This window comes from Pseudomonas sp. DE0157 (assembly GCF_007678615.1).
GTDB lineage: Bacteria > Pseudomonadota > Gammaproteobacteria > Pseudomonadales > Pseudomonadaceae > Aquipseudomonas > Aquipseudomonas parafulva_B.
This window is the reverse complement of record NZ_VEJN01000011.1, coordinates 1-112,035: the sequence shown is the minus strand read 5'-3', so window position 1 is coordinate 112,035 and position 112,035 is coordinate 1. Positions and strand designations below refer to the sequence as shown.

The 112,035-nt window shown below is 62.9% G+C and carries 108 protein-coding genes and 1 riboswitch (1 of these 109 only partly in view); of the genes, 73 read left to right on the top strand and 35 right to left on the bottom strand.

The genetic code is table 11. From position 1 onward, the window contains the following. Both FS777_RS15085 and FS777_RS15080 read left to right on the top strand, forming a co-directional pair. Positions 1-174 carry the 3' portion of an oxaloacetate decarboxylase gene (locus FS777_RS15085; protein WP_145256223.1) on the top strand. The gene continues 660 nt to the left of window position 1, outside the view, so only the last 174 of its 834 coding nucleotides appear in the window; the start codon falls outside the window, past its left edge; its stop codon occupies positions 172-174. Next, positions 171-860, top strand: coding sequence for an extensin family protein (locus FS777_RS15080; protein ID WP_145256220.1), 690 nt, complete (start codon positions 171-173; stop codon positions 858-860). The genes FS777_RS15085 and FS777_RS15080 overlap by 4 nt, the downstream gene beginning before the upstream one ends. A 2-nt stretch (positions 861-862) precedes the next feature. On the opposite strand, the gene FS777_RS15075 is transcribed toward FS777_RS15080, so the two are convergent. After that, complete coding sequence (locus FS777_RS15075) at positions 863-1,483, bottom strand: hypothetical protein (protein WP_058603739.1); 621 nt, start codon at positions 1,481-1,483, stop codon at positions 863-865. A gap of 102 nt (positions 1,484-1,585) precedes the next feature. On the opposite strand from FS777_RS15075, the gene FS777_RS15070 reads away from it, so the two are divergent. Next, entirely contained in the window at positions 1,586-2,362 is a 777-nt protein-coding gene (locus FS777_RS15070; RefSeq protein WP_058639538.1) for a class I SAM-dependent methyltransferase, read from the top strand. 24 nt (positions 2,363-2,386) lie between these two features. On the opposite strand, the gene FS777_RS15065 is transcribed toward FS777_RS15070, so the two are convergent. Beyond that, positions 2,387-3,313: an RHS repeat-associated core domain-containing protein gene (locus FS777_RS15065; protein ID WP_145256217.1), complete on the bottom strand. Its 927-nt coding sequence runs from the start codon at positions 3,311-3,313 to the stop codon at positions 2,387-2,389. Between the two features lie 256 nt (positions 3,314-3,569). Continuing rightward, on the bottom strand, positions 3,570-4,211 hold the full coding sequence (locus tag FS777_RS15060; protein WP_145256214.1) for a TetR/AcrR family transcriptional regulator C-terminal domain-containing protein: 642 nt from the start codon (positions 4,209-4,211) through the stop codon (positions 3,570-3,572). 172 nt (positions 4,212-4,383) lie between these two features. Here FS777_RS15060 and FS777_RS15055 point away from each other — a divergent pair, with 172 nt between their 5' ends. Then, positions 4,384-5,481 (top strand): efflux RND transporter periplasmic adaptor subunit, encoded by a 1,098-nt coding sequence (locus tag FS777_RS15055; protein ID WP_145256211.1) that lies wholly within the window; start codon positions 4,384-4,386, stop codon positions 5,479-5,481. Between the two features lie 6 nt (positions 5,482-5,487). Further along, on the top strand, positions 5,488-8,556 hold the full coding sequence (locus FS777_RS15050; RefSeq protein ID WP_145256208.1) for an efflux RND transporter permease subunit: 3,069 nt from the start codon (positions 5,488-5,490) through the stop codon (positions 8,554-8,556). A 62-nt stretch (positions 8,557-8,618) separates the two neighbouring features. Here the strand turns inward: FS777_RS15050 and FS777_RS15045 are convergent, their stop codons facing one another. After that, on the bottom strand, positions 8,619-9,305 hold the full coding sequence (locus FS777_RS15045) for a DUF4197 domain-containing protein (RefSeq protein WP_058639534.1): 687 nt from the start codon (positions 9,303-9,305) through the stop codon (positions 8,619-8,621). Positions 9,306-9,333: 28 nt separating this feature from the next. Continuing rightward, positions 9,334-11,820: a glycerol-3-phosphate 1-O-acyltransferase PlsB gene (gene plsB, locus FS777_RS15040; protein WP_058639533.1), complete on the bottom strand. Its 2,487-nt coding sequence runs from the start codon at positions 11,818-11,820 to the stop codon at positions 9,334-9,336. 244 nt (positions 11,821-12,064) lie between these two features. On the opposite strand from plsB, the gene FS777_RS15035 reads away from it, so the two are divergent. After that, entirely contained in the window at positions 12,065-12,274 is a 210-nt protein-coding gene (locus FS777_RS15035; protein ID WP_023534051.1) for a cold-shock protein, read from the top strand. A 60-nt stretch (positions 12,275-12,334) separates the two neighbouring features. On the opposite strand, the gene FS777_RS15030 is transcribed toward FS777_RS15035, so the two are convergent. The 4 genes from FS777_RS15030 to FS777_RS15015 all read right to left on the bottom strand — a co-directional run bounded on the left by FS777_RS15030 (position 12,335) and on the right by FS777_RS15015 (position 17,483). After that, positions 12,335-12,715, bottom strand: coding sequence for a hypothetical protein (locus tag FS777_RS15030; protein ID WP_023534045.1), 381 nt, complete (start codon positions 12,713-12,715; stop codon positions 12,335-12,337). Between the two features lie 17 nt (positions 12,716-12,732). Further along, complete coding sequence (locus FS777_RS15025; RefSeq protein ID WP_145256205.1) at positions 12,733-13,545, bottom strand: putative RNA methyltransferase; 813 nt, start codon at positions 13,543-13,545, stop codon at positions 12,733-12,735. Then, complete coding sequence (gene dapE, locus FS777_RS15020; protein ID WP_058603731.1) at positions 13,545-14,696, bottom strand: succinyl-diaminopimelate desuccinylase; 1,152 nt, start codon at positions 14,694-14,696, stop codon at positions 13,545-13,547. The genes FS777_RS15025 and dapE overlap by 1 nt, the downstream gene beginning before the upstream one ends. A 189-nt stretch (positions 14,697-14,885) precedes the next feature. Further along, positions 14,886-17,483, bottom strand: coding sequence for a glycosyltransferase (locus tag FS777_RS15015; protein ID WP_058639530.1), 2,598 nt, complete (start codon positions 17,481-17,483; stop codon positions 14,886-14,888). 118 nt (positions 17,484-17,601) lie between these two features. Between FS777_RS15015 and tcdA the strand changes: the two genes are divergently transcribed. Then, the gene (tcdA, locus tag FS777_RS15010; protein ID WP_145256202.1) at positions 17,602-18,411 is read left to right on the top strand and encodes a tRNA cyclic N6-threonylcarbamoyladenosine(37) synthase TcdA; all 810 of its coding nucleotides are present in this window, start codon (positions 17,602-17,604) and stop codon (positions 18,409-18,411) included. Between the two features lie 13 nt (positions 18,412-18,424). Here the strand turns inward: tcdA and FS777_RS15005 are convergent, their stop codons facing one another. The 4 genes from FS777_RS15005 to FS777_RS14990 form a co-directional block, all read right to left on the bottom strand. Next, positions 18,425-18,835 (bottom strand): SufE family protein, encoded by a 411-nt coding sequence (locus FS777_RS15005; protein WP_058639528.1) that lies wholly within the window; start codon positions 18,833-18,835, stop codon positions 18,425-18,427. Next, positions 18,832-20,037 carry an aminotransferase class V-fold PLP-dependent enzyme gene (locus FS777_RS15000; protein ID WP_145256199.1) on the bottom strand — a complete coding sequence of 402 codons (1,206 nt, stop codon included), beginning with the start codon at positions 20,035-20,037 and terminating at the stop codon, positions 18,832-18,834. Before FS777_RS15000 ends, FS777_RS15005 begins: the two co-directional genes overlap by 4 nt. An 81-nt stretch (positions 20,038-20,118) precedes the next feature. Further along, positions 20,119-21,153, bottom strand: coding sequence for a 2,3,4,5-tetrahydropyridine-2,6-dicarboxylate N-succinyltransferase (dapD, locus tag FS777_RS14995; RefSeq protein WP_078478990.1), 1,035 nt, complete (start codon positions 21,151-21,153; stop codon positions 20,119-20,121). Between the two features lie 31 nt (positions 21,154-21,184). Continuing rightward, the gene (locus FS777_RS14990) at positions 21,185-21,532 is read right to left on the bottom strand and encodes an ArsC family reductase (RefSeq protein WP_167339266.1); all 348 of its coding nucleotides are present in this window, start codon (positions 21,530-21,532) and stop codon (positions 21,185-21,187) included. Positions 21,533-21,894: 362 nt separating this feature from the next. Here FS777_RS14990 and FS777_RS14985 point away from each other — a divergent pair, with 362 nt between their 5' ends. Beyond that, positions 21,895-23,541: a Na+/H+ antiporter gene (locus tag FS777_RS14985; protein WP_078478989.1), complete on the top strand. Its 1,647-nt coding sequence runs from the start codon at positions 21,895-21,897 to the stop codon at positions 23,539-23,541. Positions 23,542-23,566: 25 nt separating this feature from the next. On the opposite strand, the gene dapC is transcribed toward FS777_RS14985, so the two are convergent. Genes dapC through map form a run of 3 tightly spaced genes read right to left on the bottom strand, consistent with a single transcriptional unit; the run spans position 23,567 to position 28,311 of the window. Beyond that, positions 23,567-24,763, bottom strand: coding sequence for a succinyldiaminopimelate transaminase (gene dapC / locus FS777_RS14980; protein ID WP_145256196.1), 1,197 nt, complete (start codon positions 24,761-24,763; stop codon positions 23,567-23,569). A 27-nt stretch (positions 24,764-24,790) separates the two neighbouring features. Beyond that, positions 24,791-27,490, bottom strand: coding sequence for a [protein-PII] uridylyltransferase (locus FS777_RS14975; RefSeq protein ID WP_058639522.1), 2,700 nt, complete (start codon positions 27,488-27,490; stop codon positions 24,791-24,793). Between the two features lie 38 nt (positions 27,491-27,528). Then, positions 27,529-28,311 carry a type I methionyl aminopeptidase gene (map, locus tag FS777_RS14970; RefSeq protein ID WP_028686887.1) on the bottom strand — a complete coding sequence of 261 codons (783 nt, stop codon included), beginning with the start codon at positions 28,309-28,311 and terminating at the stop codon, positions 27,529-27,531. A 348-nt stretch (positions 28,312-28,659) separates the two neighbouring features. Here map and rpsB point away from each other — a divergent pair, with 348 nt between their 5' ends. The 23 genes from rpsB (at position 28,660) to ispD (ending at position 54,697) form a co-directional block, all read left to right on the top strand. Next, positions 28,660-29,397: a 30S ribosomal protein S2 gene (rpsB, locus tag FS777_RS14965; RefSeq protein WP_003252287.1), complete on the top strand. Its 738-nt coding sequence runs from the start codon at positions 28,660-28,662 to the stop codon at positions 29,395-29,397. A gap of 182 nt (positions 29,398-29,579) precedes the next feature. Next, positions 29,580-30,443: a translation elongation factor Ts gene (gene tsf / locus FS777_RS14960; RefSeq protein WP_058603722.1), complete on the top strand. Its 864-nt coding sequence runs from the start codon at positions 29,580-29,582 to the stop codon at positions 30,441-30,443. Positions 30,444-30,623: 180 nt separating this feature from the next. Beyond that, on the top strand, positions 30,624-31,367 hold the full coding sequence (gene pyrH / locus FS777_RS14955; protein WP_023534028.1) for a UMP kinase: 744 nt from the start codon (positions 30,624-30,626) through the stop codon (positions 31,365-31,367). Next, positions 31,364-31,921 carry a ribosome recycling factor gene (frr, locus tag FS777_RS14950; RefSeq protein ID WP_058639521.1) on the top strand — a complete coding sequence of 186 codons (558 nt, stop codon included), beginning with the start codon at positions 31,364-31,366 and terminating at the stop codon, positions 31,919-31,921. The genes pyrH and frr overlap by 4 nt, the downstream gene beginning before the upstream one ends. Before the next feature lie 16 nt (positions 31,922-31,937). Further along, complete coding sequence (gene uppS, locus FS777_RS14945; RefSeq protein ID WP_027913873.1) at positions 31,938-32,693, top strand: polyprenyl diphosphate synthase; 756 nt, start codon at positions 31,938-31,940, stop codon at positions 32,691-32,693. Continuing rightward, positions 32,693-33,508 carry a phosphatidate cytidylyltransferase gene (locus FS777_RS14940; RefSeq protein WP_058639520.1) on the top strand — a complete coding sequence of 272 codons (816 nt, stop codon included), beginning with the start codon at positions 32,693-32,695 and terminating at the stop codon, positions 33,506-33,508. The genes uppS and FS777_RS14940 overlap by 1 nt, the downstream gene beginning before the upstream one ends. Further along, on the top strand, positions 33,505-34,695 hold the full coding sequence (ispC, locus tag FS777_RS14935; RefSeq protein WP_145256193.1) for a 1-deoxy-D-xylulose-5-phosphate reductoisomerase: 1,191 nt from the start codon (positions 33,505-33,507) through the stop codon (positions 34,693-34,695). Before FS777_RS14940 ends, ispC begins: the two co-directional genes overlap by 4 nt. Positions 34,696-34,762: 67 nt before the next feature. Further along, positions 34,763-36,115, top strand: coding sequence for an RIP metalloprotease RseP (rseP, locus tag FS777_RS14930; protein ID WP_145256190.1), 1,353 nt, complete (start codon positions 34,763-34,765; stop codon positions 36,113-36,115). Positions 36,116-36,189: 74 nt separating this feature from the next. Beyond that, complete coding sequence (gene bamA, locus FS777_RS14925) at positions 36,190-38,553, top strand: outer membrane protein assembly factor BamA (RefSeq protein WP_058639518.1); 2,364 nt, start codon at positions 36,190-36,192, stop codon at positions 38,551-38,553. Between the two features lie 44 nt (positions 38,554-38,597). After that, complete coding sequence (locus tag FS777_RS14920) at positions 38,598-39,101, top strand: OmpH family outer membrane protein (protein WP_023534153.1); 504 nt, start codon at positions 38,598-38,600, stop codon at positions 39,099-39,101. Between the two features lies 1 nt (position 39,102). Beyond that, positions 39,103-40,158 carry a UDP-3-O-(3-hydroxymyristoyl)glucosamine N-acyltransferase gene (gene lpxD / locus FS777_RS14915; RefSeq protein ID WP_058639517.1) on the top strand — a complete coding sequence of 352 codons (1,056 nt, stop codon included), beginning with the start codon at positions 39,103-39,105 and terminating at the stop codon, positions 40,156-40,158. 113 nt (positions 40,159-40,271) lie between these two features. Continuing rightward, positions 40,272-40,712 (top strand): 3-hydroxyacyl-ACP dehydratase FabZ, encoded by a 441-nt coding sequence (fabZ, locus tag FS777_RS14910; protein ID WP_023534097.1) that lies wholly within the window; start codon positions 40,272-40,274, stop codon positions 40,710-40,712. Continuing rightward, on the top strand, positions 40,709-41,485 hold the full coding sequence (gene lpxA, locus FS777_RS14905; RefSeq protein ID WP_027913879.1) for an acyl-ACP--UDP-N-acetylglucosamine O-acyltransferase: 777 nt from the start codon (positions 40,709-40,711) through the stop codon (positions 41,483-41,485). The genes fabZ and lpxA overlap by 4 nt, the downstream gene beginning before the upstream one ends. A 1-nt stretch (position 41,486) precedes the next feature. Beyond that, complete coding sequence (lpxB, locus tag FS777_RS14900; protein ID WP_145256187.1) at positions 41,487-42,614, top strand: lipid-A-disaccharide synthase; 1,128 nt, start codon at positions 41,487-41,489, stop codon at positions 42,612-42,614. Between the two features lies 1 nt (position 42,615). Next, complete coding sequence (rnhB, locus tag FS777_RS14895; RefSeq protein ID WP_058639515.1) at positions 42,616-43,239, top strand: ribonuclease HII; 624 nt, start codon at positions 42,616-42,618, stop codon at positions 43,237-43,239. 174 nt (positions 43,240-43,413) lie between these two features. Next, complete coding sequence (gene dnaE, locus FS777_RS14890) at positions 43,414-46,938, top strand: DNA polymerase III subunit alpha (protein ID WP_145256184.1); 3,525 nt, start codon at positions 43,414-43,416, stop codon at positions 46,936-46,938. A gap of 106 nt (positions 46,939-47,044) precedes the next feature. Next, the gene (locus tag FS777_RS14885) at positions 47,045-47,992 is read left to right on the top strand and encodes an acetyl-CoA carboxylase carboxyltransferase subunit alpha (RefSeq protein WP_058605311.1); all 948 of its coding nucleotides are present in this window, start codon (positions 47,045-47,047) and stop codon (positions 47,990-47,992) included. A gap of 87 nt (positions 47,993-48,079) precedes the next feature. Beyond that, positions 48,080-49,363, top strand: a complete 1,284-nt coding sequence (gene tilS / locus FS777_RS14880; RefSeq protein ID WP_145256181.1) for a tRNA lysidine(34) synthetase TilS — start codon at positions 48,080-48,082, stop codon at positions 49,361-49,363. 270 nt (positions 49,364-49,633) lie between these two features. After that, a complete protein-coding gene (locus FS777_RS14875) occupies positions 49,634-51,262 on the top strand; it encodes a CTP synthase (RefSeq protein WP_058605313.1) in 1,629 nt (542 codons plus the stop codon). A 3-nt stretch (positions 51,263-51,265) separates the two neighbouring features. Beyond that, complete coding sequence (kdsA, locus tag FS777_RS14870; protein WP_058639512.1) at positions 51,266-52,111, top strand: 3-deoxy-8-phosphooctulonate synthase; 846 nt, start codon at positions 51,266-51,268, stop codon at positions 52,109-52,111. A gap of 152 nt (positions 52,112-52,263) precedes the next feature. Then, positions 52,264-53,553, top strand: coding sequence for a phosphopyruvate hydratase (gene eno / locus FS777_RS14865; protein ID WP_058605315.1), 1,290 nt, complete (start codon positions 52,264-52,266; stop codon positions 53,551-53,553). A gap of 158 nt (positions 53,554-53,711) precedes the next feature. Further along, a complete protein-coding gene (ftsB, locus tag FS777_RS14860) occupies positions 53,712-53,993 on the top strand; it encodes a cell division protein FtsB (RefSeq protein WP_023534037.1) in 282 nt (93 codons plus the stop codon). Further along, complete coding sequence (gene ispD, locus FS777_RS14855; RefSeq protein ID WP_058639511.1) at positions 53,990-54,697, top strand: 2-C-methyl-D-erythritol 4-phosphate cytidylyltransferase; 708 nt, start codon at positions 53,990-53,992, stop codon at positions 54,695-54,697. The genes ftsB and ispD overlap by 4 nt, the downstream gene beginning before the upstream one ends. Positions 54,698-54,765: 68 nt before the next feature. Here ispD and FS777_RS14850 read toward each other — a convergent pair whose 3' ends face one another. Further along, complete coding sequence (locus tag FS777_RS14850; RefSeq protein ID WP_145256178.1) at positions 54,766-55,659, bottom strand: LysR substrate-binding domain-containing protein; 894 nt, start codon at positions 55,657-55,659, stop codon at positions 54,766-54,768. Between the two features lie 107 nt (positions 55,660-55,766). Between FS777_RS14850 and FS777_RS14845 the strand changes: the two genes are divergently transcribed. The 8 genes from FS777_RS14845 to rpoS all read left to right on the top strand — a co-directional run bounded on the left by FS777_RS14845 (position 55,767) and on the right by rpoS (position 62,944). Beyond that, a complete protein-coding gene (locus tag FS777_RS14845) occupies positions 55,767-56,879 on the top strand; it encodes an S-(hydroxymethyl)glutathione dehydrogenase/class III alcohol dehydrogenase (protein WP_023534027.1) in 1,113 nt (370 codons plus the stop codon). 8 nt (positions 56,880-56,887) lie between these two features. Continuing rightward, on the top strand, positions 56,888-57,742 hold the full coding sequence (fghA, locus tag FS777_RS14840) for an S-formylglutathione hydrolase (protein ID WP_058639509.1): 855 nt from the start codon (positions 56,888-56,890) through the stop codon (positions 57,740-57,742). Between the two features lie 96 nt (positions 57,743-57,838). Beyond that, positions 57,839-58,312, top strand: coding sequence for a 2-C-methyl-D-erythritol 2,4-cyclodiphosphate synthase (ispF, locus tag FS777_RS14835; RefSeq protein WP_058605320.1), 474 nt, complete (start codon positions 57,839-57,841; stop codon positions 58,310-58,312). Further along, entirely contained in the window at positions 58,309-59,367 is a 1,059-nt protein-coding gene (truD, locus tag FS777_RS14830) for a tRNA pseudouridine(13) synthase TruD (protein ID WP_058639508.1), read from the top strand. Before ispF ends, truD begins: the two co-directional genes overlap by 4 nt. Beyond that, the gene (surE, locus tag FS777_RS14825) at positions 59,355-60,104 is read left to right on the top strand and encodes a 5'/3'-nucleotidase SurE (protein ID WP_058605322.1); all 750 of its coding nucleotides are present in this window, start codon (positions 59,355-59,357) and stop codon (positions 60,102-60,104) included. The genes truD and surE overlap by 13 nt, the downstream gene beginning before the upstream one ends. A gap of 35 nt (positions 60,105-60,139) precedes the next feature. Beyond that, positions 60,140-60,778, top strand: a complete 639-nt coding sequence (locus FS777_RS14820; protein ID WP_167339267.1) for a protein-L-isoaspartate(D-aspartate) O-methyltransferase — start codon at positions 60,140-60,142, stop codon at positions 60,776-60,778. A gap of 192 nt (positions 60,779-60,970) precedes the next feature. Then, positions 60,971-61,828 (top strand): peptidoglycan DD-metalloendopeptidase family protein, encoded by an 858-nt coding sequence (locus FS777_RS14815; RefSeq protein WP_027913895.1) that lies wholly within the window; start codon positions 60,971-60,973, stop codon positions 61,826-61,828. 108 nt (positions 61,829-61,936) lie between these two features. Further along, the gene (rpoS, locus tag FS777_RS14810) at positions 61,937-62,944 is read left to right on the top strand and encodes an RNA polymerase sigma factor RpoS (protein WP_023534146.1); all 1,008 of its coding nucleotides are present in this window, start codon (positions 61,937-61,939) and stop codon (positions 62,942-62,944) included. A gap of 655 nt (positions 62,945-63,599) precedes the next feature. On the opposite strand, the gene fdxA is transcribed toward rpoS, so the two are convergent. After that, positions 63,600-63,923, bottom strand: coding sequence for a ferredoxin FdxA (gene fdxA, locus FS777_RS14805; protein ID WP_023534129.1), 324 nt, complete (start codon positions 63,921-63,923; stop codon positions 63,600-63,602). 139 nt (positions 63,924-64,062) lie between these two features. After that, positions 64,063-66,636 carry a DNA mismatch repair protein MutS gene (gene mutS, locus FS777_RS14800; protein WP_078478978.1) on the bottom strand — a complete coding sequence of 858 codons (2,574 nt, stop codon included), beginning with the start codon at positions 66,634-66,636 and terminating at the stop codon, positions 64,063-64,065. Positions 66,637-66,834: 198 nt separating this feature from the next. Between mutS and FS777_RS14795 the strand changes: the two genes are divergently transcribed. The 3 genes from FS777_RS14795 (at position 66,835) to recX (ending at position 68,975) form a co-directional block, all read left to right on the top strand. Next, positions 66,835-67,317, top strand: coding sequence for a CinA family protein (locus FS777_RS14795; protein WP_078478977.1), 483 nt, complete (start codon positions 66,835-66,837; stop codon positions 67,315-67,317). A 102-nt stretch (positions 67,318-67,419) separates the two neighbouring features. Further along, positions 67,420-68,487 (top strand): recombinase RecA, encoded by a 1,068-nt coding sequence (gene recA / locus FS777_RS14790; protein WP_023534161.1) that lies wholly within the window; start codon positions 67,420-67,422, stop codon positions 68,485-68,487. A 20-nt stretch (positions 68,488-68,507) separates the two neighbouring features. Further along, positions 68,508-68,975, top strand: coding sequence for a recombination regulator RecX (recX, locus tag FS777_RS14785; protein WP_145256175.1), 468 nt, complete (start codon positions 68,508-68,510; stop codon positions 68,973-68,975). Between the two features lie 15 nt (positions 68,976-68,990). On the opposite strand, the gene FS777_RS14780 is transcribed toward recX, so the two are convergent. Continuing rightward, the gene (locus FS777_RS14780; protein ID WP_145256172.1) at positions 68,991-70,100 is read right to left on the bottom strand and encodes a TIGR00730 family Rossman fold protein; all 1,110 of its coding nucleotides are present in this window, start codon (positions 70,098-70,100) and stop codon (positions 68,991-68,993) included. Positions 70,101-70,219: 119 nt separating this feature from the next. Further along, positions 70,220-70,639 (bottom strand): quorum-sensing-regulated virulence factor family protein, encoded by a 420-nt coding sequence (locus tag FS777_RS14775; protein ID WP_058605329.1) that lies wholly within the window; start codon positions 70,637-70,639, stop codon positions 70,220-70,222. Between the two features lie 210 nt (positions 70,640-70,849). Here FS777_RS14775 and FS777_RS14770 point away from each other — a divergent pair, with 210 nt between their 5' ends. From FS777_RS14770 to FS777_RS14760, 3 genes are all read left to right on the top strand, one after another. Beyond that, a complete protein-coding gene (locus FS777_RS14770) occupies positions 70,850-71,560 on the top strand; it encodes a tRNA-uridine aminocarboxypropyltransferase (RefSeq protein WP_058605330.1) in 711 nt (236 codons plus the stop codon). A gap of 175 nt (positions 71,561-71,735) precedes the next feature. Beyond that, positions 71,736-72,386: a response regulator transcription factor ErdR gene (erdR, locus tag FS777_RS14765; RefSeq protein ID WP_058605331.1), complete on the top strand. Its 651-nt coding sequence runs from the start codon at positions 71,736-71,738 to the stop codon at positions 72,384-72,386. Between the two features lie 73 nt (positions 72,387-72,459). Beyond that, a complete protein-coding gene (locus FS777_RS14760; RefSeq protein ID WP_058605332.1) occupies positions 72,460-72,828 on the top strand; it encodes a diacylglycerol kinase in 369 nt (122 codons plus the stop codon). A 32-nt stretch (positions 72,829-72,860) separates the two neighbouring features. On the opposite strand, the gene FS777_RS14755 is transcribed toward FS777_RS14760, so the two are convergent. Beyond that, positions 72,861-73,787 carry a LysR family transcriptional regulator gene (locus FS777_RS14755; protein WP_058639504.1) on the bottom strand — a complete coding sequence of 309 codons (927 nt, stop codon included), beginning with the start codon at positions 73,785-73,787 and terminating at the stop codon, positions 72,861-72,863. Positions 73,788-73,908: 121 nt separating this feature from the next. Here FS777_RS14755 and fpr point away from each other — a divergent pair, with 121 nt between their 5' ends. Then, positions 73,909-74,688 carry a ferredoxin-NADP reductase gene (gene fpr / locus FS777_RS14750; protein WP_028635022.1) on the top strand — a complete coding sequence of 260 codons (780 nt, stop codon included), beginning with the start codon at positions 73,909-73,911 and terminating at the stop codon, positions 74,686-74,688. Positions 74,689-74,770: 82 nt separating this feature from the next. Here the strand turns inward: fpr and FS777_RS14745 are convergent, their stop codons facing one another. After that, positions 74,771-75,277: a SprT family zinc-dependent metalloprotease gene (locus FS777_RS14745; protein WP_256674258.1), complete on the bottom strand. Its 507-nt coding sequence runs from the start codon at positions 75,275-75,277 to the stop codon at positions 74,771-74,773. Positions 75,278-75,445: 168 nt separating this feature from the next. Here FS777_RS14745 and ttcA point away from each other — a divergent pair, with 168 nt between their 5' ends. Beyond that, positions 75,446-76,270: a tRNA 2-thiocytidine(32) synthetase TtcA gene (ttcA, locus tag FS777_RS14740; protein ID WP_023534071.1), complete on the top strand. Its 825-nt coding sequence runs from the start codon at positions 75,446-75,448 to the stop codon at positions 76,268-76,270. 3 nt (positions 76,271-76,273) lie between these two features. Next, positions 76,274-76,945, top strand: a complete 672-nt coding sequence (locus FS777_RS14735) for a DNA-3-methyladenine glycosylase I (RefSeq protein WP_145256169.1) — start codon at positions 76,274-76,276, stop codon at positions 76,943-76,945. 27 nt (positions 76,946-76,972) lie between these two features. On the opposite strand, the gene FS777_RS14730 is transcribed toward FS777_RS14735, so the two are convergent. From FS777_RS14730 to arsC, 3 genes are read right to left on the bottom strand one after another with little or no spacing between them, the layout of a single operon-like run. After that, on the bottom strand, positions 76,973-77,386 hold the full coding sequence (locus tag FS777_RS14730; RefSeq protein ID WP_058639501.1) for a DUF2069 domain-containing protein: 414 nt from the start codon (positions 77,384-77,386) through the stop codon (positions 76,973-76,975). After that, a complete protein-coding gene (wrbA, locus tag FS777_RS14725; RefSeq protein ID WP_058639500.1) occupies positions 77,379-77,984 on the bottom strand; it encodes an NAD(P)H:quinone oxidoreductase in 606 nt (201 codons plus the stop codon). The genes FS777_RS14730 and wrbA overlap by 8 nt, the downstream gene beginning before the upstream one ends. Beyond that, complete coding sequence (gene arsC, locus FS777_RS14720; RefSeq protein WP_058639499.1) at positions 77,981-78,334, bottom strand: arsenate reductase (glutaredoxin); 354 nt, start codon at positions 78,332-78,334, stop codon at positions 77,981-77,983. Before arsC ends, wrbA begins: the two co-directional genes overlap by 4 nt. A gap of 85 nt (positions 78,335-78,419) precedes the next feature. On the opposite strand from arsC, the gene FS777_RS14715 reads away from it, so the two are divergent. Next, entirely contained in the window at positions 78,420-78,884 is a 465-nt protein-coding gene (locus FS777_RS14715) for a TlpA disulfide reductase family protein (protein WP_058639498.1), read from the top strand. A 70-nt stretch (positions 78,885-78,954) separates the two neighbouring features. Here FS777_RS14715 and FS777_RS14710 read toward each other — a convergent pair whose 3' ends face one another. Genes FS777_RS14710 through FS777_RS14695 form a run of 4 tightly spaced genes read right to left on the bottom strand, consistent with a single transcriptional unit; the run spans position 78,955 to position 83,620 of the window. Further along, positions 78,955-79,359, bottom strand: a complete 405-nt coding sequence (locus tag FS777_RS14710; RefSeq protein WP_144965329.1) for an META domain-containing protein — start codon at positions 79,357-79,359, stop codon at positions 78,955-78,957. Beyond that, positions 79,356-79,793, bottom strand: coding sequence for a hypothetical protein (locus tag FS777_RS14705; RefSeq protein WP_078478972.1), 438 nt, complete (start codon positions 79,791-79,793; stop codon positions 79,356-79,358). Before FS777_RS14705 ends, FS777_RS14710 begins: the two co-directional genes overlap by 4 nt. A gap of 31 nt (positions 79,794-79,824) precedes the next feature. Further along, positions 79,825-80,814, bottom strand: a complete 990-nt coding sequence (locus tag FS777_RS14700; protein WP_145256166.1) for a 2-hydroxyacid dehydrogenase — start codon at positions 80,812-80,814, stop codon at positions 79,825-79,827. A 49-nt stretch (positions 80,815-80,863) separates the two neighbouring features. Continuing rightward, positions 80,864-83,620: a response regulator gene (locus FS777_RS14695; RefSeq protein WP_145256163.1), complete on the bottom strand. Its 2,757-nt coding sequence runs from the start codon at positions 83,618-83,620 to the stop codon at positions 80,864-80,866. A 258-nt stretch (positions 83,621-83,878) separates the two neighbouring features. Here FS777_RS14695 and cysM point away from each other — a divergent pair, with 258 nt between their 5' ends. The 5 genes from cysM to FS777_RS14670 all read left to right on the top strand — a co-directional run bounded on the left by cysM (position 83,879) and on the right by FS777_RS14670 (position 89,955). Beyond that, positions 83,879-84,778 carry a cysteine synthase CysM gene (gene cysM / locus FS777_RS14690; RefSeq protein WP_058605367.1) on the top strand — a complete coding sequence of 300 codons (900 nt, stop codon included), beginning with the start codon at positions 83,879-83,881 and terminating at the stop codon, positions 84,776-84,778. Beyond that, a complete protein-coding gene (gene rlmD, locus FS777_RS14685; RefSeq protein WP_058639494.1) occupies positions 84,779-86,137 on the top strand; it encodes a 23S rRNA (uracil(1939)-C(5))-methyltransferase RlmD in 1,359 nt (452 codons plus the stop codon). 96 nt (positions 86,138-86,233) lie between these two features. Continuing rightward, a complete protein-coding gene (gene relA / locus FS777_RS14680) occupies positions 86,234-88,474 on the top strand; it encodes a GTP diphosphokinase (RefSeq protein WP_058605345.1) in 2,241 nt (746 codons plus the stop codon). Between the two features lie 81 nt (positions 88,475-88,555). After that, positions 88,556-89,389 carry a nucleoside triphosphate pyrophosphohydrolase gene (gene mazG / locus FS777_RS14675; RefSeq protein WP_058639493.1) on the top strand — a complete coding sequence of 278 codons (834 nt, stop codon included), beginning with the start codon at positions 88,556-88,558 and terminating at the stop codon, positions 89,387-89,389. Positions 89,390-89,415: 26 nt separating this feature from the next. Beyond that, complete coding sequence (locus tag FS777_RS14670) at positions 89,416-89,955, top strand: DUF2058 domain-containing protein (RefSeq protein ID WP_058639492.1); 540 nt, start codon at positions 89,416-89,418, stop codon at positions 89,953-89,955. Positions 89,956-90,077: 122 nt separating this feature from the next. Here the strand turns inward: FS777_RS14670 and FS777_RS14665 are convergent, their stop codons facing one another. The 4 genes from FS777_RS14665 to purM form a co-directional block, all read right to left on the bottom strand. After that, positions 90,078-90,260 (bottom strand): hypothetical protein, encoded by a 183-nt coding sequence (locus FS777_RS14665; RefSeq protein ID WP_023534042.1) that lies wholly within the window; start codon positions 90,258-90,260, stop codon positions 90,078-90,080. Between the two features lie 216 nt (positions 90,261-90,476). Next, positions 90,477-91,187 carry a DUF3108 domain-containing protein gene (locus FS777_RS14660; protein ID WP_058639491.1) on the bottom strand — a complete coding sequence of 237 codons (711 nt, stop codon included), beginning with the start codon at positions 91,185-91,187 and terminating at the stop codon, positions 90,477-90,479. Between the two features lie 8 nt (positions 91,188-91,195). After that, on the bottom strand, positions 91,196-91,849 hold the full coding sequence (gene purN, locus FS777_RS14655; protein ID WP_058639490.1) for a phosphoribosylglycinamide formyltransferase: 654 nt from the start codon (positions 91,847-91,849) through the stop codon (positions 91,196-91,198). After that, the gene (gene purM, locus FS777_RS14650; protein ID WP_058639489.1) at positions 91,849-92,907 is read right to left on the bottom strand and encodes a phosphoribosylformylglycinamidine cyclo-ligase; all 1,059 of its coding nucleotides are present in this window, start codon (positions 92,905-92,907) and stop codon (positions 91,849-91,851) included. Before purM ends, purN begins: the two co-directional genes overlap by 1 nt. 286 nt (positions 92,908-93,193) lie before the next feature. Here purM and FS777_RS14645 point away from each other — a divergent pair, with 286 nt between their 5' ends. The 5 genes from FS777_RS14645 to FS777_RS14625 all read left to right on the top strand — a co-directional run bounded on the left by FS777_RS14645 (position 93,194) and on the right by FS777_RS14625 (position 97,689). Then, positions 93,194-94,261 (top strand): DUF2066 domain-containing protein, encoded by a 1,068-nt coding sequence (locus FS777_RS14645; protein WP_058639488.1) that lies wholly within the window; start codon positions 93,194-93,196, stop codon positions 94,259-94,261. An 11-nt stretch (positions 94,262-94,272) separates the two neighbouring features. Next, on the top strand, positions 94,273-95,376 hold the full coding sequence (locus tag FS777_RS14640) for an AI-2E family transporter (protein WP_058639487.1): 1,104 nt from the start codon (positions 94,273-94,275) through the stop codon (positions 95,374-95,376). 158 nt (positions 95,377-95,534) lie between these two features. Next, positions 95,535-96,242, top strand: a complete 708-nt coding sequence (gene hda / locus FS777_RS14635) for a DnaA regulatory inactivator Hda (RefSeq protein WP_027913921.1) — start codon at positions 95,535-95,537, stop codon at positions 96,240-96,242. A gap of 127 nt (positions 96,243-96,369) precedes the next feature. Beyond that, a complete protein-coding gene (locus tag FS777_RS14630; protein ID WP_028686867.1) occupies positions 96,370-97,008 on the top strand; it encodes a C40 family peptidase in 639 nt (212 codons plus the stop codon). 141 nt (positions 97,009-97,149) lie between these two features. Then, positions 97,150-97,689 carry a C40 family peptidase gene (locus FS777_RS14625; protein ID WP_058605353.1) on the top strand — a complete coding sequence of 180 codons (540 nt, stop codon included), beginning with the start codon at positions 97,150-97,152 and terminating at the stop codon, positions 97,687-97,689. Between the two features lie 6 nt (positions 97,690-97,695). Here FS777_RS14625 and FS777_RS14620 read toward each other — a convergent pair whose 3' ends face one another. Further along, positions 97,696-99,012 (bottom strand): sorbosone dehydrogenase family protein, encoded by a 1,317-nt coding sequence (locus FS777_RS14620; protein ID WP_145256160.1) that lies wholly within the window; start codon positions 99,010-99,012, stop codon positions 97,696-97,698. Positions 99,013-99,165: 153 nt separating this feature from the next. Further along, positions 99,166-99,386: riboswitch (cobalamin riboswitch) on the top strand. Positions 99,387-99,505: 119 nt separating this feature from the next. Between FS777_RS14620 and cobO the strand changes: the two genes are divergently transcribed. The 14 genes from cobO to FS777_RS14555 all read left to right on the top strand — a co-directional run bounded on the left by cobO (position 99,506) and on the right by FS777_RS14555 (position 111,694). After that, complete coding sequence (gene cobO / locus FS777_RS14615) at positions 99,506-100,117, top strand: cob(I)yrinic acid a,c-diamide adenosyltransferase (protein ID WP_027913925.1); 612 nt, start codon at positions 99,506-99,508, stop codon at positions 100,115-100,117. Continuing rightward, on the top strand, positions 100,114-101,409 hold the full coding sequence (locus FS777_RS14610; RefSeq protein WP_058639485.1) for a cobyrinate a,c-diamide synthase: 1,296 nt from the start codon (positions 100,114-100,116) through the stop codon (positions 101,407-101,409). Before cobO ends, FS777_RS14610 begins: the two co-directional genes overlap by 4 nt. Continuing rightward, entirely contained in the window at positions 101,400-102,056 is a 657-nt protein-coding gene (gene bluB, locus FS777_RS14605) for a 5,6-dimethylbenzimidazole synthase (protein ID WP_178091274.1), read from the top strand. Before FS777_RS14610 ends, bluB begins: the two co-directional genes overlap by 10 nt. Continuing rightward, entirely contained in the window at positions 102,053-102,961 is a 909-nt protein-coding gene (gene cbiB / locus FS777_RS14600; protein WP_058605357.1) for an adenosylcobinamide-phosphate synthase CbiB, read from the top strand. Before bluB ends, cbiB begins: the two co-directional genes overlap by 4 nt. Continuing rightward, a complete protein-coding gene (cobD, locus tag FS777_RS14595) occupies positions 102,954-103,946 on the top strand; it encodes a threonine-phosphate decarboxylase CobD (protein WP_058639484.1) in 993 nt (330 codons plus the stop codon). Before cbiB ends, cobD begins: the two co-directional genes overlap by 8 nt. After that, positions 103,943-105,397: a cobyric acid synthase gene (locus FS777_RS14590; protein ID WP_058639483.1), complete on the top strand. Its 1,455-nt coding sequence runs from the start codon at positions 103,943-103,945 to the stop codon at positions 105,395-105,397. Before cobD ends, FS777_RS14590 begins: the two co-directional genes overlap by 4 nt. Before the next feature lies 1 nt (position 105,398). Beyond that, positions 105,399-105,920 carry a bifunctional adenosylcobinamide kinase/adenosylcobinamide-phosphate guanylyltransferase gene (cobU, locus tag FS777_RS14585; RefSeq protein WP_058605360.1) on the top strand — a complete coding sequence of 174 codons (522 nt, stop codon included), beginning with the start codon at positions 105,399-105,401 and terminating at the stop codon, positions 105,918-105,920. After that, on the top strand, positions 105,917-106,972 hold the full coding sequence (gene cobT / locus FS777_RS14580) for a nicotinate-nucleotide--dimethylbenzimidazole phosphoribosyltransferase (protein ID WP_145256153.1): 1,056 nt from the start codon (positions 105,917-105,919) through the stop codon (positions 106,970-106,972). The genes cobU and cobT overlap by 4 nt, the downstream gene beginning before the upstream one ends. After that, positions 106,969-107,535 carry an alpha-ribazole phosphatase family protein gene (gene cobC / locus FS777_RS14575; RefSeq protein ID WP_145256150.1) on the top strand — a complete coding sequence of 189 codons (567 nt, stop codon included), beginning with the start codon at positions 106,969-106,971 and terminating at the stop codon, positions 107,533-107,535. Before cobT ends, cobC begins: the two co-directional genes overlap by 4 nt. A 1-nt stretch (position 107,536) precedes the next feature. Then, positions 107,537-108,259, top strand: a complete 723-nt coding sequence (locus FS777_RS14570; RefSeq protein ID WP_145256147.1) for an adenosylcobinamide-GDP ribazoletransferase — start codon at positions 107,537-107,539, stop codon at positions 108,257-108,259. A gap of 231 nt (positions 108,260-108,490) precedes the next feature. Further along, the gene (locus FS777_RS14565) at positions 108,491-109,609 is read left to right on the top strand and encodes a glycoside hydrolase family 5 protein (protein WP_256675185.1); all 1,119 of its coding nucleotides are present in this window, start codon (positions 108,491-108,493) and stop codon (positions 109,607-109,609) included. A gap of 165 nt (positions 109,610-109,774) precedes the next feature. Then, entirely contained in the window at positions 109,775-110,977 is a 1,203-nt protein-coding gene (locus FS777_RS14560) for an MFS transporter (protein ID WP_058605365.1), read from the top strand. Further along, entirely contained in the window at positions 110,974-111,096 is a 123-nt protein-coding gene (locus FS777_RS21715; RefSeq protein ID WP_256675178.1) for a hypothetical protein, read from the top strand. The genes FS777_RS14560 and FS777_RS21715 overlap by 4 nt, the downstream gene beginning before the upstream one ends. A 46-nt stretch (positions 111,097-111,142) precedes the next feature. Next, a complete protein-coding gene (locus tag FS777_RS14555; RefSeq protein ID WP_058639477.1) occupies positions 111,143-111,694 on the top strand; it encodes a glutathione peroxidase in 552 nt (183 codons plus the stop codon). The last annotated feature ends 341 nt before the right edge of the window (positions 111,695-112,035 follow it).

The following is a 112,035-nucleotide window of genomic DNA, read 5'->3' as shown; positions in this document are numbered from 1 at the left end:
AACCAGCTTCAGGACCTGGGTGTACGGCGCATCAGCGTGGGTTCGTCGATGGCGCGTGCGGCCTTTGGCGCCTTGCAGCGTGCAGCGCAGGAAATCCGTGAGCAGGGTACTTTCGGCTACGCCGAAGAGGCCTTGCCGTTCGACCAGCTCAATGACCTGTTCCGTCGCGGATGAAGGTCGTTCTGGCGCTTCTGGGCGTACTGGCGCTGGCGGCCGGCCAGGCGTGGCACCTGGGCTGGCGCCCGCCTGCGCAGTGGAACCCGCTGGCCCCCTTGGACGTCAGCCAGCCGCCCAACTGGCTCACTGGCTTCAAGCTCAAGCGCCTGCGCGACGACCCGGCGCTTTGCCAGCAGGCGCTTCAGAGCAGTCAACTGCGCTACCGGGCGCAGGCTGACAGCCCTGCTTCGGCCAAATGCCCGCTGAGCAATGTCTGGCGTATCGAGGGTGGCCAGGCCCGCCTGAGCAGCAGTTTCCTGGCCAGTTGCCCGCTGGCGGTCGCCTACGCCTTGTTCGAGCGCCATGGCCTGCAGCCGGTGGCTCAGCGCGTGCTGGGCCAGCCGGTGGTGCAGGTCGATCACCTGGGCAGCTTTGCCTGCCGCAACGTCTACAACCGCAAGGCAGGGCGCTTGAGCCAGCATGCCAGCGCCAACGCTCTGGACATTGCAGGGTTTCGTCTGCGCGACGGCCAACGTATCGTTCTGGCGCGCGACTGGCAGGGGAGCGGGGACAAGGCGGTGTTCCTGCGTGAGGTACGTCAGGCAGCGTGCGAGCACTTCAGCACGGTTCTGGGGCCGGAGTACAACGCCGCGCACCGCGATCACTTTCACGTGGACATGGGTCGTTGGCAGGTGTGCCGTTAGCCTCAGGCGTAGGCGCGCACATTGTTCAACACCACTGGGCGCGCCCAGTGCATGTCGAAGGCCAGGTCGTGCTGCTGGCGTGCCAGGGTCGGCTCATCGAACGGTTCGGGGGCCGGGTCCAGCAGGGTGCTGTCGAATTCGGCGATCGGCAGGAACAGCGGCCGTGGCGCAGGGCCGGGACCCGGCTCGGCGACCGGTTGGCCCTGGCGGGCGACCACGGGCCGAACCCAACTGTTGTCGATATCGAGCTGGCGCTGCTGCTCGATCATTTCCAGCGCACCGAACGGCTCAGGGGCAGGCGGCAGCAGGTTGGCCTCCAGTTCGGCCTTGGGCAGGAACAACGGCTCGGGCGGCGCGACCACCGTGTCTTGCACCGGGCAGGCGCGTTGTGCGTCGATCAGCGCCAAGGCACGCGCACCGCCAACAGGTTCTCCGCTGTCCTGGTCGTACTGCACGAATGACTGGCTGACGCTGTCGACGGGCGTTTCAGGCTGCTCGGCCATTGCCCGGGCGAAGAAATCCTGCCACAGGTGGCTGACGCCCCCCAGTGCCTGGGTATTGTGCTGACTGTAGTTGTCGACAGGCGACAGGTAGGTCAAGCCGATAGGAAGAATTTCTGACATGGCAGTCGCGCGCGTTGTGCTCTGGCAGAATAGCGGGATATTGCCTGTATCGGCCGTGGCTGCTGATTCATTAAGGCTTGGTTTGATTTTTAGGTGTAGACGATGGAAGAGCAAGGTGCGGGTATCAGGGTCGAGGCGATGTCGGCTGAGTACGCGGAGCAGGCCAAGGGTTGGGCTGAACGCCTAGGCCTGCCGCTACAGGACGAGAGCGCCGGCTTCGCCGTGCAGATCGGCGCTGACGGCTTGCAGATCCAGCAGCTGGGGCCGCAGGCCCCGGGGCCGGTACGGGTCGACTTCGTCGAAGGCCAGGCCGCGCACCGGCGCCAGTTTGGCGGTGGCAACGGGCAGATGATCGCCAAGGCGGTGGGCATCGCCCAAGGCATACGGCCGCAGGTGCTGGATGCCACGGCGGGGCTGGGCAAGGATGCGTTCGTGCTGGCCAGCCTGGGCTGCCAGATAACCCTGATCGAGCGCCAGCCGCTGATCGCCGCGTTGCTGGAAGATGGCCTGGCGCGCGCCCGTGCGGATGAAGAGGTGGGCCCGATTGTCGGGCGCATGCGCCTGCTGGCCGGCAACGCCATCGAGCGTATGCGCGCCTGGGAAGGCGAGGCACCACAGGTCATCTACCTCGACCCGATGTTCCCGCACCGCGACAAGAGCGCTCTGGTGAAAAAGGAAATGCGCGTGTTCCGGCCCTTGGTGGGTGATGACCTGGATGCCCCGGCCCTGCTTGAAGCTGCCCTGGCGCTGGCCAGCCACCGGGTGGTGGTGAAGCGCCCGCGCAAGGCACCGATCATCGACGGGCCGAAGCCGAGCCATAGCCTGGAGGGCAAGTCGAGCCGGTATGACATTTACCCCAAGAAGGCGTTGAAAGCTTAAAAGGAAATGTATCGGCCAGTGTGATCATTCCCGAAGTCTGCGGAGATCTTCCCGTAGTGCATCCATGATTGCATCCTCGTTTTCCTCATAGAATGCGAGACTAACTTGGGAGTCGACGGAAGGTCGGCGACTTGGACTTGGACTTGGACTTGGACTTGAACTTGGACCTGGAGGCGGGGTTTGGGAGTCTGGTACCAGAGCCAGGCTGACGGCCACCTCGTTCCGCGTATATCGCCATTTTGACGAGCGTGTAGCCGAATACATGTCGTATAGCATTTTTTCCTTATCAAGCCTCTCGATAATATGATTTGCGTGCTGGATCTTCTCTGTGCGCCCCCGATCGGTCGCATCACTCAGCATAGTCCTTGCACCTGATAGGCGTTTCTTTAGCGATTTGCCGAGCGCCATGTGTTCGTTAGCGGACAAGCTGGAGTTGGGGGTGTATAGCTTGGGTGAAAGCTTTTGATAGGAGTATCCGCCTTTTCGCCACTTGAAGAACGAAGTATATCGGCCACTTGGGTCCGACCGGTTAATCGGGTCATTGCTGCAGTAGGCGTAAGCATTGATTCCCCCTTTTCCAAATGGTGACAAGCTGTCCACACTGTAAAAGCGCATCAGCTCTGGATTGAACAGGCGGTGACCATTACCCAGCAAGTAGCCTATGGCGGCGGGTAACCAACTCTGGCCTGTGAATCGAGATAACAAGGGATTGTCAGGCGGGCTACTGTCATTGCCGTAGGGGCCGTAGTTAATGGTCGTCTGGCTTTCTGAGACAATGCTGACGGTCGACGATTGTGCGTCTGTAGCCAGGAGGCTCGCTTGCGAAGGTCGGCTTGTCGTTTCGCATAGGTTCTGGCTATTGGCGCTGAGCACTGTCTGGTGAGTACTGCCTGTATACAAAGTCGAAAGCTTATTGCCTTTGTAAAAGATCTTCAGTGTTCGCGCTTTCATGGGGGTGTGCTCATAGTCGTAGAGGATACGAGCTTGTTGAAGAGTTTCAGGGTTGACTACTGGCAATAATGCCAGTAGTCATGGGCGTGTTGGTTAAACAGGCTCTGGCCAATTGGCGAGCGTGGTCCGCGCAGGATCGGCCTTGTATCGCGAAAGGGCTGCAAGGCAGCCCGTGATTCCAGCGTTGTCGCGAATATTGCTGGGGCTCTACGGCCTTTTCGCGACACAAGGCCGCACACAAAGGCCCGTTTACGCCTCAGGGTTTGAATGCCCGCAAGAATACCCCCACCACCTCGCGTACATGCACCTCGGCCTCATCCTCCTCCAGCGGCGCTGCGCACCCCAGCAATAACCGGTAATCCGGTGCCCCCTTGACCAGGCAGAAGAAGTGCTCCGCCGCACGCAGCGGGTTGTCTATGCGCAGTAGCCCGCGCTCATGGGCCGCACGCAGCAGCGCTTCCATTCCGGCCAGCACGCGTTTGGGCCCGGCTTCGTAAAAGTATTCGCCAAAGCTCGGGTCCAGGCTGCCCTGGGCCATGATCAGGCGGCTGAGCTTGACCGCTTCGTCACTGCTGATCAGTGCCTGGAAACCACGGGCAATTGTCAGCAGTACCTCTTCTACTGGTACACCTTCGGGGTACTCGAACAACAGGTCAGGCAGCTGGATCTGGCAGGTGGCCATGACCGCCGAGCAGAAAAGCGTCTGCTTGTCGGTGAAGTGGCTGTACACCGTAAGCTTCGATACACCTGCTGCTGCCGCGACCGCATCCATGCTGGTGCTTGCGTAACCCAGGCTCAGAAACAACGACTTGGCCGCTTCGAGAATGGCCTGGCGCTTGGCAAGGTCCTTTGGGCGGCCTGGGCCGCTGGAGACGTCATTGGACATTGGGATCTGCATCTACCTAGAAGGTTGCCTATCTTATACGGCTTGAGCTGGGCTCGCTGTCCTTGACCGCAATACCGTGAAAACGCTCCAAAAAAACTCGGGACGCTCTTCCCGCGCTCTGACGGCTGACTTACTATACCGGCCGGTTCAAATATTCGATCAGCATTTTGCGAAGGGATTCCCGATGTTGCACCGTGCCCTCAGCCTTGCCCTGCCCGTGGTCTTGTTGATGCTCACGGCGTGTAATCAGGAACCCGCCTCACCTGCGGTGGTCCGCCCCGCATTGGTGGTTCAGCCGCAGCCAGCCGAGGCGGTGGCGGATACTTATCCAGGCGAAGTCAGGGCGCGACTGGAACCGGAACTGGCTTTTCGCATCGGTGGCAAGGTCAGCAAGCGGCTTGTGGAAGAAGGGCAACGGGTCAAGCTCAACCAGCCGCTGGCCGAACTTGACCCGCAGGATGTGCGCCTTCAGTTGGAGGCTAACCGCGCGCAATTAGCCGGTGCCGAGGCCAACCTGGCGCTGGTGCGCACCGAGCGTGACCGTTACCAGAAACTGCTCGACAAGCAGATGATCAGCCACTCTCAGTACGACAACGCCGAAAACCTCTACCGCGCTGGAATCGCTCGGCTCAAGCAGACCAAGGCTGAGTTCGACGTGGCCGGCAACCAGGCAGACTACGCGGTGTTGCGTGCGCCCCAGGCAGGGGTGATAGCCAGGCGCCAGGTCGAGGTCGGTCAAGTCGTCGCTGCGGGGCAGACGGTATTCACCTTGGCAGCTGACGGCGAGCGCGAAGTGGCCATCGCCGTTCCCGAGCAGCAATACGCCCGCTTCGCCGTGGGCCAGCCTGTCACCGTGGAGCTGTGGTCGCACCCGGGGCAGCGCTTCGAAGGGCGGATCCGCGAGCTGTCGCCGGCCGCTGATCCTCGCTCCAGAACCTACGCGGCTCGGGTTGCCTTTACCTCCGCCGACGTGCCGGCAACCCTGGGTCAGAGCGCCAGGGTGTTCATCGCTCACCCAGGTCAGGCGGCGCTGTCGGTTCCCCTGTCGGCCGTCACGGCTGAAGCCGGCCAGGCGTACGTCTGGCGGGTCACTGGCGAGCACCGTGTGCAGCGGGTCACGGTGCAGCTTGGCGCCTACGGTACTGACAGCGTGCCTGTGCTGGCGGGGCTTACGGCTGACGACTGGGTGGTGGCAGCCGGCGGCCATGTACTGCGCGAAGGCCAGCAGGTGCGACCCGTGGACCGCGCCAACCGTGCCGTCGCCCTGACGGGCAAGGAGTAACTCACGATGGGTTTCAACCTCTCTGCCTGGGCGCTGCGCAACCGCCAGATCGTGCTGTTCCTGATGATAGTGCTCGCAGGCGTTGGTGCGCTGTCCTACACCAAGCTGGGTCAGAGCGAAGACCCGCCCTTCACCTTCAAGGCCATGGTCATCCGCACCTTATGGCCCGGGGCCACCGCTGAGGAAGTGTCGCGCCAGGTCACAGAGCGCATCGAGAAAAAGCTCATGGAAACCGGCGAGTACGAAAAGATCGTCTCGTTCTCGCGCCCGGGTGAATCGCAGGTGACCTTCATGGCCCGCGATTCCTTGCACTCAGCCGATATCCCGACATTGTGGTACCAGATACGCAAGAAGGTCGCCGACATCCGCCACACCCTCCCGCCCGAGGTGCAGGGCCCGTTCTTCAACGATGAATTCGGCACCACGTTCGGCAACATCTATGCGCTGACAGGGCCGGGTTTCGACTACGCGGTGCTCAAGGACTATGCAGACCGTATTCAGATCCAGCTGCAGCGGGTCAGGGATGTGGGCAAGGTCGAGCTGATCGGTTTGCAGGACGAAAAGATCTGGATCGAGCTGTCCAACGTCAAGCTGGCCACCCTAGGCATCCCCTTGCAGGCGGTGCAGCAGGCGTTGCAGGAGCAGAATGCGGTAAGCACGGCCGGGTTCTTCGAAACGCCCAGCGAGCGTGTGCAACTGCGGGTGAGTGGGCGGTTCGACAGTGTCGAGCAGATTCGCCAGTTGCCGCTGCGCGTGGGGGAGCGCACGTTTCGCCTGGGCGATGTGGCGCACGTGTACCGGGGCTACAACGATCCGCCTGCGCCACGGATGCGCTTCATGGGCGAAGACGCCATCGGCCTGGCGGTGTCGATGAGGGACGGGGGTGACATCCTGACCCTGGGCAAGGCCCTGGAAACGGAATTCGAACGCCTGGCCCGCGGCTTGCCGGCCGGCATGTCGCTGCACAAGGTGTCTGACCAGCCCGCTGCGGTGAAGGCAGGGGTTGGTGAATTCGTCCAGGTGCTGTGCGAGGCGCTGGTGATCGTCCTGTTGGTCAGTTTCTTTTCGCTGGGCCTGCGCACGGGGTTGGTGGTGGCCCTGGCCATCCCCCTGGTGCTGGCCATGACCTTCGCCGCCATGTACTACTTTGGCATCGGCCTGCACAAGATCTCGCTGGGTGCGCTGGTGCTCGCCCTGGGGTTGCTGGTCGATGACGCCATCATTGCCGTGGAGATGATGGCGATCAAGATGGAACAGGGCTTGGACCGCCTCAAAGCGGCAAGCTATGCCTGGACCAGCACGGCCTTCCCCATGCTGACCGGCACCCTGATCACTGCAGCTGGGTTTCTGCCCATTGCCACGGCTGCCTCCAGCACCGGCGAGTACACACGTTCGATCTTCCAGGTGGTGACCATCGCGTTGCTCACCTCCTGGGTGGCCGCCGTGCTCTTCGTACCCTACCTGGGCGAGCGGTTGCTGCCGGACCTGGCCAAGCGACACGCCGCTCGCCACGGTAACGGCCGGGCTGCACCGGACCCGTATGCCACGCCCTTCTACCAGCGCGTGCGCCGCGTGGTGACATGGTGCGTACGGCGCCGCAAGACCGTCATCGTGCTGACCATCGCCGTGTTCGTGGGCAGCGTGTTCCTGTTTCGCTTCGTGCCGCAGCAGTTCTTCCCGGCCTCTGGGCGTCCTGAGCTGATGGTCGACCTTAAACTTGCCGAAGGCGCATCGCTGGTCAACACGGGCGAGAAAGTCCGGCAACTGGAGCAGTTGCTCAAGCAGCAACAGGGCATCGTCAACTATGTCGCCTATGTCGGCTCAGGGTCGCCGCGCTTTTATCTGCCCCTGGATCAGCAACTGCCTGCCGCCAGCTTCGCCCAATTCGTGGTGCTGGCCGACTCCATGCAGGCACGCGAAAACTTGCGCAGTTGGTTGATCAACACGGTCGAGCAGCAGTTCCCTGATCTGCGCGCGCGCATCACTCGGCTGGAGAACGGTCCACCGGTGGGCTACCCCGTGCAGTTTCGGGTGACAGGCGAGCATATCGAACAGGCCCGCGCCCTGGCCCGGGAGGTGGCAGAAAAGGTGCGGGAGAACCCCCATGTGGTCAACGTGCACCTGGACTGGGAAGAACCCAGCAAGGCCGTGTTCGTGGAAATCGATCAGGACCGCGCCCGCGCCCTGGGCGTCAGCACCCGCCAGTTGTCCAGTTTCCTGCAAAGCTCGCTGACGGGCACCGCGGTCAGCCAGTACCGAGAAGACGATGAACTGATCGAAATCCTGCTGCGAGGCACCTCACAGGAACGCAACGACCTGAGTCAGCTTGCAAGCTTGTCGCTGCCCACGGACAACGGGCGTAGCGTGGCTCTGTCACAGGTGGCCACGCTGGCCTACGGCTTCGAGGAAGGCATCATCTGGCACCGCGACCGTTTGCCGACGGTGACCGTGCGCGCCGATATCTATGACAAGGTGCAGCCGGCCACGGTGGTCGGGCAGGTACAGCCTACCTTGCAGGGCATCCGGGCCAAGTTGCCCGATGGTTACCTGCTGGAGGTGGGCGGCACGGTGGAAGATGCCGAGCGGGGGCAGAAATCGGTGAATGCCGGCATGCCGTTGTTCATCGTGGTCGTGTTGAGCCTGCTGATGATTCAGCTGCGCAGTTTCTCGCGCACGATCATGGTCTTTATGACGGCGCCGCTGGGCCTGATTGGCGTGACCCTGTTCCTGCTGGTGTTCAACCAGCCGTTCGGGTTCGTCGCCATGCTGGGGACCATCGCCCTGGCAGGCATGATCATGCGCAATTCGGTCATTCTGGTAGACCAGATCGAGCAGGATATCGCCTCTGGGCTGGTGCGCTGGCAAGCCATTGTCGAAGCCACCGTGCGCCGTTTCCGGCCTATCGTGCTGACCGCCTTGGCGGCTGTGCTGGCCATGATCCCGTTGTCGCGCAGCGTGTTCTACGGGCCAATGGCCGTGGCGATCATGGGCGGGCTGATCGTCGCTACCGCCCTGACCCTGTTGTTTCTCCCGGCGTTGTATGCCGCTTGGTTCAAGGTCAGGGAGAGCGACTAGCGGCTTTGTTGCTTCGATGTAAAAGGGGCGCACTTCACGAAGGAGCCCCTCGCAGGGTGCGATCAGAGTGCGCCAAACACTTTCTTGGCCAGGCTCGTGGCGGCCTGGGCAGGGTTCTGCCGAATGCTCTGCTCCTGTTTGGCGATCATCTCGAACAAACCGTCCATGGCCTTTTCCGTCACGTAGCTTTCGATGTTGGCGTCATTCTTGATCAGCCCCAGGCCTTTGGCCTGTGCGGCAAAAGCGTTGTACTGCTGGGCCACGCCGACCTGGTCGGTCGCGTGCTTGACGATCGGCAGGAATTTGGCACGGATCTGCTCACGGCTGCTTTTGTTCAGGTACTGGGTCGCCGAATCCTGACCGCCGCCAAGGATGCCCTTGGCATCGGTCACGGTCATGTTTCTCACGGCGTTGACGAGAATGGCCTGGGCCTGCGGCACAGCCGCTTCGGCGGCCTTGTTCATGCCGGCTTCGAGCGCGTCCACCTGCTCGCCTTTGCCGAACATTTTCATGGCCTTGGCCGCCTTGCCCAGGTTGCCGGGCAGCTCGATACGCACGTCCGGGTTGTTGCTGAAGCCGCCCGGCGTGCTTAGCTGCTTGACGGCCAGTTGCGCGCCTTGGGTCAGTGCGTCTTTCAGGCCACCGGTGGCGTCCTTTTGGCTGAGGTCGCCAAGCGACAGGGCAAAGGCGCTGGCCGACAGCAGCAGGCCGGCGCACAGGGTGGTCAGACGCAGGGAGGAGCGGGTCATGGCAGTGTCCTTGTAATCAGAAAAAGGGTCATAGGGTCGCTGTTGCCAGGCCGTCATCCCGGTGCAGGGCAACCTGGCGGATCGACAAGCGCAGCTCGGCCGACAGCACGCGCTTGGCCACGCCTTCGGCCAAACCGCCTAGCTTGTTGCTGTAGCTCAGTTTGCCGTGTGCATTGACGCGCAGCACACCTTGGTCGATCAGCGTCTGGATAAAGTGGCGGAACAGGCTTTTGTCGAAAAATTCCGGTGCGTTCAGACCATGCAAAATAGAAAGGCGCTGGGCCATCGTCACGCACAGCGCTTCGAGCGCTTCGGCGCTCAGGGTACCTTGGCCGCTGTTGAGCAGCAGCGAAGTCGCCATGTAGAAGCGCTGCAGGGTCTGGGTGATGCTGCGCGCCAGTAGGGTCAGCAGCACGAACTGACGAGAACTGGGCGCGGCACGGACAAAGATGTCATTGTCCTGGCGAAGCAAGCCTTGCTCCACCAAGGCGCCCAGCCATTGGTCGATCACCTCGTCGAGCTGCTCAGGTTCCCAGCACAGGAACAGCTCTGCCTGCAAGTAGGGGTACAAGGCATGGACATATTGGCCTAGCAACGCGCGGCTCATGCGTGAGCTGCTGAGGAAGAAGCTTGCCAGCAGGGCCGGCAGGGCAAAGATGTGCAGGACATTGTTGCGGTAATAGGTCATCAGTACCGCGTTGTTTTCATCCAGGTACAGAATGCGCCCGAGCGCGTCTTTCTGCTCTGCCACCAGATCCATCCCGCGCACATGCTCGATCAGGGCCTGACCGTCGCCTTCGGGCAATGTGGTATGGGCGGAGTAGGGCACCTGGCGCATCAACGCCAGGTACAGGTCGAGCACGCGCACCAGCGCACGTTCGTCCAGGGCCAGCTTGCTGGTGGAGAGCAGGGCCAGCGCCACCAGGTTGACCGGGTTGATGGCCGCTGCGCCGTTCAAGTGCCTGGCCACGGTATCGCCCAGGCGCGTCGTGGTTTCGCTGAGCCAAGCCGGGCGGTACTGCGGCCCGTGGTCCTGGTCTCGCCAGCCGGGTTGCTGCTGGTCGAGAAAGTCGGCCAGGCGGATAGGTTCGCCGAAGTTGACGTAGACCTGGCCAAAGCGTTGCTTGAGCGCACCCAGCACTTTGAAAATATCGAAAATGGATTCTTTCTTCTTGCTCGCCCCGCGCAACTCACCCAGGTAGGTGCGCCCTTCGAGGACGCGCTCGTACCCGATGTAGACAGGCACGAACACGATTGGCGTGCGCGAGGAACGCAGGAAGCTGCGCAGGGTGATGGCCAGCATTCCCGTGCGTGGCTGCAGCATGCGCCCGGTACGCGAACGACCACCCTCGACGAAGTACTCCACCGGGAAGCCTTTGGTGTACAGCGTGTGCAGGTATTCGTTGAACACGGCGGTGTAGAGCGGGTTGCCCTTGAACGAGCGGCGCATGAAGAAGGCGCCACCGCGGCGCAGCAGGTTGCCCACCACGGGCATGTTCAGGTTGATGCCGGCCGCCACATGCGGGGGTGTCAGGCCATTCTTGAACAGCAGGTACGACAGCAGCAGGTAGTCGATGTGGCTGCGGTGGCAAGGGACGTAGATCACCTCGTGGCCCGGGGCGATGCCCTGCACCTGCTCGATGTGGTTGACCTTGATGCCGTCGTAGATCTTGTGCCAGAACCAGCTGAGCACCACTTCGAGGAAGCGAATGGCCGTGTAGGTGTAGTCCGAGGCGATTTCATTGCCGTAATGGCGGGCCTGTGCCTCGGCCTTGGCTTGGGGCACGTGCTCGCGCTCGGCGTGCTCGGCGATGGCCTGGCGCACCAACGGCGCATGGATCAAGCCTTTGACCAGGTTGCGTCGGTGGGAGATGTCCGGCCCGATGACCGCTGTCTTGAGGTTGCGCAAGTGCACGCGCATCAGGCGCTGGGCCATGCGCACGGTGCGGGCGTGGCCCTTGTTGTGCTGCACCAGTTCGCGCAGGTGGATCGGGGTGGAGAACTGCACCCGGGTCTTGCGCCCCAGGATCAGTACGGTCAGCAAGCGGCGCAAGCGCCCGGTCACCGCCCAGCTGTCGGCGAACAGCAGCTTCCACGGGCTCGACTCGCTGTCAGGCGACTGTCCCCAGAACACGCTGACTGGAATGATCTGCGCATCTTCCTCGGCATGCTGGCCGAGCACCTCTACCAGACGCTCCAGGGTAGGCGGGGCGCCGCTTTTGTCATGGCGCCCCAGCCAGTCCGGATCAGGGGTGAGATAGAAGAACGCAGCCGCCTCGTGCAGGGGGCCGACGACCACTGGCAGTACCGGGCGTGGCAGCCCTGCCTTGGTGCATTCGTGGTCGAGCACCGCCAGGTCCGTGAGCGCAGGCGAAGGCAAGGCATAGAAAACAGGGCGACTGCGGTCGAGCTTGAGGGTCAGGGCCGACTGATTGATGGTTTCGGAGCGCACCCACAGGTACAGCAACCGGCGTAGAACGCCGAATACCAAGCGGTGCAGGGGAGAACGGGTCATGAAGAGAGCCCTGGTTGAGGGTGAAGAGTGCTGGGCACAGCAATCGCTGCGCGGTTAGCCCATACAGGCCAGTCGTTCGTATTGCGCCTAGCTTGCCGTGCACCTCGCCGGTCTTCAAATTTTTTATGCGCCAGCACCGTTCAGGCCTGCCGCTTGCAGGAGATTTACGCACGCGGCGCTGATTCGGGGCGATTGTCTCGTGTCTGCAAGGCGATTTTCACAATAAAAATCCGGAGTAGTGCAGATGTCGTCTCGTGAGACTGGGAACGTGAAGTGGTTCAACGATGCCAAGGGCTATGGCTTCATTCAACGGGAAGGGGGCGCGGATGTCTTCGTCCACTACCGGGCCATCCGGGGTGAGGGGCATCGCAGCCTGGTCGAGGGCCAACAGGTCGAGTATGCCTGCGTGCAGGGCCAGAAAGGCCTGCAGGCCGAGGATGTCGTGGGTCTCTGAGCGGCCAGGCCCAAGCCTGAAGCTGCAAGCCGGCTGTGCCTGCAGCTTCAGGGACGCCCGTCAGGGCGATGTACGCCAGGTGATTTCCTCTTCGCCGTCGGCACTGATACGCACCCAGCGGTCAGCATCCTCCTCGCCGTCTTCCTCTACCCAGCCGCCGGGTGCACAGCGTACTTCCACACCCAGGGCCGCGTGGGCATCACGCCCACAGGCGATGTCATCGGCCCAGGGCGTCTGGTCGCTTTCCAGGTACAGGCTGTTCCATTTCCCTACAGCCTTGGGTAACCAAGTGACCGGAATGTTACCGGCCTGGCACTTGTAGGTCTGGCCTTTCTGCTTCCATTCGGTGCACGGGCCGATGGCCTGGGTCAGCCAGGCTGCAATCTGCTTGTGGTCGACTTCGGCGTCCTTGAGGTAAATCTCGATATCAGGTTGGCGCATAACACCTCCGGGTGTGCTCATGCTTGGCGCACGAAATAGTCAAAACGCATGGAGACGGTGACCTCGAACGGTTCCGGCTGCTCGACCACTTGCGCCCGACGCTCTGCACTGGCACGCCAGCCGTGCGGGGTCATGGCGAGCAACGCAGCACGGGCTTGAGGTTCGGCCAGGCTCAGGCGAAATTCCAGGACCTCGCCATGGGCGTGGTACATGCCTTGGGGCACCAGGGCCAGATGCTTGTCGTCAGCATAGGGGCGTACCTGGTCGTAGAGTACTTCGCGCAGCTCCATCAGGTGGCCGCTGGTAGGGCCTACGCGCATCAGGCCGCCGCCTGGGCTCAACACCCGGCTAGCTTCGGCCCAATCCAGCGGGCTGAAGACGCTGGCGACGAACTGGCAGCTGGCATCGGCCAACGGCACGCGCGCCATGCTGGCTACCATCCAGGTGACGTCCGGTGCGCGGCGGCAGGCACGCTTGACCGCCTCACGGGAGATGTCCAGGGCGTAGCCATTGGCATCAGGCAGTGCCTGGGCCACTTGCGCGGTGTAGTAGCCTTCGCCGCAACCGATGTCCAGCCACGCGCCGGGCTGGCGCTCGGCCGCCAACTGCGCCAGCCGTCCGGCCACAGGTGCGTAATGGCCGGCGTCCAGAAAATGACGGCGTGCTTCGACCATGGCCTGGTTGTCACCTGGGTCGCGACTGTTCTTGTGCTGCACCGGCAGCAGGTTCAGGTAGCCCTGGCGCGCGCGATCAAAGCGGTGGCCGGCTGGGCACACCACGCCGTTGTCGAGCGGGCTCAGGGCAGCCTGGCAGAGTGGGCAGGTCAGCATCAGGCGAGCAACCGTACCAGGGTCTGGTAATAGATTTCGGTCAGCAGGTCCAGGTCGCTGGCCAGGATGCGCTCGTCGACCTGGTGGATGGTGGCATTGACCGGGCCAAGTTCGACCACTTGGGTGCCCATGGTGGCAATGAAGCGGCCATCGGAGGTGCCGCCGCTGGTGGAGGGTTGGGTCTCGCGGCCGGTGACGCCCTTGATGCTGGCCGAAACCGCATCGAGCAGCTCGCCTGGCTCGGTCAGGAACGGCAGGCCGGACAACGCCCACTCCACCGACCAATCCAGTTCATGCTTGTCCAGGATGGCCGAGACCCGAGCCTTCAGGCCCTCTACGGTGGACTCGGTGGAGAAGCGGAAGTTGAACAGCGCTGTCAGTTCGCCGGGCACCACGTTGGTTGCGCCGGTCCCGGCATTGAGATTGGAAATCTGGAAGCTGGTCGGGGGAAAAAAGGCGTTCCCCTGGTCCCAATGTTCGGCAGCCAGTTCCGCCAGCGCTGGCGCGGCCAGGTGGATCGGGTTGCGCGCCAGGTGCGGGTAGGCAACGTGGCCCTGCTTGCCGCGCACAGTCAGCGTGGCGCCGAGCGAGCCACGACGGCCATTCTTGACCACATCGCCCAGCACGGTGGTGCTGGAGGGCTCGCCGACGATGCACCAGTCAAGGCGCTGGTTGCGCGCCTTGAGGCGTTCGACCACGGCCTTGGTGCCGTGATGGGCCGGGCCTTCCTCGTCACTGGTGATCAGGAAGGCGACCTGGCCCCGGTGCTCGGGGTAGTCACGCACGAAGCGCTCGCTGGCCACCACCATGCACGCCAGGCTGCCCTTCATGTCGGCCGCGCCACGGCCACAGAGCATGCCGTCGGCATCGATCAACGCCTGGAACGGCTCGTGTTGCCACTGCTGGACGGGGCCGGTGGGCACTACATCGGTGTGACCGGCAAAGCACAGCACCGGGCCTGGCTGGGTGCCGTGAGTGGCCCAGAAATTGTCGACGTCCTCGATGCGCATCGGTTCCAGCTCGAAGCCCACGGCGCCCAGGCGCTGCATCATCTGCGCCTGGCAATCGGCGTCGACGGGGGTGACCGAGGGACGACGGATCAGGTCGCAGGCCAGTTGAAGGGTAGGCGAGAGCTCGGCAGGGGCCGTCATGGGGAACTCCGGGGCAAGGCAAGGCGGGAAAACTGAGGGGCGTTATCTTATATCAAATGATGCTGGGCTTCACGGCCCAATCGCCGGCAAGCCGGCCCTCACCGGTCCTGCACGCATCCGAACAAAACACGTTGTGTGCAAGCCGGCTTGCCGGTGATGGCCGGCAGGTCGGCCTGCACGCCCTGAAGCCTAGTGTGTCTCGGCAGCCTTATCTGCGGCCTTCTCTTCAGGCTTGGGCAGTGATGATAGAAGCGCCATCACCAACGCGGCCAGGTAGGGCAGCGACTGCACCAACAGCATGGCGACCCAGAAGCGCATGTCCGAGCTCGGCAAGCCCTGCACCAGATAGATCCCGGCTGCAGCGCCCCACAACAGCAGCATGATGAACAGTTCCTCCCGCGCTTCGGAAATCGCCACCAGCAAGCCATGGCTGTCGGCATGCTTCGGTGTGCGGATGAACGGCATGCTGCTGGTGAAGAACCCGTACAGCACGGCCTTGGCGATGGTGTGCGACAACGCCAGCCCGGCCAGCGCAGCCGCCAAGGCATCCTTGAGGTTGACCCCCACGGCGCGGCGATACAGGAACACGATCTTGCCGACCTTGAAGAAGAACAGCGCCAGTGGCGGGATGGCGAAGATCATCAGCGGCGGGTCCACCCGGTGCGGCACGATGATCATGGCGGCAGACCACAACAAGGCCCCCACCGTGAAGAAGATGTTCATGCCGTCGGCAATCCACGGCAGCCAGCCGGCCAGGAAGTGGTAACGCTGGCCCCGGGTCAATTCGCTGCCTTTGCCGCGCAGCAGGGCCGCGGCGTGGTGCTTGATGATCTGGATGGCGCCATAGGCCCAGCGGAAGCGCTGTTTCTTGAAGTCGATGAAGGTGTCAGGCATCAGGCCCTTGCCATAGCTGTTGTGGGCGTAGGCCGCCGACAGGCCCTTCTCGAACACCCGCAGGCCCAGTTCGGCATCCTCGCAAATGCACCACTCGGCCCAGCCCAGTTCGTCCAGCACGCTGCGCCGGGTCATGGTCATGGTGCCGTGCTGGATGATCGCATCGCGGTCATTGCGGGTGACCATGCCGATGTGGAAGAAGCCCTTGTACTCGCTGTAGCACAGCTTCTTGAAGGCGCTCTCGTGCTGGTCGCGGTAGTCCTGCGGCGACTGCACCACGGCGATCTTCGGATCGGCGAAATGCGGCACCATGTGCTTGAGCCAGTTGCGGTCTACACAGTAGTCCGAGTCGATCACCGCGATCACTTCAGCATCCTTGGCCGTGAGCGGGAGCAGGTAGTTGAGCGCGCCGCCCTTGAAACCAGCCAGGGGGGCGACGTGGAAGAAACGGAAGCGCTCGCCGAGCTGTTCACAATGGGCCTTGAGCGGCTCCCACACCGCCGGGTCCTTGGTGTTGTTGTCGATGACCAGCACTTCGTAATCTGGATAATCCAGCGCAGCCAGGGCATCGAGGGTCTGTTTGACCATTTCCGGCGGTTCGTTGTAGCACGGCACATGCACTGACACTTTCGGTCGGTAGGCACTGTCGCCTTGCACCGGCAGGAATTCGCGCCGCCGCTTGTGAGTCCATACCGCCTCGGCCAGTTCATGAGCCTCGGTCAGTAGCACGATGAACACGCCCAGTGCGCCGAGGGCCAGGAGCACGCCGACCGTAAGGCTGAACCAGGTGCTGTACTGCTGGCTGTAGTCGTAGGCGATCCACACCAGCACCGACCCGCACAGGAAGGTGATGAAGGTCAGGAAGGTGCGTCCACGCTGACGCAGGGCCGAGCCATCGATGAACAGCACCATCAATGCGATCATCGCCAGCACCACCGAGGCCACTGCCAGGGCTCGCCATTGGGGAATGGCGACCACGGGGCCTTCGAAGTTGAATTTCTGCTGGCGTTCGGCGTTGAACACACCCCAGTAGGCCCCGACCGAGCCTTCATCACTGGCTTTCCAGGGTTGGTCGTAAGCTTCGATCACAAAATAGTTGAAGCCACGTCGATTGAGCGTATTGACCAAGGTGCGCAGGTAAATCGCCTGGTCGGCCTGGGTGGCATCGGCACCGCCGCGCATCCGGCCATTGCTTGGCCAGCCCACTTCCGAGAGCAGCAGCGGCTTGCGGGGGAACTGGTGTTTCAACTCGCGGGCACGGTCGAGGACGAACTCGACCGAGTCTTTCATGGGCACGAATTCCCAATAGGGCAGGATGTGGGCGGCGATCAGGTCCACGTGCTTGGCCAGCTGCGGGTTCTGTTTCCAGATGTGCCACTGCTCGCTGGTGGTCACCGGCACTTTCACAGCCGCGCGTACACGGTCCAGGTACCGGATGAGGTTTTCCGTCGTCACTTCCTCGCGGAACAACGCCTCGTTGCCGACCACCACCCGTACCACGCTGCGCGAGGTGTTAGCCAGTTCGATGGCTGTGGCGATCTCGCGCTCGTTGCGCTCCAGGTCCGGGCTGATCCAGATGCCCACCGTGACCCGCAAGCCGAATTCCTCGGCCAGCTTGGGTATGTGCGCCTGAGTGCCTTCGACGGTGTAGATACGGATGCTGTCGGTGAGCTTGCTCATCTGCTCCAGGTCCTGACGCATCTCGTTGTCGTCCGGGTACTGACCCTTCTGCGGGCTTTCACCCAGGCGAAACGGCGAATAGGAAAAGCCGGAGATCTGTTCGGGCCAGGCCGGTGCCGATACCGGGCGATTGATCAGCGCCCAGAAACCGGTGAACAGCGCCGCGATGGCCAGGACCACTACCAGGTTCAGGCCGAATTTACGTGAAGACATTGTCGTCCATAAGTGTCGAAGTGTTACGACATTAAAGCAGGGTTAAGGTGTCTTTCCTAACCGTGCAGGCCATGGCCTGGCTGGCCTATAATGCGCGCCGGTTTTTTGAGGTACTGACATGAGCACAGAAGATCCACGGTTTGCAGGGGTGGCCCGCCTGTATGGCGACCAGGGCTTGCAGCGCCTGCAACAGGCCCATGTTGGCATCGTCGGGATTGGCGGGGTGGGCTCATGGGTGGCCGAAGCCCTGGCCCGCTCGGGGGTGGGTGAGATCTCCTTGTTCGACCTGGACGATGTGTGCGTGAGCAATACCAACCGTCAGGCACACGCGCTGGAAGGGCAGGTGGGCCGGCCCAAGGTCGAGGTAATGGCCGAGCGCCTGCGGGCAATCAACCCGGGGTGCAAGGTGCATGCAGTGGCCGATTTCGTCACCCGCGAGACCATGGCCGAGTACATCACTGAACAGTTCGACTACGTGGTGGACTGCATCGACAGCGTGATGGCCAAGGCAGCCCTGATCGCCTGGTGCCGGCGGCGCAAGATCGGCATCGTCACCACCGGTGGTGCAGGTGGCCAGATCGATCCGACCCAGATCCAGATCGCGGACTTGAACAAGACCTTCAACGACCCGCTGGCCTCACGGGTGCGCTCGACCCTGCGCCGCGACTACAACTTCTCGCGCAATGTCAGCCGTAACTATGGCGTGCCCTGTGTGTTTTCCAGTGAGCAGCTGCGTTATCCCAAGGGGGATGGCAGCGTGTGCCTGCAGAAGAGTTTTGTGGGTGAGGGCGTGCGGCTGGACTGCTCCGGCGGCTTTGGCGCGGTGATGATGGTGACGGCCACCTTCGGCATGGTGGCCGCCAGTAAAGCTGTGGAGAAGCTGGTAGCAGGTGCCAGGCGGCCTTCGGAGCGTGTCCGGCCAGCGTGAGTGCGTGCTGGCATCACCGCCCCGATGCCAGCACCGCCATGCGCTGCACCACGGCATGCAAGCCGTTGCTGCGTGAGGGCGACAACTGGCGCTCAAGGCCCAGTTGCCCGAACCAGTCCTGTACGTCCAGCGCTAGCAGCGCCTCACTGTTCAAGCCCTGCACCCTCACCAGCAGCAGCGCCAGCAGACCGCGCAGCAGGCGTGCATCGCTGCTGGCCTTGAATTGCCAGTGGCCGTCCACGGCATCGGCCACCAGCCAGACCAGGCTTTCGCACCCGTGCACGCGATTGGCCTCGGTTTTCTCGGCTTCGGCCAGCGGTTCCAGCCGTTCCCCCCACTGCATCAACAGCCGCGCACGCTGCTCCCAGCCCTTGCTCTGCGCAAAGGCCTCCAGTGCCTGATGGGCTTGGGCCGGCAAGGTCATCGCAGCAGCTCCAGCGCCTGATCCAGCGCCTCGAAGAAACGTTGCAGGTCGGCCTGATCATTGTAGAGGCCCAGCGACACGCGGATCGCCCCGTCCAGGCCCAACCCCTGGAGCAGTGGCATCGCACAGTGATGGCCTGCCCGCACGGCGATGCCCTGCTCGGTGAGCAGGTGCGCGATATCGGCGTTGTGCACGCCTTTCACGACAAAGCTGGCCAACGCGCACTGCGGCAGGCCTAGCAGGCGAATGCCTTCGCGTTGCGTGAGGCCCTCGATCAGCCGGGCATGCAAGCCGGCCTCGTGAGCCAGCACCGCCGCCGTGTCCAGGCCCGCGAGGTAATCGAGCGTAGCGCCAAGGCCGATCACCCCGGCGATGGGCGGGGTGCCAGCTTCCAGGCCCAGTGGCGCCGGCCTGAAGCTCGCGCGCTGGTACTCGGCCAGTTGCACCATCTCCCCGCCAAACTGCCAATGGCGCAGCAGGCCCAGCGCCTGATTGCGCCCGTACAGCACGCCCACCCCGTCCGGCCCGTACAGCTTGTGGCTGGAGAACATGTAGAAGTCGCACCCCAGTTGCTGCATGTCCTGGCGCCCATGCACCACACCCTGGGCGCCGTCCACCACCGTCAGAGCACCCTGTGCGCGGGCATGGGCGAGCAGGGCCGGCAGCGGCTGCCAGGTGCCCAGCACGTTGGACAGCTGGCTGACGGCGAGCACACGAGTGCGTGGCCCGATCATCTGCAGCGCTCGCTCCAGGTCGATGAAGCCGCGCGTATCGACCGGCAATATCACCAGGCGCAGGTTGCGCCGGTGTGCCAGCTGCTGCCAGGGCAGCAAGTTGGCATGGTGTTCAAGGGCGCTGATGGCGATCTCGTCGCCGGCCTCGAAGCGAGACTCCAGGCCATAGGCCAGCAGGTTCAGCGCAGCCGTGGCGCCGTGGGTGAACACGATCTGCCCGGTCTGGCCGACATTCAACCAGCGGGCAACCTTGTCGCGGCTGGCTTCGAAGGCCTCGGTCGCCCTTGCGCCAGGCAGGTGCTGGGCACGGTGGACATTGGCCGCGCCGCTGCCATAGTAATGGCCCAGGGCCTCGAGCAGCGCCTGGGGTTTCTGGGCGGTCGCGGCGCTGTCCAGATAGGTCTGGTGCTGGCTTTGCAGGGCGTCGATGGCAGGAAAATCGGCACGCCAGGGGGAGGGCTGGAACATATTCGCGGGGCCTGGAATGAAAATCGGGTCTGGCGTGGAGGCGCCAGACCCGATCTTAACACTTCATACCCGGCGGGCGTTTCAGTTGTGTGCGTGCAAGGCTTCGTTCAGCTCGATGGCTGACTTGTGGGTCTTGCACTCGACGGCGCCATTGAGCGAATTGCGGCGGAACAACAGGTCGGCCTGGCCAGCCAGGTCGCGTGCCTTGACGACCTTGACCAGTTCGTTGTGCTCATCCAGCAGGTTCACCTTGGTCCCGGCGGTGATGTACAGACCCGCTTCAACAGTATTGCGATCACCCAGCGGGATGCCGATACCGGCGTTGGCACCGATCAGGCAGCCTTCGCCCACCTTGATAACGATGTTGCCGCCACCGGACAGGGTTCCCATGGTCGAGCAGCCGCCACCGAGGTCCGAGCCCTTGCCGACGAAGACGCCGGCCGAAACACGCCCTTCGATCATGCCTGGGCCTTCGGTGCCGGCGTTAAAGTTGACGAAGCCTTCGTGCATGATGGTGGTGCCTTCGCCGATGTGGGCGCCCAGGCGTACCCGTGCAGTGTCGGCGATGCGCACGCCGGCCGGGACCACGTAGTCGGTCATCTTCGGGAACTTGTCCACCGAGAACACTTCCAGCAGCTCACCACGCAGGCGCGCTTCGAGTTGCAGCTCGGCGAGCTCGGCCAGGTCCACGGCACCGATGTTGGTCCAGGCCACGTTTGGCAGCAGGGGGAAGATACCGGCCAGGCTCACGCCGTGCGGCTTGACCAGGCGATGGGACAGCAGGTGCAGTTTGAGGTACGCCTCGGGCGTGGAGGCCAGGGTGGCGTCTTCGGCCAGCAGGGTGGCTACCAATGGTTTTTGGCTTTCTGCCAGGCGCGTGAGCAGGGCGGCTTGAGCGGCATCGACGCTTCTGACGGCGTCGGCCAGTTGCGCGGCCTGGGCGTTGCTGAAGGTGATGGCCTGGTTGCCACCTTCATAGCCAAGGATCGGTGCGATGGCAGCGACCAACTCGGGGCTCGGGTCGATGAGGGGCTGTGCGTAGAACACTTCCAGCCAGGCGCCCTGGCGGTTCTGGGAGCCGACACCGAAGGCCAGGCTGAATAGGGAATTGGACATGTAGTTACCTCGTACTAAATGGGGTAGGGACTCAGGCCAGGGCTGCGGCGTACAGGTCGGGCTTGAAACCCACCAGCGTGCGCGTACCCAGGTCGAGTACCGGGCGCTTGATCATCGAAGGCTGGGCCAGCATGAGCTCGACGGCCTTGGCCTGGTCGAGATCGGCTTTGCTGGCGTCGTCCAGCTTGCGGAACGTGGTGCCGGCGCGGTTGAGGATGGTTTCCCAGCCGTGCTCGTCGCACCAGCGGTTCAGGCTGTCACGGTCGATGCCTTGAGTCTTGTAGTCATGGAATTCGTAGGCGATGGCCTGGTCGTCGAGCCAGGTACGAGCCTTTTTCATGGTGTCGCAGGCTTTGATGCCGTAGAGCGTGTAGGTCATTGTGTGCATCGGGGATACGTGTCGCCCCAATCTCTCCATTTCCGAATGTCAGTCGCGCGATTATGCGATAACCCTTCGCACGGCGCCACGGGCGGTTGACCCGAACGGGCGGGGTTGCTGCTGCATAATCCTGCTGCCGCTCTGCCTGGGCAGGAACGTGCGCCCATTTGCACCCAACCACCGGTCATTGCCCAATCCCGGCTGAACCCTTGGGTGTCAGGTGTATCTTCATGTTACACATTAGTGCGCCACCTGCGACCTTGGTGCAGCGGCCAGGCAGGCTTGTCACCCGTTACCATGCTGATCCAGGTTTACGTTTTGTCCTCGTGCACGGGGCCGTTTGAAGAAGGAAGACCCACTGGATGCAGTCCGCCTATACCGTCCTTATCCTGCTGATGCTGGTCAGCGTGTCGAAATTGGTCGGCCGCCTCATTCCCCTGCCTCTGCCGCTGGTACAGATCGCCGCTGGCGCTTTGCTGGCCTGGCCGACCCTCGGGCTGCATGTCGCCCTGAACCCCGAGCTGTTTTTGTTCCTGTTTTTGCCGCCGCTGTTGTTCGCCGATGGCTGGCGCATTCCCAAGCGCGAGTTGTGGCGCATTCGGGGCCCGGTGGTGGCCCTGGCGGTGGGGTTGGTGCTGTTTACCGTGGTCGGTGCGGGCTATTTCATCCACTGGCTGCTGCCGAGCATCCCGTTGCCGGTAGCATTCGCGCTGGCAGCCGTATTGTCGCCGACCGACGCGGTGGCCGTTTCGGCCATTACCCAGGACCGCCTGCCTACGCCATTGATGCACATGCTCCAGGGTGAGGCGTTGATGAACGATGCTTCGGGCCTGGTCACATTCAAGTTCGCCCTGGCTGCCGCCATTACCGGTGTGTTTTCACTGACCGACGCCAGCTTCAGCTTCGCACTGGTAGCGCTTGGCGGCCTGGCTGTGGGGGTGGCGCTGAGTTGGCTGGTCGGCCGCCTGCGTGCCTGGATGATCGGCCGCGGCTGGGACGACCCGGCTACCCATGTGGTGTTCATGCTGCTGCTGCCGTTCGCGGCCTATGTGGTGGCCGAGCGCCTTGGGGTTTCGGGCATCCTCTCGGCAGTGGCGGCTGGCATGATGCAGAGCTGGCTCGATCTGCTGCCACGCCAGACCAGCACCCGCCTGCTCAATCGCAGCGTGTGGTCGCTGCTGGAGTTCGCGTTCAACGGCTTGATTTTCCTGCTGCTGGGCTTGCAACTGCCCGACATCGTCAAGGCGGTGGTCAGCCATGAAACCACGCTGTGGCCGACCCTGGCCTGGCGCTGCCTGGACGTGGTCGCCATCTTTGCGACGCTGATCTTGCTGCGGTTCATCTGGGTGCAGAGCATCTGGCGCCTGGTGGGGGTTCTACGCCGCTGGCGGGGCAGGCCTGCGCTGGTGATGTTGCCCACCGCGCGCTCGTGCTGGCTGCTCACGCTGGGCGGTGTGAGAGGTGCTGTCACCCTGGCAGGTGTGATGTCGATCCCGTTGCTGATTGGGGCGGGCAAGGCGTTTCCAGAACGCGACCTGCTGATCTTCATTGCCGCCGGTGTCATCCTGCTGTCGTTGATCAGCGCCTGTGTCGCGTTGCCGCTTTTGCTGCGCGGGGTGAGCAAAAGCCCTGACGAGCGCATGCAGCAAGAGGTACATGAGGCCTGGCGACGCACCGCTGAGGCTGCGATTCACGCCTTGGAGGCCGAGGAGGTGGTCGATGCCAACGCCCCGCAGGATGCCGCCCAGGCCACACTGGCTACGGAGTTGAAAGCTCGGCTGATGGCCGAGTATCGCGATCAGCTGGACCGGCACAACGACAGCGAAGAGGCCAGGGCCCTGGCCGAGCAGATGGACCTGCTCGAGCGCCGTCTGCGCTTGCGTGCGCTGCGGGCCCAGCGCCTGGAACTGTACAACCTGCACCGCCAGCACCTGCTCGGTGACGAGGTGGTGCGGCATGTGCTGGGCGAGTTGGACATGAGCGAGGCTAACCTGGGCCAGGTCAAGTGAGCTGGCCCCGTCTCGCGTAAAGGCTTCAGCGCGCGTGCATGAACGCGCGAATTCGCTCGGCTGCCTCGATGCATTCGGACAGTGGGGCGACCAGTGCCATGCGCACGCGTCCGGCGCCGGGATTTACCTCATCCACTTCACGGGACAGGTACGAGCCTGGTACCACGGTCACGTGCTCGGCCTCGAACAGATCGCGCGTGAAGTCGACATCGCTACCCGGTACCTTGGCCCACAGGTAGAAACTGCCGTCCGGGCGTTGCACGTCCAGTACCGGTTCAAGGATGGCCAGCACGGCGTCGTACTTGGCGCGGTACTGGTCGCGGTTGGCGCGCACATGTGCCTCGTCCTCCCAGGCGGCGATGCTGGCCAGCTGTGTCTGCACCGGCATGGCGCAGCCATGGTAGGTGCGGTACAGCAGGAACGGCTTGATGATGTCGGCATCGCCGGCGACGAAGCCCGAGCGCAGACCCGGCAGGTTCGAACGCTTGGACAGGCTGTGGAATACCACGCAGCGCTTGAAATCGCGACGTCCCAGCTCCGCGCAGGCCGTCAGCAGCCCCGGGGGCGGTGCATCTTCATCGAAATACAACTCGCTGTAGCATTCGTCGGCGGCGATCACAAAGTCGTGCGCATCGGCCAGCGCGATCAACTTCTTCAAGGTGTCCATCGGCACCAGGGCGCCGGTGGGGTTGCCGGGTGAACACAGGAACAGGACCTGGCAACGGGCCCAGACGTGGTCGGGCACCGCGTCGAAGTCGGGGTTGAAGCCATTGCTTTCCAGGCATGGCAGGTAATGCGGGGTGGCGCCGGCCAGCAGCGCAGCCCCTTCATAGATCTGGTAGAACGGGTTGGGGCTCAACACCAGGCCATCGGCATCACGGTCGACCACCGCCTGGGTAAAAGCGAACAGCGCTTCGCGGGTGCCGTTCACGGGCAGGATATGACGTTCGGCATCCAGCCAGCCAGCCGGCACGCCAAAGCGTCGCTCGCACCACTGCCCGATGGCCTGGCGCAAGGCAGGCAGGCCCAGGGTGCTGGGGTATACCGCCAGCTTGTCGAGATTGTCGGCCATCGCTTGGGCCACGAAGGGTGGCGAGGCGTGCTTGGGCTCGCCGATCGACAGGGCAATGGCGCGCTTGTCAGCAGCGGGTGTAACGCTACCCAGCAGGGCACGCAGCTTTTCGAAAGGGTAGGGCTGAAGCAGGCTCAAGGCAGGATTCATTGGCGCAAGGTCTCGTCAATCATGTCGTCAAAAGGTCACGCGGGCAGGGCTGGCGCTGGCCTGCCCTGCTTGCAGTTGTTGCACGATGGCTTCCTGCAGGCGGCTGCACAGTTGCGGGTCGGACAGTGGCTGGTTGTCGGCATCGGTGATGAAGAACACGTCCTCCACCCGCTCGCCCAAGGTGGCAATCTTGGCGTTCTGCAACGACAGGTCGAACTCCAGGAAGATGCGCCCCAGCCGCGCCAGCAGGCCCGGCCGGTCGGGCGCGGTGATTTCGAGAATGGTCACCGGGCGCTGGGCGTCGTTGAGGATGGTCACCTGCGGCGGGAAGTCGAAGTGCTTGAGTTGGCGCGGCACCCGACGCTGGATGATCGTGGGGTAGTCCTCGGGGTTGCGCAGGGCCTCGGTCAGGCCGTCGCGAATCTGCCTGACCCGCTGCGGGTTGTCGCCGATCGCACCGCCGTCGTTATCCAGCACGATGTAGGTGTCCAGGGTGAACTGGCTACTGGAGGTGATGATGCGGGCGTCGTGGATGTTCAGGTTCAACTGCGACATGGCCGCCACCGTCACGGCGAAGAAATCGTGCTGGTCAGGGGCATAGATGAAGATCTGGGTCCCGCCTTCGAATTCGCGCTGGGTGGTTTCCTTGATCAACACCAGCGGGCCGCCGTCAGCGGGCTGTTGCAGGATGGCGTCGGTGTGCCAGGCCACGTCGGAGGCGGTGTGCTTGAGGAAGTAATCATCCCCCAGCTGAGACCACAACTGCTCCACGTCATCCGGGTCGGTGCCGTCGCGCACCAGCGTGTCCAGTGCCGAGGACTGGGTCTGGCGGATCTGCTCCTCACGATCCAGCGGGTTTTCAAGCCCACGGCGCAGGGCACGCTTGGTTTCGGTGTACAGCTGGCGCAACAGGCTGGCTCGCCACGAATTCCACAAGGTGGGGTTGGTGGCGTTGATATCCGCCACTGTCAGCACATAGAGGTAGTCCAGCCGCGTTTCGTCCCCTACGTGCAAGGCGAAGTCATTGATCACCTGCGGGTCGGACAAATCCTTGCGCTGGGCGGTGGTGGACATGACCAGGTGGTTCTGCACCAGCCAGGCGATCAACCGGCTGTCCCAGGCAGGGAGCTGGTGGCGCTCGCAGAACTTGAGGGCATCGACCGCGCCGAGTTCGGAGTGATCGCCCTGACGGCCCTTGCCAATGTCGTGGTAGAGCCCGGCCAGGTAGATCAGCTCAGGCTTGGGCAAGCGGCCCATGAGCTTGCTGGCCAGCGGGAATTTCTCCGACACCGGCGTGTACTGCAACTTGCGCAGGTGCTTGATCAGGTTGAGGGTGTGGGCATCGACGGTATAGATGTGGAACAGGTCATGCTGCATCTGCCCGACGATCAGCCCGAACTCCGGCAGGTAGCGCCCGAGGATGCCGTACCGGTTCATGCGCCGCAGGTTGCGATGAATACCGATTTCACACTTGAACAGCTCGATGAACAAACTGGTGTTGCGGATATCGTTGCGGAAGGTGTCGTCGATCAGGTGCCGATGCTCGCGCAGCAGGCGTACCGTATCGGCACGCACGCCCTTGATTTCCGGGTGCTGGGCCATCAGCACGAACATTTCCAGCATGGCGAACGGCGTGCGCTTGAACACGTTCGGGCGCACGGCCTCGATGTAGCCGTCATGCAGGCGGAAGCGTGCATTGAGCGGTTGGGTGGTGCCGCTGTCGTCGTCGGCGAGAATGACTTCCTCAAAATGCTGGATGATCAGGTCGCACAATTGACTGATGCTCATCACCACCCGGTAGTACTGCTGCATGAACTGCTCAATGGCACGCTTGGGGTTTTCGTCGCTGTAGCCCAGCAGGGCGGCGATGCTGCGCTGGTGGTCGAACAGCAGGCGGTCCTCGGCACGGCCGGCGAGCATGTGCAGGGCGTAACGCACCCGCCACAGGAAGTCCTGGGAGGAGGCCAGGAGCGCGTTCTCGCTTTCCAGCAGGAAGCCTTCGCCGGCCAGGGCATGCAGGTTCAGGGTGCCGTACTGGCGGCGCGCCACCCACAGCACGGTCTGGATGTCCCGCAGCCCGCCAGGCGAACCCTTGACGTTGGGCTCGAGGTTATACTCGGTGTCGTTGTACTTGTGGTGACGCGCCTGCAGCTCGGCGCGCTTGGCCAGGAAGAACTCGCGGCTCGGCCACATGTGCGCCGTGCTGGTGACCTCGAGCATGCGCTGGCGCAGGGCTTGCGGGCCGGCGATGGTGCGGCTCTCCATCATGTTGGTGATGATGGTGAGGTCGGCGCGGGCCTGTTCGGCACACTCGTCGACGGTGCGCACGCTCTGGCCGACCTCCAGGCCGATGTCCCACAGCAGGGTCAGAAAGCGCTCGATGGCGTCGCGATACCGCTCATGCTCGGCATCACCCAGCAGGATGAGCAGGTCGATGTCCGAGTGCGGGTGAAGCTCACCACGCCCGTAGCCGCCGACCGCCACCAGGGAAATGCCGTCCTGCGCGCCCCAGTCGAACTGGTTCCAGGCCTGCTGCAGGACGTTGTCCACCAGCCAGGCCCGGGCCTGGATCAGTGGGCGGATGGCGTGGCCTGCGCGAAAGCGTCTGTCCAGCACCTCGCCCGCCTGGCGAATGGCCTTCTTGAAGGCGGGTATGGGGCTGGCCTTGAGGGCCAGTTCCGCCTGGAACTGACCACGGTCGAACAGTTCGGGGTCGAGCTGGGGCATGGGGTCAGGTTCCTGTCATCGAAGGCTGCTAGGGTGGCTCAGGCCGAAGTGCGGGCGATGGTGTCGTCCTTGCGCAGGGTGAAGATCTCGTACCCGGTCGCCGTGACCACCAGGGTATGCTCCCACTGCGCCGAGAGCTTGCGGTCCTTGGTGATCGCGGTCCAGCCATCGCCCAGCACCTTGGTGTCGGCCTTGCCCTGGTTGATCATCGGCTCGATGGTGAAGGTCATGCCTTCCTTGAGTTCCATGCCAGTGCCGGCGCGGCCGTAATGGAGGATCTGCGGCTCTTCGTGGAACACCTTGCCGATGCCATGACCGCAGAACTCGCGCACCACCGAGAAGCCGTTCTTCTCGGCGTGCTTCTGGATGACTTCGCCGATGTCGCCCAGGCGGCAGCCCGGCTTGACCAGCTCGATGGCCTTGTATAGGCATTCCTGGGTGACCTGGGACAGGCGCTCGGCCCATACCGGCACGGTGCCGACGTGGAACATGCGGCTGGTGTCGCCGTGGTAGCCGTCCTTGATCACCGTGATGTCGATGTTCAGGGTATCGCCATTTTTCAGGGGCTTGTCATTGGGGATACCGTGACAGACCACGTGGTTGATGGACGTGCAGATGGACTTGGGGTAGCCCTTGTAGTTGAGCGGCGCCGGGATGGCCTGCTGGACATTGACAATGTAGTCGTGGCACAGGCGATCGAGCTCTTCGGTGGTGACACCGGGCTTGACATGCTCCTCGATCATTTCCAGCACGTCGGCTGCCAGGCGGCCGGCGATGCGCATCTTCTCGATGTCTTCTGCAGTCTTGATGGTGACGGTCATTACAGGCTCTCTACTCGGCGCCGCAGACGGCGCGTTCAAATCGGGAAAGGCGTCATTCTATCAGAGGTGCGGGCTCGTAGCGGCACGCTGCCCTTGCAAAGGCATCCCTCCAACCGCCCTGGCCGTGCGCTGGCGCCCATGCCCTGCCGTCCGGCGATTGGGGGGTGAGTTTCGTGTTTTGTTTACGCGCAGCCTGTGGTATAACATGCGCCGCTTTCGGAGCCAGCTCCGTCTGCATCCAAACCCACACACGTGTCGACACGATGGCCTGGGTGCCCCGAGCTTCAGGGTTCGCGGGTTGGTCATTGGGATACGTGGAGGCCCAACCCGACTTATCAAGGAACTATCATGTCCCAAGTCAACATGCGCGATATGCTGAAGGCCGGTGTGCACTTCGGCCACCAGACCCGTTACTGGAACCCGAAAATGGGCAAGTACATTTTCGGTGCGCGCAACAAGATCCACATCGTCAACCTGGAAAAAACCCTGCCGATGTTCAACGACGCTCTGTCGTTCGTTGAGCGCCTGGCCCAGGGCAAGAACAAGATCCTGTTCGTCGGCACCAAGCGTTCCGCCGGCAAGATCGTCGCCGAGCAAGCTGCTCGCTGCGGTTCGCCGTACGTTGACCACCGTTGGTTGGGCGGCATGCTGACCAACTACAAGACCATCCGTGCTTCGATCAAGCGTCTGCGCGACCTGGAAACTCAGGCCGAAGATGGCACCTTTGCCAAGCTGACCAAGAAAGAAGCCCTGATGCGCTCCCGCGATCTGGAAAAACTGGACCGCAGCCTGGGCGGCATCAAGGACATGGGCGGTCTGCCTGACGCTCTGTTCGTCATCGACGTTGATCACGAGCGCATCGCGATCACCGAAGCCAACAAACTGGGTATCCCGGTCATTGGTGTTGTCGATACCAACAGCAGCCCGGAAGGTGTTGACTACATCATCCCAGGTAACGATGACGCCATTCGCGCTATCGAGCTGTACATGACTTCCATGGCTGACGCTGTCATCCGTGGCCGCAACAATGTTGCTGGCGGCACCGAAGTCTACGCTGAAGAAGCGGCTGCACCTGCTGCCGAGTAATAGACGCTAGCGTCGACTTGGCACGCGAAAAGGGGGCTATGCCCCCTTTTTGCCACCTTGAAATCCTGCTGTCGACAGCCGTCCCTTCCATGGGCATGCAGGCACAGACAGCGGATTAGCAGAATTGAACGCCCGTCACAAACGGGTGGAATGGTTGAAAAACTTTCCAAGAGGATTTTGAAATGGCAGCAATTACTGCAGCGCTGGTCAAAGAACTGCGCGAGCGTACCGGCGAAGGCATGATGGATTGCAAGAAAGCCCTGGAAAAGGCTGGCGGCGACATCGAAAAAGCCATTGACGACATGCGTGCCTCGGGCGCCATCAAGGCCGCCAAGAAGGCTGGCAACGTGGCTGCCGAAGGCGCGATCGCCGTCAAGACCGACGGCAAGGCCGCCGTACTGCTGGAAGTGAACTCGCAGACCGACTTCCTGGCCCTGCAAGACGACTTCAAGAACTTCGTCGCCGAAAGCCTGGAAGAAGCCTTCGCCCAGAAGCTGACCGACGCCGCTCCGCTGATCGCCTCGCGTGAAGCTGCCCGTGAAGCCCTGGTCGCCAAGTGCGGCGAAAACGTCAACATCCGTCGCCTGGTGCGCGTGGAAGGCGACGTAGTCGGCGCCTACCTGCACGGCAACAAGATCGGTGCTGTCGTTGTCCTGAAAGGCGGTGACGTCGAGCTGGCCAAGAACATCGCCATGCACGTTGCAGCGTCCAACCCCGAGTTCCTGGACTCGTCGGAAATCTCCGCCGAAGCCATCGAGCGCGAGAAGGGTGTCTTCCTGCAGCTGAACGCCGACAAGATCGCCGGCAAGCCGGAAAACATCGTTGAAAACATGATCAACGGCCGCATCACCAAGTTCAAGGCTGAAGCCTCGCTCAAAGAGCAGGCGTTCGTCATGAACCCGGAAGTCAAGGTCGGCGAACTGGCTAAGAAAGCCGGTGCTGAAATCGTTTCCTTCACCTACTTCAAGGTTGGCGAAGGCATCGAGAAGCCAGTCGACGACTTCGCTGCTGAAGTTGCCGCACAGGTTGCTGCTGCCAAGCAGTAAGACAGCCCCGTCTGTCGCCCCAAAGAGGCTGCCCGCTCACGCGCGCAGCCTCTTTGTCAAAGCGGCGAGGCGTTTACACAACGCTGCCGCCGCTGGCGCCGAAACGGTGCCACGCTACAGTTAGCAGGCTGCAAACAGCCCGCACGAATTTTCTACAGTACGCCGCAGGAGAGACTCGCAATGGCTCAGCAGGTGAGTGGTCGCCAACCTCGCTATAAACGCATTTTGCTCAAACTTAGCGGCGAGGCCCTGATGGGCTCCGAAGACTTCGGGATCGACCCGAAGGTGCTCGATCGCATGGCCCTGGAAGTCGGGCAGCTGGTCGGTATCGGTGTGCAGGTCGGCCTGGTCATCGGTGGTGGCAACCTGTTCCGAGGGGCCGCACTGAGCGCCGCCGGCATGGATCGCGTCACCGGCGACCACATGGGGATGCTGGCCACCGTGATGAACGCCCTGGCCATGCGCGATGCGCTGGAGCGCTCGAACATCCCGGCACTGGTCATGTCGGCCATCTCCATGGTGGGCGTCACCGATCACTATGACCGTCGCAAAGCGATTCGCCACCTCAACTCCGGGGATGTGGTAATTTTCTCCGCCGGTACCGGCAACCCGTTCTTTACCACCGACTCGGCAGCCTGCCTGCGGGCCATCGAAATCGATGCCGACGTGGTGCTCAAGGCGACCAAGGTCGATGGTGTGTACACTGCCGATCCATTCAAGGACCCGCATGCCGAGAAGTTCGATCGCCTGACCTATGACGAGGTCCTGGATCGTAAGCTCGGCGTGATGGACTTGACCGCAATCTGCCTGTGCCGTGACCACGGCATGCCATTGCGGGTATTCAACATGAACAAGCCAGGCGCCCTGCTGAACATCGTGGTGGGCGGCGCTGAAGGCACTCTGATCGAGGAAGGCCAAGCATGATCAACGACATCAAGAAAGACGCGCAGGAGCGCATGACCAAGTCCATCGAGGCCCTGGGCCGCAACCTGGCGGCCATCCGCACCGGTCGCGCACACCCAAGCATTCTGGACAGCGTCAAGGTCACTGCCTGGGGTAGCGAGATGCCGCTGAACCAGGTCGCTGCGATCAGCGTCGAGGACGCGCGCACCCTGAAGATCGTCGCTCACGACAAGAACCTGAGCGCTGCTATCGAGAAGGCCATCCTGACCTCCGACCTCGGCCTCAACCCATCGAGCGCCGGCACCACCATCCGTGTGCCGATGCCTGCCCTGACCGAAGAAACCCGCAAGGGCTACACCAAGCAGGCCAGCGGCGTTGCCGAAGACGCCAAGGTCGCCGTGCGCAACGTGCGTCGTGACGCCCTGGCGGACTTGAAGAAGCTGACCAAGGACAAGGCCATCAGCGAAGACGAAGAGCGCCGCGCCGCCGATGACATCCAGAAGCTGACGGACAAGTTCGTCGCCGAGGTGGATGCAGCCTTCAAAGCCAAGGAAAAGGACCTGATGGCCGTCTAAGGCCAGGTTTTTTTTAATGGAAAAGACCAAGCCAGCGGTGCCTCCCTCGGTGCCGCGTCACGTCGCGATCATCATGGACGGCAACAACCGCTGGGCGAAACGACGCTTGTTGCCTGGCGTTGCCGGGCACAAGGCGGGTGTCGATGCCGTGCGTGCAGTCATCGAAGTCTGCGCCGAGGCCGGCGTCGAAGTGCTGACCCTCTTTGCCTTCTCCAGTGAGAACTGGCAGCGCCCTGCCGATGAGGTCGGTGCGTTGATGGAGTTGTTCTTCTCGGCGCTGCGCCGCGAGGCGCGTCGCTTGAACGACAACAACATCAGCCTGCGCATCATCGGTGACCGCTCCCGCTTTCACCCGGAACTGCAGGCTGCCATGCGCGAAGCCGAGGCGCTGACCGCAGGCAATAGCCGTTTCATCCTGCAGATCGCCGCCAACTACGGTGGGCAGTGGGACATCGCCCAGGCCGCGCAGCGGCTGGCGCGTGAAGTCCAGGCTGGCCATCTGCGCCCCGATGACATCACCCCGGGGTTGTTGCAGACGTGCCTTGCGACCGGCGAGCAGCCCTTGCCGGACTTGTGCATCCGTACCGGTGGCGAGCATCGCATCAGCAATTTCCTGTTGTGGCAACTGGCCTACGCCGAGTTGTATTTCTCCGACCTTTACTGGCCGGACTTCAAACACGAAGCCATGCGCAGTGCATTGGCTGATTTCGCTTCGCGCCAGCGCCGCTTTGGTAAGACCAGCGAGCAGGTCGAGGCTGGAGCGCGTGCTTAATGCTTAAACAACGCATCATTACCGCGCTGATCCTGTTGCCGATAGCGCTGGGTGGGTTCTTCCTGCTCGAGGGGGGCAACTTCGCCCTGTTCATCGGCCTGGTGGTAACGCTCGGCGCCTGGGAGTGGGCGCGTTTGGCGGGGTTGATGGCTCAGCCCCTGCGTGTCACCTATGCCCTGGTCGTCGCTGGGGCATTGATGCTGCTGTACATCCTCCCGGAACTGGCCCCCTGGGTGCTTGGGGCGGCAGTCATCTGGTGGGGGCTGGCCACCTGGCTGGTGCTGACCTACCCGCGCACCAGCGAACTTTGGGCCAGTGCCGCCTGCCGGCTGTTGATCGGCCTACTGGTGTTGCTGCCGGCCTGGCAAGGCCTGGTGCTGCTCAAGCACTGGCCGCTGGGTAACTGGCTGATCCTGTCGGTCATGGCTTTGGTCTGGGCGGCCGACATCGGTGCGTACTTTTCCGGCAGGGCCTTCGGCAAGCGCAAGCTGGCGCCGCAGGTCAGCCCTGGCAAGAGCTGGGAAGGCGTCTACGGCGGGTTGGCGGTCAGCCTGGTGATCACCCTGGTGGTGGGTATCAGTCGTGACTGGAGCTTCGGTCAGCTACTGCTCGGCCTGGCAGGCGCTGCACTGGTGGTGATGGCCTCGGTGATCGGAGACCTGACCGAAAGCATGTTCAAGCGCCGCTCGGGCATCAAGGACAGCAGCAACCTGCTACCCGGCCACGGTGGCGTGCTCGACCGCATCGACAGCCTGACGGCGGCCATTCCATTGTTCGCCGTGCTGTTGTGGGCGGCCGAATGGGGTGTGATGTGAGTCAGGTGCAACGCATTACCGTACTTGGGGCGACCGGCTCCATCGGCCTGAGCACCCTGGACGTGATCGCTCGCCATCCTGAGCGCTATCAGGCCTTCGCCTTGACCGGCTACACGCGCATAGAGGAGCTGTTGACCCTGTGCGTGCGGCATCGCCCGGCCTATGCCGTGGTGCCGAGCGCTGAGGCGGCGGGGCGCCTGCGTGCGGGCCTGACGGCGGCAGGCTGCGCTACCGAAGTGCTGGAAGGCGAGGCCGGGTTGTGCCAGGTAGCCTGTGCCAGTGTAGTGGATGCGGTCATGGCCGCCATCGTCGGCGCGGCAGGCTTGCGGCCAACCCTGGCGGCCGTGCAGGCCGGCAAGAAAGTGCTGCTGGCCAACAAGGAAGCGCTGGTCATGTCCGGCGCCCTGTTCATGGACGCCGTGCGCCAGTCGGGCGCGGTGTTGCTGCCAATTGACAGCGAGCACAACGCCATCTTCCAGTGCATGCCCAGCGACTACGCGCGCGGATTGAGCGCTGTGGGGGTGCGCCGCATTCTGCTGACGGCCTCGGGTGGGCCGTTCCGTCAGACATCGACCGAGGCCTTGCTGGACGTCACGCCTGAACAGGCGTGCGCCCACCCGAACTGGTCGATGGGGCGCAAGATTTCCGTCGACTCGGCGAGCATGATGAACAAGGGCCTGGAGTTGATCGAGGCCTGCTGGCTGTTCGATGCGCCGCCAAGCCTGGTCGAGGTGGTGGTGCACCCGCAAAGCGTGATCCACTCGCTGGTCGATTACGTCGACGGTTCGGTGCTGGCGCAGTTGGGTAACCCGGACATGCGTACCCCCATCGCCAATGCGCTGGCCTGGCCGGAGCGAATCGATTCCGGGGTGGCCCCGCTGGACCTGTTCAGCATTGCTCGCCTGGATTTCGAGGCGCCCGATGAGCAGCGTTTCCCCTGTCTGCGCCTGGCGCGACAGGCGGCGCAGGTGGGCAACAGCGCCCCTGCCGTGCTCAATGCGGCCAACGAAGTGGCGGTGCAGACGTTCCTCCAGGGCCGTATCCGCTTCCCGGAGATCGCGAGTATGATCGAACAGGTACTGGACCAGGAGCCCGTGGTGCCGCTGACTTCGCTGGAGGCAGTGTTTGCCGCCGACCAGCGAGCGCGCGAGCTGGCCTGGGCCTGGCTGCACCGCAACGGCCGCTGAGGCGGGCTGGCCCGGTTATCGACAACAGCATCCCCACTGACCCATTGCTCATCATTCGGAGATGGACATGACAGCGCTCTACATGATTATTGGTACGCTCGTCGCCTTGGGTGTGCTGGTCACCTTCCACGAGTTCGGCCACTTCTGGGTGGCGCGTCGCTGTGGCGTGAAAGTGCTGCGTTTCTCGGTGGGCTTCGGTACGCCGCTGGTGCGCTGGCATGATCGTCAGGGTACCGAGTTCGTCATCGCAGCCATTCCGCTGGGCGGCTACGTGAAGATGCTCGACGAGCGCGAAGGCGATGTGCCCCCTGCGCTGGTGGGCCAATCGTTCAATCGCAAGCCGGTCGGCCAGCGCATCGCGATCGTTGCCGCCGGGCCGGTCGCCAACTTCCTGCTGGCCATCTTCTTCTTCTGGGTATTGGCAATGCTTGGCAGCCAGCAGATCCGGCCGGTCATCGGCACCGTCGAGACGGGTAGCCTGGCGGCGGCTGCAGGGCTGACGGCCGGCCAGGAGATCGTCTCGGTGGACGGCAAGCCGACCAACGGCTGGTCGGCAGTCAATCTGCAGTTGGTGCGCCGCCTGGGTGAGAGTGGCACGCTGAACATCGTTGTGCGCGATGAGGGCAGCAGTGCCGAGCAACAGCGCCAGGTGAAACTCGACCAGTGGTTGAAAGGTGCCGATGAGCCTGATCCGATTCGCTCGCTGGGCCTTGAACCCTGGCGCCCGGCCATCGTGCCGGTGCTGGCCGAGATCGATCCCAAGGGGCCGGCCGCGGCTGCAGGCTTGAAAACCGGTGACCGGTTGCTGGGCGTCGGCGGCCAGTCGGTGAGCGAATGGCAGCAGGTGGTCGATAGCGTGCGCGCGCGGCCCGGCGCCCAGGTGGTGGTGCGTCTGGAGCGTGACGGTGCGCCGCTGGACATACCGGTGACGCTGGGCGCGAAGGGCGAAGGTGAGGCCGCTGCAGGCTACCTGGGAGCGGGCGTCAAGGGCGGTCAATGGCCGGCCTCGATGCTGCGCGAAGTCAGCTATGGGCCGGTGGAGGCGGTGGGTGAAGGCCTGTCGCGCACCTGGAACATGAGCGTGCTCACGCTCCAGTCACTGAAGAAAATGCTGTTCGGTGAGCTCTCGGTAAAAAACTTGAGTGGACCGATAACCATTGCTAAAGTGGCGGGCGCTTCAGCCCAGTCCGGCGTGGGGGATTTCCTGAATTTCCTGGCCTACCTGAGCATAAGCCTGGGGGTTCTTAACCTGCTGCCCATCCCGGTACTGGATGGGGGGCACTTGCTGTTCTACCTGGTTGAATGGGCGCGCGGTCGTCCGTTGTCTGATCGGGTACAAGGTTGGGGGGTCCAGATCGGTATCAGTTTGGTCTTGGGGGTGATGCTGCTCGCCCTGATCAACGATCTGGGTCGACTATAAAAGCTTCGCTCAATTGCGAAACCTGTCGTTCATGACGGCAGGTTGTTTATTGCCAGTTGGAATAAAAGGACTTCATGAAACGTCTGTTGCTAACTGCGGTGCTCTCCGCACTGATGATCGCTGAAGTTCACGCCGAGTCCTTCACCATCTCCGATATCCGCGTCAACGGCCTGCAGCGGGTTTCCGCGGGCAGTGTCTTCGGTGCCTTGCCCCTCAATGTGGGCGACCAGGCCGATGACCGGCGCCTGGTGGAGTCGACCCGCTCGCTGTTCAAGACCGGGTTTTTCCAGGACATCGAGCTGAACCGTGATGGCAACGTGCTGATCATCAATGTGGTCGAGCGCCCGTCGGTGTCGAGCATCGAGATCGAAGGCAACAAGGCGATCAGTACCGAAGACCTGATGAAGGGCCTGAAGCAATCGGGCTTGGCCGAAGGCGAGATCTTCCAGCGTGCCACCCTCGAAGGCGTGCGTAACGAGCTGCAGCGCCAGTACGTGGCCCAGGGCCGTTACTCGGCCGAGGTCGACGCCGAGGTGGTGCCGCAGCCGCGCAACCGTGTGGCCCTGAAGATCAAGATCAACGAAGGCACCGTCGCTGCCATCCAGCACATCAACATCGTTGGCAACAACGTGTTCGATGACGACACCCTGGGGCAGCTGTTCGAGCTCAAGACGACTAACTGGTTGTCCTTCTTCAAGAACGACGACAAGTATGCCCGTGAAAAACTGTCCGGTGACCTGGAACGTCTGCGTTCCTACTACCTGGACCGCGGCTACATCAACATGGACATCGCGTCCACCCAGGTGTCCATCACGCCTGACAAGAAGCACGTCTACATCACCGTCAACATCAACGAAGGCGAGAAATACACCGTCCGTGACGTGAAGCTCTCCGGTGACCTCAAGGTGCCGGAAGACCAGGTCAAGTCGCTGCTGCTGGTGCAGCCGGGCCAGGTGTTCTCGCGCAAGGTGATGACCAGCACGTCCGAGCTGATCACCCGTCGCCTGGGTAACGAAGGCTATACCTTCGCCAACGTCAACGGCGTGCCTCAGCCAAACGACCAGGATCACACCGTGGACATCATGTTCGTGGTCGATCCGGGCAAGCGTGCCTACGTCAACCGCATCAACTACCGCGGCAACACCAAGACCGAAGACGAAGTGCTGCGCCGCGAAATGCGTCAGATGGAAGGCGGCTGGGCATCGACCTACCTGATCGACCAATCCAAGACCCGCCTTGAGCGCCTGGGCTTTTTCAAGGACGTGAACGTCGAGACCCCACCGGTACCGGGTACCGACGACCAGGTCGACGTGAACTATAGCGTCGAGGAGCAGGCCTCCGGTTCGATCACCGCCAGCGTCGGCTTTGCCCAGAGCGCGGGCCTGATCCTGGGTGGCTCGATCAGCCAGAGCAACTTCCTGGGTACCGGTAACAAGGTGTCCGTTGGCCTGACCCGGTCCGAGTACCAGTCGCGATACAACTTCGGCTTCGTCGATCCCTACTTCACTGCCGATGGCGTGAGCCTGGGTTACAACGCCTTCTACCGCAGCACCGACTATGACGACCTCGACGTCGACGTGGCGAGCTATGCGGTGGACAGCCTGGGTGCCGGTGTGAGCCTGGGTTACCCGATCAGCGAGACGTCGCGCCTGACCTATGGGTTGAGCGTGCAGCAGGACAAGCTGAAGACGGGTAAGTACACCGTCGGTGAGATCTTTGATTTCATTGACAAGGAAGGCAGTAACTTCACCAACTTCAAAGCATCGATTGGTTGGTCCGAGTCGACCTTGAACAAGGGTGTACTGGCGACGCGGGGCCATTCTCAAAGCTTGAGCCTTGAGACCACGATCCCTGGTAGTGACTTGTCGTTCTACAAGCTCGATTACCGCGGCCAGTTGTTCAAGCCACTCAGCCAGAACTACACCTTGCGTCTGCACACAGAACTCGGCTATGGCGATGGCTTTGGGGGTACCTCTGGCTTGCCGTTCTATGAAAACTATTACGCGGGTGGTTTCAACTCTGTTCGCGGTTTCAAGGACAGTAGCCTCGGTCCCCGCAGTACCCCAAGTAAAGGGGTTGGCGAAGTTGGTCACAGACCAGGCACCATCCGCGACCCCGACCAAGACCCGCTTCCATTCGGTGGCAACGTCCTGGTTCAAGGCGGCGTCGAGTTGCTGTTCCCGCTGCCGTTCGTCAAGGACCAGCGGTCCCTGCGTACCTCGGTCTTCTGGGACGTGGGTAACGTATTCGACACCAACTGCGGTAAAAAACCGGACTGCGCTAAGGTCGGTTTCTCCGACATGGCCAGTTCGGTCGGTCTTGGCGTGACGTGGATCACGGCCTTGGGCCCGTTGAGCTTCAGCCTGGCGATGCCGATCAAGAAGCCGGACGAGGCAGACACCCAGGTGTTCCAATTCTCTCTGGGCCAGACCTTCTAAGGTCGGCCCTTGCTTAACGACAACGGTTTATCCAGGAGTTCATCGTGCGCAAGTTGACCCAAATGGCCGTAGTGGCCGCGGCGCTGGTCGCCACCCCGGCTTTCGCCGAAATGAAGGTTGCCGTTCTGAACTATCAGATGGCACTGCTCGAGTCCGATGCCGCCAAGAAATACGCCGTGGATGCCGAAAAGAAGTTCGGCCCACAGCTGACCAAGCTCAAGGGCCTGGAGAGCAGCGCCAAGGGCATCCAGGATCGCCTGATCAAAGGCGGCGACAAGATGCAGCAGCAGGAGCGTGAGCGCCTGGAGCTCGAGTTCAAGCAAAAGGCCCGCGACTTCCAGTTCCAGTCCAAGGAACTGAACGAAGCCAAGGCCGTTGCCGACCGCGACATGCTCAAGCAGCTCAAGCCCAAGCTGGACGGCGCTGTCGAGGAAGTGATCAAGAAGGGCGGTTACGACCTGGTGCTCGAGCGCGGTGCGGTCATTGATGTCAAGCCTCAGTACGACATCACCCGCCAGGTTATCGAGCGTATGAACCAAGCCCGTTGATATGACCGTGACCATGACGCTTGGCCAACTGGCCGAGACCCTCGGGGCCACCCTCAAGGGTCCCGAGACGCTGCAGATCACAGGCCTTGCCACCTTGCAGGAGGCCGGGCCGGGTCAGTTGAGCTTTCTTGCCAACCCGCAGTACCGCAAGTACCTGGACCAGAGCCAGGCGGCTGCCGTACTGCTCAAGGCGGCCGATGCCGAGGCGTTCGCCGGTCATGCCCTGATCGTTGCCGACCCCTACCTGGCGTATGCCCGCATTTCCCACCTGTTCGACCCCAAACCCAAGGCTGTGGCGGGGATTCACCCCAGCGCCGTGGTGGCCGGGGATGCCCAGGTGGATGCGACGGCCAGTGTCGGGCCTTTCGCGGTCGTTGAAAGCGGTGCGCGTATCGGCGCCCATGTCACCATCGGCGCCCATTGCTTCATCGGTGCCCGCTGCGTGATCGGCGAAGGGGGCTGGCTGGCGCCGCGGGTCACGCTGTATCACGATGTCACCATCGGCAAGCGAGTGGTTATCCAGTCCGGCGCAGTGATCGGTGGTGAAGGCTTTGGCTTTGCCAACGAAAAAGGCGTGTGGCGCAAGATTGCCCAGATTGGCGGTGTGAGCATCGGTGACGATGTGGAGATCGGTGTGAACACGGCCGTGGACCGTGGCGCGCTGTCCGACACCTGTATCGCCGACGGCGTCAAGCTCGACAACCAGATCCAGATTGCCCACAACGTGCAGATCGGGGAGCATACGGCCATGGCTGCGTGCGTGGGCATCTCCGGCAGCACACGTATCGGCAAGCATTGCACCATCGCCGGTGGCGTAGGCATGGTCGGTCATATCGATGTTTGCGACAACGTTTTCGTGTCCGGGATGACCATGGTGACCCGCTCGATCACCGAGCCGGGTGGCTATTCTTCCGGTACTGCCATGCAGCCTCTGGCTGACTGGCGCAAGAGCGCCGCGCGCATCCGCCACCTGGACGACATGGCCAAGCGTCTCCAGCAGCTGGAAAAACGCGTCGATACCGTGACCTCAGGTGGGCAGCCGACATCAGAAGGCTGATACCATTTCCTGAGCAAGAGTGAACAGTCGCTAGCTGGCTCCTCTTTGGATTGCAAAAGGAGCGTGTGGTCAGCACCTGCGCTCCCTATTCTTATACAGGCTTCCCCCCCGAAATGATGGACATCAACGAGATTCGCGAATACCTGCCTCACCGTTACCCGTTCCTGCTGGTGGACCGCGTGACGGATCTGGATTACGAGGCCCAGAGCATTCGTGCCTACAAGAATGTCAGCATCAACGAGCCATTCTTCAACGGCCACTTCCCGGCGCACCCCATCATGCCCGGCGTCCTGATCATCGAAGCCATGGCCCAGGCGGCCGGCATTCTCGGTTTCAAGATGCTCGATGCCAAACCTGCCGACGGCACCTTGTACTACTTCGTCGGCTCCGACAAGCTGCGTTTCCGTCAGCCGGTGCTGCCGGGTGACCAGCTGGTGCTGGAAGCGAAGTTCCTGAGCCGCAAGAGCATGATCTGGAAGTTCGAATGCCGTGCCCTGGTCGACGGCAAGGCAGTATGCTCGGCCGAAATCACCTGTGCGGAACGCTCCCTATGAATTCGATTGATCCTCGGGCCATCATCGACCCTTCGGCCAAGCTGGCCGAAGGCGTCGAGGTGGGCCCTTGGTCGATCGTTGGCCCCGATGTCGAAATCGGGGAGGGCACCGTCATCGGCCCACACGTTGTGCTCAAGGGGCCGACCCGGATCGGCAAGCACAACCGTATCTTCCAGTTTTCCTCGATTGGCGAAGACACCCCGGACCTCAAGTACAAGGGTGAGCCGACTCGCCTTGTGATCGGCGATCACAACGTCATCCGTGAAGGCGTCACGATCCATCGTGGTACCGTGCAGGATCGCGCCGAAACCACCGTTGGCGACCATAACCTGATCATGGCCTATGCCCACATTGGCCATGACAGTGTGATCGGCAGCCACTGCATCCTGGTCAACAACACCGCGCTGGCGGGCCATGTGCATGTGGGCGACTGGGCGATCCTGTCCGGGTTCACCCTGGTTCACCAGTATTGCCACATCGGTGCCCATGCGTTTTCCGGCATGGGCACGGCCATCGGCAAGGACGTACCCGCGTTCGTCACCGTTTTCGGCAGCCCCGCCGAAGCGCGCAGCATGAACTTTGAAGGCATGCGCCGCCGTGGTTTCAGCGACGAAGTAATCCATGTGCTGCGTCGCTGCTACAAAATCGTCTACCGCCAGGGCCTGACGGTGGAGGATGCATTGCGCGAACTCGAAGCGCCGGCGGCGCAGCATCCGGAGGTCGAGCTGTTCCGCCAGTCGATCGTGAGTTCGGCCCGCGGCATCACTCGCTGACATGGTCCAGCTTTGCGTAGCCCTGGTCGCGGGTGAAGCCAGCGGCGACATTCTCGGTTCCGGCTTGATGCGCGCCTTGAGGGCGCGCCATCCCGATGTGCGCTTCATCGGGGTCGGTGGCCCGCTCATGGAAGCCGAAGGCCTGCAATCCTACTTCCCCATGGAGCGTTTGGCCGTCATGGGGCTGGTCGAGGTGCTTGGTCGCCTGCGTGAATTGCTCAAGCGTCGCAAGCTGCTGGTCCAGACCCTGATCGAGCAGAAGCCGGACGTGTTCATCGGTATCGATGCGCCCGACTTTACCCTGGAGATCGAACTCAAGCTGCGCCAGGCGGGTATCAAGACCGTTCATTACGTCAGCCCATCAGTGTGGGCATGGCGGCAGAAGCGTGTGTTGAAAATCCGTCAGGGCTGTGACCTGATGCTGACACTGTTGCCGTTCGAGGCCCGCTTCTATGAAGAACAGGGCGTGCCGGTGCGATTCGTCGGCCACCCCCTGGCCGATACCATTGCCCTGCAGGCGGATCGGCCCGCAGCGCGCGCCGCCCTGGGGCTGGGCGAGGGCCCGGTGGTCGCCCTGATGCCCGGCAGTCGCGGGGGCGAAGTCGGGCGCCTGGGTGCGCTGTTCCTGGATGCGGCGCAACGTCTGCAGCAGCAAGTGCCCGGTGTGCGCTTCGTGCTGCCCTGTGCCAACGCCGCCCGCCGCGCGCAACTGGAGCAGATGCTCGAGGGGCGCGACTTGCCGTTGACCCTGCTCGATGGCCGCTCGCACGAGGCACTGGCCGCCTGTGACGCCGTCCTGATCGCATCGGGTACAGCCACCCTGGAAGCGCTGCTGTTCAAGCGGCCCATGGTGGTTGCCTACCGCCTGGCGCCGCTGACCTACTGGATACTCAAGCGGCTGGTCAAAAGCCCCTACGTGTCCTTGCCCAACCTGCTGGCGCGCCGTGCGCTGGTGCCTGAGTTGCTGCAAGACGCCGCGACCAGCGAAGCGCTGGTCGATGCGCTGCTGCCCTTGCTGCGCGACGGCACCGGACAAACCGACTCGTTCGACGAGATTCACCGCACCTTGCGCCGGGATGCCTCCAACCAAGCCGCCGACGCTGTGCTGGCCCTGCTGGAGAAACGCTGACATGCAGTTCGGTCTGGATTTCAATCTGGTCGAAGACCTGGTCGCCGGCGTCGACGAAGTGGGCCGCGGCCCCCTGTGTGGTGACGTGGTGACGGCTGCCGTGATCCTCGACCCGGCACGCCCAATCCTTGGGCTCAACGACTCGAAGAAGCTAACCCAGGCGCGCCGCGAAGCCTTGTTCGACGAAATTTGCGACAAGGCCCTGAGCTTTTTCATTGCCCGCGCCGCGGTCGAGGAAATCGATCGCCTCAACATCCTGCATGCCACCATGTTGGCCATGCAGCGCGCGGTGGAAGGTTTGCACATCACCCCGAACATGGCCTTGATCGACGGCAATCGCTGCCCGCAGCTGTCGGTGCCATCGGCGTCGGTGGTGCAGGGGGACGCCAAAGTGCCTGCGATCGCGGCGGCTTCGATCCTGGCCAAGGTGACGCGTGATCGCGAGATGGGCGCCTTCGAGCTGATCTACCCCGGCTACGGCATAGGTGCGCACAAAGGCTACCCGACGCCGGTGCACCTGGAGGCGCTGGCACGGCTCGGGCCCACACCCATTCATCGTCGATCGTTTGCGCCCGTGCGTGCCGCCTGGGGTGTGCGTGAGGCTGTGACCGCCTCGCTGATCTGATACCCGCCATTGCGCACCCAAGGGGCTCAGGCCCTGCGGGGCCGGGCTGGGCGGCTTACCCTGGCACATGCTCAGGTAGCCCTGCCGTCGCGCGGCGGCAACCGGCGCCCAAATACCCTGCCCAATTGAGCTACAATCGCGCCCTTGTCGTTTAGCACTGCTACAGGATCATTCATGTCGGTTTCCTTCGTTCACCTGCGCGTCCACTCCGAATTCTCGCTGGTCGACGGTCTGGTCCGGATCAAACCGCTGGCCAAGGCGCTGGCCGGGATGAACATGCCTGCGGTGGCGATCACTGACCAGAGCAACATGTGCTCACTGGTCAAGTTCTACAAGGCGGCCATGGGGGCGGGCATCAAGCCGATCTGTGGTGCCGACCTGTGGCTGGCCGGCGAAGATGCACAGGCGCCGCTGTCGCGCATCTGCTTCCTGGCCATGAACCCCCAGGGCTACCGTAACCTGACCGAGCTGCTCTCCCGGGGCTGGACCGAGGGCCAGCGCAATGGCCTGGTCATCATCCAGCGCGACTGGATTGCAGCGGCCAGTGAAGGTCTGATCGCGCTGTCGGCGGGCAAGGAAGGCGACATCGGCATGGCGTTGCTGGGGGGGCGCAGCGAGGAGGCGCAAGCGCTGCTGGAGGACTGGATGACCATGTTCCCCGAGCGCTTTTATGTCGAAGTCCAGCGCACCAGTCGCCCCAGGGATGAAGAGTATGTGCATGCCGCCGTGGCCCTGGCCGATCGGCTGGGTGCGCCGCTGGTGGCCACCAACGATGTGCGTTTCATCAAGCAGACCGATTTCGACGCCCACGAGACCCGGGTGTGCATCGGTGAAGGCTGGACACTGGACGATCCGCGTCGCCCGCGCCTGTACAGCGACCAGCAATACCTGAAGTCGGCCGAAGAAATGGCCGAGCTGTTCAGCGACCTGCCGGACGCCCTGGCCAACACCGTCGAAATCGCCAAGCGCTGCAATATCCAGGTGCAACTGGGCAAGTACTTCCTGCCCGACTTCCCGACGCCCAATGGCATGGGGATCGATGATTACCTGCGGCACGTGTCCCACGAAGGGCTGGAAGAACGCCTGGCGGTGCTGTGGCCGAAAGAGACCACGCCCGACTACGAGCAAAAGCGCCAGGTGTACCTGGACCGCCTCAAGTTCGAGCTGGATATCATCATCCAGATGGGTTTCCCCGGCTACTTCCTGATCGTGATGGACTTCATCAAGTGGGCCAAGAACAATGACGTACCGGTGGGGCCTGGCCGGGGGTCGGGTGCAGGTTCGCTGGTGGCCTATGTGCTCAAGATCACCGACCTCGACCCACTGGCCTACGACCTGCTGTTCGAGCGCTTCCTGAACCCTGAACGGGTGTCCATGCCCGACTTCGACGTCGACTTCTGCATGGACGGTCGGGACCGGGTGATCGACTACGTGGCAGAGGCCTATGGGCGTAATGCCGTGAGCCAGATCATCACCTTCGGCACCATGGCGGCCAAGGCCGTGGTGCGCGACGTGGCGCGCGTGCAAGGCAAGTCCTACGGCCTGGCCGATCGTCTGTCGAAGATGATTCCGTTCGAAGTGGGCATGACCCTGGAGAAGGCCTACGAGCAGGAAGAAGTTCTGCGCGATTTTCTCAAGGGTGACGAAGACGCTCGTGAAATCTGGGACATGGCCCTGAAGCTCGAAGGCGTCACGCGCGGTACCGGCAAACACGCCGGTGGCGTGGTCATCGCGCCGACCAAGCTCACCGATTTCTCGCCCATCGCCTGCGACGAAGAGGGCGGCGGCCTGATCACCCAGTTCGACAAGGACGACGTGGAGGCGGCGGGCCTTGTGAAGTTCGACTTCCTCGGCCTGCGCACCCTGACCATCATCAAGTGGGCGATGGAGATCATCAACCGTGAGCAGGCCAAGAAAGACCTGCCCGACCTGAACATCGACTTCATCCCGCTCGATGATCGCAAGACCTACGAGCTGTTGCAGAAGGCCGAAACCACGGCGGTGTTCCAGCTCGAGTCGCGCGGCATGAAAGAGCTGATCAAGAAGCTCAAGCCCGACTGCCTCGAAGACCTCATCGCCTTGGTGGCATTGTTCCGTCCCGGCCCGCTGCAGTCGGGCATGGTGGACGACTTCATCAACCGCAAGCACGGCCGTGCCGAGCTGGCCTACCCGCATCCGGACTATCAGTACGAAGGCTTGCAGCCGGTGCTGGCGCCGACCTACGGCATCATCCTGTATCAGGAACAGGTGATGCAGATTGCCCAGGTCATGGCCGGGTACACCCTGGGCGGCGCCGACATGCTGCGCCGGGCGATGGGCAAGAAAAAGCCCGAGGAAATGGCCAAGCAGCGCGGCGGCTTCATCGAAGGCTGTGCCAACAATGGAATCGATGAAGATCTTGCAGGTAACATCTTCGACCTGGTAGAGAAGTTCGCAGGCTACGGCTTTAACAAATCTCACTCGGCGGCCTATGGCCTGGTGTCCTATCAGACGGCCTGGCTCAAGACCCACCACCCGGCACCGTTCATGGCGGCGGTGCTGTCGGCGGACATGCACAACACCGACAAGGTGGTGGTGCTGGTCGAGGAAGTGCGCACCATGAAGTTGCGTCTGGATGCGCCAGATGTGAACTTCTCGGACTTCAAGTTCACCGTCAACGACGATGGCCGCATCGTCTATGGCCTTGGCGCGATCAAGGGCGTGGGTGAGGGGCCTGTGGAGGCGATCGTCGAGGCCCGTGCCGAAGGCGGCCCGTTCAAGGACCTGTATGACTTCTGCGAGCGCATCGACCTCAAGCGCGTCAACAAGCGCACCCTCGATGCACTGGTGCGCAGTGGCGCGCTGGACCGGCTCGGCCCGCACTTTCACGACGAGATCAAGGCCTACCACGCCCACATCGACATCAACCGGGCCATCCTGCTGGCCGCACTGGGCGATGCCATCAAGGCGGCCGAACAGACGGCCCGCACGGCCGACAGCGGTCACATCGACCTGTTCGGCGGCATGTTCGACGAACCGGACGCTGACGTGTATGCCAGTTACCGCAAGGCGCGGCCACTGACACTCAAGGAACGGCTCAAGGGCGAGAAGGACACGCTGGGCCTTTACCTCACCGGCCACCCGATCGATGAATACGAGGCTGAAATCCGCCGCTTCGCGCGCCAGCGCATCATTGACCTCAAGCCGTCGCGCGAAACCCAGACCATTGCCGGCATGATCATCGCCCTGCGGGTCATGAAGAACAAAAAGGGCGACAAGATGGGGTTCGTCACCCTGGATGACAGGTCTGGACGTATCGAGGCCTCGCTGTTTGCCGATGCCTACATCACGGCCCAATCACTGCTGCAGAACGATGCGATGGTGGTGGTCGAAGGGGAGGTCAGCAACGACGATTTCTCAGGCGGCCTGCGGCTGCGGGTCAAGCAGGTGATGACCTTGGAGGATGCCCGCACAAAGCTGGCCGAGAGCCTGCGCCTGAAGGTCGCCCACGAGGCGCTCAAGGGCGATCGCCTCAAGTGGCTGGGTGAGCTGATCACCCGTCACCGCGGCGCCTGCCCGATCACGCTGGAATACACCGGCAGCGATGCCAAGGCCATGCTGCAATTTGGCGACCAGTGGGCCATCGATCCCGCAGACGGGCTGATTCAGACCCTGCGTGACCAGTTCGGACGTGAGAACGTCTTTTTGCAATACCGTTGAGCCGCTCAACATTTAATCTCGACCTGAAGGCGCCTGATCCCTTAAGGTATGGCGCCAAACGGATCAACCGGCCGGCCGCCTGGCCGTAGACCCAAGACGGATGACTATGAACCCGAACTTTCTCGACTTCGAACAGCCGATTGCCGACCTGCAAGCCAAGATCGAAGGCCTGCGCCTGGTAGGCAACGACAATTCGCTGAACATCAGCGATGAAATTGCCCGTCTGCAAGACAAGAGCAATACCCTGACCGAAAGCATTTTCGGCAACCTGACCAGCTGGCAGATCGCTCGCCTGGCACGTCACCCGCGTCGTCCCTACACCCTGGACTACCTGCAGCACATCTTCACCGAATTCGAAGAACTGCACGGCGACCGCCACTTCTCCGACGATGCCGCCATCGTTGGCGGTACCGCACGCCTGGACGGCAAGCCAGTCATGGTCATCGGGCACCAGAAGGGCCGCGAAGTGCGGGAAAAGGTTCGCCGCAACTTCGGCATGCCGCGCCCCGAGGGCTACCGCAAGGCGTGCCGCCTGATGGAAATGGCCGAGCGTTTCCGCATGCCGATCCTGACCTTCATCGACACGCCGGGTGCCTATCCAGGCATCGATGCCGAGGAACGTAACCAGAGCGAGGCCATCGCCTGGAACCTGCGCGTGATGGCGCGCCTGAAGACGCCCATCATCGCCACGGTGATCGGTGAAGGCGGGTCGGGCGGCGCGCTGGCCATCGGCGTGTGCGACCAGCTGAACATGCTGCAGTACTCCACCTACTCGGTCATTTCGCCCGAAGGCTGCGCTTCGATCCTGTGGAAGACGGCCGACAAGGCTGCCGATGCCGCCGAGGCCATGGGCATCACGGCTGAGCGCCTCAAGAGCCTGGACATCGTTGACAAGGTCATCCCGGAGCCACTGGGTGGCGCTCACCGTGATCCTGCCGCCATGTCCGAAAGCATCCGCGCCGAGCTGGTGGAGCAGCTGGACATGCTCAGCGGCTTGGACCACGACGCACTGTTGGCGCGCCGCTACGACCGCCTGATGAGCTACGGCGTCTGATCGCCCTTGGGGCCGCCTGTCGGCCCCTCGGGTGAGCCTGTATCCCAGGCTCACTCACATCCGTCACCCAGGTTGATCGAGGCCTCGATGATTGATCTCGCCCCTTGGCTATGCGCCCGTACGTGGTACGTCGCCCTCTCAGGCGGCCTCGATTCCACCGTCCTGCTGCACTGGCTCGCCGCCTACGCCCGTAGCCATCCTGCACCGCCGCTGCGCGCGATTCACATCCATCATGGCCTGCAACCCGCCGCGCAGGCGTGGCCTGCCCATTGCCAGCGTGTGTGCGATGACCTGGGCGTCGAGCTGCAGGTCATCGAGGTCGACGTCGCCCCAGGCCCGAGCCTGGAGCAGGCTGCCCGTCAGGCCCGTTACGCTGCGTTCGAGCGGGTATTGGCGGCAGGTGACATGCTGTTCACCGGCCAGCACCGCGACGATCAGGCTGAAACGCTGCTGTTTCGCCTGCTGCGGGGCGCGGGGTTGCGTGGCCTGGCGGCGATGCCGAGGGAGCGGGCGCTAGGGCAGGGCAGGCTGGTCAGGCCGTTGCTTGGTTGTTCCCGGCAACAGTTGCAAGGCTATGCCCAGGCGCATGCGTTGGGCTGGGTCGAGGACCCTTCGAATGCCGATACACGGTTTGCCCGCAACTATCTGCGCAGGGAGGTCTTGCCATCCCTTGTGCAGCGCTGGCCGCAAGCCGGGCAGAACCTGGCCCGCGCCGCCGAACACCTGGGCGAAGCCCTGAGCCTGCTGGACGAGCTGGCCGAAAACGACCTGGCGCCCGTACGCCAGGGTGCTCCTGCTGCTTGGCCTGGACTCGATTCGCTGGACCTGGCCGGCCTGCTCGCGCTTTCACCTGCCCGCCAGCGCAATGCGTTGCAGTATTGGCTCAGCCACCGAACCCGGTTGCCCGACGCGCGCCACTGGGCCGGCTGGGCGGACCTGCGCAACGCCGCGGTCGATGCCTGTCCCGTGTGGCAACTGGCCGATGGCCAACTGGTCCGCAGCCAGGGGCGCATCTGGTGGCTGAGCGGCGACTGGTTGCAAACGCCCTGTAAGGCCATGGAGTGGGAAAACGCCGATCAGCTGTTGGCCTTACCTGGCAACGGCAGCGTGCGACTTGTTGGCGCAGGCGCGCTGACGGGCCTGCGTATCGGCTACCGTCAGGGCGGGGAGTGGCTGGACATCCCAGGGCGCGGGCGACGTGATCTCAAGCGCTTGCTCAATGAACTGCACGTGCCGCATTTTCTGCGCCTGCGCCTGCCGCTGCTCTACCAAGGCGAGCGGCTGCTGGCGGTGGCCAACCTGCCCGGTCTGGCCCAGGGCGATTACTGCCTGCACTGGCAGTTGCCGACCAGCGCGCAAGGTTTGAGCTAGTGGGTACATTCGGGTAGACTACCCTCCCTTCTTGATACAGCTTCTGTGGGTTCCGCGAAAACACAGGAGTTGCCGATTACCAAGCAGTTTTTTGCTGGGCTGATTCTTAGAAATGACGAGCGAGCGCCCTGCCAGGGTTACCCCTGGTCTGTACACACGCGGCAGTTTTTCGAGATGCACTGTGATTGACGCAGGTGATCGGGGGCGTTTGCCCTCCTTCGCTATCTCCGGCGGCGCTGGCCGCTTTAACGCAGACTTCTAGGGTTTTTCATGACGCGCTACATATTCGTCACGGGCGGTGTTGTTTCTTCATTGGGGAAAGGCATTGCCTCGGCTTCCCTGGCGGCCATCCTGGAGGCGCGGGGCCTGAAGGTCACCATGCTCAAGCTGGATCCGTACATCAACGTCGACCCAGGCACCATGAGCCCGTTCCAGCACGGTGAAGTATTCGTCACCCAGGACGGCGCCGAGACCGACCTGGACCTGGGCCACTATGAGCGGTTCATCCGCACCACCATGACCCAGAACAATAACTTCACCACCGGCCGCGTCTACGAGCACGTGCTGCGCAAGGAACGCCGTGGTGACTACCTGGGCGCGACCATCCAGGTCATCCCGCACATCACCGATGAAATCAAGCGCCGCATCATCAAGGGTGCAGGCGATGCCGACGTGGCCCTGGTCGAGATCGGCGGCACCGTGGGTGACATCGAGTCCCAGCCGTTCCTCGAAGCCATTCGCCAGCTGCGCGTGGAAGTAGGCTCCAAGCGCGCGATGCTGATGCACCTGACGCTGGTGCCTTACATCGCCACCGCCGGTGAAACCAAGACCAAGCCGACCCAGCACTCGGTCAAGGAGCTGCGCTCCATCGGCCTGCAGCCTGACGTGCTGATCTGCCGCTCCGATCATCCTGTCGATGCATCCTCGCGCCGCAAGATCGCCTTGTTCACCAACGTTGAAGAGCGCGCGGTGATTTCGCTGGAAGACGTCGACACCATCTACAAGATTCCAGGTGTCTTGCATGCCCAGGGCCTGGACGACTTCGTCGTCGAGCGTTTCGGCCTGCAGTGCACGGGTGCCGACCTGTCCGAGTGGGACAAGGTGGTCGACGCCAAGCTCAACCCGGAGCATGAAGTCACCATCGCCATGGTCGGCAAGTACATGGAGCTGCTCGATGCGTACAAGTCGCTGATCGAAGCGATGAGCCACGCGGGCATTACCAACCGCACCAAGGTCAACCTGCGCTACATCGATTCCGAAGACATCGAGAACCAGGGCACCAGCCTGCTCGAAGGCGCCGATGCCATCCTGGTCCCCGGTGGTTTCGGTCTGCGCGGTGTCGAAGGCAAGATCACGGCGGTGCAATACGCCCGTGAGAACAAGGTGCCGTACCTGGGTATCTGCCTGGGCATGCAAGTGGCCGTCATCGAGTTCGCCCGTAACGTGATGGGCTGGAGTGACGCCAACTCCACCGAGTTTGATCGCGACAGCGGCCACCCGGTCGTCGGCCTGATCACCGAGTGGGCAGATGCCACCGGCGCGGTCGAAACCCGCAGCGAGGCGTCCGACCTGGGCGGCACCATGCGCCTGGGTGCTCAGGACTGCCAGCTGGCTGCAGGTTCCAACGTGCATGCGTGCTATGGCAAGGACATCATCACCGAGCGCCACCGTCACCGCTACGAAGTGAACAACAACCTGCTGCCGCAACTGGTGGACGCGGGCCTGGTGGTTTCCGGTCGTTCCGAAGACGGCGCCCTGGTCGAGGTGGTGGAGTCCAAGGACCACCCCTGGTTTGTCGCCTGCCAGTTCCACCCGGAGTTCACCTCCACCCCACGCGATGGCCACCCGCTGTTCAGTGGCTTCGTCAAGGCGGCGCTCGCCCAGAAGAACAAGGCCTGATCCATGCCCCAGAAGATCATCCGCGTCGGTCACATCGATATCGCCAACGACAAGCCATTCGTCCTGTTCGGTGGCATGAACGTTCTGGAGTCCCGCGACCTGGCCATGAAGGTGTGCGAAGAGTACGTGCGGGTTACCGAAAAGCTCGGTATCCCGTATGTGTTCAAGGCCAGCTTCGACAAGGCCAACCGGTCCTCGGTCACCTCCTACCGCGGCCCTGGTATGGAAGAAGGCCTGAAGATCTTCGAGGAGATCAAGCGTACCTTCAACGTGCCGGTGATCACCGATGTGCACGAGCCTTACCAGGCCGAGCCGGTAGCCAAGGTCTGCGACATCATCCAGTTGCCGGCTTTCCTGTCGCGCCAGACCGACCTGGTGGTGGCGATGGCCAGGACCGGTGCGGTGATCAATATCAAGAAGGCCCAGTTCCTCGCACCCCAGGAGATGAAACACATCCTGACCAAGTGCGAAGAAGCCGGTAATGACCAATTGATCCTGTGCGAGCGTGGTTCGAGCTTCGGTTACAACAACCTGGTCGTGGACATGCTCGGCTTCGGTGTCATGAAGCAGTTCGAATACCCGGTGTTCTTCGACGTGACCCATGCCCTGCAGATGCCGGGTGGACGTGCCGACTCCGCTGGCGGGCGCCGCGCTCAGGTGACCGACCTGGCCAAGGCTGGCATGAGCCAGGGGCTGGCAGGGCTGTTCCTCGAAGCTCACCCCGATCCGGACAACGCCAAGTGCGACGGCCCGTGTGCCCTGCGCCTGGACAAGCTGGAGCCATTCCTGGCTCAGCTCAAGCAACTGGATGACCTGGTGAAAAGTTTTCCGACGGTAGAAACCGCGTAAAGCACTTTTCTCGGGTAAAGTACCGTCCGATTCACCCCTGACCACTCGGTCAGGGGCTCCCTTCGCCGGGCCTGCCACAGCATCCTCGTCCGGTGAACGGCAAGAATTTTCTAAGCTGCGTTGTTTTCGTCAATTCTGGAGTGCTTACAACAATGGCAAAAATCGTCGACATCAAAGGTCGTGAAGTTCTCGATTCGCGTGGCAACCCCACCGTGGAAGCCGATGTACTGCTCGACAACGGCATCATCGGCAGCGCGTGCGCGCCGTCCGGTGCTTCCACCGGCTCGCGCGAAGCGCTGGAGCTGCGTGATGGCGACAAGAGCCGTTACCTGGGCAAGGGTGTGCTGAAGGCTGTCGCCAACATCAATGGCCCGATCCGCGACCTGCTGCTGGGCAAGGACCCTTCCGACCAGAAGGCCCTGGACCACGCCATGATCGAGCTGGACGGTACCGAGAACAAGGCCAAGCTGGGCGCCAACGCGATCCTGGCCGTGTCCCTGGCGGCTGCCAAAGCGGCTGCCCAGGATCAGGACCTGCCCCTGTACGCCCACATTGCCAACCTCAACGGCACTCCAGGCCAGTACTCGATGCCGGTACCGATGATGAATATCATCAACGGTGGCGAGCATGCCGACAACAACGTCGATATTCAGGAGTTCATGGTCCAGCCGGTGGGTGCCAAGACCTTCTCCGACGGCCTGCGCATGGGGACCGAGATCTTCCATCACCTCAAGGCCGTGCTCAAGGCCCGTGGCCTGAACACTGCTGTCGGTGACGAAGGCGGCTTCGCCCCTAACCTGGCCTCCAACGAAGACGCTCTGGGCGCCATCGCTGAGGCCGTCGAGAAAGCCGGCTACAAACTGGGCACCGACGTGACCCTGGCCCTGGACTGCGCCGCCTCCGAGTTCTATGAAGACGGCAAGTACAACCTGTCCGGCGAAGGCAAATCGTTCGACGCCGAAGGCTTTGCCGACTACCTCAAGGGCCTGACCGAGCGCTTCCCGATCATTTCGATCGAAGATGGCCTGGACGAGTCCGACTGGGCTGGCTGGAAAATCCTCACCGACAAGATCGGCGAGAAGGTGCAACTGGTCGGTGACGACCTGTTCGTGACCAACACCAAGATCCTCAAGGAAGGCATCGAGAAGGGCATCGGTAACTCGATCCTGATCAAGTTCAATCAGATCGGCTCGCTGACCGAGACCCTGGAAGCCATCCAGATGGCCAAGGCCGCCGGTTACACGGCCGTGATCTCCCACCGCTCGGGTGAAACCGAAGATTCCACCATCGCCGACCTGGCCGTGGGTACTGCGGCCGGTCAGATCAAGACGGGCTCGCTGTGCCGCTCCGACCGCGTGTCCAAGTACAACCAATTGCTGCGCATCGAAGAGCAACTGGGTGCCAAGGCGGTTTACCGTGGCCGTACCGAGTTTCGCGGCTAAGCAAGAGATGGTAAAAAGACAGCAGCCGGAGCTGTAGGAACGTTCGTACCGTAACTTCCTACGTTCCATCGGGTTTCTGTCTGAGAAGCCTGGCCTAGGCCAGGCTTCGTGCTATCTGAGACCCTGAACCAACAGGGTCTTTCAACCTGGATATCTTGATGCGCAGTCCTTATTGGTTGTTCCTGGTCCTGCTTCTGCTGCTGGGCGGCCTGCAATACCGTTTGTGGGTAGGCAATGGCAGCCTGGCGCAGGTGGCCGAGCTCAAGCAGCAGATTGACGAGCAGCATGCCGAGAACGAGCGGCTGCTGGAGCGTAACCGTGTGCTCGACGCCGAAGTGCTGGAGTTGAAAAAAGGCATGGAAACCGTCGAAGAGCGTGCCCGCCACGAGCTGGGCATGGTCAAGGAAGGCGAAACCCTCTTTCAGTTGCCCCAGAAATGAGTGAACGCTTGCCGGCCTTCTGGGCCGTGATTCCTGCAGCGGGTGTGGGCGCTCGCATGGCTGCCGATCGTCCCAAGCAATACCTGGAGCTGGCAGGGCAGACCATCATCGAGCACAGCCTGGCGTGTTTTCTCGACCACCCCTCCCTCAAGGGGGTCGTGGTCAGCATCGCTGAACACGACCCGTACTGGCCCGGCCTTCGGTGCGCCAGCGACCCGCGCATCCGCCGGGCTGCCGGAGGGCGCGAGCGTGCTGATTCGGTGCTCAATGCCTTGCTGCTGTTGCATGCCCAGGGCGCGGAAGATGATGACTGGGTGTTGGTGCACGACGCGGCGCGGCCCAACCTGGCACGCAGTGACTTGGACAAGCTGCTGGCTGAATTGGCAGATGATCCGGTGGGCGGCCTGTTGGCCGTACCTGCCCGTGACACGCTCAAAAGGGCCGACGGCCACGGGCGCGTCAGCGCCACGGTTGACCGCAGCACCATTTGGCAGGCCTATACACCGCAGATGTTCCGTTTGGGGGCGCTGCATCGGGCACTGGCCGAATGCCTGGTGTCGGATGTGGTGGTGACCGATGAGGCTTCGGCCATCGAATGGTCCGGTCAATCGCCACGGCTGATCGAGGGCCGCAGTGACAACCTCAAGGTTACGCGCCCTGAAGACCTGGAGTGGCTGCGCCAGCGCTGGAGTGGAAGACGTTGACCTGGGCCGTTCACCTCGTCAGTGATTGAATCAGGCTGCCAGCGCCCGCCTTTGTGGCTGAGCGCCGGTCATGCCCGATACTCCGGCAGACCTGCCAGGCCCTCTTTCAGATAGTCCACCAGGCGCCGCACTTTGGGCGACAGGTGCCGCTGCTGCGGGTACAAGGCCCACACCGCCGTATTGGGAGGTTGGTGGGCTTGCAGCAGCGGGACCAAAGCACCGCTGTGCAGGTGTTCGAGCACGTAGTAATCCGGCAGTTGGCACAAGCCGATGCCCTGAAGCGCCGCGTCCAGCACCGCCTGGCCGCTGTTGCACCGCCAGTTGCCCTGAACGCGCTGGCTGATTTCACGCCCCTCCATTTGCAACGCCCACACATCCGAACTGCCTATCAGGCAGTTGTGCCTGGCCAGTTCCGACAGGCTGTGCGGCCTGCCGTAGCGCGCCAGGTAGCCTGGCGAGGCGCACACGTACATGCGCCGGGGTGCCAGGCGCGTCGCGATCAGGCGCGAGTCGGCCAGGCGACCGAGGCGGATGGCCAGGTCCATGCCTTCGTGCAGCAGGTCCAGGGTCTGGTTGCTCAGTTCGACGTCCACCCTCAACTGCGGGTACAACGCCATGAAACGGGTGACCAAGGGCACGATGAAGCGCTCGCCATAGGCCACGGCGCACGTCATGCGCAGCAGCCCCTTGGGCTCGCTGGCCAGATCGCCCATCGCCCGCAGCGCTTCCTCGCGTCCGTCCTGCAAGCGCTGGCAGTGCTGCAGAAACGTCTGGCCGGCCTCGCTGAGCGTGACTTTTCGTGTGCTGCGATACAGTAAGCGCGTCTGTACGCGTTCTTCCAAGCGCGCTATCTGCCGGCTTACATGGGAAGAGGACACGCCCAGCCGTTGCGCTGCCGCCGTGAACTGCCCCAATTCGGCCACGGCAACGAATTCATCGATGCCCTCCCAGCGGCTATTCATGATTATCCCTGCACGGCAATAATGTTTTGTCTTTCACCGGATTATTCAACAATTGCGGGTGAAATACACTGTCTGCCGATTTCATTCACGTATCTGGAGACCCTGCGATGATCAAATCCCGCGCTGCCGTAGCTTTCGAAGCCAAGAAACCCTTGGAAATTGTCGAAGTCGATGTGGCCATGCCCAAGGCGGGCGAGGTGTTGCTGCGCGTGGTCGCCAGCGGCGTGTGCCACACCGATGCATATACCTTGTCCGGTGCTGACCCGGAAGGCATCTTCCCGTCGATCCTCGGCCACGAAGGCGGCGCCATCGTCGAAGCCGTGGGCGAGGGCGTGACCTCGGTGGCGGTGGGTGACCATGTGATTCCGCTGTATACCCCTGAGTGTGGCAAGTGCAAATTCTGCCTGTCCGGCAAGACCAACCTGTGCCAGGCCATCCGCGCCACCCAGGGCAAGGGCCTGATGCCCGACGGCACCACGCGTTTCTCCTACAAGGGTCAGCAGTTGTTCCACTACATGGGCACCTCGACCTTCTCCGAATACACCGTGTTGCCGGAAATTTCGGTGGCCAAGATCCAGAAAGAGGCGCCTTTGGAGAAGGTCTGCCTGCTGGGCTGCGGCGTGACCACGGGTATTGGCGCAGTGCTGAACACCGCCAAGGTACAACCGGGTGATACTGTCGCCGTCTTCGGGCTGGGCGGCATTGGCCTCTCGGCCATCATCGGTGCGGTCAAGGCCAAGGCCTCGCGCATCATCGCCATCGACATCAACCCGGCCAAGTTCGAAATCGCTCGCCAACTGGGCGCTACCGATTGCATCAACCCCAAGGAGTACGATCGCCCGATCCAGGAAGTGATCGTCGACCTGACCGACGGCGGCGTGGACTTCTCCTTCGAGTGCATCGGCAACGTGCAACTGATGCGTGCCGCCTTGGAGTGCTGCCACAAGGGCTGGGGCGAGTCGGTGATCATCGGTGTCGCCGGCGCCGGTCAGGAAATCGCCACCCGGCCGTTCCAATTGGTCACCGGGCGCGTCTGGCGCGGTTCGGCCTTCGGCGGCGTGCGTGGCCGCAGCGAATTGCCGAGCTACGTGGAAATGTCCGAGAAGGGCGAGATTCCGCTGGATACCTTCATCACCCACACCATGGGCCTGGAGGACATCAACAAGGCCTTCGACCTGATGCACGAAGGCAAGAGCATTCGCAGCGTCATCCACTTCTGAGGCTTGCCATGACCCTGGACAACATCTCCTGCCAGAAGAGCTTCGGCGGCTGGCACAAGCGTTACCGCCACACCTCCAAGGTGCTGGGTTGCGACATGGTCTTCGCCGTCTACCTGCCACCTCAGGCCGAGCAGGGCGAGAAGCTGCCGGTGCTGTACTGGCTTAGCGGCTTGACCTGCAACGACGAAAACTTCATGCAGAAGGCCGGCGCCCAGCGCCTGGCCGCCGAGCTGGGGCTGATCATCGTGGCGCCCGACACCAGCCCTCGCGGCGAGCAGGTACCCGGGGATCCTGACGGTGCCTGGGACTTTGGTCTGGGTGCTGGCTTCTACCTCAACGCCACGCAGCAACCCTGGGCCCAGCACTACCGTATGCATGATTATGTGGTGCAGGAACTGCCAGCCCTGATCGAGGCGCATTTCCCCGCCTCGGGCGAGCGCAGCATCAGTGGGCACTCCATGGGCGGGCACGGCGCCCTGGTCTGCGCATTGCGCAACCCCGGCCGCTATCGCTCGGTGTCGGCGTTTTCGCCGATCTGCAACCCGATGGATTGCCCTTGGGGCGAAAAAGCCTTCAGCCGCTACCTGGGTGAAGAGCGCGCCCGTTGGCGTGAGTGGGATGCCAGCGTGTTGCTGGCCGAAACCCCGTCGGGGCAGTGCCCCCCGTTGCTGGTGGACCAAGGCGATCGCGACGACTTCCTCGAAAAGCAGCTCAAGCCTGAGGCCCTGGAGCAAGCGGCGCGCAAAGGCGGTCATGAGCTGACCCTGCGCCTGCAGCCTGGCTACGATCACAGCTACTACTTCATCGCCAGCTTCATTGAGGAGCACCTGCGCCACCACGCGGTAGCCCTGGGACGGGTGTAGCCGTAGGGCAGCCAGCCGGCGACGTTCGCCGGCTCTGCACCTTGGCGTGGCAAATGCAGGTAGAATCACGCCCTGACTCATTCAGGGCGTTTTCTTATGCGTATTGGCCACGGCTACGATGTGCACCGGTTCTGCGACGGTGATTTCATTACCCTGGGCGGGGTGCGTATCCCCCACAAGTTCGGCCTGCTGGCCCATTCCGATGGTGACGTGCTGCTGCATGCCCTGAGCGATGCATTGCTCGGCGCCGCCGCACTGGGTGATATCGGCAAGCACTTCCCCGACACCGATCCGCAATTCAAGGGCGCCGACAGCCGCGTGCTGCTGCGTCATGTGCTGGATGTCGTTCGGGCCAAGGGCTGGCAAGTGGGCAACGTCGACGCCACCATCATTGCCCAGGCGCCGAAGATGGCACCCCACATCGAGGTCATGCGCCAGCGCATCGCCGACGACCTCGCGGTGGGCCTCGACCAAGTCAACGTCAAGGCCACGACGACCGAGAAGCTGGGCTTCGCCGGGCGTGAGGAGGGGATCGCCGTGCACGCGGTTGCCCTGTTGCTGCCGGCATGACCGAACTGGATCTGTTGGGCCCAAGGGCATCGGGGCAAGCCCTGGGCACGGCTGTGCTCAAGGCCGTTGCCGAAGATTTTCAGGTCGACGAAGTGCTTGATATCCCGCTGTCTGGCCAAGGCGAGCACCTGTGGCTATGGGTGGAAAAGCGTGAGCTCAATACCGAGGAAGCGGCCCGCCGCCTGGCCAGGGCCGCCGGCGTGCCTGCGCGCGCCATCAGCTACGCCGGGCTCAAGGACCGTCAGGCCTTGACCCGCCAGTGGTTCAGCCTGCATTTGCCGGGCAAGGCCGACCCAGACCTGTCGCGGGCCGAGGATGCCAATCTGCGCGTGCTCAAGCAGATGCGCCACCAGCGTAAATTGCAGCGCGGCGCGCATTCGTCCAACGGCTTCACGCTGCGCCTGACCCAACTGGCAGCCGATCATCAGGCTGTCGATGCGCGCCTGGCCCAGCTCAAGGCGAACGGTGTGCCCAATTACTTCGGTACCCAGCGCTTCGGGCATGCCGGCGGCAACGTGCATGACGCCCTGGGTTGGGCCGAGCGCCAGGCCTTGCCTGAGCAACGTAACGTTCGCTCGCGCCTGCTTTCAGCCGGTCGCAGCTACCTGTTCAACCAGGTGCTGGCCGCACGGGTAAACGATGGCAGCTGGACCCGTGCGCAAGTGGGCGATCTGCTGGCGTTCACCAACAGCCGCAGTTTTTTCCCTGCTGCTGAGGCCGAATGCGCCGATCCTCGCCTGGCTGTTCTCGACCTGCACCCTACAGGCCCTCTGTGGGGCGAGGGTGATTCGCCAGCCGGCGGTCGAACCGGGGCGTTGGAGAATTCGATCGGGGCCGCCCAGCCCGCGCTGTGCCAGTGGTTGGCAAAGGCGGGCATGGATCACGAACGGCGTATTCTGCGGCTCCCTATTACTGGCCTTACGTGGCATTATCCCGAGCCTGATATCCTGCAACTGGAATTCGTCCTTCCGGCCGGATGCTTCGCCACCGTCGTGGTGCGCGAGGTGGTGGATCTGGTGTCGGCAGGGCAGACGGACAGCCCATGCGTATTCTGATTTCGAACGACGACGGTGTGACCGCACCAGGCATCGCCGCGCTGCACGCTGCGCTTGCCGATTACGCGCAGTGCACGGTCATTGCACCTGACCAAGACAAGAGCGGCGCCGGCAGCTCACTGACGTTGGATCGGCCGCTGCACCCGCAGACGCTGGCCAACGGCTTCATAAGCCTCAATGGTACGCCGACCGACTGCGTGCACCTGGGGCTGAACGGTCTGTTGCCGTACACCCCGGACATGGTCGTGTCGGGCATCAACCTGGGGGCCAACCTGGGCGATGACGTGCTGTACTCGGGTACGGTGGCCGCAGCGCTGGAGGGGCGCTTCCTGGGCGGTACGTCGCTCGCGTTCTCGCTGCTTTCGCGCCAACCGGACAACCTGCCGGCCGCGGCTCATATCGCCCGTCGTCTGGTCGAGGCCCAGTCGCGCCTGGCGCTGCCGCCGCGTACCGTCCTCAATGTCAACATACCCAACCTGCCGCTCGAGCGCATTCGTGGCATCCAGCTGACGCGACTCGGTCATCGCGCGCGGGCTGCGGCACCCACCAAGGTGGTCAACCCGCGTGGCAAGGAAGGCTACTGGATCGCAGTTGCCGGTGATGCCGAGGACGGCGGGCCGGGTACTGACTTCCATGCGGTGATGCAAGGCTATGTTTCCATCACCCCATTGCAGCTTGACCGAACCTTCAACGACGCCTTCGAGCAGCTCGATGGCTGGCTGGAGGGCTTGCTTTGATGCGTGAGGACGATATGTTGCGTCGGGGCATCGGCATGACGTCCCAACGCACCCGCGAGCGCCTGATCCAGCGGCTGTGCGAGGAGGGCGTGTCCAGCCCCCAGGTGCTCGATGTGATTCGCCGCACGCCACGCCACCTGTTCGTGGACGAGGCACTGGCCCATCGGGCCTATGAAGATACCGCGCTGCCCATCGGCCACAACCAGACCATTTCGCAACCGTTCATGGTGGCGCACATGAGCGAATTGCTGCTGGAGGCGGGCCCGCTGGATAAGGTGCTGGAGATCGGCACGGGCTCGGGCTACCAGACCGCCGTGCTGGCGCAATTGGTCGAGCGGGTATTCTCGGTCGAGCGCATCAAGGTTCTGCAGGACCGGGCCAAGGAACGCCTGGTGGAGCTGAACCTGCGCAACGTGGTGTTTCGTTGGGGCGATGGTTGTGAAGGGTGGCCGGCACTGGCCCCCTACAATGGCATCATCGTCACCGCCGTTGCGCCGGAAGTGCCCCAGGCGCTGCTCGATCAACTGGCGCCGGGTGGGCGGATGGTGATTCCAGTAGGATCACCTGGTGAGGTGCAGCAGTTGATGCTCATCGTACGAGAAGAACACGGGTTCTCACGCCGCGTACTCGGAGCGGTACGCTTCGTGCCCCTGCTCAATGGGCCGGTGGCCTGATTCATCGGGGCATCGACGGGCTATTTTTGCACCTGCGTCGAATTCTTGCAGGATCGACCTGTCTATCTGGCGGTGCACACACGTTGCGCGAGTGTGTTGCAGCCGCCTGCCAAGACCGGCGAGCTTCGTTATAATTGCAACAATATTGCATTCTTGTCTTGAAACGTTTTCGGCACCATGAGGGGAGCGCGGGTGGGTCACACAGTCTTTCGGCAGCGCAAGGACAGCTCGGGTCTCAGGCTCTTGGTGCTGGTACTGGCCATGGGCACACTGCTGGTGGGGTGTTCGAGCTCTGGCAGCAACAGTGCGCGTGTCGTCGACCGCAACAGCAGCGCGCCCAAACGGCCGACCGTGACCTCCGGTCAGTATGTGGTCAAGCCAGGCGACACGCTGTTCTCCATCGCGTTTCGCTACGGTTGGGACTACAAGGAGCTCGCGGCACGCAACGGTATCGCCCCGCCGTATACCATTCGCCCTGGCCAGCCGATTCGCTTCAGCAGCGGGGCCTCGGGCAGCACCACCGTGGTGGCCAGCCCGTCCTCGTCCAGCCGGACCACGGTAACCCGCCGTCCTGTAGGTGCCACGGCATCTACCCCTGCCACGACCACCAAGACCGTTACCACATCCAGCTCGGCGAGCACGCCAGTGGTCGCTACCGTGCCTGCGGCCGAGCGTGCGGCCGGTGGCTGGACCTGGCCAGCGAACGGGGTTTTGATCGGCAAATTTGCTTCAAACGGTAGTTTGAATAAAGGCATTGATATCGCCGGTGATTTGGGACAGCCTGTTTTTGCTGCGGCCAGTGGATCAGTGGTGTACGCCGGGAGTGGTTTGAGGGGCTACGGCGAGCTGATCATCATCAAGCACAGCGATACCTATGTCAGTGCCTACGGCCACAACCGCAGGCTCTTGGTACGGGAGGGGCAGCAGGTCAAGGCAGGGCAGTCGATTGCTGAAATGGGGTCTACAGGCACAGATCGGGTGAAGTTGCATTTCGAAATTCGCCGCCAGGGCAAACCCGTCGATCCTCTGCAGTTCCTGCCACGCCGTTGATTGTTGTTTCCAGTCTGTTCCGCTGACATGGAGGGGACAGGCTCAAGCGCTGCCAGGGAGACAGGCGCCGCTCGAGTCTGAGTTCGAACTCAGCAAAGGACTATAACAATGGCTCTCAGCAAAGAAGCGCCGGAGTTTGACATCGACGATGACGTTCTACTCATGGAGACGGGCATCGTTTTGGAAACGGATGTGGTGTCAGACGAACCTGCTGTACCTTCGGTTCGGACCAGAGCCAAATCAGGCTCTTCGCTTAAACAACACAAGTACATCGATTACAGCCGGGCGCTTGATGCGACTCAGTTGTACCTCAACGAGATCGGCTTTTCCCCCCTGCTTTCGCCAGAAGAAGAAGTGCACTTTGCGCGCTTGTCGCAAAAGGGCGACCCCGCTGGCCGCAAGCGCATGATCGAAAGCAACCTGCGCCTGGTGGTGAAAATCGCGCGCCGCTACGTGAACCGAGGGTTGTCGTTGCTCGATCTGATCGAGGAAGGCAACCTGGGGCTGATTCGCGCGGTGGAGAAGTTCGACCCTGAGCGGGGCTTTCGTTTCTCGACCTACGCCACCTGGTGGATTCGGCAGACCATCGAGCGGGCGATCATGAACCAGACCCGCACCATTCGCCTGCCCATCCATGTAGTCAAGGAACTCAACGTTTACTTGCGCGCGGCGCGCGAGCTGACCCAGAAGCTGGACCACGAACCTTCGCCCGAAGAGATCGCCGCCTTGCTCGAGAAGCCGGTTGCCGAGGTCAAGCGCATGCTGGGTCTCAACGAGCGGGTTTCCTCCGTGGACGTGTCCCTGGGCCCTGACTCGGACAAGACGCTGCTCGACACTCTGACGGATGATCGACCCACAGACCCGTTCGAACTGCTGCAGGACGATGACCTGTCGCAGAGCATCGATCAGTGGTTGGGTGAACTGACCGACAAGCAGCGTGAAGTAGTGGTGCGCCGGTTCGGCTTGCGTGGGCACGAAAGCAGTACGTTGGAGGACGTCGGTCTGGAGATCGGCCTGACCCGCGAGCGGGTGCGGCAGATACAGGTAGAGGGGCTCAAGCGGCTGCGTGAGATTCTGGAAAAGAACGGCCTATCCAGCGAGTCGCTTTTTCGTTAGTCCCGGGTTTCGCGCTGCGTTCAGAAACGCCCCAATAAAAAGGGGCGTTTTTGCGTCTGGGGTTTGAAGAATCATGCTATCGACGAGCTTTGCGCGGTCAGAGGCGTTCGTACCGGTTTGCAGTTTCACAGGCGCATTCAGCACTGTGATCACAGTGGCAGTTCGACCTGTAAGCATTTGCTTACTCGTTACGTAAGCTTTTGAAGGGTGTAGCAGTAAACCAATGTCGTTTTCAAAAGCAATAGCTTCTTAACTCATTGAAAATATTGAAGTATTTAGATGTGTGAAAGTTTGTAGGCCGCAACATTCTGTGAGGAGGACTCGTTGCACATCCCGCTCAGGTCGCTAGCATTCGAACTGTGCACAGGGACACGCACAGGCGCTCAGGAAGAGAGCCAAGGACATCGCAAGAAGCGATTTCATCAGGACGATGTACAGGACAAGCAGGGACTACGGAAAAAATGTGGGCGGGTCGAACCGCCCCTTTTTTTTGCCTTTTTTTTGGGTTCTGAGGCCTTTGATCCAAGCGCTTACTGCACAGCGCTTGGGAACGGCTGTATCAGAAGCCAGCGTGGCGGCGGTCACATCTGCATCACTGGTCTTTCGCGCTACAGCAAAAAGGCCCTTGCGGGCCTTTTCGTTTGTTCACGCGACGTTAGCGCTGCAAGTCGGCAATCTTGCCTGGCTTGCCGTCCCACTCCTCAGCATCAGGAAGTGCATCCTTGCGCTCGGTGATGTTGGGCCAGATCTCAGCCAGTTCGGCGTTCAACTCGATGAAGTTCTCCATGCCCGATGGCACTTCGTCTTCCGAGAAAATGGCTTGTGCCGGGCACTCTGGTTCGCACAGTGCACAGTCGATGCACTCATCCGGGTGGATGACCAGGAAGTTCGGGCCTTCGTAGAAGCAGTCCACCGGACAGACTTCCACGCAGTCGGTGTATTTGCATTTGATGCAGTTGTCGGTGACGACGAAGGTCATTTCTAGTTCTCTCCTCAGGCGACGGCGGCGGCCCTTCCTCTCAGGCCGCGCGGTTTGCGGGTTTTGGCTGCAGGCCAGGCTAATAACCGTGCAGTACCAGCAAACCGCGGCGGATTCTACCAGCTTGTCATGGCTGCCGTTATAACAGGTTCTTTAGTTGATATAGCATTTCGATAGCTTGGCGCGGTGTCATGTCATCGAGCTGCAGCTTGCCCAGCTTCTCGATCGCCGGGTGGGGCAGGCTGGCGAACAAGTCGCTCTGGTGCGGCACTTGCGGTGCATCCTGCGCTTTCGGGACTTGGGTCGAGTCGTGTGGCAGGCTGGTGGTTTCCAGGCGCGACAGGTGCTCCCGAGCGCGCTGGATGACCACCGCCGGTACACCTGCCAGTTGCGCGACCGCCAGGCCATAACTCTGGCTCGCAGGCCCTGGCAGCACGTGGTGCAGGAATACGATGCGGTCGTTGTGCTCCGTTGCATTGAGGTGCACGTTGGCCACCAGCGGCTCACTGTCGGGCAACACGGTCAGTTCGAAGTAGTGTGTAGCGAACAAGGTGTAGGCCCGCAGGCGCGCCAGGCGTTCGGCTGCTGCCCAGGCCAACGACAGGCCATCGAAGGTGCTGGTGCCGCGGCCTACTTCGTCCATCAGCACCAGGCTGCGGTCGGTTGCGTTGTGCAGGATATTGGCGGTTTCGCTCATTTCCACCATGAAGGTGGAGCGCCCCCCTGCCAGGTCGTCGCTGGAGCCAATGCGGGTGAAGATGCGGTCGACCACCGACAGCTCGCAGCGCGCCGCTGGCACGAAGCTGCCGATATGTGCCATCAGCACGATCAGTGCGGTCTGGCGCATGTACGTGGACTTACCACCCATGTTCGGCCCGGTGATGATCAGCATCCGGGTGCTGTCGTCCAGGCCCAGGTCGTTGGCCACGAACGGCGTGGTGAGCACCTGCTCTACCACGGGGTGACGCCCCTGCTCGATGCGCAGGCACGGTTCTTCAACGAAGCGTGGGCAGTTCAGGTCCAGGTTCAGGGCCCGCTCTGCCAGGTTGCTGAGCACGTCCAGTTCAGCCAGGGCGGCGGCACTGTCCTGCAGTGGCGCCAAGTGGCTGATCAGGGTCTCGAGCAGCGCGTCGTAGAGCATCTTTTCCCGGGCCAGGGCGCGGCTCTTGGCCGACAGCGCCTTGTCCTCGAACGCCTTGAGTTCCGGGGTGATGAAGCGCTCGGCGCCCTTGAGGGTCTGCCGGCGGATATAGTCGACCGGTGCCTGTTCGGCCTGCTTGGAAGGCAGCTCGATGAAATAGCCATGCACACGGTTGTAGCCGACCTTGAGGTTGGCAAGGCCGGTGCGTGCCTTCTCACGTGCCTCGAGGTCGATCAGGAACTGACCGGCGTTCTCGCTGATGGCCAGCAGCTCGTCGAGCTCGTTGTCATAGCCAGCCTTGAGCACGCCACCGTCACGGATTACGGCTGGCGGGTTGTCGACCACCGCACGCTCCAGCAGGCTGGCCAGCTCCGGGTAGGTGCCGGTGATCGCGGCCAGGCGTGCAAGGTGCGGCGCCTCAAGCTCGGTCATGGCATTCTGCAGCTCGGGCAGGGCACCCAGTGCGTCACGCAGGCGCGCCAGGTCGCGTGGGCGGGCATTGCGCAGGCCGATACGGGCCAGGATGCGCTCGATGTCGCCGATTTCCTTGAGCTGGGGTTGCAGCTTTTCGAACCGGTAGCTGTCGAGCAGGCAGCGGATCGAATCTTGGCGGGCCTGTATGACCTTGAGGTCGCGCAGCGGGCGGTTCAGCCAGCGGCTCAACAGGCGGCTGGCCATGGCGGTCTGACAACGGTCGACGACTGATTGCAGGGTATTGTCGCGCCCGCCTGCCAGATTGATGTCCAGCTCCAGGTTGCGGCGGCTGGCGCCGTCGAGAATGACTGTGTCGTCCAGGCGCTCGTGACGCAGGCTGCGCAGGTGCGGCAACGCCGTGCGCTGGGTTTCCTTGGCATAGGCCAGCAGGCAGCCGGCGGCGCCGATGGCCAGGGTCAGCTTGTCACAGCCAAAGCCCTTGAGGTCCTTGGTGGCAAATTGTTGGCAGAGCGCCTTGCGCGCCGAGTCGCGGTCAAAGTCCCAAGGCGCTCGGCGACGCGCGCCGGGGCGTTTCTCGGCAGGCAGGTCGCGTGGCCAGTCATCCGGGATGAGCAGCTCGACCGGGTTGAGGCGATCCAGTTCAGCCAGCAGGGTTTCCCAGCCTTTGATCTCCTGCACGCCAAAGTGACCACTGGTGATGTCAAGCACGGCCAGGCCAAACAGACGCTCGTCGCCCAGCAGCGCTGCGATCAGGTTGTCGCGGCGCTCATCGAGCAATGCCTCGTCGCTGACGGTCCCTGGCGTGATGATGCGCACCACTTGGCGCTCGACCGGCCCCTTGCTGGTGGCCGGGTCGCCGATCTGCTCGCAGATGACCACCGATTCGCCCAGCTTGACCAGCTTGGCCAGATAACCCTCGAGGGAGTGAAACGGCACCCCGCACATGGGGATGGACTGGCCGGCGGACTGACCGCGCGCGGTCAGGGTGATGTCCAGCAGGCTGGCGGCCTTTTTCGCATCTTCATAGAAGATCTCGTAGAAGTCGCCCATGCGATAGAACATCAGCTGGTCAGGATGCTGGTTTTTCAGCTTCCAGTACTGCTGCATCATTGGGGTATGTGCGGAGAGATCGGACATGGTCGGCCTACAGCGGGTGATCTGGTTGGCGAGGGTAAACCGGCAATGGTACAGGCTTTTTCGGTGCGATGCAGGCGCCGAACGCCGCGCATGTCCACCCTGGGCGCTGCGGCTGAGGCTTGGAAAACCTGAACGTTTGCCCGGCCAGCCTCTCTATTGGGGTGATAGGGTAGTGGTCAGTCTTCAAGGAGCCCTCGCATGGACCCGATTACCACACTCGCCACTCGCCTGGGTGACCACCTGCAGCGCCTGGGGGCACAGGTGAGCACTGCCGAATCCTGTACCGGCGGCGGCATTGCCGAGGCCATTACCCGGATCGCCGGCAGCTCGGCCTGGTTCGAAGCCGGCTACGTGACTTACTCCAACCGGCAGAAAACGCGTCAGCTCGGGGTGCCCGAGGCGCTGTTCAAGCAAGTGGGCGCGGTAAGCCAGGAGGTGGTCGAGGCCATGGTCGCGGGCGCGCAGCAGGCCAGCGGCGCCCGCTTCGCCGTAGCAGTCAGCGGGGTGGCCGGCCCTGGCGGCGGTTCGGCTGACAAGCCCGTAGGTACCGTGTGGCTGGCTTGGGGCGATGGGCAGCGGGTCGTCAGCGTGCGTCGTCAGTTCGAAGGCGACCGCGAGGGCGTACGGCACCAAACCGTCGTCGCCGCCTTAGAAGGCTTGTTACAGCTTGGCACCGGTTAAATCGAAATCGGGGGTTTGCTCGGACGCTCGCCTGTGGAATAATACTGGCTACTTATACAGTTATCCGGCCATCAGGGCCAAGTCGAACACGTGAGGATTTCAATGGACGACAACAAGAAGCGCGCCTTGGCTGCGGCCCTGGGTCAAATCGAACGTCAATTCGGTAAAGGCGCCGTCATGCGCATGGGCGACCATGAGCGCCAGGCCATCCCTTCCATTTCCACCGGCTCCCTGGGGCTGGACATCGCGCTGGGTATTGGCGGTCTGCCGAAAGGCCGTATCGTCGAAATCTACGGCCCGGAATCGTCAGGTAAAACCACGCTTACGCTCTCGGTCATCGCCGAAGCCCAGAAAAGTGGCGCCACCTGTGCGTTCGTCGATGCCGAGCACGCCCTTGACCCCGAGTACGCCGGCAAGCTGGGCGTCAACGTAGACGACCTGCTGGTTTCGCAGCCCGATACGGGTGAGCAGGCGCTGGAAATCACCGACATGCTGGTACGGTCCAACGCCGTCGACGTCATCATTGTCGACTCCGTGGCTGCCCTGGTACCCAAGGCTGAAATCGAAGGCGAAATGGGTGACATGCATGTGGGCCTGCAGGCTCGCCTGATGTCCCAGGCATTGCGCAAGATCACCGGTAACATCAAGAACGCCAACTGCCTGGTCATCTTCATCAACCAGATCCGTATGAAGATCGGCGTGATGTTTGGTAGCCCAGAAACCACCACTGGCGGTAACGCACTGAAGTTCTATGCCTCGGTTCGCCTGGATATCCGTCGCACCGGTGCAGTCAAGGAAGGCGACGAGGTGGTGGGTAGCGAAACCCGCGTCAAGATCGTCAAGAACAAGGTGGCGCCACCGTTCCGTCAAGCAGAATTCCAGATTCTGTACGGCAAAGGTATCTACCGTAACGGTGAGATCATCGACTTGGGCGTCTCTCAGGGCCTGGTCGAGAAGTCGGGTGCCTGGTACAGCTACCAAGGCAACAAGATTGGTCAGGGCAAGGCGAATGCTGCCAAGTACCTGCACGAGAATCCCGCTATCGGTAGCGAGATCGAGAAGCAGATCCGCGACAAGCTGCTCAATGCCGGTGCCGTAGCCGCTGCTGCCAAGGCTGCGGCCGCACAGGCCGATGCGGGTGACGTGGCCGAAGCCGAAGCTGGCTATTGATCACGCGACCTTAGCTGAACATGCCTGCCGTACTCGACACCCCCGTCGCCATTCGGCGGGCAGCCATGGACCTGCTTGCGCGACGTGAGCATGGTCGCGTGGAATTGACCCGCAAGTTACTTCAGCGCGGGGCTTTGCAGACGCTGATCGAGCCTGAGCTTGATCGGCTGAGCGAAGAAGGTTTGCTGAGTGAAGCTCGCTATCTGGAAAGCTTCATTCGTTATCGATCCAATTCTGGTTATGGCCCTGCCCGAATCCGTGAGGAGCTCGGGCAGCGCGGCTTGGCGCGTGGTGATATCGATGCAGCGCTTCGCGAAAGTGATATCGACTGGGGCGAGCGCCTGTATGAGGTATGGCAGCGCAAGTATGCCGGGCAACGCCCTGAGGATCCCAAGGCGCGTGCGCAGCAAATGCGCTTTCTCGCTTATCGTGGTTTCCCCATGGATATGATTGGAAAGCTGCTCAGCGGGCGAGGCTGGGACGATTGAACCCACTGCCTGCGCCTAAGAGAGATCCGGCAAGTGCTGTTCATGGCAGGCTGACGGCGCAACAGCCCAATGTTGCGGCAGATTGATGAAGTCCACCAGCTCTCGCAGTCGGCCTTGATCGCGGCTGGTAAAAGCGAAGCACAGGCGTGTCAGATGCCCAAAATCCCCGGTTTCGTTTTCGACGTTGCTGTCAGGCGTTTGCTCGAAGCTGCCGCTTAGGCAGAGATCGGCAAATTGCTCGTCAATCGCCTGTAACGCTTCGGGTGCGAGTGGCCGGTGCATGCGCAGGACGAACTGGCGTTTCAGCCAGCGGCTGGAGTGGTAGTTTTGGTAGAACCGATTGATTTCCTCAACAGCTTCCTCGGCACTGTGCACCAGGCGCAGCAGCTTAAGGTCGCCTGGCAGGATGTAGCGATTGTCCTGCAGCTGGTGGCGAATGAACGCCAGGCAGTCCTGCCAGAAGGTACCCTGCGGTGAGTCCAGCAGTACCACCGGTACCAGGGGGCTCTTACCCGTCTGGATAAGCGTCAGCACTTCCAGTGCTTCATCGAGCGTACCGAACCCTCCGGGGCACAACACCAGCGCGTCCGCTTCCTTGACGAAGAACAGCTTGCGAATGAAGAAGAAGTGAAACGACAGCAGCTTGTCGGTGCCTTCTATGGTTGGGTTGGCATGTTGTTCGAAGGGCAGGGTGATGTTGAAGCCAAGGCTGTTGTCGGCGCCGGAGCCTTCATGGGCGGCGGCCATGATACCGCCGCCGCCACCGGTGATGACCATCAAGTCCGAGCGGGCCAGCGCAGCACCCAGCTCACGGGCCAGGGCATACATGGGGTGCTCCAGCGGCGTACGCGCCGAGCCGAACACAGTGACCTTACGGCGGTGCTTGTGGCGACGCAGTGCGCGAAAGGACTGGTCGAGTTCGCGCAGCGCTTGCAGGGTGATCTTGGTGCTCCAGCGGTCGGCGTCGTCGTGGGCCATGCGCAGGATCGTCAGCATCATGTCGCGATAGAGGGGCAGGTTGGGGCTATCGGGGGCTACGCGTTCGAGTTGGGCGTCGATGTAGCTCAGGTCGATGTCATGATCGCGGAAGTGGCTGGAAAGCAGTTCATTCGATTGATAGGGCATGCAACTTCTCCTTCTGCTCCTTATCAATCTAGCCCTATAGCACGGGTCACGCCCAGCCCGTATAGGGTGTCGGGCGCATGGAGGGGCGCCCGGACGGGGCTTGAGCGGTATTCGAAGCTTTACTTCTTCTTGTTACCGGCAACGCAGCTAGCGCTGTCGAAGGCCTGATCCATCAACGGCTGATTGGTCTTGTAGACCGTGAAGCGGTACACCATCACTGCGCCTTTGGACATCAGGTTGCGGAACCCGGTGTTGCGGCAAACGCTGTCGCCCAACTGGCTGCGCACCTGCTCAGGGTTGGCCTGCATGCGCGCAGCATGGTCAGCGCGTACGCTGAGGTGGTTGATCAGGGCCTTGCCTTCGACCGTATAGCCTTGGTCGAGAATGTCTTCGTTGATGGCGCGGGGTGTGCCAACGCTGCTTTCCTTGGCAACCTTCTGCAGCATCGTGTTCAGGTCATAGTCCTGCTTGGAAGCCGCCTGGGCTGCAAGTGGCAGTGCGAGCAACAAGCTCAGGGCGGGGGCGATAAGGCGCAGCATGGATCTCTCCTGGTTCGGTGACTGGCGCTTGGACAGGCGTAGGCAGACGGCGTTCCCTCATCGCTGCCGCCCGCGTAGCGCTTGAAATCGCGAGTATAGGGGCGCTCCGGTCGTCTGCACAGCAAATGGCCGGCATTCTGGTAAACTGCCAGCCGTTTTCAATCGAGCCACTGCAGTGACTGCCACCTTTTTTCTGCAATGCGTGCCGGCATGAGCCATGCCGTCGCGCGGCTGCGCGCCGAACGCCTGGCGCGCAGCAACAAACCCTTTATCGCACGCGGCTCCCGGGCCGAGCGTTGCCCAGGTTGCCGGGTCATTGCCACGCATTGCCTGTGTGACTGGAAACCCAACGTCAGTGCCGAGTCGGGCATCTGCCTTTTGATGCACGATACCGAGCCGTTGAAGCCAACCAATACCGGCTGGCTCATCGCTGACCTGATCGAAGACACATCCGCCTTTGGCTGGCTGCGCACCTCGGTGGACGAGGGCTTGTTGGCGTTGCTCGATGATCCGCAATGGCAGCCGTACATCGTGTTCCCGGGTGAATTCGTGGCGCCGGAGCGCGTCGTGACGGACGTGGTGCGCTCGCCTGGCAAGCGGCCATTGTTCATCCTGCTCGACGCCACCTGGACCGAAGCGCGCAAGATGTTTCGCAAAAGCCCCTACCTGGAGCGTTTTCCGGTGCTGAGCCTGCAGCCCGAGCAGATGTCACGCTACCGGCTGCGCCGCTCGCGGCGCGATGACCATTTCTGTACGGCGGAAGTGGCCGCCATGTGCCTGGACCTGGCCGGGGATCACCTCGCCTCACAGGCGCTGGACGCCTACCTGGACGTCTTCAGCTTGCACTACCTCAGTGGCAAACGCCGCCTGCCCCTGGATGAACAGGATGCTGTTCACCAGCGCCTGCATACCTTCCTATAGTCCAAGGGGCAGCCTACCGGCTTTGGTTCATAATGACCGGGATGCCGCCAAGGCGGATTGAGCGACTGGCAGGCTGGCTTGACCTATGCCGTCGCCGCTCGGCATCCTTGGCGCCGATTCCCGCCAGTGCGCCCGTGCCGACGGGCCCCTGGTACAGAACAGGATCCTTAGATCGATGGCCACATACGAAATCCTGATTGCCGATGACCACCCGCTGTTTCGCGGTGCACTGCGCCAGGCCGTCACCCTGGGCATGGGCCCGGACGTGCGTCTGGTGGAAGTGGCAAGTATTGCAGAGCTGGAGAACCGCCTGAGCGAAAAGGCAGACTGGGACCTGGTGCTGCTCGACCTGAACATGCCAGGTGCCTACGGTTTTTCCGGCTTGGTCCTGCTGCGCGGGCAGTACCCGCAGATACCGGTGGTGATGGTCTCGGCGCAGGAGGAGGCTGCGGTCGTGGTCAAGTCCCGCGAGTTCGGCGCCAGCGGGTTCATTCCCAAGTCGAGCACCCTCGAAGTGATTCAGGATGCGGTGCGCAAAGTGCTCGATGGCGAAGTGTGGTGGCCACCACAGGCGTTCGAGAAGGTCGATGTGCCTGCTGAAGCGAGGGCTGCCAGCGAAGGGCTCGCCAGCCTGACGCCGCAGCAGTTCCGGGTACTGACGATGGTCTGCGAGGGCTTGCTGAACAAGCAGATCGCCTACGAGCTGAGTGTGTCCGAAGCCACCATCAAGGCCCATGTGACGGCCATTTTCCGCAAGCTGGGCGTGCGCACGCGCACCCAGGCCGCTTTGTTGCTGCAACAACTTGAATCGGTTGCCAGCACCTGATTACCCAGGCCTTCACGCTTTTTTGACCCTTGCCAGCCTAGTCTGCCGGCCCTTTCGTAGCTAAGCGAACCCCATGACGCCATCACCTTTCAAGGGCCAGACTGGTCTGAAACGAATCCTCAACGCCGCGGGCTATTCCCTGGACGGGCTGCGCGCCGCCTTCAAGGGCGAGGCTGCATTCCGCCAGCTGGTACTGCTCAACATCGTGCTGGTGCCTGTGGCCTTCTGGTTGCCGGTAAGCCGTGCGGAGCGGGCGATCATGATCGCGGTGTGCCTGCTTGGCCTGATTGTCGAGCTGTTCAATTCGGCGGTGGAGGCGGCGATCGATCGCATTTCCCTCGAACGCCACCCTTTGTCCAAGAACGCCAAGGACATGGGCAGCGCTGCCCAGTTGGTGTCGTTGTGCATGGTCGCGATCGTGTGGGGCGTGATCCTTCTGTAGGGCTACAACGCGGGGCGCTGCGCCTGCACGGCTCAGGCTATAGGCGGCAGCACGATCTCGTCGCTGCGCGTGACGCCAGCGGTGAAGTGGCGACAGAGTTCCAGAAACTCGCGCATCGCCGAGGTCTGGTATTTCTGCTTGTGCCAGATGAAGTAGAACTGGCGCATCAAGTCCAGCTCGGGTGTTTCCACTGCCACCAGGCTGCCACGGCGAAAGGCATCGCGCAGGGCCAGGCGTGAGATGCATCCGATGCCCAGGCCCGATTCCACGGCGCGCTTGATGGCCTCGGTGTGCTCCAGTTCCAGGCGGATGTCCAGCTGTGCGCGGTGGTGGCGCATGGCCTGGTCGAACGTCAGGCGCGTGCCCGAGCCTTGCTCGCGCAGGATCCACGCCTCACGGGCCAGCGTGGCGATGTCGGCGCGGCCCTGCTTGGCCAGTGCATGTTGGGGGGCGCAGAACACTACCAGTTCATCCGCCACCCAAGGCTGCACCTCAAGGTCCGGATGATTGCAATCACCTTCGATCAGACCCAGGTCAATTTCGTGGTGTGCCACCTGTTGCACGATATGCACAGTATTTTGTACGTGCAGCTTCACCTGGCTTTCGGGGTGTCGCTGCATGAAGCTGCCGATCAGAAGGGTTGCCAGGTAGTTGCCAATGGTGAGCGTGGCGCCCACCACGAGGGAGCCGAACCCTGATTTGCCGTTGAGCAGGTCCTCGATTTCCTTGGCCTGGTCCAGGAGTGCCACGGCTTGTGGCAGCAACTGATGACCCAAGGCGTTGAGGCTCAGGCGCTTGCCCGCCCGGTCGAACAACTGGCAGCTGCTCTGGCGTTCAAGCTCGGTGATGGAGGTGCTGGCAGCCGATTGCGACAGCGCAAGCACGCTTGCAGCGCGTGAAACGCTCTGGTGCTGGGCGACGGCCACGAAGACCTGAAGTTGACGTAGTGTGAATCGCATATCGATATAACCGATAACACATATCTTGATAATCCAGTTAACAGATATTGTCGCTGCCCCTAAACTATCGCGCAACTCTGCGCCTTGTGCGCGCTGCGACTTTCTTCAGGAGCCCCATTAGATGAGCAACATGAACCACGAACGTGTCCTCAGTGTGCACCACTGGAACGACACGCTGTTCAGCTTCAAGTGCACCCGTGATCCGGGGCTGCGCTTCGAGAACGGTCAGTTCGTGATGATCGGCCTGCAGCAGGACTCCGGCCGTCCGCTCATGCGCGCCTACTCCATCGCTTCGCCGAACTGGGAAGAACACCTGGAGTTCTTCAGCATCAAGGTGCCCGACGGCCCGCTGACCTCGCAGCTGCAGCACCTGAAGGAAGGCGATGAGATCATCATCAGCAAGAAGCCTACCGGTACGCTGGTGCTCGACGACCTCAACCCCGGCAAGCACTTGTACCTGCTCAGCACCGGTACTGGCCTGGCGCCGTTCATGAGTGTGATCCAGGACCCGGAAACCTACGAGCGTTTCGAGAAGGTGATCCTGGTCCACGGCGTGCGCTACGTGAACGAAGTGGCTTACCGCGAGTTCATCACCGAGCACCTGCCGCAGAACGAATTCTTCGGCGAAGCCGTACGCGAAAAGCTGATCTATTACCCGACCGTCACCCGCGAGCCTTTCGAGAACCAGGGCCGCCTGACCGACCTGATGCGCAGCGGCAAGTTGTTCAGCGACATCGGCCTGCCGCCGATCAACCCGCAGGATGACCGCGCGATGATTTGCGGCAGCCCGAGCATGCTCGATGAGACCAGCGAAGTGCTGGACAGCTTCGGCCTGAAAATCTCCCCACGCATGCGCGAGCCGGGCGATTACCTGATCGAGCGGGCGTTCGTCGAGAAATAAAGACGCGCCCAGCATGACCAGACGATCCGTTGACCCCACGTCAACGGATCGTTTTTTTTTGCCTGTTTCGTGACCAAGCCCGCTATTCGACCCGCGTCTGGCCGCTGTAGACCAGCAGTTGCCTGCAACGTTTGCACAGGTACCGCCGGCCTTGGCCCACCAATGCGTGCCGCTGCGCCGTGAACGCAAACTCACTTTGCGGACAGGGGCAGCGGTAGAGGTAGCGGGTCACCGCGCGGCGCTTGACGGCGTAGTTGTGGCAGCGCGCCGGCGGCAGTTCGTAGACGCCGCGCATGATCAACTGCCACTCCTGGCCGTGGGCCTGGATACCGTCACCAAAGACCTGGTGAGCGACCAGGTGGGCGACCTCGTGCGCTACGGTCTGGCGCAGGAAGTCTTCGTGGTTCTCGCGGTATAGCTGCAGGTTGAAACGCAGCTTGTTTTCGTGCAGGTGGGCCACCCCGGCTTTTTGCCCGCGCAGCTTGAAACTGACCTGCGGGCGGGGGAAGGCGCGATCAAAAAAGCGCTCGGCCTGCTGATAGCAGATTTCGACGCGTTGGATGAGCAGTTCGGGCATGGGGCAATGAATCCTCTGGCGGCCATTATGCCGCAGCGGCCGTGCACTCACCCAGCCATTGGTCACACGATGGGTTATTTGAGCGTGATCGCCCTGAAGTCTTTGTCGGAATGCCTACAGCCCTGCTGCAATTGTGCGTAAAATAGCCGGCTTTTGTCACACCTCGCGGATTCAAGCGCTATGGGCACCCTTTCGGTCAACCAGAACAAATTGCAAAAACGCCTGCGTCGTCTCGCTGGCGAAGCCATCACCGACTACAACATGATCGAGGATGGCGACAAGGTCATGGTCTGCCTGTCCGGCGGCAAGGACAGCTACACCATGCTCGATGTTCTGTTGCACCTGCAGAAGGTGGCGCCGATCTCGTTCCAGATCGTGGCGGTGAACATGGACCAGAAGCAGCCAGGCTTTCCGGAGCACGTGCTGCCGGCCTACCTCAAGGAACTGGGTGTCGAGTACCACATCGTCGAAAAGGACACCTACTCGGTGGTCAAGGAACTGGTCCCGGAAGGCAAGACCACCTGCTCGCTCTGCTCGCGCCTACGCCGCGGCACCTTGTACACCTTCGCTGATGAAATCGGTGCCACCAAGATGGCCCTGGGGCATCACCGTGACGACATCGTCGAAACATTCTTCCTCAACATGTTCTTCAACGGTGCCCTCAAAGGCATGCCGCCAAAACTGCGCGCCGATGACGGCCGTAACGTGGTGATCCGTCCGCTGGCCTACTGCAGCGAGAAGGATATCCAGGCGTACTCGGACATGAAGGCGTTCCCGATCATCCCCTGCAACCTGTGCGGCTCGCAGGAGAACCTGCAGCGTCAGGTGGTCAAGGACATGCTGGTCGAATGGGAGCGCAAGCACCCAGGCCGGACAGAAAGCATCTTCCGCGCTTTGCAGAATGTCGCGCCGTCGCAGCTGGCCGACCGCAACCTCTTCGATTTCACCAGCCTGACGATCGATGAAAACGCCACCCCGCGCTTTCTTGACGTGGTGAACATCTGACCCATGCGTGACTATCAGTGGCTGCACGAGTTCTGCCTGAACCGCTTCGGCTCTGCCCGCGCCCTGGAGGCGGCCCTGCCGCAACCTCGCAGCTCGGAGCAGCTACGGGCGACCAGCGCTGATCGCTACTTGTCGACCCTTGCCCTGCGCGTATTTCGCGCCGGGCTCAAGCACAGCCTGGTGGACGCCAAGTGGCCGGCGTTCGAGCAGGTGTTCTTCGGCTTCGACCCGGAAAAGGTCGTGCTGATGAGTGCCGAGCACCTTGAGCGGCTGATGCAGGACACCCGCATCATCCGGCACCTGGGCAAGCTCAAGAGCGTGCCGCGCAACGCCCAGATGGTGCTGGATATCGAAAAGCAGTGGGGCAGCTTCGGGAACTTCATCGCCGATTGGCCAGTAACCGATATCGTGGGTTTATGGAAATACCTGACCAAGCACGGTAATCAGTTGGGCGGTTTGTCCGCGCCGCGTTTCCTGCGCATGGTCGGCAAGGACACCTTCGTGCCGACCGACGATATGGCGGCAGCGCTGATCGCGCAAAAGGTCATCGACAAGAAGCCCACCAGCCAGCGCGACCTGGCCATGGTGCAGGACGCCTTCAACCAGTGGCACGAGCAAAGTGGCCGGCCGTTGTGCCAGCTGTCGGTCATGCTGGCCCATACCGTCAATCACTGAGCCGGCGGGGGCGGGCCCGCCCCCCCATCAGTTGCCTTCGCCGGCCAGGCGCCTTTGGTACTGGAACTTCCAGCGCACATACAGCAGCGCGGCCGTGAACAGCCCCAGGCTGACCAACAGCTCAAGCCAGCCAAACAGAGCCCGAGCAGGATCGAACGCTGCCACCACCCCCTTGATGAAGTAGATGTTGACCACGAAACAGGCCCAGGCATGAGCGCGGGCGCTGGCGCTGACCATGCCTGGCAGTACCAGCAGCAGTGGCAGCAGTTCGATGGCCAGGATCACGCTCACCCGCGCGCCATGCAGATTGGCGAACCACAGGTTGTTCACCACCAGCAGCGCGATCAAGCCCAGCACGAACGCCAAGCTCAGCGCCCGGGTCACCCGTACCCGAGGTGCTAGCCATGCCTGCGCAGGCAGCGGTTTTCGCGCCTTAGCCACGCGTGGTCTCCAAGGCTTTGGCCGTGGTTGCCAGGCGCTGCCCCAGGGCGCGGCACAAAGCGATTTCGTGCTCATCGAGGTCGCGCTTGCCATCGGCGCCGGCGTGGTGGCTCGCCCCGTAGGGTGTGCCGCCGCCACGGGTCTCGATCAGGGCTGACTCGCTATAGGGCAGGCCCAGTACCAGCATGCCGTGGTGCAGCAGGGGCAGCATCATCGACAGCAGGGTGCTCTCCTGACCACCGTGCAGGCTGGCGGTGGAGGTGAACACACCGGCGGGCTTGCCCACCAGCTCGCCGCCCAGCCACAAGGGGCTGGTACCGTCCAGGAAGTACTTGAGCGCAGCGGCCATGTTGCCGAAGCGGGTAGGGCTGCCCAGGGCCAGCCCCGAGCAGTGGCGCAGGTCGTCGAGGGTGGCGTAGGGCGCGCCACTGGCCGGCACGTCGGGCGCGACCGCCTCGCATTCGCTGGACACGGCCGGTACGGTGCGCAGGCGTGCTTCCATGCCGCCCAGTTCGATGCCACGGGCGATGTGCCGGGCCATCTCGCTGGTCGAGCCATGGCGGCTGTAGTAGAGCACCAGGATATAGGGTTCGCTCACGGCAGGATCTCCAGGATATTTTCGGGTGGGCGGCCGATCACGGCCTTGTCGCCGGCTACCAGGATTGGCCGCTCGATCAGCTTGGGGTGGGTCGCCATGGCGTCGATCAGCTGGGCGTCGCTGAGTGTCGGATCGGCCAGATTGAGTTGAGCGTAGTCGTCCTCGCCCGTACGCAACAGTTGACGGGGCGGGATGCCCAGCTTGTCCAGCAGCACCTTGAGCGTGGCGACATCGGGGGGCGTTTCCAGGTAGCGCACCACGGTAGGCGCCAGGCCGCGGGCCTCGAGCAGTTCCAGCGCGCCGCGGGATTTGGAGCAGCGCGGGTTATGATAGAGCGTCAGGTCAGTCATGTGGGGTCGCATCCAGCAAGGTGTGACCGGTATTCTAACCGCAGCGACTGACCCATTTGCTCTAAAACTCGAGAAGGATTGACCCATGGCAAGGCGTCTGGCAGCAGTAATGGCCATCACCGCGAGCCTGTTGCTCGGTGGTTGCGGTGCCGATTATGGCGTGGACCAGCACGGCAACACGGTAAAGGCCGAACAGGTAGACGGGCACTGGCTGGTGCTCAACTACTGGGCGGAGTGGTGCGGGCCGTGCCGTACCGAAATTCCCGAGCTCAATGCGGCTGCCAAGCAATGGGCCGCTGACGGCATCAAGGTGGTGGGGGTGAATTTCGATGGCCTGCAAGGCGCGGACCTCAAGCAGGCGGCCGATACGTTGGGCATCGATTTCACCGTGCTGGCCCAGGACCCCGCCGAGCGCTATGACCTGCCCCGCAGCGAGGCGCTGCCGGTGACCTACATCATTGATGACAAGGGCAAGGTGCGTGAGCAATTGCTCGGTGAGCAGACGCTCGAAGGCTTGAAGGCCAAGATCAAGGCCCTGAAACAGGGGTGACGCTGGCACGGCCTGAGCGAACGGGGCGCTGACCTGTCAAGCCAGGCCCCGCGGGCAACAGCCCGCCCGCTCAGCCCTCTTCAGGCCACAGGCGCAGCGGCTTGCCGTCGGTGGGCCACAAGCGCAATTGCTGATCCGGCGCCAGGTCCCAGCGGGTGACGTTGCCAAGGGCCTGCAGGAAGCGTTTTTCCTGTTCCATCAAAGCCGGTGCACACAGCTTGCGGGTGCTGCCGACGCTACCAAAACTCAAGCGCTCGCCATCGAGGGTGTAGGCCGCGAACCAGTGATTGCAGCCGGCATTGCCATAGGCGCGCCCGTCGCTGCCCAAGGTCATGCTCAAGTGGCTGTTGTCGATCAGGGGGCGCTCGCCGATCCACTCCAGTACGTAGCTGCGGTCTTGCTGCAGGTCCGAAGGGGCGGTCGCGCAGCCAAGCAGGCCGGTGGCAATCAGTGCGCTGGTAAGCAGGTTTTTCATTGTGCAGGCTCCTGGCAACGGGGGCAGAGGTGCCGGGCGTCCTGGCTTGCCCAGCCCAGTTCGGCGATGCGGGCGCTGGCTGCAGGCTGACGCGCTGCCTTGCCCAGCTTGGCATCGACCGCAAATTCGAAGTCCAGTACCGCATCGCAGCTGTCGCACGCCACTTGCCAGGCCAGGATCTCCAGTTCATGGAAGACTGGCCCGTTGGCCACGGCAACCCACTGTCCGCGCGGGTTGATCAGGTGGCGGACGCTGTCCACGGTCAGGCGCATGGCCAAGTCCTTGCTGCCCTTGAGAGTGACCAGCAGGGTGTCGCCCTTGTGCATCGAGCCACCGTTGCCTGTGACCTGGTAACGGCCGGGCACCAGGGCTCTGCACTCGATCAGGGTGTGCTGCGGGTTGAAGAGGGTGTAACGAAAATCGTGTTCGACCATGGGTCCTCCCTAAATGCCGCGTATCCTAGCATTAACCGGTCACCAGGTTCTGCGCCCTGCCTGCCGCCCAGCAGGCAATGTTCTCAAGCGTCGTCTGGGCAATGGCCTGCAAGGCCTCATGGGTGAGGAAGGCTTGATGGGCCGTGACGATCACATTCGGGAATGTCAGCAGGCGGGCCAGCACATCGTCCTGCAGGGGCAGGTCCGAGCGGTCTTCGAAGAATACTTTGGCTTCTTCTTCGTAAACGTCCAGGCCCAGGTAGCCCAGCTGGCCGCTCTTTAACGCATCGAGCAGTGCCGGCGTATCGACCAGCGCCCCACGCCCTGTGTTGACGAGCATGGCGCCAGGTTGCAGGTGCGCCAGGTTCTGGGCATTGATCAGGTGCCGGGTACCTGGCGTCAACGGGCAGTGCAGGCTGATGATGCGTGCCTGGCTCAGCAACGCTGGCAAACTCATGTAGCGCGTGCCCAAGGCCTCGAGCTGCGGGTCGGGGCAGGGGTCGTAGGCCAGTAGTTGGCAGCCGAAGCCAGCCATGATACGCGCGAAGGCCGCGCCGATCTGGCCGGTGCCGACGACCCCGACGGTCTTGCCATGCAAGTCGAAACCGGTCAGCCCGTGCAAGGTGAAATCGCCTTCACGCGTGCGATTGTAGGCACGGTGCAAGCGCCGATTGAGCGCCAGTATCAGCGCCACGGCGTGCTCGGCCACGGCTTGGGGCGAATAGGCCGGTACCCGCACCACATCTATTCCCAGCCGCTGGGCCGCAGCCAGGTCGACATGGTTGTACCCAGCTGAACGCAAGGCCACCAGGCGCGTACCACCGCGCGCCAGGCATTGCAGCACCGCCGCGTCGAGCTCGTCGTTGATGAACGCGCAGACGACCTCGTAGTCCTGGGCCAGCGGCGCGGTATCGGCCGTAAGACGCGCGGACTGAAAATGCAGTGCCACGCCGCCGCCCACGGCGGCCTGGGTGAAACTCTCCTGGTCATAGTGCTGACTGCTGAACAGCAGGGCGCGCATGGTGGCTCCTTGTGCATAGGCACCGGGTCAGTGAAAAGGGCGGCTGCCCTCAAATACTCAGCCTGGCCTCGGCTGCCAGCCGGCTGATCGCGTTGTCCAGTTCATCGAGCGCCTCCCCAGCCAAGGGGCTGTCCTGCTTGAGCAGGGTCTCGCTGCGTTGGCACGCGGCACGCAGCTGAGGCACGCCGCAATAGCGAGAAGCGCCGTTGAGCCGGTGCACCTGCTCGATGAGCGTACGACGGTCATGCGCTTGACGTGCATCCCGAATAGCGGCGCGGTCATCTTCCAGCGAGGCCAGCAACATGCTCAGCATGTCGGCGGCCAGATCGGCTTTGCCTGCCGCCAGGCGCAGGCCTTCGTCATGGTCGAGCACCTTCAACTCGTCAGGCCCAGTGGGCAGGCTCGCCGGCATCTGCGGCGACAAGCCAAGGCTCAGCCCAGTCCACTTCATCACCACCTGTGCCAGTTGCCGCTCGCTGATCGGCTTGGTCAGGTAGTCGTCCATGCCGCCATGGAGCAAGGCGCGTTTTTCATTGGCCATTGCGTGGGCGGTCAGTGCAACGATTGGCAACGGGTTGCCGCTCTGGGTGTTTTCCCAGCGGCGAATTTGCTCGGTGCAGGCGCGTCCGTCCATGCCGGGCATCTGCACGTCCATCAGTACCAGGTCGAACGGTTCGCTCTGCACGGCCTGTACCGCCGCGTAACCATTGTCGACAGCCGTCACCCGGGCGCCCAGGTCCTCCAGCAGAGTCTGCACCAGCAAGAGGTTGGCCGCGTTGTCATCCACGCACAGCACCTTGGGCTGGCGCTGCTGGCCCACCATGGCGCTGACCTCGCCCTGCAACCGGCGGGGCTGGACCATTTCCAGCAGCAGGCGGCGCAGCTTGCGCGTGCACGATGGCTTGGACAGCAGTTGGCCGTGGCCATTGGACAGGTAAGGGTGATAGAGCGCCTGCTCGGTCGTGGGGCACAGCACCACGCACTGGCAATGATGCCGCTCCAGGTGCTGGTAATACTGACCCAGCTGTTCGGGTGCCAGGGAGCCTACGTTGGCGCCCAGCACGGCGAAGTCGAACGGCTGCCCCGCCTGGCTGGCAGCTTGCACCGCCTGCAGCAGTTGCTCGTAGGAGGTAAAGACACAGACGCTCAAACCGCAGTCCTGCAACTGGTGCTCCAGGGCCTGCCGCGCCAGTGCATGGCCATCGACGATGGCGGCGCGACGGCCGAGCAAGGGCTGCAGAGGCAGCTCCTCGGCATCGTCGTGCGCCTTGGGCAGGTTGAGGCTGATCCAGAACTGCGAACCTTCGCCAGGGGTGCTATCGACGCCGATTTCGCCGCCCATCTGCTCGATCAGGCGCTTGGAGATCACCAGCCCCAGGCCGGTGCCGCCTGGCTGGCGGGCCAGGGAGTTGTCAGCCTGGCTGAAGGCCTGGAACAGCGTGCGTACATCTTGAGGCGACAGGCCAATGCCGGTGTCCTGGACACTGATGCGCAACTGGGCGCTGTCCTCGTGCTCGTCTTCGAGCATGGCGCGCACGACGATGGTGCCTTCGCGGGTGAACTTGATCGCGTTGCTGACCAGGTTGGTGAGGATCTGCTTGAGGCGCAGCGGGTCACCGATCAGCGAGGAGGGCGTATCGCGGTAGATCAGGCACAGCAGCTCAAGCTGCTTGGCATGGGCGGCCGGTGCCAGGATGGTCAGGGTGTCCTGGATCAGGTCGCGCAGGTTGAAGGGGATGCTGTCAAGCACCAGCTTGCCTGCTTCTATCTTGGAGAAATCGAGGATCTCGTTGATGATCCCGAGCAAATTGTCGGCTGACTTCTCGATGGTGTTCAGGTAGTCCACCTGGCGGGGCATCAGCTCGCTTTTCTGCAGCAGGTGGGTAAAGCCCAGAATGCCGTTGAGCGGCGTGCGGATTTCATGGCTCATGTTGGCCAAAAATTCCGACTTGATGCGGCTGGCTTCCAGGGCTTCCTTGCGGGCCATGTCCAGCTCGATGTTCTGGATTTCGATGGTTTCCAGGTTCTGCCGGACATCCTCGGTGGCCTGGTCGATGCTGTGCTGCAGCTCTTCGTGGGCACTGTGCAGGGTCTCGGCCATGCGGTTGATGCCGCGGGCCAGTTCGTCCAGCTCGTGACTGCCCATGGCCGGCAGGCGTTCCTCGAGGTGGCCGTCCTTGAGCTGGTTGACCGCATGCTTGATGCGCTCGATCGGCGTGTTGATGGCACGGCTCATGCGCAGGGCCAGCAGCCCACTGACCACCAGGCAGGCCAGGATCAGAAGCAGGGTGGTGAACAGGTTGCGGTAGCCGCGCAGCAAGGTGCCGTCATGGGACAGCTCGATTTCCACCCAGCCCAGCAAGCGTTCGGCTTCGGCAGGCACGGCATCGGTGGCCAGGTCACGGTGGTGGCCGAACACTGGCATCAGGTAACGAGTGGCGTCGTTGCCACTGCGTTGCAGCAACTGGGTACCGCTGCCGCCGCTGGGCGGTTGGTTGAGCATGCTCGGGCCGGCATGGGCCAGCCGACTACGGTCCGGTGTCAGGAAGGCGACCGCGCGTACGTCGGCCTGTTCGAGGGTTTGCGCGGCAATGCGCTCCAGTTGTGCAGGCGCCTTGCGGGCCATGGCCGGGGCTGCCAGCGGCGCCAGCTGCTCGGCCAGCATCTTGCCACGTTGCAGCAGTTGCGTGCGCAGGTCGCTCTGTTGCAACCAGGTGAAGTAGCTGCCCAGCACCACTGCCATCAACCCGGCTGGCAGCAGCGCCAGCAACAGCACGCGGCTGCGAATTCCCAAACGATCGAGCACACTCGCCTCCTGTCAATGTGCCTGGATGCCGCCCTGCAAGGCGGCCAAGCGGGGACGTTACTCCCCCTCGCCAGCCATTGCACGCGTTAAGTCCGTACGCAGGTGCAGCACCGGCGGTGGCATGTGGCGCCGTGCATGGGCAAGGCACTGCACGGGCTTTATAGCCTGTAGCTATATGCACCACAGATTGCGTGATATGGCGAAGCGGGGTTTGCCGGTATGATGGGCGCCCCCGCCGTCCGGATTGTGAAAGACACCATGACCTTGCAGTATCCAACCATCGCCGATTGCGTCGGCAATACGCCCCTGGTTCGCCTGCAGCGCCTGGCTGGCCAGACCAGCAATACCTTGCTGCTCAAGCTCGAGGGCAACAATCCTGCCGGCTCGGTCAAGGACCGTCCCGCGCTGTCGATGATCGCCCGTGCCGAATCGCGCGGCCAGATCAAGCCTGGCGATACGCTGATCGAAGCAACCTCCGGCAACACCGGCATCGCGTTGGCCATGGCAGCGGCAATCAAGGGTTACAAGATGATCCTGATCATGCCCGACAACTCCACGGCCGAACGCAAGGCGGCGATGGCAGCCTACGGCGCCGAGCTGATCCTGGTGACCAAGGAAGAGGGCATGGAAGGGGCACGCGATCTGGCTCAGCAGCTGGAAGCCGATGGCCGTGGCGTGGTGCTCGACCAATTCGCCAACGGTGACAACCCGATGGCGCACTACACCAGCACCGGCCCGGAAATCTGGCAGCAGACCCAGGGGCGCGTTACCCACTTCATCAGTTCCATGGGCACCACCGGGACCATCATGGGGTGCTCGCAGTACCTCAAGGAGCAGAATCCGGCGGTGCAGATCGTCGGCTTGCAGCCGATGGAAGGCGCGGCCATTCCGGGTATTCGCCGCTGGCCCCAGCAATACCTGCCAAAAATTTTCGACGCAGCCCGGGTCGATCGCATTGTCGACATGTCCCAGGACGAGGCCGAACAGACCATGCGCAGGCTTGCCCGTGAAGAGGGCATTTTCTGCGGCGTGTCTTCCGGTGGTGCAGTCGCCGCCATGCTGCGCCTGTCCCAGGAAGTGGAAAATGCCACCTTGGTGGCCATCATCTGCGATCGCGGCGACCGTTACCTGTCCACTGGCCTGTTCGATCCGAGCTAAATGTCCAAGAAGAAAACCAACAGCGGCCTGCGCTTTCAGCCAGCCGGTGGCAATCGTAGCCCCCAGGTTCCCGTGGGCAAGAAGCAACGCCTGGTCATCGAGCGCCTGTCAGGGGACGGTCGCGGCATTGCGTTTCATGAAGGGCGCACCTGGTTCGTCACTGGCGCCCTGGCAGGCGAAGAGGTCGAGTCGAGGGTGCTCAATGCCCGTGGCAAAGTCGTCGAAGCGCGGCTTGAACGGGTGCTCCAGGCCAGTCCCGAGCGCCGCGAAGCCCCTTGCAAATACTACGGCCAGTGCGGGGGGTGCAACCTTCAACACCTGCCCCATGAGGCTCAGCTAGCGCTCAAGCAGCGCACCCTGGCCGAGCAACTGCAACGGGTGGCCGGTGTGCAGCCCGAGCAATGGGCCGCGCCCTTGACCGGGGCCGCTTTCGGCTACCGTCGCCGCGCCCGTGTGGCCGTGCGCTGGGACCCCAAGACCCGCCAGTTGGCAGTCGGTTTCAGGGCGCAGGCCAGTCAGGACATCGTTGCCATCGATGATTGCCTGGTGCTGGTACAGCCCTTGCAGTCAATCCTGCGTCACTTGCCCACGGTGCTGCGCTCGTTGGCCAAGCCCCAAGCCCTGGGCCATGTGGAGCTGTTCAGCGGCACGGCCGAGGCAGTGCTGGTGCGTCATGTCGCGCCGTTGCCGGCCGAAGATGTTGCACGCTTGCAGGCGTTCTGCGCCGAGGCCAGCGCGCAGTTGTGGCTGCAGGGTGAAGGCGAGCCGCAGCCGGTGGATGCCACCGGGCCGCTGGGTTTCGACCTGGCGCCCTGGCAGCTGCAACTGGCCTGGCGCCCCGGCGACTTCGTGCAGGTCAACGCCCAGGTCAATACCGCCATGATCGAGCAGGCCTTGGCCTGGCTCGCTCCGCAGCCTGAAGAGCGGGTACTGGACCTGTTCTGCGGCCTGGGCAATTTTGCCTTGCCGCTGGCACGGCATGCCCGTGAGGTGGTGGCGGTAGAAGGCGTACAGGCCATGGTCGATCGTGCGGCGGCCAATGCCCGCAGCAACGATGTGCATAACGCGCAGTTTTTTCAGGCCGATTTATCGCAGCCGTTGACGGGCATGGAATGGGCCGCCGAGGGCTTTTCTGCGGTACTCTTGGACCCACCGCGCGACGGTGCATGGGAGGTGGTGCAGGGCATCGCCCGTCTTGGGGCCAAGCGGCTGGTCTATGTATCGTGCAACCCGGCCACGCTGGCGCGAGACGCCCAGGTGCTGGTCGGGCAGGGGTACCGGTTAACAAGGGCCGGGATTCTCGACATGTTTCCTCAAACGGCGCATGTCGAAGCCATGGCGTTATTCGAAGTGGGCTAGCCAGCTGGCCCCTTGGTGCGGCTTCCAGGGAATGGCAGCCGTGCGGTGATTGCCAGTGCACCCGCAGGGTGCGCTGTATGGAAAGGTAAAACAAAGATGGTACAGGTGAGAGTGCACCAGCCGGTCAATACCGACGGCAGTATCAATCTCGAAGCGTGGTTGGACCATGTGGTCAGCGTCGATTCGGCGCTCGACCGCGCAGCGCTCAAAGAGGCCTGCGAGTTTGCCCAGGAAGTCGAGAAGAAGGGCAACCCGGCCAAGCATTCCTGGGCCGATGGTACGTCGAGCTATCAGGCAGGTCTTGAGATTGCCGAGATTCTCGCGGACCTCAAGCTCGACCAGGATTCCCTGGTAGCGGCGGTCATCTACCGCGCTGTGCGAGAAGGCAAGGTCACCCTGGCCGAAGTCAGCCAGCGCTTCGGGCCGGTCGTGTCCAAGCTGATCGATGGCGTGCTGCGCATGGCTGCGATCAGTGCCAGTCTCAGCCCCCGTCAGTCGCTGGTGCTCGGCTCTCAGGCGCAGGTCGAGAACCTGCGCAAGATGCTGGTGGCGATGGTCGACGACGTTCGCGTGGCGTTGATCAAGCTGGCCGAACGCACCTGTGCCATTCGAGCGGTCAAGGCCGCTGATGACGAGAAACGCCTGCGGGTGGCGCGGGAAGTGTTCGACATCTACGCCCCCCTGGCCCACCGTCTGGGTATCGGGCATATCAAGTGGGAACTGGAAGACCTTTCGTTCCGCTACCTCGAGCCCGAACAGTACAAGCAGATCGCCAAGCTGTTGCACGAGCGTCGCCTGGACCGTGAACGCTTTATCAGCGATGTCATGAACCAGTTGCAGAACGAACTGCTGGCCACCGGGGTGAAGGCGGACATCAGTGGCCGCGCCAAACACATCTACTCGATCTGGCGCAAGATGCAGCGCAAGGGCCTGGAATTCAGCCAGATCTACGACGTGCGCGCCGTGCGGGTGCTGGTCCCCGAGATACGCGACTGCTACACCGCCCTGGGTATCGTGCACACCTTGTGGCGTCACATCCCCAAGGAATTCGACGACTACATCGCCAACCCCAAGGAAAACGGCTACCGCTCCCTGCATACGGCGGTAATCGGCCCGGAGGGCAAGGTGCTGGAAGTGCAAATCCGCACCCACGGCATGCACGAGGAAGCGGAGCTTGGCGTCTGCGCCCACTGGCGATACAAGGGCACCGACGTCAAGCCCAGCTCGAACCACTACGAAGAAAAGATTTCCTGGCTGCGCCAGGTGCTGGAGTGGCATGAAGAGCTGGGCGACATCGGGGGCCTGGCCGAGCAACTGCGGGTCGACATCGAGCCCGACCGGGTGTACGTGTTCACCCCGGACGGTCACGCCATCGACCTGCCAAAAGGGGCGACGCCCCTGGACTTCGCCTATCGGGTGCACACCGAGATCGGCCACAACTGCCGGGGCGCCAAGATCAACGGGCGCATCGTGCCGCTCAACTACAGCCTGCAGACCGGCGAGCAGGTCGAAATCATCACCAGCAAGCACGGTAACCCGAGCCGTGACTGGCTGAACTCGAACCTAGGCTATGTCACCACTTCGCGCGCGCGGGCCAAGATCGTGCACTGGTTCAAGCTGCAGGCGCGCGACCAGAACGTTGCCGCCGGCAAGACGCTGCTCGAACGTGAGCTCAGCCGGCTGGGCCTGCCGCAGGTCGACTTCGAGCGCCTGGCCGAGAAGACCAACGTCAAGACGGCCGAGGACATGTTTGCGTCCCTGGGCGCTGGGGACCTGCGCCTGGCGCATCTGGTCAATGCGGCGCAACAGCTGCTGGAGCCTGAGCGCATCGAGCAGATCGAGCTGGTGCCGCGCAAGCCCAGCGGGCCGCGTGGGGGCAAGCGTGGCGACATTCAGATCCAGGGCGTGGGCAACCTGCTGACGCAGATGGCCGGTTGCTGCCAGCCGTTGCCTGGCGATGCCATCGTCGGCTACATCACCCAGGGTCGCGGTGTGAGCATCCACCGCCAGGATTGCGCCTCGGTGTTGCAGCTGGCCGGCAAAGAGCCGGAGCGCATGATCCAGGTCAGCTGGGGGCCGATTCCGGTACAGACTTACCCGGTCGATATCATCATCCGTGCCTATGATCGCCCCGGTTTGCTGCGCGATGTGTCGCAGGTGCTGCTCAACGAGAAGATCAACGTGCTGGCGGTCAATACCCGCTCGAACAAGGAAGACAACACGGCGCTGATGTCGCTGACCATCGAGATCCCCGGTTTGGATGCCCTTGGGCGCTTGCTGGGGCGTATCTCGCAGTTGCCGAACATCATCGAGACACGGCGTAATCGTACGCCCTGAATCCCGCGTGCACGATTCGCGGGCATCCCGCCCCTAGGGGCCGGTTTGCCCGCCAAGCCCGACCGTCAAGGACTTGCCTGAATGACCTACACCCTCCAGGACCTGCTCCACCTCATGGCCCGCTTGCGCGACCCGCAATACGGCTGCCCTTGGGACCTGAAGCAGGACTATGCCAGCATCGTCCCACACACCCTCGAAGAAGCCTACGAGGTGGCGGACACCATCGAGCGCGGCGATTTCGAGGACTTGCAAGGCGAGCTGGGCGATCTGCTGTTCCAGGTGGTCTACTACAGCCAACTTGCCCGGGAGGAGGGCCGTTTCGCGTTCGACGGCGTGGTGGACGGCATCACCCGCAAGCTCATTCGTCGACACCCCCATGTCTTTCCAACCGGGGACCTGTATGCGCCGCTGGAGACACCCAGCCTGAGCGATGCGCAGGTCAAGTCACGCTGGGAAGAAATCAAGGCGCAGGAGCGGGCGCAGAAAAGCCGTCCAGAACAGCTGTCATTGCTCGACGATGTGCCAACGGCATTGCCTGCCTTATCCCGGGCGGCCAAACTGCAAAAGCGTGCGGCCACCGTCGGGTTCGACTGGCCCGAGGCCTTGCCGGTTGTGGACAAGGTGCGTGAGGAACTCGACGAAGTGTTGCAGGCCATGGCCGACGGGGACAGCGATGCGCTGGAAGATGAAGTCGGTGACTTGCTGTTCGCGGTAGTCAACCTGGCGCGTCACTTGAAGCATGACCCCGAAAACGCCTTGCGCCGAGCCAATCGTAAGTTCGAGCGACGTTTTCGCTTTATCGAGCAGGCGTTGCGTGACAGCGGCACTGCCATTGAAGACTGTAACCTTGATGCGCTGGACACCCTTTGGGGTGAAGCCAAGCGTCAGGAAAAGAACCTGCCCAGCTGCGGCTGAGCTGTTGCATAAGTGAGTGAACATTCATGAGCCTTTCCCTTCGCGACCAATTGCTCAAAGCCGGGCTGGTCAACCAGAAACAGGTTTCTCAGGCCAACAAGGCTGAAAAGAAACAGAAGCGCCTGGAGCACAAAGGCCAGGTCGAGGTGGACGATACCCAGCAGCGGCTGGCCAAGGAAGCCATGGCCGAAAAGGCCAAGCGTGACCAGGCGCTCAACCGTGAACAGCAGGAAAAAGCCGAGAAGAAGGCACGCGCCGCGCAGATCAAGCAACTGATCGAAGCGACCCGCCTGCCCAAGCTCACGACCGAGGATTACTACAACTTCGTCGACGACAAAAAGGTCAAGCGTATCGCGGTCAATGCCCTGATGCGCAGCAAATTGAGCCATGGTGCGCTGGCGGTGGTGTCCTACGGGGGCGGCTATGAGGTCATTCCCCGCGAGGCGGCCGTCAAGATCCAGGAACGCGACCCGGGCCGGGTATTGCTGCTCAATACCCATGTCGAGGAAGCCGACGACGACGATCCGTATGCGGCGTACAAGATCCCTGACGATCTGATGTGGTAATGCTGCAAGGCCCTGTCTGAACGTCCACCGGGTGGTCAGGGCCGCATTGTGCGGCGATGGGCCGCAAGGCGGCCCCTGGCGCCATAACGGGTATTCACGTCACGGTTTTCTGAAGATCGCTGTCACTGTGTGGTGCGCTGCTTTTCCAGGTCTTCCAGTTCGACACGGTACTGTTGCGCCTCATGTTCGTTGTGGAACATCCCGACCAACTGGCCCTGCTGGTGCACATCCCAGATCCGCACGCCTGCGGCCAGGCCTTCGTGGGACATTTTCGATTCGTCGCGTTCGGTCACTTGAACTGTCATCGTTAAACTCCACTTTTTCTGGTTGGGTGCGACAGTCTGTCGCACGCCTTATTTATAGAGTTTGTTAGCAGCCTAAGTAAATAAAACGGCCATGAAACAAGTTTCATGTAGCCATGGTATGCCTAGGCCCGACTGCTTTATGCCCGCCCAAATAAAAGCCCCGCACGGGGCGGGGCTTGGTGTTGCGTTATGGCTCAACGCCGACAAGCTTGAGTGTCAGTTACCTTTAACCGACTTGCCATCGACCGTGCCGTCCTGCAGGACGATCACGTATTCCTTGCCATCGGTTTCCACTTGGCGCAATTGCACCAGCAAGTAGTCCCAGTTCTTGGCAAACCACAGCTCGGTGATGCGCTTGCTCTGGCTTGGATCACGCACACGTTCGACCTTGACGGCATCCACCTGGCCGGTCTTGGTGGTGACTTTCTCAGTACCCAGTACGCGGAAGTCATAGGTGTCGATCTCGTCACCATCGACCACCTGGTAGGTCATGCTCTTCTTGCCAGCGGCAACATCGTGCTGCAGCGCCAGCTGATAGGACGACTTGTCGAGCACCCCACGGTTGAGCGGCAGGGTGATGGCATCGCCACGATCGCTGCCGGTCACTTTCTTGGCAGCCCAGTCGAAGTTCAGGTCGACCTTTTTGGCCTTGCCAAGACCGCCGCGCTCGAAGTGGTAACGCTGCGGCAGCAAGGTGTCGTTATCCAGGCGCAGCGAGCTTTGCTCGGTCAGGCTGGCGATCATCATCGACGCTTTGAAGTTCAGGTCCCAGGTACCATCGGCATTCTTGACCAGGCTACGTTCGGCGGTACCGCTCATGGGCAGTTGCTTCCAGTCGGCGGTGTAGCTGGCCGAGAACGGCTTCAGGTCTGCTGCCTGGAGGGGCAGGGCAAGCACGGCAAGAGCCAAGAGCAGGGCACGACGCATAGTATCTCCTAGGATCGAATCAAATGACCGCTGGCCGACAGGGGCTGGCCATCCAGTAATGCACCTTGTTCGCCAAGACGCAAGCGGCCGTTGGCGAACCAGTGAACAGCCATTGGGTAGATGACGTGTTCCTGTGTGTGAACCCGCTGAGCCAGGCTTTGGACCGTGTCATCGGGTGCCACCGGCACGACAGCCTGTACGACCAACGGGCCCCCATCGAGTTCCTCGGTGACAAAGTGGACACTGCACCCGTGCTCGACATCCCCTGCTTCCAGGGCGCGTCTATGGGTGTGCAACCCTTTGTAGCGAGGCAGCAGCGAAGGGTGGATGTTGAGCAGGCGACCTTGGTAGTGGCGCACGAAGTCGCCACTGAGGATACGCATGAAACCCGCCAGCACCACCAAGTCCGGAGCGAACCCATCGATACAGGCCACCAGGGCCGCATCGAAGGCTTCGCGGCCCTGGAAGCCGGTATGGTCAAGGACCGCGGTGTCAATACCGGCAGCGGCTGCACGCTGCAGCCCGTAGGCATCGGCACGGTTGGAGATGACCGCGCCAATGCGCACGGCGCTGTCCGGGATGGCGCAGCTGTCGATCAGCGCTTGCAGGTTGCTGCCGGAACCCGACAGCAATACCACCACATTGCAGGACTTGCTCGGCATCAGTGTGCCTTGAGGTTCTGCAGCTCGACCTGGGCAGCGCCCTCTGCGGCCTCGGTGATGTGGCCGATGACCCAAGGCTGTTCACCGGCGTTGCGCAGTTCGCTCAGGGCGGTTTCGACCTGGTCCTGGCCTACGCAGATCACCATGCCCACGCCGCAGTTGAGCACGCGGTGCATTTCATGCTCGTCGACGTTGCCCTTTTCCTGCAGGAAATCGAAGACGGCTGGGCGCTTCCAGCTGGCCACGTCGATGACCGCCTGGGCATTGGCCGGCAGTACGCGCGGGATATTGTCCAGCAGCCCGCCACCGGTGATGTGGGCCATGGCCTTGACCGCGCCGGTGTTCTTGATCAGTTGCAGCAGCGGCTTGACGTAGATGCGCGTTGGCGCCATCAGCAGTTCGGTCAGCGGCTGGCCGTCGAGCTGGGTGCTTTCGACGTCTGTGCCCGAGACTTCGAGGATCTTGCGGATCAGCGAGTAACCGTTGGAGTGCGGGCCCGAGGATGGCAGGGCGATGAGCGCATCGCCGGTGGCCACGCGCGAGCCGTCGATGATTTCGGCCTTCTCCACCACGCCTACGCAGAAGCCTGCCAGGTCGTAGTCTTCACCTTCGTACATGCCCGGCATCTCGGCCGTTTCGCCGCCGACCAGCGAGCAGCCTGCCAGTTCGCAACCTGCGCCGATACCGGTGACCACGGTAGCCGCCACGTCCACGTTGAGCTTGCCGGTGGCATAGTAGTCCAGGAAGAACAGCGGCTCGGCACCGCAGACCACCAGGTCGTTCACGCACATGGCGACCAGGTCCTGGCCGATGCTGTCGTGCTTGTTCAGGTTCAGCGCCAGGCGCAGCTTGGTGCCCACGCCGTCGGTGCCGGAGACCAGCACCGGCTGCTTGTAGCCAGCCGGGATCTCGCAAAGGGCGCCGAAGCCGCCCAGGCCACCCATGACTTCAGGGCGTGCGGTGCGTTTTGCCACGCCCTTGATGCGTTCGACCAGTGCTTCGCCGGCGTCGATGTCTACACCGGCGTCCTTGTAGCTCAGGGAGGGTTGCTTGCTCATTGATCCAGGCCTTTAGGAGGGAGGGATTCGTAAAAACGACCCTGACGGCAAGGGCCGGCAGCCATGCAGCGGCTAACCGTGACATCAGTGGTCTGTGAAGGCGCGCGATTTTATCAGGGTTGCCGTGCAGCGGCCATCCTCCGGCCGACGGGCAGGTGAATTTAGGGCTCTCGCCGGTGCAAGATCGCCAGAAGCCTGGCCTTGCCGGTGCTACCTTTAACCGTGCCGCTTGAGGTATGAGTGCTGAAGCTTGAAACTCGCCGTTCCAGAGCACAAGGACACAACGATGCGCTTGTTCACTACTTGGGTCATGGGATGTCTGTGGTTGATCGCAGGGGCGGCCCAGGCCGAGAACGTCTCCGGCCTTTATCAGGTGCGCGAGCCGGTGGCCGGGCAGGGCGCCGAGGCGCGTGCGGCGGCGACCAGCCAGGCCTTCGACACCCTGGTGCTGCGCCTGACCGGCGACCCCAAGGCCGTGCAGAACCCGGCGCTGGCGGCATTGCGCAAGGATCCGCAACCGATCGTCAACCAGGTGGGCAGCGACGCTGGCCCGCCCGAAACCGTCCGGGTCGAGTTCGACCCCGGCAGCACCGAGCGTGCCCTGCGCAAGGCGGGCCTCAGTCTGTGGGGCAGCAATCGCCCGTCGATTCTGGGTTGGTGGCTCGTCGAGAGTGTTGACGGCACTAGCCTGGTAGGGGACGGCCAGCCTAGCGCCCAGCCGTTGCGGCGCGCGGCCCGTCACCGGGGCTTGCCGCTGCGTCTGCCGCTGGCCGATCTGCAGGAGCAACTGGTGGCCGACGCCAAGCATATCGAAGCCAAGGATCCCGGGCCGCTGCGTGAGGTCTCCCAGCGCTACGGCGCCGATGCCGTGTTGGCCGTGCACGCCCAGGAGATCGACGGCAAATGGCAAGGCAAATGGCAATTGTGGCTGGGCGAGGGGCGCGAGCAGGGCAGTGCCGAAGGAGCGGACCCGGCAGCGCTGGCCGACGCCGTGATGCTTGCCGTGAGCACGCGGCTGGCACCGCGCTACGTAACGCGTCCCGGGGCCAGTGGTCAGGTGCAGATGCAGGTCCAGGGCATGAACCTGCCGCGCTACGCTGAGCTGGCCCGGGTGCTGGAGTCCTACGGCGCGCAGTTGAAGCGGGTCGACGGCGACGTGCTGACCTATTCGGTCACCGCCAGCCGCGAACAACTCCGGGCTCAGCTGGCATTGGCCAAGCTCAGGGAAGTCCCAGCCGAGCAGGCACCTGCGCCGCAGGTGATCCTTGGGTCAGTGGGTACGTCCACAAACGAGCCACCGGTGTCGCCTGCTGCCGCCACCGAACCGTTCGATGGCTTGCGCTTTAGTTGGTAAGAGGGTCGTTCATGACTGACATGCGTCGTTGGATCTGGCTGGGCGTGGCATTGATCGCTATCGCCCTACTCTATAGCCTGCACAATATTCTCACGCCGTTTCTGGTCGGCATTCTGCTGGCGTACCTGGCCGACCCGCTGGTCGATCGCCTGGAGCGCCTGGGTTTGTCGCGGACCTGGGGCGTAGTGGTGGTGTTCGGGCTGTTCACGCTGCTGATGCTTGCACTGTTGCTCGTGCTCATCCCCATGTTGGCCAAGCAGTTGGTGCGCCTGTACGCGCTGGCGCCGCAGATGCTTGACTGGCTCGAACATGTCGCCTTGCCATGGGTGCAGGGGCGTCTGGGCCTTGCCGACGGGTTCTGGAAATTCGACAAGATCAAAGCGGCCATCGGCGCGCACATGGGGCAAACCACCGATATCGTCAGCATGCTCTTGTCCCAGGCAACGGCCTCCAGCCTGGCGTTAATGGCCTGGGTGGCCAACATGGTGCTGATCCCCGTGGTCGGGTTCTACCTGTTGCGTGACTGGGACTTGATGATGGCCAAGTTGCGCAGCTTGTTGCCGCGCCAGAGGGAGCCACAAATCGTTGGGCTGGCCAGCGAGTGCCATGAGGTGCTGGGTGCGTTCGTGCGTGGGCAACTGCTGGTGATGGTCGCGTTGGGCATCATCTATTCGGCAGGCTTGATGCTGGTGGGTCTTGAACTGGGGTTGTTGATCGGCATGCTGGCAGGCCTGGCGGCCATCGTCCCGTACATGGGCTTCATCATTGGCATCGGTGCGGCGCTGGTGGCAGGGCTGTTCCAGTTCGGTGGCGATCTGTATCCCATGCTCGGCATCGTCGCGGTCTTCATGGTCGGTCAGGCACTGGAGGGCATGGTGCTGACACCTCTGTTGGTAGGCGACCGGATCGGTTTGCACCCTGTGGCGGTGATCTTCGCCATCCTGGCCGGCGGAGAGCTGTTCGGTTTCACAGGCGTGCTGCTCGCGCTTCCGGTGGCGGCGGTCATCATGGTGCTGCTGCGCCACGTGCACGGCTTGTACAAGGAGTCGGACATGTATGCAGGGGATGCGCCGGCTCCCGTCCACCTCGATCCCCCTGCACCCGACCAGCCGTGACAGGCCGGCAGGTGAGCCTCGGTTGCTGCGGCGATAGTGCAACCCATTGATTTTGCTTGGACTCTGCAGCGGCGTCATTGTGCACCCCGCTTGGCAGGTATAGACTTTGCCGATTGTCCACAAAAGGCCCCCAGCGGTCCTGTCGACCGCCCGCGAGCATGAAACCACCGATCCAGTTGCCCCTGGGTGTGCGCCTGCGCGACGACGCCACCTTCATCAACTACTATCCGGGCGCCAATGCCGCTGCGTTGGGGTATGTCGAGCGGCTTTGCGAAGCCGACGCCGGCTGGACCGAGAGCCTCATCTATCTGTGGGGCAAACAAGGCGTGGGCCGCACGCACCTGCTGCAAGCGGCCACCCATCGCTTCCAGCAGCGGGGCGAGCCTGCCGTCTACCTGCCGTTGGCGCAGCTGCTCGAGCGCGGTACCGGTCTTCTGGACTACCTGGCCCAGTACGAGCTGGTGTGCATCGATGACCTGCACGTCATTGCCGGCAAGCCGGACTGGGAGGAGGCCATGTTCCACCTGTTCAACCGCCTGCGCGACAGCGGCCGTCGACTGCTACTGGCAGCCTCCGCTTCCCCGCGGGAATTGCCGGTCAAGCTGCCTGACCTGAAATCCCGTCTCACCCTTGCCCTGGTGTTCCAGATGCGCGGCCTGTCTGACGAAGACAAGCTACGTGCCTTGCAATTGCGGGCATCCAGGCGCGGCCTGCACCTGACCGACGAAGTGGGTCACTTCATCCTCACCCGCGGCGCGCGCAGCATGAGTGCGCTGTTCGATCTGCTGGAACGGCTCGATCAGGCTTCCCTGCAAGCCCAGCGCAAACTCACCATTCCTTTCCTGAAGGAAACCCTCGGCTGGTAAGCCCCTGGAAACACGGGGCCAGAGCCATCCCACGGAAAAGTCACATCTTTTTCGATAAAATTTGCAAATGGAACTTATAGTGGGCATAGTTCCACCCCACTAAAGGATTACAGACACGGTTGTGCCCATGCTCAAGCGCTTCGCACCCCTCGTGCCACTCGCACTCGTGACCCTGCTTTTTGGCTGTGCGGCCCAAGGCCCGGTATCCCAGCCCCAGGATCACACCCCGGTCGCCGTACAGCCGGCGATCAAGGCCAAGGCCTCGTCTTCGCCAGTGTTTGGCGAACCCCAGGAAGTGGCTACCGACGATGAACTGGAGGTCTTCTCCAGCAGCAAGCCCTATCAGTTGCCAGTGCTGGCCGACAGCATTCTGGAGCGCGGCATGTCGTTGATCGGCACCCGCTATCGCTTTGGCGGTACCTCGGAACAATCCGGCTTCGATTGCAGCGGCTTCATCGGCTACCTGTTCCGCGAGGAGGCAGGCATGACCTTGCCGCGTTCTACTCGCGAGATGATCAACGTCGATGCGCCGAAGGTGGCGCGCAACAAACTCAAGCCAGGCGACCTGCTGTTCTTCAGTACCAACGGCCGTGGCCGTGTCAGCCATGCCGGGATTTACCTGGGCGACAACCAGTTCATCCACTCCAGCAGCCGTCGTAGCGGTGGTGTGCGCATCGATAGCCTCGGTGACCGTTACTGGAGCAAGACCTTCCTTGAGGCCAAACGTGCCTTGGCCATGGCGCCGACTCATATCGCGCGCAACTAATGGCAATCTGATGTGTCCTAACCACGGCGTCGCTGCTTTGCAAAAAAGCTCGACGCCGTGCGTATTTACAGAAAGCGTCTAATCTAATTTCTCAACTCTATCCCGCTGCGGCCCAGCGTTCCCATACAGGATGTTTTGGCCATGACAACGATGGCGCGCTTCGCTTTCATTTCCCTGGCAGCCTTACTGGCGGCCTGCTCGAGCCAACCCCAGGCACCTGCCCCTACACGGGTCGTGCAGCCTCAGGTTACCTATAGCCAACCCAGCTTCTCGCCCACTGCCGATGACGTACTGATTCGCGCCATTGGTCTGGTTGGCACGCCCTACCGCTGGGGCGGCAATACGCCCGATTCGGGTTTCGACTGCAGTGGTCTGATCAAGTACGTCTACCGCGATGCCGCCGGCATCAGCCTGCCGCGCTCCACGCGGGAGATGATCGGCATGCGTGCGCCTACTGTGGATGTGAAGTCCTTGCAGTCCGGTGACCTGGTGTTCTTCGCGACCAGTGGCGGTTCGCAGGTGAGCCATGCTGGCATTTATGTAGGGGACGGGCGCTTCGTGCATGCGCCCCGCACCGGCGGTACGGTGCGGTTGGACTATCTGTCAAACAGCTACTGGGCCAAGGCCTACCTGCAGGCCAAGCGGGTCATCCCACAAGGGCACCTGGCACAGAACCCCTGAGCCCGATCACCGAGCTTTGCTGACGCGCCAGATGGTATTGCCCACATCGTCAGCTACCAGCACGGCCCCGTGGCCATCCAGGGCAACCCCCACGGGGCGGCCCATGGCTTGGCCGCTTTCATTCAGGAACCCATCGAGCACGTCCATGGGCTTGCCCGACGGCTTTCCCGAGGCGTCGAAGGGTACGAATATCACCTTGTAGCCGCTGTGGGGCTTGCGGTTCCAGGACCCATGCTGGCCAATCAATGCACCTTCCCCAAAACGCGCCGGCAACACACCCGGCCCGGCGAAGGCCAACCCCAGTGAAGCGGTATGCGGCCCCACGGCGTAGTCGGGTACCTGTGCCTGGGCGACCTTGGCAGGGTCCTGGGGCTGCACGCGCTCATCCACGTGCTGGCCATAGTAGCTATAGGGCCAACCATAGAATCCACCTGCTTGTACCGAAGTGATGTAATCCGGTACCAGGTCGCTGCCGATTTCGTCACGTTCGTTGACTGCGGTCCAGAGCGCGCCACTGTGAGGCTCCCAGGCAAGCCCGTTGGGGTTGCGCAGGCCGGTGGCGAACAGGCGGTGCTTTCCTGTGCTGGGGTCGATCTCCCAGATCGCGGCGCGCCCCTGCTCCTGATCGAGGCCGTTTTCACCCACGTTGCTGTTCGAGCCCACGGTGACATAGAGGCGCCGTCCATCGGGGCTTGCGATGACATTCTTGGTCCAGTGGTGATTCAACGGGCCGGCTGGCAGTGAGGTGACCACCTCTGCCGGACCGGTTACTTGGCGTGCACCGGGCTGGTAGTGAAAACGCAGCAGTTTATCCGTATCGGCCACGTAAAAATCGGTGCCTACCAGCGCCATGCCAAAGGGTGAGTTCAGCCCGTCGGCAAAGGTATGGCGGATTTCCGCAACGCCGTCCTGGTCCGCGTCGCGCAACAGGGTAATGCGATCAGGGCTGGGCACGGCGGCCCCCGCGCGTGCCATGACCCGCTTCATGGCCCATCCGCGGATACCCTTGGCGTCTTCGGGTTTGGCAGGTGCGTTGGTTTCTGCCACCAGCACGTCGCCATTGGGCAGCACATAGAGCCAGCGCGGATGGTCGAGGTCACCGGCAAAGCGCGACACCTGCAACCCGGGTGCAGCCTGGGGCATGCGTCCGGCGGGCCAGCCGACGGCTGGCGCGATGTTCACGGTGGGTAGCAGGGTTTTGGCAGGGGAGGGCAGCTGCGGTGTGGGGCCGCTGCCGTCGGCCACCGTATAACGCGCCCTTTCGCCGCAGCCACTCAAGCCCAGGCTTACAACAAGTGCAACAGGCAGTGCCACGCGGTTCATGGTCGGCGTCCTCGGCAGGTTCTATTGATTCAGAGGGTAGGGAATGCCGCGGGTTCATTCGCACAGGCGGCAGGGGCTGCATCGGCGGCTCGGCGATCGCTGCTGTGCCGCCAGGCGAGCCGCGTCGATTGACGCTCCGGGTGCAACCCTCTAACCTTCGCGCGTGTTTCAGGTGCCCCGCCAGCCACGTCTGGCCAGGGTGAAACTGGGAAGTCGGTGAGCGCCCGCAGGGTGCGATTCCGGCGCTGCCCCCGCAACGGTAGGTGAGAGACGGCCGCGCAGGGCCACTGGGTACGATCCCCGGGAAGGCGCGCAGGTCAGGGCCAGTGGCCCGCTCACGAGCCCGGAGACCGGCCTGATACTGCCAACGGCATCACGGAGGGTGATGCGCGGTGCACTCTGGCTTTGGCCAATGCCCCTGCGCGCGCTCCGTTTGCCTGCCCATTCCCTGACACGGCGCTCGATCGTGGTGTCAGCCAGCGGAGAACTTCCCATGAGCGACGCCACCGAGCGCGACGAACGCCATCTGGCACGGATGCAGCGCAAGAAAGCGGTCATTGACGAGCGCATTGCCAACTCCCCTAACGAATGCGGCCTGCTGCTGGTGCTCACCGGCAATGGCAAGGGCAAGAGCAGCTCGGCCTTCGGCATGCTGGCCCGGGCCCTGGGCCACGGCATGCAGTGCGGCGTGGTGCAGTTCATCAAGGGCCGCAACAGCACCGGCGAAGAGCTGTTCTTCAGGCGCTTTCCCGAACAGGTGCGCTACCACGTGATGGGCGAGGGCTTCACGTGGGAGACGCAGGACCGCCAGCGTGACATTGCGGCGGCAGAAGCGGCGTGGGCCGTCTCCCGGCAACTGCTGCAGGATCCTGCGGTGCAGTTCGTGGTGCTCGACGAGCTCAACATCGCGCTCAAGCACGGCTACCTTGATCTGGACCAGGTGCTGTCGGACATCCAGGCCCGCCCTCCCATGCAGCACGTCATCGTCACCGGTCGCGCGGCCAAGCCGGAAATGGTCGAGCTGGCCGACACCGTGACCGAAATGGGTATGCTCAAGCACGCGTTCCAGGCCGGTATCCGTGCCCAGAAGGGCGTCGAGCTGTGAGCCAGGCCCGCCATTGCCCCGCCGTTCTGATTGCCGCACCGGCCTCTGGCCAAGGCAAGACCACGGTCACTGCCGCGCTGGCGCGCCTGCACCGGAATCTGGGCCGCAAGGTGCGGGTGTTCAAATGCGGGCCTGACTTTCTTGACCCCATGATTCTCGAACGTGCCAGCGGTGCACCCGTTCGCCAGCTCGACCTGTGGATGATCGGTGCCGGGGAGAGCCGCCGGCTGCTCTGGGAGGCGGCAGGTGAAGCCGACCTGATCCTCATCGAAGGGGTGATGGGGCTGTTCGACGGCACCCCTTCGAGTGCCGACCTGGCGCGTCACTTCGGCGTGCCGGTGCTGGCGGTGATTGATGGTACGGCCATGGCCCAGACCTTTGGCGCGCTGGCCCTGGGCCTGGCGCGTTATCAGCCGGACCTGCCGTTTGCCGGAGTGTTGGCCAACCGGGTGGGCAGCCTGCGTCATGCGCAACTGCTCGAAGGCAGCCTGACGGAGGGCCTGCGTTGGTATGGCGGCTTGTCCCGCGAGCGCGGCATCGAACTGCCCAGCCGTCACCTGGGGTTGGTGCAGGCCAGCGAGTTGAACGACCTGGACGCACGTCTGGACGCTGCTGCCCAAGCATTGGGCGCCAGCTGCGATGCCGCGTTGCCACCGGCCGTCACCTTCGAGCCGGCCGATCCGCTATCCGCCCAGGCTACCTTGGCGGGTGTACGTATCGGTGTAGCCCGCGACGAAGCCTTTGCCTTTCTCTATGGCGCCAACCTGGACCTGTTGCGCCGTCTAGGCGCACAGGTGCAGTTTTTCTCCCCCCTGCATGATGCGCAGCTGCCCGAAGTGGACAGCCTGTACCTGCCCGGCGGTTACCCCGAGTTGCACCATCATGCCCTGGCGCGCAATACCTCAATGTGCCAGGCCATCCGCGCCCATCACGCCCAAGGCAAGCCACTGCTGGCCGAATGCGGCGGCATGCTGTATCTGCTCGACGCGCTGACCGACGTGGCCGGGGACAGGGTCGAGTTGCTCGGGTTGCTGCCAGGTGAAGCGACCATGCAAAAGCGCCTGGCGGCCCTGGCCCTGCAAGCGGTCGAGCTGCCCGAGGGCACACTGCGCGGCCATACCTACCACCACTCCCTGACCAGCACTGCGCTCAAGCCGCTGGCACGTGGGTTGAGCCCCAACGGCGGGCGCGGCAACGAAGCCGTGTATCGGCTGGGCCGCTTGACCGCGTCCTACGTGCACTTCTACTTCCCCTCCAACCCGGAGGCGGCCGCAGCGCTGCTTTGCCCATGAGCGAGCATGCGTTCAGCGACCAGGAGCGTGCCGCGGTCTATCGCGCCATCGGCGAGCGGCGCGACATGCGCCATTTCGTTCAAGGCGAGGTGGCGCCGCAGGTCATGACACGGTTACTCAGCGCAGCCCACCAGGCACCGAGCGTGGGCTTGATGCAGCCATGGCGGTTCATCCGCATCACCGAGCGGGCCTTGCGTGGGCGCATCCAGGCACTGGTGGAGGCCGAGCGGGCGTTGACTGCACAGGCGCTGGGCGAGCGCTCGGACGAATTCATGAAGCTCAAGGTAGAGGGCATCAACGATTGCGCCGAACTGTGGGTCGCCGCCTTGATGGACAACCGTGAGCCCCACATTTTCGGGCGCCGCACGCTGCCTGAGATGGACTTGGCCTCGCTCGCCTGCGCCATCCAGAACCTCTGGCTGGCCGCCCGTGCCGAAGGGCTGGGCATGGGCTGGGTATCGCTGTTCGATCCCAATGCGCTGGCAGCGTTGCTTGGCATGCCCAGCGGCGCCAAACCCGTGGCCGTGCTGTGCCTGGGGCCGGTGGCGGCATTCTACCCTGCACCCATGCTGGTCATGCAGAACTGGGCCGAAGAACGGCCGTTGCACCAGATGCTGTTTGAAAACCGTTGGGGAGAAGGCGCATGAGCGTGGCGTTGCTGACCGTGGCCGGTGTGGCCCTGGATGCATTGTTCGGCGAGCCCCGGCGGCGCCATCCGCTGGTTGCGTTCGGCAACATGGCCAGCAGCCTTGAGCGGCGCTTCAATGCCGGCGGGCGTGGTTGGCGCAGTCATGGTGTGAGCGCCTGGTTCCTGGCGGTGGTGCCCCTGACCTTGCTGGCCCTCATGCTCTCCTGGCTGCCTGTGATCGGCTGGCTGGTCGATGTGCTGGCGTTGTACTGCGCCCTGGGGCTGCGCAGCCTGGGCGAACATGTGCTGCCGGTGGCCACGGCCCTGCGCCAGGGGGATCTGGAAGAAGCACGGCGGCGGGTGGGGTATCTGGTCAGCCGTGAAACCCGTGAGCTGGACGAGACGGCGGTAGCGCGGGCAGCCACTGAGTCGGTGCTGGAAAACGGCAGCGATGCCGTATTCGCCGCCTTGTTCTGGTTTGCTGTGGCCGGGGCGCCAGGGGTGGTGCTTTATCGACTGAGCAACACCCTCGATGCCATGTGGGGCTATCGCAACGAGCGCTTCGAGCGCTTCGGCTGGTGCGCGGCGCGCATCGATGACCTACTCAACTACGTGCCGGCGCGCCTGGTCGCGCTTACTTATGCGGTGCTGGGCAAAACCCGTCTGGCGCTGGCCTGCTGGCGGCGCCAGGGGCCACTGTGGGATAGCCCCAACGCCGGCCCGGTCATGGCGGCCGGGGCAGGGGCCCTGGGTGTTGAATTGGGTGGGCCGGCGGTGTACCACGGCCAGCTGCACGACCGCCCGCGCCTGGGCGACGGCCCACCGGCCAGCCCCGATGCCATCGAGGGCGGTTGGACGCTGGTGCAGCGTGGGGTATGGCTGTGGCTGTTGGTGTTCTGTCTGGGAGCTTATCTGAATGCTTGAACATGGAGGCCGGCTGCTGCGCGCGGTTCGGCAGTACGGCATCGCCCGCGAGCAGTGGCTGGACCTGTCCAGCGGCATTGCGCCCTGGTCCTTCCCGATACCGCCGATCCCACTCGAAGCCTGGGCACGGCTACCGGAAACAGACGATGGCCTCGAACAGGCGGCGTGTAGCTACTACGGCGCCACGCGACTGCTACCCGTAGCGGGCTCACAGGCTGCCATCCAGGCCCTGCCGCTGTTGCGCAGCCCGAGCCGGGTCGGGGTGCTGACGCCCTGTTATGCCGAGCATCCCTATGCCTGGCAGCGCGTTGGACACGCGTTGCTCGAGCTCGATGAGCATCAGGTCGACGACGCGCTCGACGACCTCGACGTCCTGGTCTTGGTCAACCCGAACAACCCCACCGGCCGTGTCGTGCCTGCGCCCACGCTGCTGGGATGGCATCAGCGCCTGGCAGCGCGCGGTGGTTGGCTGGTGGTCGATGAAGCCTTCATGGACAACAGCCCCGGAAACAGCGTGATGGAAAGTGCCGAGCGCCCCGGTTTGATCGTGCTGCGCTCGTTCGGCAAGTTCTTCGGCCTGGCCGGTGTGCGCCTGGGCTTCGTGGCCGCAGAGCATAGCTTGCTGCTGCGCCTGACCGAACTGCTCGGCCCGTGGACGATCAATGGTCCCAGCCGGGTGCTGGCCCAGGCCAGCCTGACCGACCTGGCCATGCAGCAGCTGCAGCGCCAGCGCTGTGCAGATGCCAGCGAACGCTTGGCGGCTTTGCTCACCCATGCAGGGCTGGCGCCCGCCGGCGGGTGTGACCTGTTCCAGTACGTGCGGTGCGAGCATGCCGCGCGATTGCACGATCACCTTGCCCGACACGGGGTGCTGGTGCGCCTGTTCGAGCGCCCGGCGGCCTTGCGTTTCGGCTTGCCGCCAAGCCAGGCAGACGAACGACGATTGGCCCAGGCCCTGAGTGCCTACCCCAAGGACCTTACATGACGACCCTGATGGTGCAAGGCACCACCTCCGATGCCGGCAAAAGCACCCTGGTGACTGCCCTGTGCCGCTGGCTGCTGCGCCAGGGCATCGGCGTGGTGCCATTCAAGCCGCAGAACATGGCCCTCAACAGCGCCGTGACCGCCGACGGTGGCGAGATTGGCCGGGCCCAGGCGGTGCAGGCCCAGGCCTGTCGCCTGGCGCCGCACACCGACATGAACCCGGTGCTGCTCAAACCCAACAGCGATACAGGCGCCCAGGTGATCATCCATGGCCGTGCGGTGACCAGCATGAACGCGGTTGCCTACCACGATTACAAGGCCATCGCCATGCAGGCCGTGCTGGCCTCGCACCAGCGCCTGAGCCAGGGCTGGCCAGTGGTCATGGTCGAGGGCGCAGGGTCGCCGGCGGAGATCAACCTGCGGGCCGGCGACATTGCCAACATGGGGTTCGCCGAAGCCGTGGACTGCCCGGTGATCCTGGTCGCCGACATCAACCGCGGGGGCGTGTTCGCCCACCTGGTCGGTACCCTCGAACTGCTGTCGCCCAGCGAGCAGGCGCGGATCAAAGGGTTTGTCATCAACCGTTTCAGGGGCGACATCGCTTTGTTGCAACCTGGGCTCGACTGGCTGGAGCAGCGCACCGGCAAACCCGTGCTAGGCGTGCTGCCGTACGTCACCGACCTGCACCTTGAAGCCGAGGACGGCATCGACCGGCGCCAGAGCGAAAAGCAGCAGCGCGTGCTCAAGGTGATCGTGCCGGTGCTGCCACGCATCAGCAACCACACTGACTTCGACCCGCTGCGCCTGCACCCGCAGGTCGACCTGCAGTTCATTGGCCCTGGTCAGCCGGTGCCGCCAGCGGACCTGATCATCCTGCCGGGTTCCAAGAGCGTGCGTGGCGACCTTGCGCAATTGCGCGCGCGTGGCTGGGACAGGGCCATCGAACGCCATCTGCGCTATGGCGGCAAGGTAATCGGTATCTGCGGCGGCCTGCAGATGCTTGGGCGCGAGGTGCACGATCCGCTGGGCCTGGAGGGCGCTGCAGGCTCCAGCCCCGGCCTCGGCCTGCTGGACTACGCCACGGTGCTGGAAGCCGACAAGCAGTTGCGCAATGTCTCCGGAACCTTGCACCTGGACGCATCGCCCGTGACCGGTTACGAGATCCATGCCGGTGTCACCACTGGCCCTGCGCTGGCGCACCCGGCGGTACGCCTGGCCGACGGCCGCTGCGAGGGTGCCATCAGCACGGACGGCCAGGTGTTGGCCACTTACCTGCACGGGTTGTTCGAGGGCAGCGCCTCCTGCGCGGCCCTGCTGCGCTGGGCTGGGCTTGAAGACGTGCAACTGATCGACTACGAGGCGTTGCGCGAGCGCGACATCGAACGCCTGGCTGACCTGGTGGACAAGCACCTGGACACCCAGCGCCTGCGCCAATTGTGTGGAGTACCCTGACGTGCGTACGTTCGTGATCGGCGGAGCCCGGTCTGGCAAGAGCCGCCTGGCCGAGCAGCGGGCAGCCGACTGCGGCTTGCCTGTGACCTATATCGCCACCAGTCAGCCGCTGGACGGCGAACTCGATGAGCGGGTGCAGCTGCACCGCCAGCGCCGGCCCGTGGAGTGGGGGTTGATCGAAGAACCCTTGGCCCTGGCTGCTGTACTAAAGGCCGAAGCTGCTGCTGACCGCTGCCTGCTGGTGGACTGCCTGACGCTGTGGCTGACCAACCTGCTGATGCTGGATGACCCGCGCCGGTTGGCCGAGGAACGTGATGCCCTGTTGGGCTGCCTTGAGCACCTGCCCGGCCACATCATCCTGGTCAGTAACGAGACTGGCCTGGGTGTGGTGCCCATGGGCGAGTTGACGCGACGTTACGTCGATTTGGCCGGTGTCGTGCACCAGGCGGTGGCCGAACGTTGCCAGCAGGTGATCCTCACGGTCGCTGGCCTCCCACTCACGCTCAAAGGACCTGCATCATGAACCCTGTCTGGTGGCAGATGCCCTGCCAGCCCATCGACGGTGCGGCCATGGCCGCAGCACGCGAGCGGCAGCAACAATTGACCAAGCCTGCCGGTTCGCTCGGCCAGCTCGAAACGCTCGCCATTCAGCTGGCAGGCCTGCAGGGCTGCGAACGGCCGGTGCTCGAGCACGTTGCGATCAGCCTGTTCGCCGGCGACCACGGCGTGGTCGAGGAGGGCGTCTCGGCGTATCCTCAGGCCGTGACAGGCCAGATGTTGCGCAATTTCGTCGGCGGGGGTGCCGCCATCAGTGTGCTGGCACGCCAACTGCACGCCACCTTGGAGGTGGTCGACCTCGGCACGGTCGACCCGACGCTCGCACTGCCGGGCGTTCGCCACGTGCACCTTGGCCCCGGCACGGCCAATTTCGCCCGAGAGCCCGCCCTGAGCGAGGCACAATTGCAGGCCGCCTTGCAGGCAGGTCGTGACAGCGCGCTGCGGGCGGCGGCCCACGGCGCACAGCTGTTCATCGGCGGTGAAATGGGTATCGGCAACACCACCGCAGCGGCGGCGCTGGCCAGCGTACTGCTCGCCTGTCCGCCAGCCACGCTGAGCGGGCCAGGCACTGGGTTAGACAGTGCCGGCGTGCAGCACAAAGCGCACGTCATCGAGCGGGCTCTGGCCTTGCACCGCCTGGCGGCCGATGAACCGCTGCGTGCACTGGGCTGCGTGGGGGGCTTCGAGCTGGCGGCGCTGGCCGGCGCTTATCTGGCGTGTGCCCAGGCGGGTGTGGCGGTGCTGGTGGACGGGTTCATCTGCACGGTGGCGGCCTTGGTGGCCGTGCGCCTCAACCCCCAGTGCCGCGCTTGGCTGTTGTTCGCCCATCAGGGTGCGGAGCCCGGCCACCAGACGGTGCTGAGCGCCTTGCAGGCCGAGCCTTTGCTGGCTCTGGGGCTGCGCCTGGGTGAGGGCAGTGGTGCCGCCCTGGCCGTGCCGTTGCTGCGGCTGGCCTGCGCGCTACACGGGCAAATGGCGACCTTTGCCGAGGCTGCCGTGGCGGACCGTCCGGCATGAGGCTCGACCTGCTGCGCCACGGGGAAACCGAGCAAGGTGGTCTGCGTGGCAGCCTCGATGACGCCCTGACCGAAAAGGGCTGGGCTCAAATGCGCGCCGCCGTGGCCGACGCAGGGCCTTGGCAGGCATTGGTCAGTTCGCCATTGCAGCGCTGTGGCCGATTTGCCGATGAGCTGGGCGCCAGGCTGGGCCTGCCCGTGCAGCGCGAGCCTGCATTGCAAGAACTGCATTTCGGCGATTGGGAAGGGCGCACGGCGTCGCAGATCATGGAACACGACGCCCAGGCGCTTGGGCAGTTCTGGGCTGATCCCTACGGCTATACGCCGCCCAATGGCGAGCCGGTCCAGGCGTTTGCGCAGCGCGTCCTGACGGCCATCGAGGGGTTGTACCGCCAGCATGCTGGCAAGCGCGTACTGCTGGTCACCCATGGTGGTGTCATGCGGCTGCTGTTGGCCCGCGCCCGTGGCCTGCCCAGGGCGCAGCTGTTGCAAGTGGAAGTCGGCCATGGCGCATTGGTGCGCTTGCAAGTCGGCGAGGATGGCCAGCTGGTTGAGGGGGGTTAGCATGCTGCCATTCTGGATTGCCCTGCAGTTTCTAAGCAGCCTGCCTGTCACCTTGCCCGGCATGCCAACGCCACGCCAGGTAGGCCGCTCGTTGTTGTACTACCCCTTGGTCGGGCTGCTGTTCGGTCTCCTGCTATGGCTGGCCAGCCATTGGCTCGCAGGCGTTGCGGCGCCGCTGCATGCCGCCTTGCTGCTGAGCCTCTGGGTGCTGCTCAGTGGCGCGCTGCACCTGGACGGCCTGGCAGATAGCGCAGACGCCTGGCTAGGCGGGTTTGGTGATCGCGAACGCACGCTGCAGATCATGAAAGACCCGCGCAGCGGGCCGGCAGCGGTGGTGACGCTGGTGTTGGTGCTGCTGCTCAAGTTCTGCGCCTTGTGGGCACTGATCGAGCAGGGAGCTGGCCTGCAACTGATGCTGGCACCGGTCATCGGTCGAGCAGCGCTGCTGGGGCTGTTCCTGTGTACCCCCTATGTGCGGCCTGGCGGGTTGGGCCAGGCGCTGGCCGAGCACATGCCCCGCCGCGCAGCAGGGTGGGTACTGTTGATCTGTGCCGGCGTGGGCCTGACATTGGCTGGCTGGGCAATGGTGCTGACGGCGGTCGTGTTCGTCGCCTTGCGCAGGCTGATGTGCAATCGCCTGGGCGGTACCACGGGCGATACCGCAGGTGCACTGCTGGAGCTGCTTGAGCTCACCGTTCTGCTGGGCGTTGTCATGATCCCGTGAGCCAATCGGGGCAACGTGGTCTGGGATTTATCCAATTATGTAGGACGACTCTGAAGGCGCCTTCTGCAAAGATCATCTGAAAAAAAGCCGGCAAACTAATCCTGTAAAACGCCTTCACCGAATGCACTACCCTCAGGCGCTTGTTTCCAAGAGGCGTGTGTGATGCATTATTGGCTGCTCTTCCTGGCCCTGCTGGGCTTCACTCCACCTGCCGCCCAGGCAGCCGACCTCATGGCGTTCTGGGACCAACCCCGGCATGGGGGCAACAGCTTCAATCGATTGCCCCCTGACCAGGCCTACTTTGATGCCCTTCGGGCTTATGGCGCGACCTGGGTTCGGGTGTCCTATGACAAATGGCGACCTGCGGACAGGGACTTTCTATTGGGCAATGCCGATGGCTACCACGGCTTGCCCGCCAGCGACCTGGCTACCCTGCGGTCGGTGTTGGATCGGGCCCATCGAGCCGGCCTCAAAGTGGTGATCGCACCGCTATCATTGCCGGGCATGCGCTGGTCGCAGAACAATAACGGCACCTTCGACGACCGACTGTGGCAGGACAAGACCTACTGGGCGCAGGCCGCAGACTTTTGGCGCGACGTCGCCCGTGCGTTGAAGGATCATCCTGCGGTCGCTGCGTACAACCTGGTGAACGAGCCCGCACCGGAAAAGCGCAGCGATCTGCCCGAACATGCCAGCCCGGAGCGCATGCAACGCTGGTATGCGCGCGAGCAAGGCAGTGCGCGTGATTTGCCGGCGCTGTACCGGCAGTTGACGGCGGCCATACGCGAGGAGGATGCGGTAACGCCGATCATGGTGGATTCGGGCTGGTATGCCGCCGCCGATGCCTTCACCTATTGGCCCGCGCCGCTGCGCGATGACAGGGTGCTCTACAGCGTGCACATGTACGAACCCTATGCAGCGACCAGTGCGCCCAACATGACCCGCCGGCAGCCGCTGGCCTATCCAGGGGCGGTGCCCTTCGCCGGCCAGCTTCAGCAATGGGACGGCCAGCGCGTGGCGCAGTACCTGCAAGCCCCGCTGAACTGGGCCGATACCATGAACGTGCCCCGTTCCCGCCTGGTGGTGGGCGAATTTGGCTGCATGCGCCGCCTGTCAGGCTGCCGCCAGTACCTGGAGGACGTACTGGGCGTGCTCGATCAGCACCGCTTGCACTGGGCGTTCTACAGTTTCCGCGAAGACAGCTGGGACGGGATGGACTACGAATTGGGCACCGCCAAAGTGCCCTGGCGCTACTGGCAGGCGATCGACCAGGGGTTGGCCGACCCGCTGCCGCGGCAAGCGACCCCCGCGTTCGAACCCATCCGCAAGCGACTGGCGACAGATCAATGACGACCTGCGCTGACGTCCTGCTTGCTGTCAGTCAGCTTCAGCGTTCATGCTGTAACCAAATGCTTCCTTGATGACTCGGCGTACGTGGCGGTGGATGGCCTTGCAGTGCCAGGTTTCATCAACGGCAGCACCTGACGACCTTGCGATGGGCTGGAGACAATAACAATGACGTCTGTATGGCGAACCAGTGGATGGGTGTTGACTGGGGCGGCGCTGATCCTTGCGCTGTCACTTGGCGTCAGGCACGGCTTTGGCTTGTTCCTGGCACCGATGAGCGCTGATTTTGGCTGGGGTCGCGGCGTCTTTGCCTTCGCCATCGCCTTGCAGAACCTGATCTGGGGCCTGGCCCAGCCCTTTGCCGGGGCGTTGGCCGATCGCCTTGGCGCCTCGCGGGTGGTGATGGTTGGCGGCGTGCTGTATGCGGTGGGCCTGGCGATGATGGGCATGGCCGACTCTGCCTGGTCGTTGTCATTGAGCGCCGGCCTGTTGATCGGCATTGGCCTGTCGGGAACGTCCTTTTCGGTCATTCTGGGCGTCGTCGGCCGGGCCGTGCCGCCTGAAAAGCGCAGCATGGCCATGGGCATTGCCAGCGCCGCCGGTTCGTTCGGTCAGTTCGCCATGCTGCCCGGCACCCTCGGCCTGATCCAATGGCTCGGCTGGTCGGCGGCTTTGCTGGTGCTGGGCCTGCTGGTGGCCTTCATCGTGCCGTTGGTAGGCCTGTTGCGCGACCGTCCCTTGCCCTCTTACGGCAACGAGCAGACGCTGGGCGAGGCGCTGCGTGAGGCGTGTGGGCACGCCGGTTTCTGGCTGCTGGCGCTGGGCTTTTTCGTGTGCGGCTTTCAGGTGGTGTTCATCGGGGTGCACCTGCCGGCGTACCTGGTGGACCAGCATCTGCCAGCCACCACGGGCACCACGGTGCTGGCCCTGGTGGGGCTGTTCAATATCGTGGGCACGTTCACGGCTGGTTGGCTGGGCGGGCGCCTGTCCAAGCCACGCTTGCTGACTGGGCTCTACCTGCTGCGTGCGGTCGTCATCGTGCTGTTTCTCTGGGCGCCGGTGAGTGCATTCAGCGCGTACCTGTTCGGTATAGCGATGGGCCTGTTGTGGCTGTCCACGGTGCCGCTCACCAACGGCACCGTCGCCACGGTCTTCGGCGTGCGTAACTTGTCGATGCTTGGCGGTATCGTGTTCCTGTTCCACCAGCTCGGGGCGTTTCTGGGCGGTTGGCTGGGTGGCGTCGTGTATGACCGCACTGGCAGCTATGACCTGGTCTGGCAGATCGCGATCCTGCTGAGTGTCTTGGCTGCGGCGCTCAACTGGCCGGTCCGTGAACGGCCTGTGGCACGCTTGCAGGTAACGGCGGCATGAACCCAGTATTGACCCGTATGGTTCTTGCGCTGGTGGCGCTTTTGGTGCTGATGCTGGCCTGGTGGGGGTGGCACGAGGGCGGCATGGCGCTCATGCAATTGGGCATGGGCGTCTGTTAGCCGCTACGCTGCCAGTTCAAGGTTGATCGAGCAGGAGCGAGATGTCATGAGCGTGAAGTGGATGGTGGTGCCGGTATTGGCGTTGATGGCCAGCGCGTCCAGCTGGGCGACCGAATGCCCGGCCGTGTTGCAGGGTACGTTGCCGGAATTGCGGGGCAAGGGTGAGGTCGCGTTGTGCGAGCGGTTTGCCGGTAAGCCGTTGGTGGTGATCAACACGGCCAGTTATTGCGGGTTTGCGCCGCAGTTCGAGGGGCTTGAGGCGGTGTACAAACAGTACCATGGCCGTGGGCTGGAGATGCTGGGTGTGCCTTCGAACGACTTCAAGCAGGAGGATGCGGACAGCGAGAAGACGGCGAAGGTGTGTTATGCGAATTATGGCGTGACGTTCACCATGACCAAGGAACAGGCGGTGCGGGGCAAGGATGCGATTCCGATGTTTGCGGAGTTGGCCAGGCAGAGCAGTGCGCCCAAGTGGAATTTCTACAAGTATGTGATTGATCGTCAGGGCAAGGTGATTGGTAGTTTTTCGAGTTTGACGAAACCGGATGATGCCGAGTTTAAGGCAGCGATTGAGAAGGCTATCGCTTCGCAGCCTTGATCTTTTGGTGCGCTCAACTATTGGTCTCAGTTCAATTGCGGTGGTTTCGAGTCATTGAACTGTAGTGATCTGTGGCTGATGAATATATGAAAGGTCATAAGGGTTCTTAGCCAATTGCCTGCAATCGATTGGAGCGGCCTTGTGCCGCGATGGGCCGCGCCTGCAGGGGTTGTGTGTGGCTTTAAATTTTGGAATCTGCTCGAATATCAGTTCTAGAGTAATGCGCTGTTTCGCTCTTGCTCTTGATTCTAAGCGCGCGGTAGTTCAGGCGCCGCAGATCGCGACTTCAGGAGGCCGAGCGCAGGGCTTGCGGAGGGAGGTGACAGGCATGGATGCCTGTC

What these genes read in the sequence shown, in the direction of transcription:
- mazG (WP_058639493.1), top strand. Translation starts at nt 88,556, where the DNA reads ATGACCTACACCCTCCAGGACCTGCTCCACCTCATGGCCCGCTTGCGC.
- FS777_RS15005 (WP_058639528.1), bottom strand. Translation starts at nt 18,835, where the DNA reads ATGACCTTGCCGGCCCAAGCCCATCAGGCACTGGAGGCCTTTGCGCAG.
- FS777_RS14660 (WP_058639491.1), bottom strand. Translation starts at nt 91,187, where the DNA reads ATGCGTCGTGCCCTGCTCTTGGCTCTTGCCGTGCTTGCCCTGCCCCTC.
- FS777_RS21715 (WP_256675178.1), top strand. Translation starts at nt 110,974, where the DNA reads ATGAACCCAGTATTGACCCGTATGGTTCTTGCGCTGGTGGCGCTTTTG.
- FS777_RS15070 (WP_058639538.1), top strand. Translation starts at nt 1,586, where the DNA reads ATGGAAGAGCAAGGTGCGGGTATCAGGGTCGAGGCGATGTCGGCTGAG.
- rnhB (WP_058639515.1), top strand. Translation starts at nt 42,616, where the DNA reads ATGCAGTTCGGTCTGGATTTCAATCTGGTCGAAGACCTGGTCGCCGGC.
- FS777_RS14875 (WP_058605313.1), top strand. Translation starts at nt 49,634, where the DNA reads ATGACGCGCTACATATTCGTCACGGGCGGTGTTGTTTCTTCATTGGGG.
- cobT (WP_145256153.1), top strand. Translation starts at nt 105,917, where the DNA reads ATGAACCCTGTCTGGTGGCAGATGCCCTGCCAGCCCATCGACGGTGCG.
- FS777_RS14775 (WP_058605329.1), bottom strand. Translation starts at nt 70,639, where the DNA reads ATGCTGCGCCTTATCGCCCCCGCCCTGAGCTTGTTGCTCGCACTGCCA.
- ftsB (WP_023534037.1), top strand. Translation starts at nt 53,712, where the DNA reads ATGCGCAGTCCTTATTGGTTGTTCCTGGTCCTGCTTCTGCTGCTGGGC.
- dapD (WP_078478990.1), bottom strand. Translation starts at nt 21,153, where the DNA reads ATGTCCAATTCCCTATTCAGCCTGGCCTTCGGTGTCGGCTCCCAGAAC.
- FS777_RS14565 (WP_256675185.1), top strand. Translation starts at nt 108,491, where the DNA reads ATGGCGTTCTGGGACCAACCCCGGCATGGGGGCAACAGCTTCAATCGA.
- recA (WP_023534161.1), top strand. Translation starts at nt 67,420, where the DNA reads ATGGACGACAACAAGAAGCGCGCCTTGGCTGCGGCCCTGGGTCAAATC.
- lpxD (WP_058639517.1), top strand. Translation starts at nt 39,103, where the DNA reads ATGACCGTGACCATGACGCTTGGCCAACTGGCCGAGACCCTCGGGGCC.
- FS777_RS14850 (WP_145256178.1), bottom strand. Translation starts at nt 55,659, where the DNA reads ATGAATAGCCGCTGGGAGGGCATCGATGAATTCGTTGCCGTGGCCGAA.
- FS777_RS14735 (WP_145256169.1), top strand. Translation starts at nt 76,274, where the DNA reads ATGCGTGACTATCAGTGGCTGCACGAGTTCTGCCTGAACCGCTTCGGC.
- FS777_RS15045 (WP_058639534.1), bottom strand. Translation starts at nt 9,305, where the DNA reads ATGACCCGCTCCTCCCTGCGTCTGACCACCCTGTGCGCCGGCCTGCTG.
- FS777_RS14630 (WP_028686867.1), top strand. Translation starts at nt 96,370, where the DNA reads ATGCTCAAGCGCTTCGCACCCCTCGTGCCACTCGCACTCGTGACCCTG.
- tilS (WP_145256181.1), top strand. Translation starts at nt 48,080, where the DNA reads ATGATTGATCTCGCCCCTTGGCTATGCGCCCGTACGTGGTACGTCGCC.
- cobD (WP_058639484.1), top strand. Translation starts at nt 102,954, where the DNA reads ATGCTTGAACATGGAGGCCGGCTGCTGCGCGCGGTTCGGCAGTACGGC.
- FS777_RS14715 (WP_058639498.1), top strand. Translation starts at nt 78,420, where the DNA reads ATGGCAAGGCGTCTGGCAGCAGTAATGGCCATCACCGCGAGCCTGTTG.
- lpxB (WP_145256187.1), top strand. Translation starts at nt 41,487, where the DNA reads ATGGTCCAGCTTTGCGTAGCCCTGGTCGCGGGTGAAGCCAGCGGCGAC.
- mutS (WP_078478978.1), bottom strand. Translation starts at nt 66,636, where the DNA reads ATGTCCGATCTCTCCGCACATACCCCAATGATGCAGCAGTACTGGAAG.
- frr (WP_058639521.1), top strand. Translation starts at nt 31,364, where the DNA reads ATGATCAACGACATCAAGAAAGACGCGCAGGAGCGCATGACCAAGTCC.
- recX (WP_145256175.1), top strand. Translation starts at nt 68,508, where the DNA reads ATGCCTGCCGTACTCGACACCCCCGTCGCCATTCGGCGGGCAGCCATG.
- FS777_RS14705 (WP_078478972.1), bottom strand. Translation starts at nt 79,793, where the DNA reads ATGGTCGAACACGATTTTCGTTACACCCTCTTCAACCCGCAGCACACC.
- FS777_RS14845 (WP_023534027.1), top strand. Translation starts at nt 55,767, where the DNA reads ATGATCAAATCCCGCGCTGCCGTAGCTTTCGAAGCCAAGAAACCCTTG.
- purM (WP_058639489.1), bottom strand. Translation starts at nt 92,907, where the DNA reads ATGAGCAAGCAACCCTCCCTGAGCTACAAGGACGCCGGTGTAGACATC.
- rpoS (WP_023534146.1), top strand. Translation starts at nt 61,937, where the DNA reads ATGGCTCTCAGCAAAGAAGCGCCGGAGTTTGACATCGACGATGACGTT.
- pyrH (WP_023534028.1), top strand. Translation starts at nt 30,624, where the DNA reads ATGGCTCAGCAGGTGAGTGGTCGCCAACCTCGCTATAAACGCATTTTG.
- fdxA (WP_023534129.1), bottom strand. Translation starts at nt 63,923, where the DNA reads ATGACCTTCGTCGTCACCGACAACTGCATCAAATGCAAATACACCGAC.
- FS777_RS15060 (WP_145256214.1), bottom strand. Translation starts at nt 4,211, where the DNA reads ATGCAGATCCCAATGTCCAATGACGTCTCCAGCGGCCCAGGCCGCCCA.
- fpr (WP_028635022.1), top strand. Translation starts at nt 73,909, where the DNA reads ATGAGCAACATGAACCACGAACGTGTCCTCAGTGTGCACCACTGGAAC.
- FS777_RS15035 (WP_023534051.1), top strand. Translation starts at nt 12,065, where the DNA reads ATGTCGTCTCGTGAGACTGGGAACGTGAAGTGGTTCAACGATGCCAAG.
- dapE (WP_058603731.1), bottom strand. Translation starts at nt 14,696, where the DNA reads ATGACGGCCCCTGCCGAGCTCTCGCCTACCCTTCAACTGGCCTGCGAC.
- FS777_RS14640 (WP_058639487.1), top strand. Translation starts at nt 94,273, where the DNA reads ATGACTGACATGCGTCGTTGGATCTGGCTGGGCGTGGCATTGATCGCT.
- cysM (WP_058605367.1), top strand. Translation starts at nt 83,879, where the DNA reads ATGACCTTGCAGTATCCAACCATCGCCGATTGCGTCGGCAATACGCCC.
- dnaE (WP_145256184.1), top strand. Translation starts at nt 43,414, where the DNA reads ATGTCGGTTTCCTTCGTTCACCTGCGCGTCCACTCCGAATTCTCGCTG.
- FS777_RS14975 (WP_058639522.1), bottom strand. Translation starts at nt 27,490, where the DNA reads ATGCCCCAGCTCGACCCCGAACTGTTCGACCGTGGTCAGTTCCAGGCG.
- ispD (WP_058639511.1), top strand. Translation starts at nt 53,990, where the DNA reads ATGAGTGAACGCTTGCCGGCCTTCTGGGCCGTGATTCCTGCAGCGGGT.
- FS777_RS15000 (WP_145256199.1), bottom strand. Translation starts at nt 20,037, where the DNA reads ATGTTCCAGCCCTCCCCCTGGCGTGCCGATTTTCCTGCCATCGACGCC.
- tcdA (WP_145256202.1), top strand. Translation starts at nt 17,602, where the DNA reads ATGAGCACAGAAGATCCACGGTTTGCAGGGGTGGCCCGCCTGTATGGC.
- rseP (WP_145256190.1), top strand. Translation starts at nt 34,763, where the DNA reads ATGACAGCGCTCTACATGATTATTGGTACGCTCGTCGCCTTGGGTGTG.
- ispF (WP_058605320.1), top strand. Translation starts at nt 57,839, where the DNA reads ATGCGTATTGGCCACGGCTACGATGTGCACCGGTTCTGCGACGGTGAT.
- cobC (WP_145256150.1), top strand. Translation starts at nt 106,969, where the DNA reads ATGAGGCTCGACCTGCTGCGCCACGGGGAAACCGAGCAAGGTGGTCTG.
- FS777_RS15075 (WP_058603739.1), bottom strand. Translation starts at nt 1,483, where the DNA reads ATGTCAGAAATTCTTCCTATCGGCTTGACCTACCTGTCGCCTGTCGAC.
- fghA (WP_058639509.1), top strand. Translation starts at nt 56,888, where the DNA reads ATGACCCTGGACAACATCTCCTGCCAGAAGAGCTTCGGCGGCTGGCAC.
- FS777_RS15015 (WP_058639530.1), bottom strand. Translation starts at nt 17,483, where the DNA reads ATGTCTTCACGTAAATTCGGCCTGAACCTGGTAGTGGTCCTGGCCATC.
- FS777_RS14780 (WP_145256172.1), bottom strand. Translation starts at nt 70,100, where the DNA reads ATGCCCTATCAATCGAATGAACTGCTTTCCAGCCACTTCCGCGATCAT.
- plsB (WP_058639533.1), bottom strand. Translation starts at nt 11,820, where the DNA reads ATGACCCGTTCTCCCCTGCACCGCTTGGTATTCGGCGTTCTACGCCGG.
- FS777_RS14940 (WP_058639520.1), top strand. Translation starts at nt 32,693, where the DNA reads ATGCTTAAACAACGCATCATTACCGCGCTGATCCTGTTGCCGATAGCG.
- FS777_RS14665 (WP_023534042.1), bottom strand. Translation starts at nt 90,260, where the DNA reads ATGACAGTTCAAGTGACCGAACGCGACGAATCGAAAATGTCCCACGAA.
- dapC (WP_145256196.1), bottom strand. Translation starts at nt 24,763, where the DNA reads ATGAATCCTGCCTTGAGCCTGCTTCAGCCCTACCCTTTCGAAAAGCTG.
- FS777_RS15030 (WP_023534045.1), bottom strand. Translation starts at nt 12,715, where the DNA reads ATGCGCCAACCTGATATCGAGATTTACCTCAAGGACGCCGAAGTCGAC.
- FS777_RS14710 (WP_144965329.1), bottom strand. Translation starts at nt 79,359, where the DNA reads ATGAAAAACCTGCTTACCAGCGCACTGATTGCCACCGGCCTGCTTGGC.
- FS777_RS14760 (WP_058605332.1), top strand. Translation starts at nt 72,460, where the DNA reads ATGACGCCATCACCTTTCAAGGGCCAGACTGGTCTGAAACGAATCCTC.
- FS777_RS14990 (WP_167339266.1), bottom strand. Translation starts at nt 21,532, where the DNA reads ATGACCTACACGCTCTACGGCATCAAAGCCTGCGACACCATGAAAAAG.
- purN (WP_058639490.1), bottom strand. Translation starts at nt 91,849, where the DNA reads ATGCCGAGCAAGTCCTGCAATGTGGTGGTATTGCTGTCGGGTTCCGGC.
- FS777_RS15065 (WP_145256217.1), bottom strand. Translation starts at nt 3,313, where the DNA reads ATGAAAGCGCGAACACTGAAGATCTTTTACAAAGGCAATAAGCTTTCG.
- FS777_RS14755 (WP_058639504.1), bottom strand. Translation starts at nt 73,787, where the DNA reads ATGCGATTCACACTACGTCAACTTCAGGTCTTCGTGGCCGTCGCCCAG.
- FS777_RS14570 (WP_145256147.1), top strand. Translation starts at nt 107,537, where the DNA reads ATGCTGCCATTCTGGATTGCCCTGCAGTTTCTAAGCAGCCTGCCTGTC.
- FS777_RS14590 (WP_058639483.1), top strand. Translation starts at nt 103,943, where the DNA reads ATGACGACCCTGATGGTGCAAGGCACCACCTCCGATGCCGGCAAAAGC.
- FS777_RS15055 (WP_145256211.1), top strand. Translation starts at nt 4,384, where the DNA reads ATGTTGCACCGTGCCCTCAGCCTTGCCCTGCCCGTGGTCTTGTTGATG.
- FS777_RS14985 (WP_078478989.1), top strand. Translation starts at nt 21,895, where the DNA reads ATGCAGTCCGCCTATACCGTCCTTATCCTGCTGATGCTGGTCAGCGTG.
- cobO (WP_027913925.1), top strand. Translation starts at nt 99,506, where the DNA reads ATGAGCGACGCCACCGAGCGCGACGAACGCCATCTGGCACGGATGCAG.
- FS777_RS15025 (WP_145256205.1), bottom strand. Translation starts at nt 13,545, where the DNA reads ATGCTGACCTGCCCACTCTGCCAGGCTGCCCTGAGCCCGCTCGACAAC.
- FS777_RS14770 (WP_058605330.1), top strand. Translation starts at nt 70,850, where the DNA reads ATGAGCCATGCCGTCGCGCGGCTGCGCGCCGAACGCCTGGCGCGCAGC.
- erdR (WP_058605331.1), top strand. Translation starts at nt 71,736, where the DNA reads ATGGCCACATACGAAATCCTGATTGCCGATGACCACCCGCTGTTTCGC.
- FS777_RS14700 (WP_145256166.1), bottom strand. Translation starts at nt 80,814, where the DNA reads ATGCGCGCCCTGCTGTTCAGCAGTCAGCACTATGACCAGGAGAGTTTC.
- uppS (WP_027913873.1), top strand. Translation starts at nt 31,938, where the DNA reads ATGGAAAAGACCAAGCCAGCGGTGCCTCCCTCGGTGCCGCGTCACGTC.
- tsf (WP_058603722.1), top strand. Translation starts at nt 29,580, where the DNA reads ATGGCAGCAATTACTGCAGCGCTGGTCAAAGAACTGCGCGAGCGTACC.
- cbiB (WP_058605357.1), top strand. Translation starts at nt 102,053, where the DNA reads ATGAGCGTGGCGTTGCTGACCGTGGCCGGTGTGGCCCTGGATGCATTG.
- FS777_RS14670 (WP_058639492.1), top strand. Translation starts at nt 89,416, where the DNA reads ATGAGCCTTTCCCTTCGCGACCAATTGCTCAAAGCCGGGCTGGTCAAC.
- FS777_RS14820 (WP_167339267.1), top strand. Translation starts at nt 60,140, where the DNA reads ATGACGTCCCAACGCACCCGCGAGCGCCTGATCCAGCGGCTGTGCGAG.
- kdsA (WP_058639512.1), top strand. Translation starts at nt 51,266, where the DNA reads ATGCCCCAGAAGATCATCCGCGTCGGTCACATCGATATCGCCAACGAC.
- FS777_RS14645 (WP_058639488.1), top strand. Translation starts at nt 93,194, where the DNA reads ATGCGCTTGTTCACTACTTGGGTCATGGGATGTCTGTGGTTGATCGCA.
- rpsB (WP_003252287.1), top strand. Translation starts at nt 28,660, where the DNA reads ATGTCCCAAGTCAACATGCGCGATATGCTGAAGGCCGGTGTGCACTTC.
- rlmD (WP_058639494.1), top strand. Translation starts at nt 84,779, where the DNA reads ATGTCCAAGAAGAAAACCAACAGCGGCCTGCGCTTTCAGCCAGCCGGT.
- FS777_RS14560 (WP_058605365.1), top strand. Translation starts at nt 109,775, where the DNA reads ATGACGTCTGTATGGCGAACCAGTGGATGGGTGTTGACTGGGGCGGCG.
- ttcA (WP_023534071.1), top strand. Translation starts at nt 75,446, where the DNA reads ATGGGCACCCTTTCGGTCAACCAGAACAAATTGCAAAAACGCCTGCGT.
- arsC (WP_058639499.1), bottom strand. Translation starts at nt 78,334, where the DNA reads ATGACTGACCTGACGCTCTATCATAACCCGCGCTGCTCCAAATCCCGC.
- relA (WP_058605345.1), top strand. Translation starts at nt 86,234, where the DNA reads ATGGTACAGGTGAGAGTGCACCAGCCGGTCAATACCGACGGCAGTATC.
- map (WP_028686887.1), bottom strand. Translation starts at nt 28,311, where the DNA reads ATGACCGTCACCATCAAGACTGCAGAAGACATCGAGAAGATGCGCATC.
- FS777_RS14885 (WP_058605311.1), top strand. Translation starts at nt 47,045, where the DNA reads ATGAACCCGAACTTTCTCGACTTCGAACAGCCGATTGCCGACCTGCAA.
- surE (WP_058605322.1), top strand. Translation starts at nt 59,355, where the DNA reads ATGCGTATTCTGATTTCGAACGACGACGGTGTGACCGCACCAGGCATC.
- fabZ (WP_023534097.1), top strand. Translation starts at nt 40,272, where the DNA reads ATGATGGACATCAACGAGATTCGCGAATACCTGCCTCACCGTTACCCG.
- FS777_RS14555 (WP_058639477.1), top strand. Translation starts at nt 111,143, where the DNA reads ATGAGCGTGAAGTGGATGGTGGTGCCGGTATTGGCGTTGATGGCCAGC.
- FS777_RS15050 (WP_145256208.1), top strand. Translation starts at nt 5,488, where the DNA reads ATGGGTTTCAACCTCTCTGCCTGGGCGCTGCGCAACCGCCAGATCGTG.
- lpxA (WP_027913879.1), top strand. Translation starts at nt 40,709, where the DNA reads ATGAATTCGATTGATCCTCGGGCCATCATCGACCCTTCGGCCAAGCTG.
- FS777_RS14625 (WP_058605353.1), top strand. Translation starts at nt 97,150, where the DNA reads ATGACAACGATGGCGCGCTTCGCTTTCATTTCCCTGGCAGCCTTACTG.
- bamA (WP_058639518.1), top strand. Translation starts at nt 36,190, where the DNA reads ATGAAACGTCTGTTGCTAACTGCGGTGCTCTCCGCACTGATGATCGCT.
- FS777_RS15080 (WP_145256220.1), top strand. Translation starts at nt 171, where the DNA reads ATGAAGGTCGTTCTGGCGCTTCTGGGCGTACTGGCGCTGGCGGCCGGC.
- FS777_RS14620 (WP_145256160.1), bottom strand. Translation starts at nt 99,012, where the DNA reads ATGAACCGCGTGGCACTGCCTGTTGCACTTGTTGTAAGCCTGGGCTTG.
- eno (WP_058605315.1), top strand. Translation starts at nt 52,264, where the DNA reads ATGGCAAAAATCGTCGACATCAAAGGTCGTGAAGTTCTCGATTCGCGT.
- FS777_RS14795 (WP_078478977.1), top strand. Translation starts at nt 66,835, where the DNA reads ATGGACCCGATTACCACACTCGCCACTCGCCTGGGTGACCACCTGCAG.
- truD (WP_058639508.1), top strand. Translation starts at nt 58,309, where the DNA reads ATGACCGAACTGGATCTGTTGGGCCCAAGGGCATCGGGGCAAGCCCTG.
- hda (WP_027913921.1), top strand. Translation starts at nt 95,535, where the DNA reads ATGAAACCACCGATCCAGTTGCCCCTGGGTGTGCGCCTGCGCGACGAC.